Origin of the sequence: Amycolatopsis dendrobii, assembly GCF_014145675.1 — a bacterium.
Classification (GTDB): Bacteria; Actinomycetota; Actinomycetes; order Mycobacteriales; family Pseudonocardiaceae; genus Amycolatopsis; species Amycolatopsis dendrobii.
The window spans coordinates 55893-171235 of record NZ_JACGZW010000019.1; the positions used below are offsets into that span (position 1 = coordinate 55893).

General features: G+C 69.7%; 95 protein-coding genes, 3 pseudogenes and 1 riboswitch (2 of these 99 cut by a window edge). Of the genes and pseudogenes, 34 read left to right on the top strand and 64 right to left on the bottom strand.

Features of this window, described 5'->3' with window-relative positions; translation table 11 throughout:
• A protein-coding gene (locus H4281_RS40090; RefSeq protein ID WP_182896066.1) for an NADP-dependent oxidoreductase crosses the window boundary here: on the bottom strand, positions 1-866 show its 5' portion. The gene continues 37 nt to the left of window position 1, outside the view; only the first 866 of its 903 coding nucleotides appear in the window; it begins with the start codon at positions 864-866; its stop codon lies off the left edge, out of view.
• A 90-nt stretch (positions 867-956) separates the two neighbouring features.
• Here H4281_RS40090 and H4281_RS40095 point away from each other — a divergent pair, with 90 nt between their 5' ends.
• Complete coding sequence (locus H4281_RS40095) at positions 957-1535, top strand: TetR/AcrR family transcriptional regulator (RefSeq protein WP_182896067.1); 579 nt, start codon at positions 957-959, stop codon at positions 1533-1535.
• Here H4281_RS40095 and H4281_RS40100 read toward each other — a convergent pair.
• Positions 1482-2486, bottom strand: coding sequence for a helix-turn-helix transcriptional regulator (locus tag H4281_RS40100; RefSeq protein WP_182896068.1), 1005 nt, complete (start codon positions 2484-2486; stop codon positions 1482-1484). The two genes, H4281_RS40095 and H4281_RS40100, sit on opposite strands and share 54 nt — an antisense overlap.
• A 79-nt stretch (positions 2487-2565) precedes the next feature.
• Between H4281_RS40100 and H4281_RS40105 the strand changes: the two genes are divergently transcribed.
• Complete coding sequence (locus tag H4281_RS40105; RefSeq protein WP_182896069.1) at positions 2566-3009, top strand: nucleoside deaminase; 444 nt, start codon at positions 2566-2568, stop codon at positions 3007-3009.
• 1 nt (position 3010) lies between these two features.
• Here the strand turns inward: H4281_RS40105 and H4281_RS40110 are convergent, their stop codons facing one another.
• Positions 3011-3664: an NIPSNAP family protein gene (locus tag H4281_RS40110; RefSeq protein ID WP_182896070.1), complete on the bottom strand. Its 654-nt coding sequence runs from the start codon at positions 3662-3664 to the stop codon at positions 3011-3013.
• A gap of 354 nt (positions 3665-4018) precedes the next feature.
• On the opposite strand from H4281_RS40110, the gene H4281_RS40115 reads away from it, so the two are divergent.
• Positions 4019-4990 (top strand): chitinase, encoded by a 972-nt coding sequence (locus H4281_RS40115; protein ID WP_182896071.1) that lies wholly within the window; start codon positions 4019-4021, stop codon positions 4988-4990.
• 482 nt (positions 4991-5472) lie between these two features.
• Here the strand turns inward: H4281_RS40115 and H4281_RS40120 are convergent, their stop codons facing one another.
• The 8 genes from H4281_RS40120 to H4281_RS40155 all read right to left on the bottom strand — a co-directional run bounded on the left by H4281_RS40120 (position 5473) and on the right by H4281_RS40155 (position 14918).
• Positions 5473-5742, bottom strand: coding sequence for a hypothetical protein (locus H4281_RS40120; protein WP_182896072.1), 270 nt, complete (start codon positions 5740-5742; stop codon positions 5473-5475).
• Between the two features lie 102 nt (positions 5743-5844).
• On the bottom strand, positions 5845-6450 hold the full coding sequence (locus H4281_RS40125; protein WP_182896073.1) for a TetR/AcrR family transcriptional regulator: 606 nt from the start codon (positions 6448-6450) through the stop codon (positions 5845-5847).
• A 118-nt stretch (positions 6451-6568) separates the two neighbouring features.
• Positions 6569-7735, bottom strand: a complete 1167-nt coding sequence (locus H4281_RS40130; RefSeq protein WP_182896074.1) for an acyl-CoA dehydrogenase family protein — start codon at positions 7733-7735, stop codon at positions 6569-6571.
• On the bottom strand, positions 7732-9684 hold the full coding sequence (locus tag H4281_RS40135; RefSeq protein ID WP_182896075.1) for an acetyl/propionyl/methylcrotonyl-CoA carboxylase subunit alpha: 1953 nt from the start codon (positions 9682-9684) through the stop codon (positions 7732-7734). The genes H4281_RS40130 and H4281_RS40135 overlap by 4 nt, the downstream gene beginning before the upstream one ends.
• A gap of 5 nt (positions 9685-9689) precedes the next feature.
• Complete coding sequence (locus H4281_RS40140; RefSeq protein ID WP_182896076.1) at positions 9690-11291, bottom strand: acyl-CoA carboxylase subunit beta; 1602 nt, start codon at positions 11289-11291, stop codon at positions 9690-9692.
• Positions 11288-12481, bottom strand: coding sequence for an acyl-CoA dehydrogenase family protein (locus H4281_RS40145; protein WP_182896077.1), 1194 nt, complete (start codon positions 12479-12481; stop codon positions 11288-11290). The genes H4281_RS40140 and H4281_RS40145 overlap by 4 nt, the downstream gene beginning before the upstream one ends.
• Complete coding sequence (locus tag H4281_RS40150; protein ID WP_182896078.1) at positions 12436-14130, bottom strand: acyclic terpene utilization AtuA family protein; 1695 nt, start codon at positions 14128-14130, stop codon at positions 12436-12438. The genes H4281_RS40145 and H4281_RS40150 overlap by 46 nt, the downstream gene beginning before the upstream one ends.
• Positions 14127-14918 carry a TIGR03084 family metal-binding protein gene (locus tag H4281_RS40155; protein ID WP_182896079.1) on the bottom strand — a complete coding sequence of 264 codons (792 nt, stop codon included), beginning with the start codon at positions 14916-14918 and terminating at the stop codon, positions 14127-14129. Before H4281_RS40155 ends, H4281_RS40150 begins: the two co-directional genes overlap by 4 nt.
• Positions 14919-15443: 525 nt before the next feature.
• Here H4281_RS40155 and H4281_RS40160 point away from each other — a divergent pair.
• From H4281_RS40160 to H4281_RS40175, 4 genes are all read left to right on the top strand, one after another.
• Positions 15444-16277 (top strand): enoyl-CoA hydratase-related protein, encoded by an 834-nt coding sequence (locus H4281_RS40160; RefSeq protein ID WP_182896080.1) that lies wholly within the window; start codon positions 15444-15446, stop codon positions 16275-16277.
• Positions 16274-16885, top strand: a complete 612-nt coding sequence (locus H4281_RS40165; RefSeq protein ID WP_182896081.1) for an acetoacetate decarboxylase family protein — start codon at positions 16274-16276, stop codon at positions 16883-16885. Before H4281_RS40160 ends, H4281_RS40165 begins: the two co-directional genes overlap by 4 nt.
• Positions 16886-17101: 216 nt before the next feature.
• Positions 17102-20083, top strand: coding sequence for a ribonucleoside-diphosphate reductase subunit alpha (locus tag H4281_RS40170; protein WP_182896082.1), 2982 nt, complete (start codon positions 17102-17104; stop codon positions 20081-20083).
• A 10-nt stretch (positions 20084-20093) separates the two neighbouring features.
• A complete protein-coding gene (locus H4281_RS40175; RefSeq protein WP_182896083.1) occupies positions 20094-21167 on the top strand; it encodes a ribonucleotide-diphosphate reductase subunit beta in 1074 nt (357 codons plus the stop codon).
• Between the two features lie 79 nt (positions 21168-21246).
• Here H4281_RS40175 and H4281_RS40180 read toward each other — a convergent pair whose 3' ends face one another.
• Positions 21247-22344, bottom strand: a complete 1098-nt coding sequence (locus H4281_RS40180; protein WP_182896084.1) for a hypothetical protein — start codon at positions 22342-22344, stop codon at positions 21247-21249.
• 370 nt (positions 22345-22714) lie between these two features.
• A riboswitch (cobalamin riboswitch) is annotated at positions 22715-22936 on the top strand.
• 91 nt (positions 22937-23027) lie between these two features.
• On the opposite strand from H4281_RS40180, the gene metE reads away from it, so the two are divergent.
• The 3 genes from metE to H4281_RS40195 all read left to right on the top strand — a co-directional run bounded on the left by metE (position 23028) and on the right by H4281_RS40195 (position 29062).
• On the top strand, positions 23028-25301 hold the full coding sequence (gene metE, locus H4281_RS40185) for a 5-methyltetrahydropteroyltriglutamate--homocysteine S-methyltransferase (RefSeq protein WP_182896085.1): 2274 nt from the start codon (positions 23028-23030) through the stop codon (positions 25299-25301).
• 257 nt (positions 25302-25558) lie between these two features.
• The gene (locus H4281_RS40190; RefSeq protein ID WP_182896153.1) at positions 25559-26962 is read left to right on the top strand and encodes a cytochrome P450; all 1404 of its coding nucleotides are present in this window, start codon (positions 25559-25561) and stop codon (positions 26960-26962) included.
• Between the two features lie 264 nt (positions 26963-27226).
• A complete protein-coding gene (locus H4281_RS40195; protein ID WP_182896086.1) occupies positions 27227-29062 on the top strand; it encodes a diguanylate cyclase domain-containing protein in 1836 nt (611 codons plus the stop codon).
• A 17-nt stretch (positions 29063-29079) separates the two neighbouring features.
• Here the strand turns inward: H4281_RS40195 and H4281_RS40200 are convergent, their stop codons facing one another.
• The gene (locus tag H4281_RS40200) at positions 29080-29532 is read right to left on the bottom strand and encodes a hypothetical protein (RefSeq protein WP_182896087.1); all 453 of its coding nucleotides are present in this window, start codon (positions 29530-29532) and stop codon (positions 29080-29082) included.
• A 245-nt stretch (positions 29533-29777) separates the two neighbouring features.
• Here H4281_RS40200 and H4281_RS40205 point away from each other — a divergent pair, with 245 nt between their 5' ends.
• A complete protein-coding gene (locus H4281_RS40205; RefSeq protein ID WP_182896088.1) occupies positions 29778-30236 on the top strand; it encodes a peroxiredoxin in 459 nt (152 codons plus the stop codon).
• Between the two features lie 148 nt (positions 30237-30384).
• Here the strand turns inward: H4281_RS40205 and H4281_RS40210 are convergent, their stop codons facing one another.
• The 4 genes from H4281_RS40210 to H4281_RS40225 all read right to left on the bottom strand — a co-directional run bounded on the left by H4281_RS40210 (position 30385) and on the right by H4281_RS40225 (position 34367).
• A complete protein-coding gene (locus H4281_RS40210) occupies positions 30385-30909 on the bottom strand; it encodes a GNAT family N-acetyltransferase (protein WP_220508562.1) in 525 nt (174 codons plus the stop codon).
• A 76-nt stretch (positions 30910-30985) separates the two neighbouring features.
• A complete protein-coding gene (locus tag H4281_RS40215) occupies positions 30986-32182 on the bottom strand; it encodes an LCP family protein (protein WP_182896090.1) in 1197 nt (398 codons plus the stop codon).
• 107 nt (positions 32183-32289) lie between these two features.
• A complete protein-coding gene (locus tag H4281_RS40220) occupies positions 32290-33552 on the bottom strand; it encodes an SAM-dependent methyltransferase (protein ID WP_182896091.1) in 1263 nt (420 codons plus the stop codon).
• Between the two features lie 89 nt (positions 33553-33641).
• Complete coding sequence (locus H4281_RS40225) at positions 33642-34367, bottom strand: alpha/beta hydrolase (protein ID WP_182896154.1); 726 nt, start codon at positions 34365-34367, stop codon at positions 33642-33644.
• An 81-nt stretch (positions 34368-34448) separates the two neighbouring features.
• Here H4281_RS40225 and H4281_RS40230 point away from each other — a divergent pair, with 81 nt between their 5' ends.
• Entirely contained in the window at positions 34449-35177 is a 729-nt protein-coding gene (locus tag H4281_RS40230) for an SIS domain-containing protein (protein ID WP_182896092.1), read from the top strand.
• A gap of 54 nt (positions 35178-35231) precedes the next feature.
• Here the strand turns inward: H4281_RS40230 and H4281_RS40235 are convergent, their stop codons facing one another.
• The gene (locus tag H4281_RS40235) at positions 35232-37097 is read right to left on the bottom strand and encodes an ABC transporter ATP-binding protein (protein WP_182896093.1); all 1866 of its coding nucleotides are present in this window, start codon (positions 37095-37097) and stop codon (positions 35232-35234) included.
• Between the two features lie 257 nt (positions 37098-37354).
• Between H4281_RS40235 and H4281_RS40240 the strand changes: the two genes are divergently transcribed.
• A complete protein-coding gene (locus tag H4281_RS40240) occupies positions 37355-38665 on the top strand; it encodes a glycosyltransferase 87 family protein (RefSeq protein ID WP_182896155.1) in 1311 nt (436 codons plus the stop codon).
• On the opposite strand, the gene H4281_RS40245 is transcribed toward H4281_RS40240, so the two are convergent.
• The 9 genes and pseudogenes from H4281_RS40245 to H4281_RS40280 form a co-directional block, all read right to left on the bottom strand.
• Entirely contained in the window at positions 38652-38861 is a 210-nt protein-coding gene (locus tag H4281_RS40245; RefSeq protein WP_003071237.1) for a helix-turn-helix domain-containing protein, read from the bottom strand. The two genes, H4281_RS40240 and H4281_RS40245, sit on opposite strands and share 14 nt — an antisense overlap.
• Positions 38862-39040: 179 nt before the next feature.
• Complete coding sequence (locus tag H4281_RS46865) at positions 39041-40015, bottom strand: ABC-F family ATP-binding cassette domain-containing protein (protein WP_370940503.1); 975 nt, start codon at positions 40013-40015, stop codon at positions 39041-39043.
• A 75-nt stretch (positions 40016-40090) separates the two neighbouring features.
• Positions 40091-40678 (bottom strand): annotated as a pseudogene (locus H4281_RS46870) (ATP-binding cassette domain-containing protein); the annotation flags it as partial.
• Positions 40679-40836: 158 nt separating this feature from the next.
• Positions 40837-41514 carry an acVLRF1 family peptidyl-tRNA hydrolase gene (locus H4281_RS40255; RefSeq protein ID WP_182896095.1) on the bottom strand — a complete coding sequence of 226 codons (678 nt, stop codon included), beginning with the start codon at positions 41512-41514 and terminating at the stop codon, positions 40837-40839.
• A 47-nt stretch (positions 41515-41561) separates the two neighbouring features.
• On the bottom strand, positions 41562-44366 hold the full coding sequence (locus tag H4281_RS40260) for a S8 family serine peptidase (protein ID WP_182896096.1): 2805 nt from the start codon (positions 44364-44366) through the stop codon (positions 41562-41564).
• Positions 44367-44635: 269 nt separating this feature from the next.
• The gene (locus H4281_RS40265; protein WP_246412667.1) at positions 44636-45346 is read right to left on the bottom strand and encodes a barstar family protein; all 711 of its coding nucleotides are present in this window, start codon (positions 45344-45346) and stop codon (positions 44636-44638) included.
• 35 nt (positions 45347-45381) lie between these two features.
• On the bottom strand, positions 45382-45915 hold the full coding sequence (locus H4281_RS40270; RefSeq protein WP_220508563.1) for a hypothetical protein: 534 nt from the start codon (positions 45913-45915) through the stop codon (positions 45382-45384).
• Positions 45912-46403 carry a GNAT family N-acetyltransferase gene (locus H4281_RS40275; RefSeq protein ID WP_220508564.1) on the bottom strand — a complete coding sequence of 164 codons (492 nt, stop codon included), beginning with the start codon at positions 46401-46403 and terminating at the stop codon, positions 45912-45914. Before H4281_RS40275 ends, H4281_RS40270 begins: the two co-directional genes overlap by 4 nt.
• A 40-nt stretch (positions 46404-46443) precedes the next feature.
• Positions 46444-48006 (bottom strand): deoxyguanosinetriphosphate triphosphohydrolase family protein, encoded by a 1563-nt coding sequence (locus H4281_RS40280; RefSeq protein ID WP_182896099.1) that lies wholly within the window; start codon positions 48004-48006, stop codon positions 46444-46446.
• A gap of 38 nt (positions 48007-48044) precedes the next feature.
• Between H4281_RS40280 and H4281_RS40285 the strand changes: the two genes are divergently transcribed.
• Entirely contained in the window at positions 48045-49151 is a 1107-nt protein-coding gene (locus H4281_RS40285; RefSeq protein ID WP_182896100.1) for a lycopene cyclase family protein, read from the top strand.
• Positions 49152-49296: 145 nt separating this feature from the next.
• Entirely contained in the window at positions 49297-50976 is a 1680-nt protein-coding gene (locus tag H4281_RS40290) for a GGDEF domain-containing protein (RefSeq protein WP_182896101.1), read from the top strand.
• Here H4281_RS40290 and H4281_RS40295 read toward each other — a convergent pair.
• Complete coding sequence (locus H4281_RS40295) at positions 50960-51604, bottom strand: response regulator transcription factor (RefSeq protein ID WP_182896102.1); 645 nt, start codon at positions 51602-51604, stop codon at positions 50960-50962. The two genes, H4281_RS40290 and H4281_RS40295, sit on opposite strands and share 17 nt — an antisense overlap.
• Complete coding sequence (locus H4281_RS40300) at positions 51601-52800, bottom strand: sensor histidine kinase (RefSeq protein ID WP_182896103.1); 1200 nt, start codon at positions 52798-52800, stop codon at positions 51601-51603. Before H4281_RS40300 ends, H4281_RS40295 begins: the two co-directional genes overlap by 4 nt.
• Before the next feature lie 83 nt (positions 52801-52883).
• Here H4281_RS40300 and H4281_RS40305 point away from each other — a divergent pair, with 83 nt between their 5' ends.
• Positions 52884-53609 (top strand): class I SAM-dependent methyltransferase, encoded by a 726-nt coding sequence (locus H4281_RS40305; protein ID WP_182896104.1) that lies wholly within the window; start codon positions 52884-52886, stop codon positions 53607-53609.
• 53 nt (positions 53610-53662) lie between these two features.
• Here H4281_RS40305 and H4281_RS40310 read toward each other — a convergent pair whose 3' ends face one another.
• Complete coding sequence (locus H4281_RS40310; protein WP_182896105.1) at positions 53663-54205, bottom strand: snapalysin family zinc-dependent metalloprotease; 543 nt, start codon at positions 54203-54205, stop codon at positions 53663-53665.
• 173 nt (positions 54206-54378) lie between these two features.
• On the opposite strand from H4281_RS40310, the gene H4281_RS40315 reads away from it, so the two are divergent.
• Complete coding sequence (locus tag H4281_RS40315; RefSeq protein ID WP_182896106.1) at positions 54379-56310, top strand: ABC1 kinase family protein; 1932 nt, start codon at positions 54379-54381, stop codon at positions 56308-56310.
• Here the strand turns inward: H4281_RS40315 and lepB are convergent.
• From lepB to H4281_RS40360, 9 genes are all read right to left on the bottom strand, one after another.
• On the bottom strand, positions 56225-56995 hold the full coding sequence (gene lepB / locus H4281_RS40320) for a signal peptidase I (protein WP_182896107.1): 771 nt from the start codon (positions 56993-56995) through the stop codon (positions 56225-56227). The two genes, H4281_RS40315 and lepB, sit on opposite strands and share 86 nt — an antisense overlap.
• A 318-nt stretch (positions 56996-57313) precedes the next feature.
• On the bottom strand, positions 57314-57736 hold the full coding sequence (locus H4281_RS40325; protein WP_182896108.1) for a hypothetical protein: 423 nt from the start codon (positions 57734-57736) through the stop codon (positions 57314-57316).
• 123 nt (positions 57737-57859) lie between these two features.
• Positions 57860-58258, bottom strand: a complete 399-nt coding sequence (locus H4281_RS40330; protein ID WP_037814682.1) for a metal-sulfur cluster assembly factor — start codon at positions 58256-58258, stop codon at positions 57860-57862.
• A gap of 82 nt (positions 58259-58340) precedes the next feature.
• Positions 58341-58790, bottom strand: coding sequence for a Fe-S cluster assembly sulfur transfer protein SufU (gene sufU / locus H4281_RS40335; protein ID WP_037814681.1), 450 nt, complete (start codon positions 58788-58790; stop codon positions 58341-58343).
• Positions 58787-60088: a cysteine desulfurase gene (locus tag H4281_RS40340; protein ID WP_182896109.1), complete on the bottom strand. Its 1302-nt coding sequence runs from the start codon at positions 60086-60088 to the stop codon at positions 58787-58789. Before H4281_RS40340 ends, sufU begins: the two co-directional genes overlap by 4 nt.
• A gap of 50 nt (positions 60089-60138) precedes the next feature.
• Positions 60139-60909, bottom strand: a complete 771-nt coding sequence (gene sufC / locus H4281_RS40345) for a Fe-S cluster assembly ATPase SufC (RefSeq protein WP_182896110.1) — start codon at positions 60907-60909, stop codon at positions 60139-60141.
• 42 nt (positions 60910-60951) lie between these two features.
• Positions 60952-62124, bottom strand: a complete 1173-nt coding sequence (gene sufD / locus H4281_RS40350; RefSeq protein WP_182896111.1) for a Fe-S cluster assembly protein SufD — start codon at positions 62122-62124, stop codon at positions 60952-60954.
• 2 nt (positions 62125-62126) lie between these two features.
• Positions 62127-63575, bottom strand: coding sequence for a Fe-S cluster assembly protein SufB (gene sufB, locus H4281_RS40355; RefSeq protein ID WP_182896112.1), 1449 nt, complete (start codon positions 63573-63575; stop codon positions 62127-62129).
• The gene (locus tag H4281_RS40360) at positions 63572-64423 is read right to left on the bottom strand and encodes a helix-turn-helix transcriptional regulator (RefSeq protein WP_376772019.1); all 852 of its coding nucleotides are present in this window, start codon (positions 64421-64423) and stop codon (positions 63572-63574) included. The genes sufB and H4281_RS40360 overlap by 4 nt, the downstream gene beginning before the upstream one ends.
• A 243-nt stretch (positions 64424-64666) precedes the next feature.
• Here H4281_RS40360 and mptB point away from each other — a divergent pair, with 243 nt between their 5' ends.
• From mptB to H4281_RS40375, 3 genes are read left to right on the top strand one after another with little or no spacing between them, the layout of a single operon-like run.
• Positions 64667-66298: a polyprenol phosphomannose-dependent alpha 1,6 mannosyltransferase MptB gene (gene mptB / locus H4281_RS40365; RefSeq protein WP_182896158.1), complete on the top strand. Its 1632-nt coding sequence runs from the start codon at positions 64667-64669 to the stop codon at positions 66296-66298.
• A gap of 6 nt (positions 66299-66304) precedes the next feature.
• Positions 66305-67231 carry an ABC transporter ATP-binding protein gene (locus H4281_RS40370; RefSeq protein WP_037359205.1) on the top strand — a complete coding sequence of 309 codons (927 nt, stop codon included), beginning with the start codon at positions 66305-66307 and terminating at the stop codon, positions 67229-67231.
• Positions 67228-68016 carry an ABC transporter permease gene (locus tag H4281_RS40375; protein ID WP_182896113.1) on the top strand — a complete coding sequence of 263 codons (789 nt, stop codon included), beginning with the start codon at positions 67228-67230 and terminating at the stop codon, positions 68014-68016. The genes H4281_RS40370 and H4281_RS40375 overlap by 4 nt, the downstream gene beginning before the upstream one ends.
• A gap of 20 nt (positions 68017-68036) precedes the next feature.
• Here the strand turns inward: H4281_RS40375 and H4281_RS40380 are convergent, their stop codons facing one another.
• A complete protein-coding gene (locus tag H4281_RS40380; protein WP_182896114.1) occupies positions 68037-69032 on the bottom strand; it encodes a hypothetical protein in 996 nt (331 codons plus the stop codon).
• A gap of 139 nt (positions 69033-69171) precedes the next feature.
• On the opposite strand from H4281_RS40380, the gene H4281_RS40385 reads away from it, so the two are divergent.
• Together H4281_RS40385 and H4281_RS40390 are read left to right on the top strand one after the other, a co-directional pair.
• Positions 69172-70143, top strand: a complete 972-nt coding sequence (locus H4281_RS40385; RefSeq protein WP_182896115.1) for a COX15/CtaA family protein — start codon at positions 69172-69174, stop codon at positions 70141-70143.
• A gap of 317 nt (positions 70144-70460) precedes the next feature.
• The gene (locus H4281_RS40390; protein WP_182896116.1) at positions 70461-71390 is read left to right on the top strand and encodes an acyl-CoA desaturase; all 930 of its coding nucleotides are present in this window, start codon (positions 70461-70463) and stop codon (positions 71388-71390) included.
• Here the strand turns inward: H4281_RS40390 and H4281_RS40395 are convergent.
• Together H4281_RS40395 and H4281_RS40400 are read right to left on the bottom strand one after the other, a co-directional pair.
• Complete coding sequence (locus tag H4281_RS40395) at positions 71387-72250, bottom strand: ATP-grasp domain-containing protein (RefSeq protein WP_182896117.1); 864 nt, start codon at positions 72248-72250, stop codon at positions 71387-71389. The two genes, H4281_RS40390 and H4281_RS40395, sit on opposite strands and share 4 nt — an antisense overlap.
• Positions 72247-72564 (bottom strand): hypothetical protein, encoded by a 318-nt coding sequence (locus tag H4281_RS40400; RefSeq protein WP_182896118.1) that lies wholly within the window; start codon positions 72562-72564, stop codon positions 72247-72249. Before H4281_RS40400 ends, H4281_RS40395 begins: the two co-directional genes overlap by 4 nt.
• Positions 72565-72656: 92 nt before the next feature.
• On the opposite strand from H4281_RS40400, the gene H4281_RS40405 reads away from it, so the two are divergent.
• Entirely contained in the window at positions 72657-73628 is a 972-nt protein-coding gene (locus H4281_RS40405) for a quinone oxidoreductase family protein (protein ID WP_182896119.1), read from the top strand.
• A gap of 1 nt (position 73629) precedes the next feature.
• Here H4281_RS40405 and H4281_RS40410 read toward each other — a convergent pair.
• The 3 genes and pseudogenes from H4281_RS40410 to H4281_RS40420 form a co-directional block, all read right to left on the bottom strand.
• Positions 73630-74145, bottom strand: a pseudogene (locus H4281_RS40410) (FKBP-type peptidyl-prolyl cis-trans isomerase).
• Positions 74146-74207: 62 nt separating this feature from the next.
• Positions 74208-76448, bottom strand: a complete 2241-nt coding sequence (locus H4281_RS40415) for a HelD family protein (protein ID WP_182896120.1) — start codon at positions 76446-76448, stop codon at positions 74208-74210.
• Between the two features lie 100 nt (positions 76449-76548).
• Positions 76549-77529 (bottom strand): heme o synthase, encoded by a 981-nt coding sequence (locus tag H4281_RS40420; RefSeq protein ID WP_037814661.1) that lies wholly within the window; start codon positions 77527-77529, stop codon positions 76549-76551.
• A 427-nt stretch (positions 77530-77956) separates the two neighbouring features.
• On the opposite strand from H4281_RS40420, the gene tkt reads away from it, so the two are divergent.
• The 6 genes from tkt to pgl are packed head-to-tail and all read left to right on the top strand — an operon-like array spanning position 77957 to position 86123.
• On the top strand, positions 77957-80056 hold the full coding sequence (gene tkt, locus H4281_RS40425) for a transketolase (protein ID WP_182896121.1): 2100 nt from the start codon (positions 77957-77959) through the stop codon (positions 80054-80056).
• Between the two features lie 18 nt (positions 80057-80074).
• Positions 80075-81184, top strand: a complete 1110-nt coding sequence (tal, locus tag H4281_RS40430; RefSeq protein WP_182896122.1) for a transaldolase — start codon at positions 80075-80077, stop codon at positions 81182-81184.
• A gap of 10 nt (positions 81185-81194) precedes the next feature.
• Positions 81195-82814, top strand: coding sequence for a phosphoglucose isomerase-related protein (locus H4281_RS40435; protein WP_182896123.1), 1620 nt, complete (start codon positions 81195-81197; stop codon positions 82812-82814).
• Positions 82811-84340: a glucose-6-phosphate dehydrogenase gene (gene zwf, locus H4281_RS40440; RefSeq protein ID WP_182896124.1), complete on the top strand. Its 1530-nt coding sequence runs from the start codon at positions 82811-82813 to the stop codon at positions 84338-84340. Before H4281_RS40435 ends, zwf begins: the two co-directional genes overlap by 4 nt.
• The gene (opcA, locus tag H4281_RS40445) at positions 84337-85353 is read left to right on the top strand and encodes a glucose-6-phosphate dehydrogenase assembly protein OpcA (RefSeq protein WP_182896125.1); all 1017 of its coding nucleotides are present in this window, start codon (positions 84337-84339) and stop codon (positions 85351-85353) included. The genes zwf and opcA overlap by 4 nt, the downstream gene beginning before the upstream one ends.
• On the top strand, positions 85350-86123 hold the full coding sequence (gene pgl / locus H4281_RS40450; protein ID WP_037814650.1) for a 6-phosphogluconolactonase: 774 nt from the start codon (positions 85350-85352) through the stop codon (positions 86121-86123). The genes opcA and pgl overlap by 4 nt, the downstream gene beginning before the upstream one ends.
• A gap of 118 nt (positions 86124-86241) precedes the next feature.
• Here pgl and H4281_RS40455 read toward each other — a convergent pair whose 3' ends face one another.
• Complete coding sequence (locus H4281_RS40455) at positions 86242-86895, bottom strand: GntR family transcriptional regulator (RefSeq protein ID WP_220508587.1); 654 nt, start codon at positions 86893-86895, stop codon at positions 86242-86244.
• Between the two features lie 90 nt (positions 86896-86985).
• Here H4281_RS40455 and H4281_RS40460 point away from each other — a divergent pair, with 90 nt between their 5' ends.
• Positions 86986-87525: a YbhB/YbcL family Raf kinase inhibitor-like protein gene (locus H4281_RS40460; protein ID WP_182896127.1), complete on the top strand. Its 540-nt coding sequence runs from the start codon at positions 86986-86988 to the stop codon at positions 87523-87525.
• A 435-nt stretch (positions 87526-87960) separates the two neighbouring features.
• Positions 87961-89163, top strand: a complete 1203-nt coding sequence (locus H4281_RS40465; protein ID WP_182896128.1) for a sensor histidine kinase — start codon at positions 87961-87963, stop codon at positions 89161-89163.
• 370 nt (positions 89164-89533) lie between these two features.
• On the opposite strand, the gene H4281_RS40470 is transcribed toward H4281_RS40465, so the two are convergent.
• The 9 genes from H4281_RS40470 to H4281_RS40510 all read right to left on the bottom strand — a co-directional run bounded on the left by H4281_RS40470 (position 89534) and on the right by H4281_RS40510 (position 102971).
• Complete coding sequence (locus H4281_RS40470) at positions 89534-89878, bottom strand: RNA polymerase-binding protein RbpA (protein ID WP_009075886.1); 345 nt, start codon at positions 89876-89878, stop codon at positions 89534-89536.
• Between the two features lie 76 nt (positions 89879-89954).
• Positions 89955-90185 carry a preprotein translocase subunit SecG gene (gene secG, locus H4281_RS40475; RefSeq protein WP_033292761.1) on the bottom strand — a complete coding sequence of 77 codons (231 nt, stop codon included), beginning with the start codon at positions 90183-90185 and terminating at the stop codon, positions 89955-89957.
• A 137-nt stretch (positions 90186-90322) separates the two neighbouring features.
• A complete protein-coding gene (gene tpiA / locus H4281_RS40480; RefSeq protein ID WP_182896129.1) occupies positions 90323-91108 on the bottom strand; it encodes a triose-phosphate isomerase in 786 nt (261 codons plus the stop codon).
• Positions 91109-92323 carry a phosphoglycerate kinase gene (locus H4281_RS40485; protein WP_182896130.1) on the bottom strand — a complete coding sequence of 405 codons (1215 nt, stop codon included), beginning with the start codon at positions 92321-92323 and terminating at the stop codon, positions 91109-91111.
• A 5-nt stretch (positions 92324-92328) separates the two neighbouring features.
• On the bottom strand, positions 92329-93330 hold the full coding sequence (gene gap, locus H4281_RS40490; RefSeq protein ID WP_182896131.1) for a type I glyceraldehyde-3-phosphate dehydrogenase: 1002 nt from the start codon (positions 93328-93330) through the stop codon (positions 92329-92331).
• A gap of 1000 nt (positions 93331-94330) precedes the next feature.
• Complete coding sequence (locus H4281_RS40495) at positions 94331-95542, bottom strand: winged helix DNA-binding domain-containing protein (protein WP_182896159.1); 1212 nt, start codon at positions 95540-95542, stop codon at positions 94331-94333.
• Positions 95543-96079: 537 nt separating this feature from the next.
• Positions 96080-100543, bottom strand: coding sequence for a coiled-coil domain-containing protein (locus tag H4281_RS40500; protein ID WP_182896132.1), 4464 nt, complete (start codon positions 100541-100543; stop codon positions 96080-96082).
• A 12-nt stretch (positions 100544-100555) separates the two neighbouring features.
• A complete protein-coding gene (locus tag H4281_RS40505) occupies positions 100556-101359 on the bottom strand; it encodes a hypothetical protein (RefSeq protein WP_037814632.1) in 804 nt (267 codons plus the stop codon).
• A 148-nt stretch (positions 101360-101507) separates the two neighbouring features.
• On the bottom strand, positions 101508-102971 hold the full coding sequence (locus H4281_RS40510; protein WP_182896160.1) for a hypothetical protein: 1464 nt from the start codon (positions 102969-102971) through the stop codon (positions 101508-101510).
• Between the two features lie 77 nt (positions 102972-103048).
• On the opposite strand from H4281_RS40510, the gene H4281_RS40515 reads away from it, so the two are divergent.
• Positions 103049-103489 carry a PPOX class F420-dependent oxidoreductase gene (locus H4281_RS40515; protein WP_182896133.1) on the top strand — a complete coding sequence of 147 codons (441 nt, stop codon included), beginning with the start codon at positions 103049-103051 and terminating at the stop codon, positions 103487-103489.
• 208 nt (positions 103490-103697) lie between these two features.
• Positions 103698-105743 (top strand): annotated as a pseudogene (locus tag H4281_RS40520) (PQQ-dependent sugar dehydrogenase); the annotation flags it as partial.
• Between the two features lie 51 nt (positions 105744-105794).
• Here H4281_RS40520 and H4281_RS40525 read toward each other — a convergent pair.
• The 6 genes from H4281_RS40525 to H4281_RS40550 form a co-directional block, all read right to left on the bottom strand.
• Positions 105795-106769 (bottom strand): LLM class flavin-dependent oxidoreductase, encoded by a 975-nt coding sequence (locus tag H4281_RS40525; protein ID WP_182896135.1) that lies wholly within the window; start codon positions 106767-106769, stop codon positions 105795-105797.
• Between the two features lie 353 nt (positions 106770-107122).
• Positions 107123-108112 carry a DNA-binding protein WhiA gene (whiA, locus tag H4281_RS40530; protein ID WP_093574335.1) on the bottom strand — a complete coding sequence of 330 codons (990 nt, stop codon included), beginning with the start codon at positions 108110-108112 and terminating at the stop codon, positions 107123-107125.
• 36 nt (positions 108113-108148) lie between these two features.
• Positions 108149-109111, bottom strand: a complete 963-nt coding sequence (locus H4281_RS40535) for a gluconeogenesis factor YvcK family protein (protein ID WP_182896161.1) — start codon at positions 109109-109111, stop codon at positions 108149-108151.
• 1 nt (position 109112) lies between these two features.
• Positions 109113-109970 (bottom strand): RNase adapter RapZ, encoded by an 858-nt coding sequence (gene rapZ, locus H4281_RS40540; protein WP_020658140.1) that lies wholly within the window; start codon positions 109968-109970, stop codon positions 109113-109115.
• A gap of 52 nt (positions 109971-110022) precedes the next feature.
• Positions 110023-112065, bottom strand: coding sequence for an excinuclease ABC subunit UvrC (uvrC, locus tag H4281_RS40545; RefSeq protein ID WP_182896136.1), 2043 nt, complete (start codon positions 112063-112065; stop codon positions 110023-110025).
• 68 nt (positions 112066-112133) lie between these two features.
• Complete coding sequence (locus H4281_RS40550; RefSeq protein WP_182896137.1) at positions 112134-112367, bottom strand: DUF2283 domain-containing protein; 234 nt, start codon at positions 112365-112367, stop codon at positions 112134-112136.
• An 81-nt stretch (positions 112368-112448) separates the two neighbouring features.
• On the opposite strand from H4281_RS40550, the gene H4281_RS40555 reads away from it, so the two are divergent.
• Positions 112449-113234: an exodeoxyribonuclease III gene (locus H4281_RS40555; RefSeq protein WP_182896138.1), complete on the top strand. Its 786-nt coding sequence runs from the start codon at positions 112449-112451 to the stop codon at positions 113232-113234.
• Positions 113235-113240: 6 nt separating this feature from the next.
• Here the strand turns inward: H4281_RS40555 and H4281_RS40560 are convergent, their stop codons facing one another.
• The 3 genes in view from H4281_RS40560 to H4281_RS40570 are tightly spaced (at most 5 nt apart) and all read right to left on the bottom strand, a layout consistent with a single transcriptional unit that may run on beyond the window.
• Positions 113241-113687: a PH domain-containing protein gene (locus H4281_RS40560; RefSeq protein WP_237598805.1), complete on the bottom strand. Its 447-nt coding sequence runs from the start codon at positions 113685-113687 to the stop codon at positions 113241-113243.
• 5 nt (positions 113688-113692) lie between these two features.
• Complete coding sequence (gene ribH, locus H4281_RS40565; protein ID WP_037814621.1) at positions 113693-114199, bottom strand: 6,7-dimethyl-8-ribityllumazine synthase; 507 nt, start codon at positions 114197-114199, stop codon at positions 113693-113695.
• Positions 114196-115343, bottom strand: partial view of a bifunctional 3,4-dihydroxy-2-butanone-4-phosphate synthase/GTP cyclohydrolase II gene (locus H4281_RS40570; RefSeq protein WP_304504545.1) — the 3' portion only. The gene runs 184 nt beyond the window's last position; the window shows 1148 of its 1332 coding nt (coding positions 185-1332); its start codon lies beyond the right edge, outside the window; the stop codon is at positions 114196-114198. Before H4281_RS40570 ends, ribH begins: the two co-directional genes overlap by 4 nt.

Here is a 115343-nt window from a genome sequence, read left to right on the forward strand (position 1 = left end):
GACTGGCTCAGTTCGAGCGCGGCCCGCCAGTCGTCCAGCGGGAAAACCCGGGACACCGGAATCGAAAACCTTCCTTTCGCCGCCAGCGACGCGAACTCGCCGACGATGTCGTAGCGCGGCTGAACGCCCGAGCTGACAATGGTCTGGACCCCTGGCTGGTCCGAGCCGAGGTCGAGCGTCAGCACGTGTCCGGGTTCCTTGACCGTGCGCACGAGTTCGGCGACCTTGCCGCTGAACGGCGCCGCGTCCAGCACGCGATCGACCGGTCCCCCGGCCAGCGCCGTCACGCGTTCGGCGATTCCGTCCTGGTAGCCGGTGACTTCCGCGCCGGCCGAGCGGAGCGCCGCGGCGTGCGTCTCGCCCGCGGTGACGATCACGCGTGCCCCGCGCAGAAGCGCGATCTGTGCCGCGGCGAACCCGGTGGTGGTGCCCGCGCCGTGCACGAGCAGGGTGCCGGAGCCGAACGCGTCGAGCGCCGCGTAAGCCGTTCCGACCGCCATCGGCAAAGCTGCGGCGTGGACCGCGTCGAGCCCGTCCGGCCGCGGGAACCACGTGTCGAGCAGCGCTTGCTCAGACGCGCCGGCGGTCGGGCCGGTGAAAGGCGCGGTACCGAAAACCGGGTCGCCGATCTCGACGCCAGTCACGCCTTCGCCGAGCGCGTCGACCGTGCCGGACACCTCCAATCCGATGCCGCGCGGCAGGTCGCCGGCGAACAGGCCCTCGCACAACGCCCAGTCCGCCGGGTTCACGCCGCACGCCTGGACCGCGACGCGGATCTGGCCCGGCCCGGGTTCGGGGGCCGCGGCGTCCTCGACCCGCAGTACCTCGGCAGCGCGGCCGTGCTCATGGAAACGAAGGGTGCGCATCTGGGTTGTCTCCTCGCAAGTGACGACAGAAGCTGTCGTCACTGACGCTACCAGAGTGATGACAGCATCTGCTGTCGCTACACTGGCCGCATGGCGCGATGGGAGGGCAACACCCGGAACCGGCTCGAGCAGGCCGCGCTGGCGTTGTTCGAGGAACAGGGCTACGACCGCACGACCGTCGCGCAGATCGCCCAGCGCGCGAATCTCACCGAGCGGTCGTTCTACCGCTGGTTCGCGGACAAGCGGGAAGTCCTGTTCGGCGGCAGCCAGGAACTGGAAACCGAATTCGTCACCGCGATCGGCGCCGTCCCGCCCGGCACACCCGCGCTGCCAACGCTATTGGCCGCCTTCGCCACCGCGCCGCGGGTATTCCGTCCGCGCGAATTCCTGCTGCGCCGAGCGACGGTGATCGCGGCCAATCCCCCGCTGCGCGAACGGGAATTGATCAAGCTCGTCACCATTTCGGAAGCTCTCGCCACCGCGTTGCGGGAGCGAGGCATCGACCCCGAAACAGCCAGGTTGGCCACTGACCTCGGGCTGTCCGTCCTGCGGCTGGCCACTGAACGCTGGATGGCCGAGGAACACCGTGACGGCAAGGGTTTCCCCGAGGCGCTGTCAGCTGCCGCCGCGGATCTGCTCGTCGTCGCCACCAGCGGAATTCCGTCCTGACGTCGCTCGCGCGAATCGTCGCGCGATGCGCGCCAGGCGGTCCGTCAATTCCGGCGGCGCGTCCTCCACCACGAAGTCGAATTCCCACTGCGCGAGATAAAACGGAATGTAGTCGAAGGTTTTCGCACCGGTCCGCATCCGGCAGGTTTCGTTGTCAATCGGCTCGATCACCGCTGTTGTCGGGGAAACCCGCGCCGCCAGTATTTCCGCCGGAGCCGACACCCGCAGCGTCACGATGTGCGGATACGGCGCGGTCGCGATCCGGCTCGACACATAGGCAGCGAGGTCTTCGGCCGGTGGTTCCCTTGGCGTGAAACGGAAACTGGGCACCGGGAGACCGTCGATGCGGTCCAGCCGGAAGGTGCGCCAGTCGTCGCGGCCGAGGTCCCACGCGACGAGATACCAGCGCCAGCCGGTGTGCACGAGCCGCAGCGGTTCCACGTCGCGTTCGGCCACCGCGCCCGCGTGCGTGCCGTAGGTGAACCGCAGCCGCTCGTGGTCCCGGCACGCGGCCGCCACCACGGTGAGCAGCTCCGCGTCGATCGTCGGCGCGCCGCCCGGGATCCGGACCATCGCCGAATCCATCGCCCGCACCCGGTGCCGCAGCCGCGCGGGCAGCACCTGTTCGAGCTTCGCCAGCGCCCGCACGGACGTCTCCTCGATGCCCGACACGGTCCCGTTCGCCGCCGTGCGCAGGCCGACCGCCACCGCGACCGCCTCGTCGTCGTCCAGCAGCAGCGGCGGCAGCGCGGCGCCGGAACCCAGCCGGTACCCGCCCGCGACCCCCGGTGTCGCGTGCACCGGGTAGCCGAGCTGCCGCAGCCGTTCGACGTCGCGGCGGATCGTCCGGATGTCCACCCCCAGCCGGCCCGCGAGGTCCGGACCAGGCCAGTCGCGGCGCGCCTGCAGCAGCGAGAGCAGGCGCAACAGGCGTTCGGAGGTTCCGTACATGCCGAGCACTCTGCCACGCTTCGCGGACAGCTCCGGTCCTCGATCGCCGGGACCTCGCCGCGCCGTGCGAAAGTGACGCATGCTCGACGACCTGCTCGCTGTCGCCCGCGAAGAGGCGGAAGCCGGAAAAGCCGAGGGCGGCGTGCCGATCGGCGCGGCCCTGTTCGACCGCGACGGGAAGCTGCTCGGCCGCGGCCACAACCGCCGCGTCCAGGACGGCGACCCGTCCCTGCACGCCGAAACCGCCGCGTTCCGCGCCGCGGGCCGCCGGCCGCACTACCGCGACACGATCATGGTCACCACGCTGTCGCCGTGCTGGTACTGCAGCGGGCTGGTCCGGCAATTCGGCATCCCGCACGTGGTGATCGGCGAATCGCGCACCTTCACCGGCGGCCACGACTGGCTCGCCGCCCACGGCGTCCGCATCGACCTCCTCGACGACCCAGCCTGCGTCGCGCTGATGACGGACTTCATCGAACGGGAACCGGCGCTCTGGTTCGAGGACATCGGCGAACCGACGTGACTCACGCCAGCGGCGAAAACTCCGTCGGCACCGCGATGATCGAGTCCGCGTCGAGAATCTCCTCCGGCGCGCCCGGCGGCGGCCACATCCCCTTCGCGTAGAGATCGCGGCGGATCGCGAGCCGTTCGTCGAGGCTCGAGAACGGCCAGATCTGGATGATCCGGTCCGGGCCGTCGAGCGCGTACATCACCACGGTCAGCGGGTCGACCAGATGCCGCGCGGGCAACGCTTCGCGCCAGCCGTCGATCGTCGCGGTCAGGCCGCCCGGCCGGAGGTGGTAGTCGCGGATTTCGTAGACCGAGCCGTACTTGCCCGGCCGGACCGGCGGCACGAACGGGAACGGCGCGTAGCTCCGCAGCGACAGGTCGGTCAGGTGCTCGCCGCCGAACGGTGCGCGGCTGTGCCGGGCGCGCAACCGTTCCTCGTCCAGCGCTTGCTGATTCTCGAATCCGCGCAGCACGACCAGCCTGCCGAGCGGGCCGTTCTCCGTCTGCCAGCAGCCGAGCAGTTCGCCGTGCCCCTCGACCCACGGCAGCACGCCCTCGGCGGCTTTCGGCCCGTCGAGCAGCTGGAACGACAGAATCGCCAGCTCGTACCGGACGGCCTGCTGTTCCGGGGCGACGTCGGCGCCACTGATCCGGACCGGTTCGGTCATGACGCTCCCGTTCGTCCGAAATTCGCGCTGGTATCGCTCCCTTCCCATCGTGACACGGCATTCCGCCCGTGCAGTCCGGGCAGTTCCGTCCGCACCCGGTTTGCCCTCGCGTCCACGCACCGCTTCCCGATAGTCCCGCTCACCGGCGCCCCGGAACCTCCCGGCGACCTCGGCCACCTCGGTGAGGTTTTTTCCCACCCCCGCTCCCGTCTTGACACTTCTCAATGGTCTAGTCCATTGTGACTGCGCACACACTCCCCCGAGTGCCTGCGGGGCGCCGCCGCCACGTCCGGCTTCGCCAGGTGCTCCGATGACGCGTGCCGCCGGGTGCGCGTTTCCCCCGTTGGAGGACCCATGAAATCCTTGCGCCGCACCAGTTCCCGCCGGAAACTCGCCGGCCGGATCGGCGTACTGGCGCTCGCCGCGGGCGCCGCTTTGTCCACCGCGACCGGCACCGCATCAGCCGCGGGCGACCCGGTCCTCGCGGCCCCGTACCTGTACCAGTGGGGCGGCCAGAGCGACCCGTCAGCCGCGATGGACGCGACCGGCGTCAGCGCGTTCACCCTCGCGTTCATGCTTTCCGGCGGCGGCTGCGCCCCCGCCTGGGACGGCAACCGCCCGCTCGACGGGACCGACGCCGCGATGATCCAGAAGATCCGCGCCGCGGGCGGCGACGTGATCCCGTCGTTCGGCGGCTGGCAGGGCAACAAACTGGGCCCGAACTGCGGGTCGCCGGAGGAACTGGCCGGCGCGTACCAGCAGGTGATCGACGCCTACGACCTCAAGGCGATCGACCTCGACATCGAGAACACCGACGAGTTCGAGAACGCGGCCGTGCAGGACCGGATCCTCGGCGCGATCAAGATCGTCAAGGAGAAGAACCCTGGTGTGCGCGTTGTGATCACCATGGGCACCACGCCGCAGGGCCCGAACGACTGGGGCAAGCGCCTGGTCACGCAGGCGAAGGCGCTCGGCGCGGACGTCGACGTGTGGTCGCTGATGCCCTTCGACTTCTCCGACGGCGGCGACATGGTCGCGATGACGAAATCCGCGGTGGACGGCCTGGTCGGAGAACTGAAGTCGACGTTCGGCTGGGACGACGCGACCGCCTACCACCGCGCTGGTCTCTCGTCGATGAACGGCAAGACCGACCGGGCGGGCGAGGTCGTGTCGGTCGCGGACTTCACCGCGATCCGCGACTGGGCCGCGGAGCACCACCTGGGGCGCGTGACGTTCTGGGCGACCAACCGGGACTGCGGCGGGTGCAGCGGGATCGACCAGGAGAACTACGCGTTCACGAAGGTCGTGGCCGGGTACAACGGCTGACCTGCGCGACGCTGAGAGCGATCAGACCGCGCTGCGCTGAACTGGCGGCGGCTCAGCCGGCCGGATCGGGCTGAGGTTCGGCCCGATCCGGATCTAGCCGAGCGGCGACTTGGCTGAGCCGTGCCAGGCAGCGGCGACTCGCCAGCCTGGCCCAAGCTGGGCGACGGGTTCGGCCGATTCGGGCCGAACCAGGCAACTGTTCGCCGTCTGGATCGAACTGACGGCTCGGCTGAGCCAAGCATTACAGGCAGCGGTGCAGAGCCGACCCGAGCCAAGGAAACGGCAGTTCGAGCAGCGTCTAGCGAGGCAGCTCGTCGGGGCGGCCAAGCCGCGCCCCGGTGGACCGAACCACCGCCTCGCGCACGCCCGCATCGAGGCCGTCCGGCCTGGCGGAGCGCGGCGACGGGGACCTTCCCGCCCGGGAGGTCCCCGTTCTGCCGTCCGTCACGCTATGCGTACGGGTACGGCCGAACGAGTGAAGATCAGGCCGCGGCGGTAACCGAGAGCGCGGCCGCCCCGGCCTCGGTCAGCTCGGCGGGGACCCGGCCCGCGGCGGTGACTCCCGTGCCCGGACGGACGTAGCCGCCCTTGGCGAGCGCGTGTGCGGTCATCTGGTCGCAGCAAGCGAAACCGTCGACGAACAGGTCGGGCTCGCAGCTGGTGGACATCTCCGCGCGCTGTTGCGCGACCGCCTTGAGCATGGCCATCGCGCGATGGGTCAGCTCGACGGTCACCCCTTCTGAACCGGACACCGGGATCGCCTTCTTCCTCGTGGGCTACTTACTCAACGTTATCGCCCATTGGGCCGAATGTGTTAACAACCACACTGTAGCAATGCGGGAATGTGACGAGGACTAGACCTGTTCGGTTCCCGCGAGGCGAGACTCGAGCGTCCGAGCCCACTCGCGCACGATCTGCTCGCGGCGGCGGGTGTCGTCGGTGAGGAGGTTGGCGAGGCCGAGCCCGCGCCCGAGGTCGAGAGTGGCCTGGACCAGTTCGCGCACGCCCGGCTGAGCCTCGTCGACCCCGAGCAGTTCGACCGCGACCCGGTGCGCCTCCCGCCCGACGCGCGCCTCCAGCGGCACGAGCACGTCGCGCAACTGGTCGTCGGTCGACGCGACGGCCCACAGCTGCAACGCGGCGCGGAACATCGGCCCGGTGTAGAGGGTCAGCAACATCTCGACGACCCACTCGATCCGCGACGACCCTCCCGGCGAACCGGCCGCGCGCGTGCGCAGTTCGTCTAACTGAGCCTCGCCGAGCAGTTCGACCGCCGCGGCGACCAGCGCTTCCCGGGTCGGGAAGTGATGCTGCGCGGCGCCTCGGGAGACCCCGGCCCGCTCGGCGATGACCGCGACGGTGACTCCGTGCCAGCCCCGCTCGCCAATGCAGTCCATCGCGGCTTCGATCAGCCGCCGCCGGGTGGTGCGGCTGCGTTCTTGTTGCGGTTCGCGGAGCATCAGGCCGCACCTGCCCCGCTCCCGCACAAGTCCGTGAGGGGAACCCTCAGGGACTCCGATTCCCTCACGGACCGCGGCCAAGGCCCGCGCCGGACGCACCTCATGACTTCACCACTGCTCAGTACGACTTCGGCAGCCCGAGGCTGTGCTGCCCCACGAAATTCAGCACCATCTCGCGGCTCACCGGTGCGATCCGGCCCAAACGCACCGCCGTCACCAGGCTGCCCAGGCCGTATTCGGTCGCCAGGCCGTTTCCGCCGTGGGTTTGCACTGCCTGGTCCACCGCCCGGATCGCGACCTCCGCCGCCGCGTATTTCGCCATGTTCGCGGACTCGCCCGAGGCGAAATCGTCGCCGGCGTCGTACAGCGAGGCTGCCTTCTGCGTCATCAGTTTCGCCAGCTCTAGTTCGATTTTCACCTGTGCGAGCGGATGCGCGAGACCCTGGTGCGACCCGATCGGCGCGCCCCACACCTGGCGTTCGTTGGCGTAGCCGACTGCCTTGTCCAAGGCGTACCTCGCGGTGCCCAGCGAGAACGCCGCGCCCATGATCCGCTCCGGGTTCAGGCCCGCGAACAATTGCGCGATCGCCGCGTCCTCCTCGCCCACCAAGGCTTCCGCGGGCAGCCGCACATCGTCCAGGAACAGCGAGAACTGGTTTTCCGGCGCGACGATGTCCATGTCGATCTTGGTGAACTCGAACCCGGGCGTGTCCGTCGGCACCACGAACAGGGCGGGCTTCAGACGCCCGGTCTTCGCGTCCTCGGTGCGGCCGACGACGAGCACCGCGTCCGCCTCGTCGACCCCCGAGATGTACACCTTGCGACCGGACAGCACCCAGTCGCCGCCGTCCCGGCGGGCGGTCGTCGTGATCTTGTGCGAATTGGATCCGGCGTCCGGTTCGGTGATCGCGAAGACGATCTTCTTGCTGCCGTCCGCCATTCCGGGCAGCCACTGCTTTTTCTGGTCCGGCGTGCCGAACCGCGACAGCACCGTCCCGACGATCGCCGGCGACACCACCATCAGCAGCAACGGCGAACCCGCGGCCGCGAATTCCTCCAGCACCGCGGCGAGATCCGCGATCCCGGCTCCCCCGCCGCCGTATTCCTCCGGCAGGTTCACGCCCAGGTAGCCGAGCCGTCCGGCTTCGTTCCACAGCTCGTCGGTCTTCTCGCCCGCGCGGGCTTTCTTCGCGTAGTACTCGTGCCCGTACTTGCCCGCCAGGTCGGCCGCGGCCTTCCGCAGCGCCACCCGCTCTTCGGGCTCGACGAAGTTCATCGCGTTCATTCGGTCTCTCCCACCACAGCCAGCACCGCGCCTACCTCGACCTGTTGCCCGACCTCGACCGGCAGTTCGGCGACCACGCCGTCCGCCGGGGCCGAGATCCGGTGTTCCATCTTCATCGCTTCCAGCCACAGCAACGGATCGCCTGCCCGCACACTGTCCCCTGCGGACACTGCGAGCCGCACGACCGTGCCCGGCATCGGTGCGAGCAGCGAGCCCGCAGCCAGTGCCGAATCGGGATCGGCGAACCGCGGTTCGGCGGTCAACGCTACCGGACCCAGTGGCGAATCCACATAGGACACCGCGCCGTGCCGGGCGACCGCGAAGGTCCGGCGGACACCGGCGATGTCGAGGACGACCTGGTTCGGCGTGGCGGCGACCAGGGCGACGTCGTCGTAGCCTTCGGCACGCAGACCGTCGCGGGTCAGCGAGTAGCCGACCTCGTAACGGTTGTCTCCCTTGGCGAACACCTTGCGCTGACCGGCGGAGCGGACGTTGCGCCAGCCGCTGGGCAGCCGTCCCAGAGTCGTCGCATTAGCTCGGTTTCCGGCGGCATCGGCCAGCGCGGCAGCCAGCGCGGACCAGCGTTCGGTGTCCACAGTGGCCAGTGGTGCGGCCAAAGTGTCCAGTCCGTGCCGGTCGAAGAACGCGGTATCGGTTTCTCCGGCCAGGAAAGCCTCGTGACGCAGGATCCGGACCAGCAGGTCCCGGTTGGTCACCACACCGTGGATCTTCGCACCAGCCAACGCACCGGCGAGTCGACGCGCGGCCTCCGCCCGTGTAGGCGCCCAGGTGATGACCTTCGCCAGCATCGGGTCGTAGTGGACGCCGATCACCGAACCGGCTTCCACGCCGGAATCCAGGCGCAGTCCGGAACCGTGGATGAACTCGCGGTCCACTCCGGACAGTTCGAAAGTGTGCAGCGTTCCGCTCTGCGGCTGCCATCCAGCTGAGGGGTCTTCGGCGTACAGGCGGACTTCGATCGAATGTCCGTTGGCAGCAGGCGGTTCGGCAGGCAACCGATCCCCCTCGGCCACCGAGAGCTGCAACGCCACCAGATCCAGTCCGGTGACGTTCTCGGTCACCGGATGCTCGACCTGCAGCCGCGTGTTCATCTCCAGGAAGTAGAACCGGCCATCCGGACCGGCCAGGAATTCGACCGTTCCCGCGCCGACGTAGTCGATCGCCTGCGCGGCCTTGCGTGCCGCGTCGAACAACTCCGCCCGCATGGCATCGTCCACGAAGGGCGATGGCGCTTCCTCGACCACCTTCTGGTGCCGACGCTGGATGGAGCACTCCCGCTCCCCTACCGCCCAGACAGTGCCGTGCGAGTCGGCGAGCACCTGGACCTCGATGTGCCGTCCGGTTTCGAGGTACCGCTCGCAGAACACCGTCGGGTCGCCGAACGCGGACCCAGCTTCCGCGCGAGCGCTTTCCACGGCTTCGGCCAGCTCGTCCAGCGAGCGGACCACTCGCATGCCGCGGCCGCCGCCTCCGGCGGAAGCCTTGACCAGCAACGGAAGATCGGAGTCGGTCACCGACGCGGGGTCCAATTCGGACAGCACCGGGACTCCGGCGGCGGCCATCAGCCGTTTCGACTCCACTTTGGAGCCCATGGTCTCGATCGCCGCGGGCGGCGGGCCGATCCAGGTCAGTCCGGCGTCGAGCACCGCGCGGGCGAAGCCGGCGTTTTCGGAAAGGAAGCCGTACCCGGGGTGGATCGCGTCGGCACCGGCGTCCGCCGCGGCTTTGACGATCAGTTCGCCGCGCAGATACGTCTCGCCCGGTGCGTTGCCCGGCAACCGGACGGCGAGGTCGGCTTCCCGCGCGTGCGGCGCGTCGGCGTCCGCGTCGGAGAACACCGCGACGGTGCCGATTCCGGCGTCCCGGCAGCTGCGGAACACCCGGCGGGCGATTTCGCCCCGGTTGGCGACCAGCAGATTCTGGATCATGGCCCTCACATCCGGAAGACGCCGAAGCCGCCTTCGACGCCGTTGACTGGTCCGTTGTGGATCGCCGACAAGCTCAGCCCGAGCACCGTGCGGGTGTCGCGCGGGTCGATGATGCCGTCGTCGTAAAGCATGCCGGAAAGGAACATCGGCATCGATTCCGCCTCGATCTGGTTTTCCACCATGGCGCGCATCGCGGCGTCGTTTTCCTCGCTGTACTCCTGGCCCCGGCTCGCCGCCGCGGCACGGGCCACAATGGACAGCACGCCGGCCAGCTGCGCCGGCCCCATCACCGCGGATTTCGCGCTCGGCCACGCGAACAGGAACCGAGGATCGTAGGCCCGGCCGCACATCCCGTAATGCCCGGCTCCGTAGGACGCTCCCATGAGGACGGACAGGTGCGGCACCTTCGAGTTCGACACCGCGTTGATCATCAGCGCGCCGTGCTTGATGATGCCGCTCTGCTCGTATTCCTTGCCGACCATGTAGCCGGTCGTGTTGTGCAGGAACACCAGCGGCGTGTCGATCTGGTTGGCCAGCTGGATGAACTGCGCGGCCTTCTGCGATTCCTCGCCGAACAGCACGCCCTGCGCGTTGGCCAGGATCCCCACCGGATACCCGTGGATGTTCGCCCAGCCGGTGACCAGGCTCGGCCCGTACAGCGGCTTGAACTCGTCGAAGTCCGAACCGTCCACGACGCGCGCGATCACCTCGCGCGGGTCGAACGGGATCTTCAGGTCGGTCGGCACGATGCCGAGCAGGTCTTCGGCGTCGAACAGCGGTTCGGCGTAGTCCGGCTTGGGGGCCGGCCCCTGTTTGGTCCAGTTGAGCCGCTTGATGATGCCGCGGCCGAGCCGGATCGCATCCTCCTCGTCGACCGCGAGGTAATCGGCCAGCCCGGAGGTCCGCGCGTGCATTTCCGCGCCGCCAAGGGATTCGTCGTCGGATTCCTCGCCGGTCGCCATCTTGACCAGCGGCGGTCCGCCGAGGAACACCTTCGCGCGTTCCTTCACCATCACGACGTAGTCGGACATGCCGGGCAGATACGCGCCGCCCGCCGTGGAGTTGCCGAACACCAGCGCGACAGTCGGCACCTTCGCCGCCGAAGACCGGGTGATGTCCCGGAAGATCCGGCCGCCGGGAATGAAGATTTCCTTCTGAGTCGGAAGATCCGCGCCGCCGGACTCGACCAGGTTGATCACCGGCAGCCGGTTCTGCGCCGCGATGTCCGCCGCCCGGAACGACTTCTTCGTCGTCCACGGGTTGCTCGCGCCGCCCTTGACCGTCGGGTCGCTGGCCGAGATCAGGCATTCGACCCCTTCCACGACGCCGATCCCGGTGATCACGCTCGCGCCGACCCGGTAGTCCGAACCCCACGCGGCCAGCGGCGACAGCTCCAGGAACGGCGAATCCTCGTCCAGCAGCAATTCGATCCGCTCGCGCGCCAGCAGTTTCCCGCGCTTGCGATGGCGTTCGACGTACTTTTCCCCGCCGCCGGCGACCGCCTTGGCCTGTTCGGCGTCGATCTCCGCGAGCTTCTCCAGCATCGCCTCGCGGTTCGCGGCGAACTCGTCGGCGCGTGTGTCCACTGTGGACCTGATAGTGGTCATGCGGTGTATCCCAATCGCTTCGCGGCCAGTCCGGTGAGGATTTCGGTGGTGCCGCCGCCGATGCCGAGAATACGGACGTCGCGGTAGTGCCGTTCCACTTCGGACTCGCGCATGTAGCCGAGCCCGCCGTGCAGCTGCACCGCCTCGTTCACGACCCATTCGGCGGCCTGCACCGCGGTGTTCTTCGCGAAGCACGCCTCGGCGATCACTTCTTCGCCGGACACGTGCCGGAGCGCGACCTGCCGGGCGTACGTCCGCGCGACGTCGACCTTGCAGGCCATCTCGGTGAGCTTGTGCTGCACCAGCTGCCGCGAGATCAGCGGACGGCCGAACGTCTCGCGCATCCGGCACCAGTCCAGCGTCAAATCCAGTGCCCGCTGCGCGTGCGCATACGCCTGCACCGCAAGCGAAAGCCGTTCGGTGACGAACTGCGTGGCCACTTGGGCGAACCCGCTGTTTTCCGCGCCGACCAAGTTCTCCGCCGGAACCCGGACGTCTGCATAAGACAGTTCCGCGGTGTCCGAAGCCGCCCAGCCCATCTTCTCCAGCTTGCGCGACACCGTGAACCCAGGAGTCCCGCGCTCCACCACGATCAACGAAAGGCCGTGCGCACCCGCTTCGCCGGTTCGGACCACTGTGGTCACGAAGTCCGCGCGACACCCGGAGGTGATGAACGTCTTGGCCCCGTTGATCACGTACTCGTCGCCCTCGCGCACCGCCGTGGTGCGGATCCCGGCGACATCGGAGCCGCCGTCCGGTTCCGTGACGGCCAGCGAACCGATCTTCTCGCCTTCGAGCGTCGGCCGCACCCAGCGTTCGATCTGCACCGGGTCGCCGGCCTCGACAATGTGCGGCACCGCGATCCCGCAGGTGAACAGCGACGCGAACAGCCCGCCGGACCCGCCCGCATAGTGCATTTCCTCGGCGACCACGAGCGCGTCGAGGTAATTGCCGTCGCCGCCGCCCGCGGATTCGGGGAACGCGACCCCGAGCAGGCCCAGCTGCCCCGCCTTGCGATGCAGGTCGCGCGGCAGTTCCCCGGCCCGCTCCCAATCGTCCAGGTGCGGCAGCACGTCCTTCTCCACGAACCGGCGCACCGTCGCGCGCAGTTCGGTGCGTTCCGGCGTGCGGAACGGATCCACGGTCACAGCAGCGCCTCCGGGACGTCGAGTTCGCGCGCCCGCAGCCATTCGCCGAGCGCCTTCGCCTGGGGATCGAACCTGGCCTGCGAAGCGACGCCGTCGCCGAGAATGCCCTCGACCACGAAGTTCATCGCCCACAGGTTCGGCAGCAGATGCCGGGTGACCGGCAGTCCTTCGGTTTCCGGCAGCAGACGGCGGAATTCCCCGACCGTCAGCCGGTGCACGAGCCAGCGCCACGCTTCCTCGGAGCGCACCCATACGCCGAGGTTCGCGTTGCCGCCCTTGTCGCCGCTGCGCGCCCCGGCGACGAGCCCGAGCGGAACCCGGCGCACCTTGTCCGCCCGCAACGGTTCCGGCAGCGCCGGTTCGTCCGCTTCAGACAGAGCAACCGTCTCGGAAGCGGGCGCGATGTCCACGTTGGACCCGTCCGGCAGCACCGCGACGTGCGGAACCGCGGCAGCGTCGACAAAGGCCGCCGAATAGACTCCGAACGGCGCAGCGTCCGAAGGCGGTGCGGTGACGTGGAATCCCGGGTAGCTCGCGAGCGCCAGCTCGATCGCCGCTCCGCTGAACGCGCGTCCGGCGATCTTCGGATCGTTGTCCTTCACCGCGACGTGCAGCAGCGCGCTGGCGCGTTCCTCGGTGTCGGCGTCCGCGTGATCAGTGCGGGCAAGGGTCCACCGGACCTCCGCGGGCGGACGCTTCGCCAGCGCACCCTCCAGCTGTTCCTTTACCAGCGCGGCTTTCTCTTCGATGTCCAGTCCAGTAAGGACGAACGTCGTCTCGTTCCGGAAGCCGCCGAGCCGGTTGAGGCACACCTTCAACGTCGGCGGCGGCGCTTCCCCGCGAACCCCGCTGATCCGCACCCGGTCCGGCCCGTCGTCCGACAATGACAGCGTGTCGAATCGCGCCGTCACATCGGGATTCGCATACCGCGCACCGGTAATCTCGTACAACAGCTGCGCCGTAACGGTCCCGGTATTGACCACGCCACCGGTGTCCGGATGCTTCGTGATCACACTCGACCCGTCCGCGTGGATCTCCGCGAGCGGGAATCCCGGCACTCCGATTGGCTGTTCCCGGAAGAACGAGTAGTTCCCGCCAGTCGCCTGCGCACCGCACTCGATGACGTGGCCCGCCGCGACCGCCCCGGCGAGCGCGTCGTAGTCGTCGCGAGCCCAGCCGAAATGCGCCGCCGCCGGTCCGACGATCACCGACGCGTCCGTGACCCGCCCGGTCACCACCACCTCCGCACCGGCCTTGAGGCATTCCGCGATGCCCCAAGCGCCGAGATAAGCGTTGGCAGTCAACGGTTTCTCGAAGCCGAACTCTTCCGCACGCGCGATCAGGTCGTCGCCTTCGACATGCGCGACGCTCACGTCGAGACCGAGCTTCGCGGCCAGTTCGCGCAACGCATCCGCCAGCCCGGCCGGATTGAGCCCGCCCGCGTTCGCGACGATCCGGACGCCCTTTTCCTTGGCCAGCCCGAGGTTCTCCTCCATCTGCCGGAGAAACGTCTTGGCGTAGCCGCGCGCCGGGTCCTTCATCCGGTCTCGGCCGAGGATGAGCATGGTCAACTCGGCGAGATAGTCGCCGGTCAAGACGTCGAGCGGGCCGCCGGTCAGCATTTCCCGCACGGCGGAGAACCGGTCGCCGTAGAACCCGGACGCGTTCCCGACGCGCAACGGCGCGCTCACGCGAACTGCCCCGGCTCGCGCCCCGCCCCGGGCGGCCCGGCGAACGCCTGCGCGATGCCCAGCCATTCCTCGACATCCGCACCGGTCGCGACGAGATCAGTGTCCGCCGGATGCCGCCGCTGCGTCGCGACCAGGCAAAAGTCGAGCGCACTGCCGGTCAGCCGCTGCTCCGCGTCCTCCGGCCCGAACGCCCAGGTGCTGCCGTCCGGCGCGGTCAACTCGACCCGGAACTCCTCGGTCGGCGGCGCGAGAGAGTGGAGTTTGTACGCGAAATCGCGCGTACGCGTGCCGAACCGGGCGATGTGCCACAGCCGTTCGGCAGGTTCGCGAGTGACGCCGAGCGCGTCGGCGATGTCCTGTCCGTGCGCCCAGGTCTCCATCATCCGCGCGGTCGCCATGGACGCCGCGCTCATCGGCGGCCCGTACCAGGGAAGCTTCTGCCCCTCCGGCACCTTGGCAAGCGCCTCGGCGAGCGCGGCCCGTCCCGCGCGCCACTGCGCCAGCAACTCGTCCGGCGGCAGCTGAGCCCCGTCCTCGGCACCCTGGTCGACGTAGTTTTCGCCGATGCTCAACAGGTTTTCGACCTCGGACTGCCAGTCCTCCGGCCTGCTCGCGGAGATCAGCGATTTGCCGTCGGTCCACGCCAGATGCGCCACCTGGTGCGCGATGCTCCAGCCAGGCGCGGGCGTCGGCCGCGCCCACCCCTCGGCGGGCAACCCGGCAACCAGGTCGTCGACCGCCTGCGATTCGGCCGCGAGATCCCGGAGGATCCCCGCGAGATCAGCCATTCCTGCGCCTCCCTGCGTCCGCCGCACCACCTCGTGCGGACCCAGCGTGACCCCTGGCGACAGAAAAATCAAGCGCGCCTGATTGTTTTTGCCCACCCGCACCAAGCCCGCGAGGGACCCCTGCCCAGACGTGGATTCCCTCAAGGAGCCCTTCCCGGACCACCGCCCGCCGACCGGATGCGCCCCAATGCCACATTGGGTGCGTCCCACGCACCGAACGCCACATTGGGTGCGTCTGACGCACCCAATGCCACATTGGGGCGCTAGCCCCCGCCCACCTACGACACCGCAGCCGACGCACCCACCCAGCGAGGCACCCAGCCCCTCCCGCACCCCGATACGAAGCCGCCCTGCGGTTCGGGGGTGCTTGTCAAGGCATCTTTCCCGCCTTGACAAGCACCCCCGAACCGTCAGCACAATGAAACTTCGGGGTGCCCCACGCAACCCAAGACGCCCGATGTCGCCGCCAGGCGACGAGCCACCCCACTATTGACACCACGAAAACAACCCCCCTACCGTCCCGACATGGACTCCTACGCGGAGATCACCTACGAGGTCGCCGCCAACGTCGCGACCGTCCTCCTCAACCGCCCCGAGGCCCGCAACGGCTACACCACCCGGATGGCCGACGAACTAGCCCACGCCCTGGACCGGGCCGACCGGGACGAGAACATCCGCGCAGTCGTACTAGGCACCACCGGCAAGGACTTCTCCGTAGGAGCCGACCTCTCCTCCGGCGGTTTCGACTTCGGCGACCGCCCGCCGGACGACTGGCAGGAACCAGCCGGCCGCGTCTCGAAGCGAATCTTCACCATGAACAAGCCAGTCATCGCCGCACTACGCGGGGCGTCCGTAGGCGCGGGAATCACCATCACCCTCTCCTGCGACTACCGCCTCGCCTCCACCGACTCCAAGTTCGGCTTCGTCTTCACCCGCCGCGGCATCTACCCCGAAGGCGCGTCCGCCTGGTTCCTCCCCCGCCTAGTCGGCATGGGCGCGGCCGTCGACTGGATGGTCAGCGGACGACTCTTCGGACCCGACGAAGCACTCCAGACCGGGCTAGTCCACCAGATCCACGGTCCCGACGACGTCCTCGCGCAAGCACAGGCCAAAGCGAAGGAGATCGCCGAGACCACCGCCCCGGTCGCGGTAGCGGTCACGAGGCAACTGCTCTACCGGATGGCCTCAGCACCGTCGCCGTTCGACGTCCACCAGGTGGACTCGAAGCTCATCTCCCGACTGGGCTCGAACCCCGACGCCGTAGAAGGCATCGCCTCGTTCTTCCAGAAACGCCCGCCCGAGTTCCCGTTGCGCGTGGACCGCGACCTGCCGCCGTACCTCCCGTGGACCAGCGAATGACCGAGTACCCGCCCGAACCGTGGCACCTCGCCGCCGACGCCTGCATCTCGATGTGGCGAGTCCCCATCGACGAGCTGCCCAAGCTTCCCGCCGGCGCCGAACCGCTGCTCCTCGACAACCAGGCCGCCGTCTTCACCGCCTGGATCGACTACCTGCCGTCCGGTCGGCTGAGCTACCACGAGCTCCTGTCCTGCGTCGCCGTGCGCGGCCGCGGGCTCGCCGCGTCGATCACCGACATCTGGGTCGACAGCGAGGTCTCGCGCGCGGGCGGGCGCGAACTCTGGGGCATTCCGAAGGAACTCGCGGCCTTCACCTTCACCGGCGGGCGCACCTTCACCGCGGCGACCTCCGACGACTGGATCGCCACCGCCGCCTTCACCCCGCGCCTCGGGCTGCCGATCACACTCCCGGTACGCTTCGAGATCGCTCAAGCCCGAAACGGCAGCCCGCTGCGTACCCCGGTCGAGTGGCGTTCGAAGCCCCGGGCGGCAGCCGCGGACTGGTCGGTCAACCCCACCGGACCACTGGCGTACCTGGCCGGGAAACGGCCCGTGGCCAGTGCCGCACTGGCCGCCACGAAGCTGCGTTTCGGATCTTGCCCTCGGTGATCGGATAACCCGCCAGGGTGAGACCGACACGCCATACCTTGGGGCCCGTGCGAGCCCCCACCCCAACATGTAGTCTCTGGGAACCGGCAGCCCCCAGCGACGGGGAGACCGCTTGACGAGGGCGGCCGGGCTGTTTCGACGAAACCGCAGCGCATGGCCTTGACCGGCTGTGTGCCGCTCGAACGCGCCCATTTCGAGGATCTGTTGGAGACACGCATGTCAGTGGAAACCGGTCAGCGGCCGCCGTCGGCGGCGGAGGGGGCCCCGAGCGCGGTCCGCGTCATCCGGCGGGACGGAAGCGTCTCGCCCTTCGACGCGGGCAAGATCTCGGTGGCGCTGACCAAGGCCTTCCTCGCGGTCGAGGGCGGCGACGCCGCCGCGTCCTCCCGCGTGCACCACGTGGTCGCGGAGCTGACCGGGCAGGTCGAGGCGGCGCTGCTGCGCCACACCGGCCCGGAGACCCCGCTGCACATCGAGCAGATCCAGGACCAGGTCGAACTCGCCCTGATGCGCGGCGAGCACCACAAAGTCGCCCGCGCCTACGTGCTTTACCGCGACGAGCGCACAAAGGCCCGCGAGGCCGCCGCGCCCGCGTCCGCCGAAGTCGCGCTGAGCGTCAAGGGCGCCGACGGGACGCTGCGCCCGCTCGACTGGGCGCGCGTTTCGCACGTCGTCGGCGAGGCTGTCGCCGGGCTCGAAGACGTGTCCGCCGAGCCGGTGCTGGCCGAGGCCAAGCGCAACCTCTACGACGGCATCACCGCCGACGAGCTGGCGCTCGCGCAGATCATGGCCGCGCGCGTGCTCGTCGAGCAGGAGCCGAACTACTCGTTCGTGTCCGCCCGGCTGCTGCTGGACAAGCTCCGCGGCGAGGCGCTGAGCTACCTCGCCGGCACTCCCCGCCAGGCCAGCCAAGACGAGATGGCGACCGAGTACGCGCCGTACTTCCGCGCCTACCTGCGCCGCGCCGTCGAACTCGAACTGGTCGATGCCGAGCTGACCACGTTCGACCTGGACAAGATCACCGCCGCGATCCGCCCCGAGCGCGACCTCGACTTCGGCTTCCTCGGCCTGCAGACCCTGTACGACCGGTACTTCCAGCACCACAACGGCGTGCGGTTCGAGCTGCCGCAGGCGTTCTTCATGCGCGTCGCGATGGGCCTGGCGATCCGCGAGGACGACCGCGAAGCCCGCGCCATCGAGTTCTACGAACTGCTCTCGACGTTCCACTTCATGGCGTCCACCCCGACGCTGTTCAACAGCGGCACCAACCGCGCGCAGCTGTCGTCCTGCTTCCTGACCACTGTGGACGACGACCTGGACTCGATCTTCCAGGCGTACAAGAACAACGCGCTGCTGGCCAAGTACTCCGGCGGCCTCGGCAACGACTGGACCCCGGTCCGCGGCCTCGGCGCGCACATCAAGGGCACCAACGGGCAGTCCCAGGGCGTCGTGCCGTTTCTGAAGATCGCCAACGACACCGCGGTCGCGGTCAACCAGGGCGGCAAGCGCAAGGGCGCGGCGTGCGCGTACCTGGAGACCTGGCACGTCGACATCGAGGAATTCCTCGACCTGCGCAAGAACACCGGCGACGACCGGCGGCGCACGCACGACATGAACACCGCCAACTGGGTCCCGGACGAGTTCCTGCGCCGCGTCGAGGCGAACGTCGAGTGGACGCTGTTCTCGCCGAACGAGACGCCGGACCTGCACGACCTCTACGGCAACGCGTTCGCGCAGCGCTACCGCGAGTACGAGGCGGCCGCCGCGCGCGGCGAGATCAAGGTGTTCCGCAAGGTCCGCGCGGTCGAGCTGTGGCGGCGGATGCTGACCATGCTGTTCGAGACCGGCCACCCGTGGATCACCTTCAAGGACCCGTGCAACCTGCGTTCGCCGCAGCAGCACGTCGGCGTCGTGCACTCGTCCAACCTGTGCACCGAGATCACGCTGAACACGAACACCGAAGAGGTCGCGGTCTGCAACCTCGGCTCGGTGAACCTGCTCAAGCACGTCACCCCTGAAGGGCTCGACACCAAGCGGCTCGAGAAGACCGTGCGCACCGCGGTCCGGATGCTCGACAACGTGATCGACATCAACTTCTACACGATCCCGGAGGCGCGCCGCTCCAACCTGCGCCACCGTCCGGTCGGCCTTGGCATCATGGGCTTCCAGGACGCGCTGTTCGAGCTGGGCGTGCCGTTCGCGTCCGCCGACGCGGTGAAGTTCGCCGACGTGTCGATGGAGCACCTCTCCTACTACGCGATCTCGGCCTCGACCGATCTCGCGCAGGAGCGCGGCCAGTACCAGACGTTCGAGGGTTCCTTGTGGAGCAAGGGAATCCTGCCGATCGACTCGATGCAACTGCTCATCGACGCCCGCCAGGGCGACGGCCTCGACGTCGACACCTCCACCACGCTGGACTGGGCCCCGCTGCGCGAGCGCGTCAAGACCGTCGGCATGCGCAACTCGAACGTGATGGCGATCGCGCCGACCGCGACGATCTCCAACATCTCCGGCGTCGGCCAGTCGATCGAGCCGCTGTTCCAGAACCTGTACGTCAAGTCGAACATGTCCGGCGACTTCACCGTCGTGAACCCGCACCTGGTCAAGAGCCTGAAGGCGCGCGGCCTGTGGGACGAGGTCATGGTCAGCGACCTGAAGTACTTCGACGGCAGCCTCGGCCAGATCGACCGGGTCCCCGACGACCTCAAGGCGCTGTACGCGACCGCCTTCGAGATCGAGTCGAAGTGGATCGTGGACGCCGGTTCGGTGCGGCAGAAGTGGATCGACCAGGCACAGTCGCTGAACCTGTACATCGCGGCCCCGAGCGGCCGCAAGCTCGACGAGCTGTACCGCTACGCCTGGCACAAGGGCCTCAAGACCACGTACTACCTGCGGGCGCAGTCCGCGACGCACGTGGAGAAGAGCACCCTGCGCGGCACCGACGGCAAGCTGAACGCCGTCTCCGCCACCCCGGCCCCGGCCGCTCCGTCGGCCGCCGCCCCCGCCGCGGCCCCGGCTGCTTCTCCGTCGCCGTCGCCGTCCGCCGCGGTCCCGGCCGCCTCCCCCGCGCCGTCGCCGTCGCCCGCCGCGGCCGTTCCGGCGGAGCCGAAGGAGATGCCGAAGACCGACGTCGATTTCGTCGCGACCGAGGGCGCTGCCTGCCGGATCGACGACCCCGACTGCGAAGCCTGCCAGTAAGGAAACCCTGATGACGAACGTGGAAACGACGGACGCGACCGGCCTCGGCGAGATCGAGGTCGGCGCGGCCCGGATCAACGTCGACGACAAGCGGATGATCAACGCGCGCGCCGACGTCAACCAGCTGCTGCCGATGAAGTACCGGTGGGCATGGGACAAGTACCTCGCGGCCTGCAACAACCACTGGATGCCGACCGAGGTCGCGATGCAGGCCGACATCGCGCTGTGGAAGTCTCCGGACGGCCTGACCGAGGACGAGCGGCAGATGCTCAAGCGCAACCTCGGCTTCTTCGCCACGGCGGAGTCCTTGGTGGCCAACAACATCGTGCTCGCGGTGTACCGGCAGATCACCAACCCGGAGTGCCGCCAGTACCTGCTGCGCCAGGCCTTCGAGGAGGCCGTGCACACGCACACCTTCCAGTACATCTGCGAAAGCCTCGGCCTGGTCGAGGGCGAGCTGTTCAACATGTACCGCGAGGTTCCGTCCATTTCGGACAAGGACGCGTGGGCGCTGAAGTACACGCAGAACCTGGAGAACCCCGACTTCGAGACCGGCACGCCGGAAGCCGACCAGGCGTTCCTGCGCGACCTCGTGGCGTTCTACGTGATCTTCGAGGGCATGTGGTTCTACACCGGTTTCGCGCAGATCCTGTCGCTCGGCCGGCGGAACAAGATGGTCGGCATCGCCGAGCAGTACCAGTACATCCTGCGCGACGAGTCGATCCACCTGAACTTCGGCATCGACTGCATCAACCAGATCAAGATCGAGAACCCGCACCTGTGGACCGAAGAATTCCAGGCCGAGGTGCGCGGAATGCTGCAGGAAGCGTGCGAACTCGAGGTCAAGTACGCCCGCGACACCATGCCGCGCGGCATGCTGGGCCTGTCGGCTGACCTGTGCGAGCAGTACATGCACTTCATCACCGATCGGCGCGCCCAGCAGATCGGCCTGTCCCCGATCTACGGCGAGAACGAGAACCCGTTCCCGTGGATGTCGGAGGCGATGGACCTGAAGAAGGAGAAGAACTTCTTCGAAACCCGCGTCATCGAATACCAGTCCGGCGGCGCGCTCGACTGGGACTGATCCCCACCTCGAGACACCTGCGGGAACTCGGCCGCACCCTGTCCAGGGTGCGGCCGAGTTCGTTTGCCAGGCCCCTTCGCTACCGCAGTGCCGACACCACTCCGAACGTCGCAAGGTCGTGCGGCTCCACCAGGATCGACCAGCCCAGCATGTGCCCGGATTTCGCGTCTACCGTTACGGTGAGCACGTTTCCCCTGGGAGCATTGCTTCCCCTGGGGATCTTGGCGGCGTACCCCACGAAGTTACCGGTCATTTGAATCAAGTACACCGGATCATTGGCCTTGGGCTGCGTTCCGTCAATATACTTAAGAGCATTGCGGTCGGTTTTCACATATCGAATATCGGCCGGGCTGCTCTCGCCATTCGCGGCAGCCAACCTCTTCGCCACACCCAGCAGGTCGGCGGAAGTAGGCGGCGTGACGTTGCTTTCGGCAGACATCTTCTCCGTCTTGTCTACGCAAGGCTTGCGCGTTGCACCCGTTATGTTTTGCCCGTTTGTGTACATAAGAAACAGATCTGGTCGATCGTTGACCAGTTCCGCTTGAGCGGGATGCCACTGGTTGCCGGTATCCTGGTATTGAAACTTTGAAGAGTTGGCAAACACTCGAGCACTCGGGACCGTTACCTCGAGTACATTGTCCGCTTGGCCGCCGAATGCCCCGTTGCCTTCGGAAATTCCGACAAGATTCCCATTCTGGCGAATCTCCCAATTGGGACTGCCGGGAACCCAGCGGAAGGTCACGTTCTCGCTGGCGAGCTCATGCGCGGACTTGATGTAGAACTCCCGGTACGGCACCCCTGGCCGCTGATCGGCCCAGCACCACAGAAATCCTTTCTCGCGCCCCGGGGAACTGTACAGTGTTCCCGCGGTCATTCCCGCTTCAACCCAGGTGTCCAGCTTCGGATTGTTGAGGTTGGTGAGAAGCCACTGCTCCCAGTTGGCGAACTCGGCATCTCGGTTGTCCACATGAAGACAACCAACCGTCAGATCCGAACCGACCCCGTTCATCCACAACGGCTGCTGCTTGGATCCGATGAATCCCACAGCGTAGCAGTGATCCGAAATCGTGCACGCTGGTTGACTGACCGCGCTTGCCTGACTGACGCTCGCCGCGAACGTCGAAGAAATAAGCACTAAAACCGCATAAAATGATCGAGCAGGAGAAAGAATTCGCATCGCCCCTCCCTTGCGAAGTCACGAACTGAGTCTCCCGAATGTTGGTGCGTCACCAACAACTCCACACCTTGTCCTGGCTGTTGCACGCAAGAAACCGCCGACCGGGCGACAACCCAGTCAACGGATGTTCCCTGGTGCGCACAGCAATTTCGAGCAGAGACTGAAAAATAAGCAGAAAATATGGCCCGCCAGTGAGCAATGGCCAGGCGTTAACGGACGGTGCGCCAAAAACATCAGCTGCACCATGCTTGACGCCAGACAGCACGGTGCAGCTCCTCCGTTCGTCTCGCAACGCTCCCTCCTGCTCCGGCAAGCAGCACGACTATCCCTCCCGAACCCTGGGACACCCGCATCCTGGCCCCGGACCCGGTAAGCTGACCCCGCCACTGGTTCGCCAGGACGCAGCCGCGTCCCGACGAGGCAACAGGGAACCCGGTGCGATTCCGGGACTGCCCCGCAGCGGTATGTGGGAACGAAAGCTGTCACCGCGAAACGCGGTAAAGCACTGGGCGCCAAGCCCGGGAAGCGACAGCCGGTAGGCACGAGCGATACGCCCACGAGTCCGAATACCTGCCAATGGCACGCACGCCGACGGCGTGCGTGAGTCCGGGCCTCGCGGGACAAGGCGCCGACCGAAGCACGGCGTTTCCGCGTGCCCGGGCTCTTCCGGCGAGCACGTGAGGATGCATGCTGTGAACACGATCGGCACCACGATTCTCGGCTACCCGCGAATCGGCCCGGCCCGCGAACTGAAGCGAGCGCTCGAGGCCTGCTGGGCGGGAAAGAGCACCGAGGAAGAACTACGAGCCACCGGACGGCAGCTGCGCGAGCAAACCTGGACGACCCTGCGGGACCAGGGCCTCGACTCGATCCCGTCCAGCACTTTCTCGCTCTACGACCAGGTGTTGGACACCGCCGCCCTCTTCGGCGCCCTGCCGGAACGCTTCACCCGGCTGGGCCTGTCGCCACTGGACACCTACTTCGCCGCAGCACGCGGGGTGCCGGACGCGCCCGCGCTCGAAATGACCAAATGGTTCGACACCAACTACCACCACCTCGTCCCGGAACTGGGCCCGGACTCCCGCTTCGCACTCACCGGCACCACACCGGTCGACGAGGTCCGCGAGGCAAAGGCGCTCGGCATCACCACCCGCCCCGTGCTCGTCGGCCCGGTCACCTTCCTGCTGCTGGCGAAGTCGGCCGAACCCGGCTTCACCCCGCTGGACCTGCTGGACGAACTGCTGCCCGCATATGCCGAGCTACTGGGCAAACTGGCCGACGAGGGCGTCGAATGGGTCCAGTTGGACGAACCGGCCTTCGCAGCCGACCGAACCACGCCGGAGTTCAACGCGCTCACCCGCGCTTACCACTGGCTGGCCAAGGAAAACCACCGCCCGAAGCTGCTGGCAGCCGGATACTTCGGCGGCCTCGGCCGGGCACTGGGCGTCCTGGCCCGCTCCCCCATCGAAGCGATAGCCGTCGATCTGGTGACCGATGAATCCTTTGCGGACAAAGTCGCCGTGGAAGGAGCGCTGCGAGACAAGGAAGTCCTAGCCGGGGTCGTCGACGGCCGGAATGTCTGGCGCACAGACCCAGGCGTCGCTCTGGCCCGCGCAGCCCGGCTGAGGGACACCGCAGCACACGTGAGCATCTCGACGTCATGCTCGCTCCTTCACGTCCCCTACGACGTGCGCGCGGAAACAGACCTCGACCCGCGGCTCAAGAACTGGCTGGCCTTCGCCCGGCAAAAGGTGGACGAGGTCGTGCTGCTCGGCCGAGCGCTCAGCGGAGAGAACGTCGACCTCGGCCCGGCACGAGCCGCAGTCGCCGACCGGGCCGGAGCCGCCGAACTCAACGACACCGACGTCCGAGCCCGCGTCGGAGCCCTCCAACCAGAAGACACCGTCCGCGCGCCGTATGCAGAACGCGCTGCAGCACAACAGAAAGCGCTGAACCTTCCGCCGCTGCCGACCACCACGATCGGCTCCTTCCCGCAAACCCGCGAGGTCCGCCGAGCCCGAGCCGCACACCGCGCGGGCAAACTCGACGACACCGCCTACCGCACCGTGATGCGCACCGAAATCGACCGCGTCGTACGGCTGCAGGAAGACCTCGGCCTGGACGTCCTCGTGCACGGCGAACCCGAGCGCAACGACATGGTCCAGTACTTCGCCGAACAGCTCACCGGATTCGCGGCGACCGCCCTCGGCTGGGTCCAGTCGTACGGATCCCGTTGCGTCCGCCCGCCAATCCTCTTCGGCGACGTCTCCCGGCCGCAGCCGATGACCGTCGAATGGGCGCAGTACGCGCAAAGCCGCACCGACCGCCCGGTGAAGGGCATGCTGACCGGCCCGGTCACGATCCTGGCGTGGTCGTTCGTCCGCGACGACCAGCCGCTGGCCGACACCGCACGCCAGGTCGCGCTGGCGGTCCGGGACGAGGTCGCGGACCTGGAAGCCGCCGGGATCCGGATCGTGCAGGTCGATGAACCGGCATTACGGGAGCTGCTGCCGCTGCGCGCGGCGGACCGCGAGGCGTACTTCGGCTGGGCAGTCCCCGCGTTCCGGCTGGCCACCTCGGGCGCCGCGGAAACCACCCAGATCCACACGCACATGTGCTACTCGGAATTCGGCGACGTGCTGCCCGCGATCGACGCCCTCGACGCGGACGTCACCAGCATCGAGGCCGCCCGCTCGAAGATGGAAGTGCTCGCCGATCTGAACGAAGCGGGCTTCGGCCGCGGCGTCGGTCCAGGCGTGTACGACATCCACTCGCCACGCGTGCCGGACCAGGACGAGATGGCCGACCTGGTGCGCACGGCGCTCGGCGCGGTTCCGGCGGAACGGCTGTGGATCAACCCGGACTGCGGCCTCAAGACCCGCGGTTACGCCGAGGTCGAACCGGCGCTGCGGCACCTGGTCGACGCGGCCCGGGAACTGCGCGCCGAACCTCGCTGACCCACCCCGGTGCCGGGCGGCCCGCCGCGCCGCCCGGCACCGGTCCGAGGATCACCCGAACGGCAGGCCCGCGAGGTATTGTCATCGCGTCAATAACAGGGGACCGTGGACGCGACCGATACCCTTGCCGGGAGGTGGTCGCCATGGCGGACGTGACCGGAAAGACGGGATTCCCGACGGCAGGCGGCGCGCTCGGCAGGGCCGCCCACGCCGGGAGCGACGGCGTCACGCGGCTGTCGGAGAACCTGCGCGGCCGGATGCCGCCGCTGACCATGATCCCGTTGCCGCGCAAGGTGGACGACCGATGGCTCGGCGCGCGCTGGCCGGTCCGCGAGCTCGCGCCTCCCCCGGCGGGCAGCGGCCTGAAACCGGTGCTCGGCGACGACGGGCCGCCGCTGATCGGCCACACGCTCGACGGGATGCGGTTCGGCCTCGACTTCAGCCTGCACCGCTTCGAGCAGTTCGGCCCGGTGTCGTGGATGGGCGTGTTCGGCCAGCGGATCGTGACGCTGTCCGGAGCCGAAGCCACCCAGGCCGCGCTCGTGAACAAGGACAAGGCGTTTTCCCAGGAGGGCTGGAAGTTCTTCATCGAGCGGTTCTTCGAGCGCGGGCTCATGCTGCTCGATTTCGGCGAGCACCACCTGCACCGGCGGATCATGCAGGAGGCGTTCACCCGCGACCGGCTCCGCGGCTACGTCGCGCAGATGGGTCCGGCGCTGCGCGAAGGCGTCGCCGCGCTGCCGTCCGGCCGCCCCCAGCTGTATTGGGCGTTCAAGCAGCTGACGCTGGACGTCGCGACGCAGGTTTTCATGGGCATGCGCTCCGCCTCCGACGCCGAGCGCATCAACCGCGCGTTTGTGGCCGCTGTGCGCGCCGGTACCGCCGTGGTGCGATATCCGGTGCCCGGCGGTCGCTGGGCCGCGGGTTTGCGCGGCAGGCGGACGCTGGAGCGCTATTTCGGCGAGAACCTGGCGGCCAAGCGCGACGCGGACGGCGACGACCTGTTCTCCGCGCTCTGCCACGCGGTCTCCGAGGACGGCGACCGGTTCAGCGACGCCGACATCGTCAACCACATGATCTTCCTGATGATGGCCGCGCACGACACGACCACCATCACCGCCAGCGCGATGGCCTACTACCTCGCCAAACACCCGGAATGGCAGGAGCGCGCCCGCGAGGAGTCGCTGCGGCTCGGCGACGATCTGCCGGACCTCGACGCGCTGGAAAGCCTCGAAACGCTGGATCTGGTGATGAAGGAGGCGCTGCGGCTGCGCGCGCCGGTGCCGTCGCTGGCCCGAAAGACCACAAAGGACACTGCCGTCCTCGGCCATTACCTGCCGGAAGGCACGATGGTCGCGGTTTCGCCGACGCTGAACCACTACTCCCCCGAGCACTGGACCGATCCGCTGCGCTTCGACCCCGAGCGGTTCGGGCCGGACCGCCGCGAGGACAAGTCGCACCGGTTCGCGTGGATGCCGTTCGGCGGCGGCGCGCACAAGTGCATCGGGTTGCAGTTCGGCGGCCTTGAGGTGAAAGCGCTCATGCACGAGCTGCTGCGGGCGCACCGCTGGTCGGTGCCCGAGGACTACGTCGCCAAGTGGGACTACGTCTCGCTTCCGGTGCCCGCCGACGGACTGCCCGCCCGGTTGGCCTATCGTTGACGGCCGCCGAGCGGGACAGAAAGGTCGACAGCTGGAGACAAAACCGCAGTACAGGCCACCTTCGTGTACTCAAGGTGACTTGATGTCACCAGTTGTGTAGTGCCCATCACTCGTTCAGCCGGTAGACACCCTGTTTGGTCCGTGATGCCGTGGCATCACTTATGGCCAACTCGTACCCAGTGTGGGTCTTCGGATCCTCCGCACCGGGCCTGAGCTGGTCTTTGTCCGCGTGTGAAGAGGTGGAGTGTGCCGGAGCCTGGTGCCATGCCAGGGTTGGTCGACGTCGCGCGCAAGTACGCGGCGGCGCTGACTGACACCAACGGAGTAACGCTCCCTCCCGCCGAGGTGGAGCGGTTCCTGCTCGACTTCGCCGGCGAGGTCGCCGCGCGTCCCGAGGACGCGGGTGCCACGCGCCGGTTCACCGCGCTCTTCTCCTCCGCGCCGCTCGGCATCGCGCTCACCGACGCGGCCGGGAACGTCGTCGAGGCGAACGGCGCGCTGGCTCGGCTGCTCGGCACCTCGACGACAGCGTTGCGGGACAGGCACATCGCGGATCTCGCCGCCGGCCCGCAGGACGCCGAACGGCTGCGCACCGCGCTCGACGGCCTGCCCCTCACCGCCGACGCCCGCCGGACTGTCCAAAGTGTGCAGCTCGGCCACAGCCGCGACGGCGAACTGACCACGAACGTCACGCTCGCGTCGCTGCCCGGCGACCGGCCGGGCACGTACTTCCCGGTGTTCATGGCCGCCGATGACGACGACCTGCACCTGCTCGGCGAACGGCTGCGCCACCAGAACCTGCACGATCCGCTGACCGGACTGCCGAACAGCGCCGCGTTCAACGCCCAGCTCGAACTCGCCCTCGGCTCGGGCGGTTCCGACGAGATCGCCTTGCTGTACCTGGACATCGACGGGTTCAAGGTGATCAACGACGGACTCGGCGCCGGCATGGGCGACCAGGTGCTGAAGGCCATCTCGAGGAAGCTGAAGTCGGTGTTCGACGGCCAGCACGAGGACTACGTCGCGCGGCTGTCCGGCGACGGTTTCGCGGTGTTGCTGCGCGGCCCGGAGCTGACCGCGCAGAAGACGGTCGTGCTGGCCGACCGGGTGCTGGAGGAGCTCAGCGAGCCGGTGTACGTCGACGGGCACGGCATCGGCGTGAGCGCGAGCATCGGGATCGTCGTGCGCCCGGCGAACGACGGCAGCCACAGCGATCTGCTGCGCGCGGCCGAACTGGCGCTGCACCGCGCCAAGGAGGCGGGCAAGGCGCAGTGGATGCTGTTCGACCCGCAGCTCGACGCACGGGACCGCAACCGCTACCAGCTCGGCGCGGTGATCGCCGGTGCGCTGGAGAACGGCGAGTTCTCGCTGATCTACCAGCCGACGGTCAAGCTCGCGAAGCCGGACGAGATCGCCGCGGTGAACGCCGGGCTGCTCTGGAGCCACCCCGAACGCGGCGAACTCGGGCCCGAGGAGTTCTACCCGCTGGCGCAGACCACCGGAATGACCGTGCCGCTCGGCAAATGGCTGCTGCAGGAATCGCTCGGCGCGACCGCACGCTGGCGCGAACAGTACGGCCCCGCCGCGCCGGACGTCTGCATCCGCCTGCCGAAGCGGCTCGCCATCGACCCGGATCTGGTGCTGCTGGTCAAGAATCAGCTAGACCGGCACCGCCTGCCCGCGCGAGCGCTGCGGCTGTGCACCGACCGCGCGTCGATGTTCGACGGCGAAGGCGAACTGCTGGACTCGTTCAGCGTGCTCGCCGACCTGGGCGCACAACTCGTGCTCACCATCTCCGGCTCGTCCGACCTGGAACTCATCCCGCGCTACCAGCTCCCGGTCAAACACGTCATCCTGAGCGGCCCGGTCGTCGACGCACTGGCCGACCCCGACCCCGCCGAGACCGACGTGCGGCACCTGTCGCAGCTGGTCACGCGAGCGAAGGAGCTGGGGCTGCGCATCGGCGCGGAGGGCGTTCGGGACGCCGGCCACGCGGAACGGCTGCGGGAACAGGGCGTACTGGCGGCGCGGGGTTCGTTCGTGGCAGAGTCCGCGACGGGCGACGAGGTCGACGAAATGATCGCCCGGCACGCCGGCTGACCCTGGCTTTCGTGCGCCTATGCCGCCTGCCGGTTCGCCTCGCAGCGCTTGAACAGGTAGTAGCCCACCACTTCGCCTTTGACCGCAACGTTCTGTCCGGACGACATGAACTTGTCACGGCTCTCCTGGCCCTGCTCGACGAAGACGAACGAACCGTTGACCAGGTCCCAGCCTTCGCGGCACACGGAGTTGAGCACGTCGACAGGGTCGCTCGTCCGCTGTGTCGTCGTGCCGCCGACCATCGCGACGATGACGGCCTTCTGGTTCATTACGTCGATGGAGAACTGGAAGACGTGGTCGCCCTTCCTGAATGCCGCCCGGGCGCGCCCGGCTGGGGACTGCTCAAACGCTTGCCTTTCCTTCTCCAGTTGCGCCTGGCGTTTGCGATCCTCCGCCGCACGGCGTGCCTGCTCCTTCGCCGCGGCTTCCGCGGCTGCCTCTTCGGGCGTCTTCTTCTTGAGCAGCGCCACAATTTCCTCCGCAATCGACTTCAGTCCCAGTTGACGTCCTTTCTTGTCGGTCTCAGCGGCTCAGAAGTTACGGACAGCTGATCTCGATCAGGCGACGGCCAGCACGCGCCCTGGAGGAACCGGGGCGAGCAAGGCTGGTGAGCAGGAGGGTCCAGGCGGTCTCGCGGTCGTTTGCCGAGGTCGCCGCGACTACGTGTCCGGCACCCAGGCAAAATGGCGTTGCCGACGACCGAAAGGTTACCCCGATGCAGCCTGGCGACCTCGCCCCCGACTTCACCCTCCCCGACGACCAGGGCGTCGACCGCACCCTGTCCGCCCTCCTCGCCGACGGACCGGTCGTGCTGTTCTTCTACCCGGCCGCGATGACGAGCGGCTGCACCGCTGAAAGCTGCCATTTCCGGGACCTCGCCGCGGAATTCGCCGAGGCGGGCGCGCAGCGGGTCGGCATCAGCCCGGACGCTGTCGGCAAGCAGCGCGAGTTCTCCGCGAAGCACGATTTCGACTATCCGCTTCTGTCCGATGTGGACGGTACGGTGGCGAAGCAGTTCGGCGTGTGGCGCAAAATCCTGCCCCTGCACACGAAACGGCAGACGTTCGTGATCGCGGAGGACCGGCGGGTGCTGGACGTGATCAAGAGCGAGCTGAACTTCACGGCGCATGCTGACCGGGCGTTGAAGGTGCTTCGGGAGCGCGCGGACGCCTGACCGGCGCCACCCGGAAGCCCCGCCTCAGCCGAGGATTGCCCCACTGTGGCATTGGGTGCATGCGACGCACTCAATGCCACAGTGGGGCGCTCTCAAGCACAGCAGCGCCAGGGTTTCTCGCCCTGCCCCGTGCCGATCAGCCGGGCACTCAAGCGGCCCGATCAAGCCGCCACACCACATTCACCCCGCTGCAGGCCGACGGAAGCCGCCCCTCGGCCTTCTCCTCCCCCACCCGGGAGAACCCCAACCGCTCCGGAACCGCGCCGCTGCGGGCATTCTCCGAATCGTGCTTGATCAACACAAACGCAGCGTCCAGCCGCCAAGCCAAAGCGACCAGCAGAGCGCTCGCCCGCGTCACATACCCCTTGCCCGTCTGGCTCTTGGCGAGCCAGTACCCGATCTCCCACCCGTCCCCGCGGCGCATCAGGCCGCAGCTGCCCGCCAGTTCGTCGTCCGGGGTGTAGATCGCGTAGTTGTACTCCTCCCCGCTCTCCCACTGCGAGGCCACGCGCGCCAGAAACTCGTCTCCCTTGGCCTGGTCGTAGCCGTCGATCGCCCAGGGCATCCACGCGGCGAGGTGGTCCAGGGATCCCACGACGGTCGCCACCTGAGCGTCGCGATGTTCCGGGCGCCAGCGAACGAGGGTGACCACACCGTCGGCAAGAGTCTCCATGCGAGCCATCCTGACAGCAGAAACGGCGGCAGGCTCGCGAATTTCCCGGAGCCTGCCGCCGCCGCACCACAGAGCGTCAGTTCAGCACGATGTCCTTCGGCACCTCGCTGTCGTTCTTCAGCGCGTCGAACAGCTGCGCGGACTTCTTCTTGTCCCAATGCTGCGCCGACGCGTCGGTGATCGGCATCGTCGTGGTCGTGACGCCGTCCGACGAGATACCGCGCATCGCGATCGCCAGGCCGACCAGGTTGTGCACGTGGTCGCCGGTGTCCATGGTCAGCGCGTCCGGCGCGGAGCCGAGCAACGGGAAGAAGTCGAACGGGTTCAGCAGCGTCCCGGGACTCGCCACCTGGCTCACCAGCGCGCCGATGAACTTCCGCTGGTTCGCGACCCGGTCGAGGTCCGAGCGCGGCGTCGCCTCGGCGTGCCGCATCCGGACGAAGCCGAGCGCCGAGCGGCCGTCGAGCTTCTGGCAGCCCGCCTTGATGTCGATGCCGGTCATCGGGTCGCTCATGTCCTTGTCGATGCACATGTCGACGCCGCCGATCGCGTCGACGATGTTCGCGAAGCCGCCGAAGCCGATCTCCGCGTAGTGGTCCATGCGCAGGCCGGTGGCCTGTTCGACCGTCTGGACCAGCAGTTTCGGGCCGCCGAGCGCGAACGCGGCGTTGATCTTGCTCGTACCGTGGCCGGGGATCTTCACCTGCGAGTCGCGCGGCAGGCTCAGCAGCGTCGGCTTCGTCGAATTGTCGGGCAGGTGCGCGATCATGATCGTGTCGGTGCGCTGCCCGCCCGCCTCGCCGGAATCGCCGGTGGCCAGCCGCTCCTCGTCCGCCGCGCTCAGGCCCTGGCGGCTGTCCGACCCGACGATCAGCCAGTTCGTGCCCGACGCCGCGGCCGGGCGCCCGGAGTAGTCGCCGATCGCGTCCACCCGGTTGATGCTGAACTCCAGATACGCCCAGATCGCGCCCACGAACAGCACGAACACGATGAGCAGCGTCATCAGGATCTTGCCGACGCTCCACCGGCGGCGACGGCGCGGCCGCGGCTGCCTGCCCCCGTACTCCGGCGGGTCCTGCCTCGGCGGTGCGGGCGGCGGCGGGGCCGGGGCCTCGCCGCGCGCGCCCATCGGCCGGGTGCGGGCGTCGTAGGGGCTCTGCCCTCTCCCCGGCAGCGGCAGCATCTGCGCCCGCTGCTGCTGGCGCGGGCGTGCGGGTGGCTGCGGTGGCCTGGGCGGCATGCGCCGCCTGCCGTCGTCGCCTCCGTACGTCATGGGCCTGTCTCCCCGATCCGGTGTGCGGCCGCGCAGAGTCCTGCACGGTCCTCCTGCGGTGGACGTGCGGGACCCTACGCGGGTTGTCCCGGCGAGGTGAGACGGCCTCAGCGCGGGTCGGCGAACCCGAACTGGTGGACCTTCAGATGCCCCGACCGGAACCCGGCCTCGGAGTAGGCGAGATAGAACTCCCACATCCGCCGGAACACCTCGTCGAACCCGAAGCCGCGGATGTCGTCCCAGCGCTGCTGGAAGCGGCCCCGCCACAGCTTGAGCGTGCGGGCGTAGTCCTGGCCGAACTCGCGCATCCCGGCCAGCTTCAGCCGGGTGTTCTCGCGCATCCCGTCCTCGATCGCCTGCACCGACGGGATGATGCCGCCGGGGAAGACGTACTTGTGGATCCACGTGTAGGACTTGGCCGAGGCCAGCATCCGGTCGTGGTCCATGGTGATCGCCTGGAGGCCGAACTGCCCGCCCGGGCGCAACCGCTTGCCGATCGTGGAGAAGAACGTCGGCCAGTAGGACGCCCCGACCGCCTCGATCATCTCCACGCTGACCACCGAGTCGTATTCGCCGGTGGCCTCGCGGTAGTCGCACAGCCGCACGTCGACGCGGTCGGAAAAGCCCGCTTCGGCGATCCGGGCGTCGGCGAGCACCTTCTGCTCCTGCGAGATGGTCAGCGACGTGACCTTCGCGCCGCGCGAGGCCGCGCGGATGGACAACTCGCCCCATCCGGTGCCGATTTCCAGCACCTCGCTGCCTTTGCGCACGCCGGCGTAGTCGAGCACGCTGTCGAGCTTGCGGTGCTGCGCCTGGGTGAGCGTGTCCCCGGGCCCGAACAGCGCCGACGAGTACATCATCGACTCGTCCAGGAACGCGCTGAACAGGTCGTTCGACAGGTCGTAGTGCCGGTGGATGTTCGACCGCGCGCCCTCGATCGTGTTCTCTTCCGCGGTCGGCTGCATGCGCTCCGCGAACCGGCGGAACCGCTGCAGGAAAGGCGGCACGAGCGTGGCGAGCCGCTCGGCGAACGGCGTGAGGACGCCTGCCAGGTCCTCCGCGGTCCAGTCGCCGACCAGGTACGCCTCGCCGAAGCCGATCTTCGCGTCGGCTCCGAGCCGGTGGAAGAACGCCGCAGGCCGGTGAATGCGCATCTCCGGCGCGTCCGGGCCGCCCGCGCCGAGCACCGTGCCGTCCGGGAACGAGACCCGCACGTCCAGCGTTTTCACCGCGTGCCGGAACAGCGCCTCGGCCGCGCGCGCCCGCAGCGGAGAGTGCGGCGGGGTGGCGAGGCCGGGCCATCGGGATGCGTCGGGCACCGGCTGCGAGACCGCTGAGACCACTGTCGGATCGACTCGTGACGTGGACAAGACACTCCCTCCGAACGGGCTTTCGAGCCCTTCCCCATGATATTCCCGCTTCGTCCCCGGTGCCTTCGCGACCGGGCCGCGCACTCCGGTTACCCCGGAATGCGCAACCGGTCGCCGGAAGGGCGGGACCAGGCCTGACGAAGAGTCTCGTCCGTCTCGCCCACTCCGATCCGGTCCAGTGTGAAAGCACACATCAGCCGGGTCCAGACCGCGGGACGGCGGAGCATCGAATGGCCCTCGCCCGCGATCTCGAACCGCGCGACCAGGTCGGTGACCTCGCGGGCGCGCGCGGCGAAGGCGTAGGACTCGGCGGGCGAGGTCATCCGGTCGCGGGTGCCGTGCGCGATCAGCACCGCGCGGCCCGCCACCGCGTCCACCGGCTCGCCCGGCGGCGTCCACGGGGCCATCGCGCACACCCCGGTCACCGCCGGATCGTCGGCGACCCGCAGCGCGACGCGGCCGCCCATCGAATGGCCGACGAGGACCACCGGCAGCCCGGGATGGTCGGCTCTGATGTGTTCCAGGGCCCAGCGCGCGTCCGGCACCGGGCTTTCCATCCGCCCGTTCCAGCCGTACAGCCGGTTCCGCATCAGCCGGACTTCCAGCCCGTGCCGCCCGCCGGCGCGGCGCAGCGAGCGGGCCAGCGGCACCATCCGCTGGTACGCCAATCGCCACGGCTGGACGACCGCGGTGCTGCGTTCGGCCCCGCCGTGCAGCACGAGCGCCACCGCGCGGGTCTGTCCGGGGGCCCGCCACGTCCGCACGGCCGGATCCGGCCCGCCGTTTTGCCGCTTCCCGTTCACCGGCACCCCCATTTCGATCAACTCCACGGTAATCCACCACGAAGCGTGTCCACCCGATAGATTCGGTGCCCGGACCCGCGAGGAAGGGCAGGTGTGGTGAGCGCCACGGATCTCGTGAAGAGCACTTCGGACCAGCTTGCGGCGGCCGCGGAGGCCAACGCCGCGCAGGTGTCCGCCGCCGCCGATCTGCTGCTGGGGGTGATCCGAGCCGACGCGCTGGTCTTCACCGCCGGCGCCGGGCATTCGCTCGCGGCGGTCGCCGAGACGTTCTACCGCGCGGGCGGACTCGCCTGCGTGTATCCCGTGTACCACCCGGAACTGCTGCCGCTGCACGGCGCGCAGCAGAGCACGCGGACCGAGCGCCGTTCCGGGCTCGCCGAGGAGGTGCTGGCCGAGCGCGCACCGGGGCCGGAGGACGTGCTGGTCGTCTTTTCCACGTCCGGCGTGAATCCGTACCCGGTCGAATTGGCCGCTGGCGCGCGCCGCCGGGGCGCCTCGGTGATCGCCGTGACGTCGAGGGCGTGCGTGGCCGCCGCGCCGCGTCGCTCCGCCACGACGCTGGTCGAGGAAGGCACTGTGGTGCTGGATTCGCTGGTGATTCCCGGCGATGCCAGCTATCCGGCGGCTGCGCCGCGCACTGGCCCCCTGTCCACTGTGGTCAATGCGTTCTTGTGGAACTTGATTCTGGCCGAGGTTTACGACCGGGGCACCGCGGAAGGGCTCGACGTTCCGTTGTGGCGCAGCTCCAATGTGGAGGGTGGCGACGCGGCGAACGCGGCGCTGCTGGCCAAGTACGGGCCGCGAGTGCCTGCGTTGCGCTGAGGACGTCGTGAGTGTTGATCACGGTTCTAACCGTGATCAACACTCACGACCCCCCTACGCCGCAGCAGGCTCCTCCGCGAACTGCGTGTGGTACAGCTCCGCGTACCGGCCTTCCTTCGCCAGCAGTTCGTCGTGCGTCCCGCGCTCCACGATGTCCCCGTTTTCCACCACCAGGATCAGATCCGCCGCCCGCACGGTCGACAGCCGGTGCGCGATCACCAGCGACGTCCGGCCTTCCAGCGCGCCGGTGAGCGCTTCTCCCACGGCGACCTCGGATTCCGAGTCCAGGTGCGCGGTCGCCTCGTCCAGCACTACGACCTTCGGCTGCGCCAGCAACAATCGCGCGATGGTGAGCCGCTGCCGTTCGCCGCCGGAAAGCCGGTAGCCGCGTTCGCCGACGGTCGTGTCGAGTCCGTCCGGCAGCGAATGCACCAGGTCGCCCAGCCGTGCCTTGTCCAGCGCGGCCCAGATCTCGTCGTCCGTGACGTCCGGGCGCGCGTAGCTCAGGTTGGCGCGGATCGTGTCGTGGAACAGGTGCCCGTCCTGGGTCACCACGCCGACGGTTTCGCGCAGCGAAGCGAAACTGAGGTCCTTGACGTCCACATCGGACAGCCGCACCGAGCCGGCGTCCACGTCGTACAGCCGCGGCAGCAGCGAAGCGATCGTCGACTTGCCCGCACCGGACGAACCGACCAGCGCGACCATCTGCCCGGCTTCGGCGCGGAAGCTGATGCCGTGCAGCACTTCCTCGCCGCCCCGGCTGTCCAAAGTGGCCACGTCCTCCAGCGAGGCGAGCGAGAACTTGTCCGCAGCCGGGTACCCGAACTTCACGTCGGCGAACTCGACCGAAACCCCGCCCTCGGGCAGTTTCTTCGGCTCGGCCGGCTCCTTGATCATCGGTTCCAGGTCCAGCACCTCGAAGACCCGCTCGAACGACACCAGCGCGGTCATCACGTCCACGCGCACGTTCGCGAGCGCGGTCAGCGGCGTGTACAGCCGGGTCAGCAGCAGCGCCAGCGCCACCACGGTGCCCGGTTCGAGCTTGCCGGTGAGCGCCAGGTAGCCGCCGAGGCCGTAGACGAGCGCCTGCGCGAGCGCGGACACGAGGGTCAGGCTGGTCATGAACCAGCGCGTCAGCATCGCGGTGCGGACGCCGATGTCGCGCACCCGACCGGCGCGGAGGCCGAAGTCGGCGACCTCCTGGCGCGGCCGCCCGAAGAGCTTCACCAGCGTGGCGCCCGGCGCGGAGAACCGCTCGGTCATCTGCGTGGTCATCCCGGCGTTGAGCTGCGCGGCCTCGCGCTGCAATCCGGCCATGCGGCGGCCGAGCCTGCGGGCGGGCAGCACGAAAATCGGCAACAGGACCAGCGCGACGAGCGTGACCTGCCACGAGAGCGACACCATCACCACGAGCGACAGCGCCAGCTGGATCACATTGGTGACCAAACCGGACAAAGTCGCGGTGAAGGTGCGCTGCGCGCCGATCACGTCGTTGTTGAGCCTGCTGACCAGCGCACCGGTGCGGGTGCGCGTGAAGAACGCGATCGGCAGCTTCTGCACGTGCTCGAACACCGCCACGCGCAGGTCGAGGATGATCCCCTCGCCGATCCGCGCGGACTGCCAGCGTTCGGCGAGGCCGAGCCCGGCGTCGAGGATCGCGAGCACCGCGATCACCACCGACAGCCAGATCACCACGTTCAGCTCGTGCCCGCCGACGATCGCGTCGACGACCTTGCCCGCGAGCACCGGCGTCGTCACCGCCAGCACCGCCGAGATCACGGTGAGCACCAGGAAGGCCAGCAGCCGCACCCAGTGCGGGCGGGCGAACCGCGCGACCCGGCGAACCGTGCCCCGGGTCAGTGCTTTCGGCGCGTCGCCAGCTCGCATCGCGGAACTGAGCAGCGCCCAGGTGTTGTCCATCGGAGTGTCCCCCAGCTGGTGAAAACCTCTAGTTTAGTTGAACTTTTTTCCGGAGATGCCCTGCACAACACCGGGACGCCCGGCATTCTTCCCGACGTCCGCGCCAGGCTCCCCGACGGACCCGGATTTCCTGGAGCAGCCCATCACGGACCTTGGGCCCGCACGGGCCACGGGCGGTGGGATCCGGCGCGGCCCGGCTCGGTAGCCTGGCGTTTCGGGGTCGGCGAGCCGGGGAGGAAACGCGGGTGCAACTGCTGATGGCCCCTGCGCGCGCCGAGGAAGCCCATCCCGTGCGCGTCGCCGGCTGGGATCTCGTCTTTTATCTCGGCTGCTTCGCCTTCGCGCTCGGCACCGCGCTCGCTTCGGAGTTCTACGGCTACCGGATCTGGGGCGATTTCGCCGTCGCCGGATACGGATTGGCCGCCGCGCACAGTGCCTGGCTGACGATTTCCGCGCGCCGCGGAATGCAAACTAACGGCAAATTCGGGTCGCGCTGGATCGGTATCGGCGCGGTGATCGTGCTCGCGATGTGCGCGCCGCTGCTGATGCTCGTGATCCGGCGGCTGACCGGAACGGACTGGCTGATCACTCCGTTCTCCTGGGCCGCGCAGCCCGAGGTGTGGGTGATCGAACGCAGTGCGGATCTGTTGCTGCGGCACGGAACCCCGTACATCGACATCACCGCGCTCCACCGCGCACCGGAAGTGAACGATTACACGCCGTACGGCCCGGTGATGACCGTTTTCGGGCTGCCGCGCGCGTTGTTCGGCGGCACTCCAGTCCTCAATGCACTGACCGACGCGCGCTGGATGTTCGCGCTGGCCGCGGTGATCTGCGCGTACGCGTCCTGGCGGCTGCTGAACCGGCCCCGGATCCCGGTTTTCGCCGCACAGCTCGCGATCGCGTGTCCACTGACCGCGCTGACCTGGGCGGTGGCCGGTCCGGACCTCGCGATCGTCGGCCTGCTCGTGCTGACCTTCGCGCTCGCCGCATCGGGGCGTCCCGGATGGACCGGGTTCGTGCTGGCGCTGGTGATCAGCGCGAAACTCATCGTCGCGCCTGCCGCCGCGGTGCTCGCGGTATTCGTTTACCGGCGTGCGCGCGGCGAAAATCCTTGGGCGGCAACGGGTCGCTTCGCGGGCGCGCTGGCCGCGACGACGATCGCGCTGCATCTGCCGGTGTATCTGGCGAACCCGGCGGCGTTCACCGAGCACGTGATCCGCTTCCCGCTCGGCATGGGCGCGGTCCGCTCCCCCGCGGCGAGCCCGCTGCCCGGGCATCTGATCGCACAGACCGGACCGGCCGGCACCGTGATTTCCCTGGTGCTGGTGGGTGTTGCGGCAGTGGCGATGCTGATCTGGCTGGCGCGCCGGCCCCCCGCGACGGGATCCGCTGCACTGACGCGAACCGCCGTCGGACTCGGCGCGTTGATCCTGCTTACTCCGGCCACCCGGTACGGCTACCTCGTGTACCCGCTGGTACTCCTCGGCGCCGCGCTGACCTTCCGGACGACCGCTTCGACCGTGCGCCCCCCGCGCAGCGGCCGCGCTGACGCTACTTCTTCTTGACTCGCGTGGCCCCGCCGCGCCCCCGCAGCTGGACCCCGGACTCCGACAGCACCCGGTGGACGAACCCGTAGGACCGTCCGGTGGATTCGGCCAGCGCCCGGATGCTCGAGCCCTTCTCGTATTTCTTCTTCAGGTCAGCGGCCAGCTTGTCGCGCGTGTTGCCGGTGATCCGCGCGCCTTTCTTGAGATCAGCCACGTCGATCGCCTTCCCGCCGAGTGGTTGTTCCGGGCCATTCGCGGCCCCTGCCGGGGCAATGATCGAACACTACGCGCCGGATTGCCAGACGACAGCGCTAAAACGATCGAAACCGCGATCACATTGGGCCATTCCAGTGCTTTGCCCGACACGGTAAGCACCCGAACGGACGCACTCGGTCAGGCAAGCTGGACAAGTTCAAGATAATCCGCGGACCAGTGGTCCTCGGTTCCGTCCGGAAGCAGGATCACGCGCTCGGGTTCGAGCGCCTCGACCGCGCCCGGGTCGTGCGTCACCAGCACGACCGCGCCGGCGAAGCTGCGCAGCGCGTCGAGAACCTGGGCGCGGCTGGCCGGGTCCAGGTTGTTCGTCGGTTCGTCCAGCAGCAGCACATTGGCTTGGCTGGACACGAGTCCAGCGAGTGCGAGCCGGGTCTTCTCGCCGCCGGACAGGGTTCCGGCGGGCTGGTCGAGCTGTTCGCCGGTGAACAGGAACGAGCCGAGCAGGTTCCGCAGCTCCTGCGCGCCGGTGTCCGGCGCGAGATGGCGGATGTTTTCCCACACCGACGCTTCGTGGTCGAGAGTTTCGTGTTCCTGTGCGTAATAGCCCAAACGCAATCCGTGACCCGGTTCGACGGATCCGGTGTCCGGCGTTTCCATTCCGCCGAGCAGCCGGAGCAATGTCGTCTTTCCGGCGCCGTTCAATCCGAGCACCACGACCTTCGAGCCGCGGTCGATCGCCAGATCGACGCCGGTGAAGATCTCGAGCGAACCGTACGACTTGGACAATCCGTCCGCGGTCAGCGGCGTGCGCCCGCACGAGGCGGGCTCCGGGAACTTGATCCGGGCGACCTTGTCCGCCTGGCGCGTCTCGTCGAGCGAGGAGAGCATCTGCTCCGCGCGCCGGGCCATGTTCTTGGCCGCGACGGCCTTGGTCGCCTTCGCGCCGAGTTTGGCGGCCTGCGCCTGCAGCGCGGACGCCTTCTTCTCGGCGTTCGCGCGCTCGCGGCGGCGGCGCTTCTCGTCGGTGGCGCGCGCGTCGAGATAGCGCTGCCAGCTCATGTTGTAGATGTCGATCTCGCCGCGCGTGGCGTCGAGGAACCACACCTTGTTCACGACGTCGCCGAGCAGTTCGACGTCGTGGCTGATCACCACGAGCCCGCCGTCGTGCTGCTTGAGGAAGCCGCGCAGCCAGTTGATCGAGTCGGCGTCGAGGTGGTTGGTCGGCTCGTCCAGCAGCAGGATCGTCTCGGACTTGCCGCCCGCTCCCGCCTCGGCGGCGGCGAACAGGATGCGCGCCAGCTCGACGCGGCGGCGCTGACCGCCGGACAGCGTGCTGAGCGTCTGGGACAGGATGCGGTCGGCGAGCCCGAGGTTCGAGCAGATCCGCGCCGCCTCGCTCTCCGCGGCGTACCCGCCGAGCGAGGAGAACCGCTCTTCGAGCCGCGCGTAACGGTTGATCGCCTTGTCCCGCTGCTTGTCGTCGACCAGCTCGGACATCGAGGTCTGCGCCTTTTCCATGTCGCGCAGCAGGGTGTCGAGACCGCGCGCGGACAGCACGCGGTCCTTCGCGGTGACCGACAGGTCGCCCTCGCGCGGGTCCTGCGGCAGATAGCCGAGTTCGCCGCTGCGCCGGACGTCGCCCGCGTGCGGTTCGCCCTCGCCCGCGAGGACTTTCAGCGAGGTGGTCTTGCCCGCGCCGTTGCGGCCGACGAGGCCGATGCGGTCGCCGGACTGGATGCGGAGGGTGGCGCCGTTGAGCAGGATGCGCGAACCGGCGCGCAGCTCAAGGCCAGTGGCCGTGATCAAGAGAACTCCCGGATACGGGGGCGGTCAGGTGGACGTGCTGGAGCGCCCCGGCACCGCGTGCGATGCGGGGCGGGCGGCTACTCTCTCTGGATCCGCACCAATGCCCTGTTGACCACGAACCCAGTGTACGGGTCGGCGTCGAACGGTTTTCGCGGCCGTGTCCGGATTCACTCGCGCCCCGCTGTTCGATCCCTCACCACCAGCTCCACGACACGCGCTCGCTGTGCCGCGTCGGCCAGCACCTCGTGGCGGGGTTCGGGGAGGTCCAGCACTCGCGGCTCGGCCCGGTCGAACAGCTCGGCGAGCCGCCGGTCGGAGCGCAGTTCGTCCAGCGCACGACGGTCTCCGCCGAGCACTACAGCGTCCACTTCGGACAGCCGGGGCAGCAGAACCTCGTACGCGTCTTGGGCGGCTGACTGGAGCGCGGCTCGGGTTTGGCCTTCGCGGCGGCGCGCGAAGCGTTGCTGCGACCAGCCGCCCGCCGCGGTCCGGCCCTGCACGTGATGGCGGTCGGTTCGGGAGAGGACCACGCGGCCGTCGTAGGCGAGGCCGAGCGAGTGCCCGCCCTTTCGGACCAGCAGCAGTGCGATCAGCCGCGGCGTTCGCACGTGGTGGAGCAATGGCCCGACGGCCAGTCCGGGGTACTCGCCTTGCTCCTTCAACGGTCCAAATGGGACAGTCGCGGTGGCTGTGGTGCCGTTCCCGGCGGTGACACGCACTTGCGTCGCGGAGAGAACCGTGGCGCGCACGCCGCCGTTGCGTTCGGCGAAGCGGGCGAACCAGCCGTCGAGCCGTTCGGGCGGGACTTCCACCGCCCGTCCGCCGCCTGCGACCTGCCGTGCCATGGGGAAACGGTACGGGACCGCCGCGCAGCGCGACGGTCCCGCACCGCTCAGGCCAGCTGAGGCCGCACCGGCCCCGCGGTCACCGTCTTGTGCACATCCGCCGGACGCCCGGCCGTCGCGTACCCGTTGACGTGCAGCGAAACGCTGCGGATCGAACCGGTGTCGCCGCCCGTGGTGTCGACGACCTTGAACGTCCAGGTGCCGTCCGCCGAAGCGCCTGGCTGGCTCTGCGGCGTGACCGGCCGGTAGGTGCCGGTGTACGGCGCGTCCGCGGATCCGGTCGTGCTGAACAGCTTGGCCGCGGAATCGTCGAACACCACCTGACAGAGGTTGTTGCCGCTGCCGCCGCCCTTCTGGAACAGCGTCGCCGTCGCGCCGGACGGCGCGGTCAGCGTGCCGACCAGGTCGTTGACATAGGTGTGGTCGATGCCGACCGTGGTCGCTTTCTCCGCGGTGGTGCAGGCGGTGCCGTCGATCGAAAGCGACACCTTCGACGCGGGACCGACGCCGCTCACCACGAGCGGAACCGACGCGCCGAGCGGCGAGTTGTCCGGGATCGCGACCGCCGGACCGGCGTAGGCGAACGCCTGCGAAACCGGCGACGGCGTGCCGACCGGCAGCGAGAACGTGCTGGTGCGCGGCGAGAACGAGCCCGCGAAAGTCACCTTCGCGTTGAGCACCACCGGCGAGCCGAGCTGCTGGCCGGCCGGGACCGTGACGGTGAAGTCGTTGATTCCGGTCTGTCCCGGGCTGATCGTGCCGTACGACTTCGCCCGCGGCTCGATCGCGACGCCCGGAGTCGGCGAGGTGAGCACGACGCTCGTGGACACCGCCGTGCCGTCGCCGGTGTTCTTCACCGGCAGCGTGACCGTCGCGGTGTCACCAGGGTTGAGCGTGCTGCCGCCGTTGGGTCCGCGGACCGTCGGCTGTCCCGCTTCCGCGTACGGCTGCGGGCTGGCACCGGTGTACGCGAGCACCTTGTCCGCCAGCAACACTCCGGCCCCGGTGAGGTTGTCCGTGCCGGGAGCTTCGATGTCCACCGCGGTCTTGAGGAACGCCTCGCGAATGTCCGAAGAGGACAGTCCGGGATTGCCGGACAGCACCAGGCTCGCGATCGCGGCCGCGTGCGGCGCGGCCGCCGAAGTGCCGAAGAACGGGTCGAATCCGCTCACCGAGGTGTGCACGCCGTCCGCCGCGGTGATTTCCGGCTTCTGCCGGACCTCTCCCCCGGTCGACGACACGTCGCCCGGCGTGATCGGCGTTCCGTTGGCTTCGTAGAACACCCGCCGAGGACCGTCCGAACTGAACCGTTCCGCCTTGCTGGTCGCCGAATACGCCGCCGGATACGGTCCGGTCGGGTTCGCCGGGTCGCCCGGTTCGAGCGGACGGCCGAACGCCGCCTCGGCCGGAGCCGCGGCGACCGCGAACGCCTTGCGCGCCGCGGCGTGGCCCACGACCGCGCCGGGCGTGGAGTACGCCTTGAGCCCGTCCGCGGAATCGCGGAACCGGCTGCCGAACGCGGTCAGCGAGAGGTACCGGCTCGCCCCGGAGAACTTCACCACGGCGAGCCGCAGCCCGGTGCCGCCGAAGAACGGGGTGGCCAGCTGCTCGTACGGGTCCTGAGTGCCGTTCTGGACGTCCTGGCTGAAGCTCACGACGTTGCCGCGCGCGTCGAGGAGGTAGAGGTCGTAGTCGTCCGCGGCCGCGCCGATCGGGTCGGACCAGTGCAGCGTCACCGGGATGTTCGCCGACGACGCGTCCGAAATCGGCTCGAACGCCTGCTTTCCGGCCGCGCCCGCGAAGTTGTGCGCGGTGCCGGCGTACTTGCCGATCGAGATTCCCGAATCGGCGAAGTCGCCTTCCCAATGCGCGGCGGTGCCGTCGGCGACGTTGCCCTCGTTGCCCGCGGAGGAGAAGTAGAGCGCGCCGTCGGCCGTCACGTCGTTCACCGCTTGCGCGATGATCCAGTCCTGGAACGGGGATTCCTTGAAGTAGATGACGTCGTCGACGATGACGTCGCAATGCGCTTCGAAACGGAGCTTGCGGATGTTGTCGGCGAAACTCGCGTCGGAGGTGAACGCGGTGGCGAAACCGAGCTTCGCGTTCGGGGCGAGGTCGTGGATGATCTCCAGCATCGCGGTGCCCTCGTCGCCGCTGCCCGCTTGTCCGGTCAGGACATCGACCGCCGGAAGCTCGCCCTTGGTCCGGGAAACCTCCAGGGAATCGACGCCGTCGGACAGCGCGCACGCCTTCACGCCGGTGCCGGTCACGCCGAACTGCTGGCGCGCGGTGTCCGCGTTGTGCGCCCGGTCGCCCGCGCTGACCACCTGCGTTTTGGTTCCGATCGCTTCCTTGAGCTGCCGGTCGATCCGGTCGGCCTTCTGCTGCTTGGTTTCCGAGCCTTCTTTGTTTTCCCGCTGCCGCGCCGTCATCGCCTGATCCGCGGTTTCGACGTGCTTCACGTCGCCGCGTTTCGCGATCTCCGGCAATGCGGTCAACGGCACCTCGGCCCGGATGCTCGCCGCCGTGCTCGACATCGCACGCACCTCGGCTCCGGCCTTGCGCAGGTCGTTGACGAGCCCGTCGCTGACCTTCGTGACCCGGATGTCGACGAGTGCTTTGTCCGCGATCCTGGCGATTCCCGGCAACGCGGCCGCGCTCAGGCTCCGCGTGCGCATCTTCTCCTGGACGAGCAGCTTGCTGTCTATTTTGGACTCAGTCGCGGTCTGTCCTGCTTTCACCGCCTGCAAAGCGGCGATCTGACTGTTCGCCGTGGAGTCCACAGTGGACTCCTGCGCTTCCGCTAGGGGCGGTGTCGCCAGCCCGGCGGCAAGCACCGCCGCGGCGACCACGCCCGTCCGTCTTCTCGCGGTTGTTGTCGAGGCTCCAGGTGAACGGGTACGACGCACGTGCGTCCTCCGATCTCACACCGCGTGCCCCGACTCACGCTGGCCAACGCCGGTGATCACCGGCTGGATCCAGCTAAGTACCACTTCTGTCCGGGAAAAACGGCCGTTGGGGTGACGTTGGTCAGGCAATATCCGTTGCCAGCCGGACGTCGTAGGCCGTTCGGCGGAGCTTGCCGTCTTTCGCGCGCACGGCCGGGAGCCGGAGTCGCCGGTCAGCGCGGTTCGACGTTGTACTGGCCGAAGATTTCCGTGACCGCGGTCACGAAGGCATCTCCGAGGGCTCGGCGGGAAGTCTCCACGGCGTTCCAGATCACTGAATAGCGCTGAGCTGCCTTCGATCCGCTTCGGACGCAGTCGTGGAGCGCGGCCAAGTTGCTGCCGAAGCAACCGCCTGGGCCATTCGCCGCTTCGCCGATGGCGCAATAGAACGAGTCCTTCGAGGACCAGTGCTGTCCGTCGATGACGATATCGCCTGTGTCGCAGCGCATCGCGTGCTTCCCCGAGGTGAACCACGCGTTTTGCACGACGTGCAGCCAGTTGCCGTGCTGGGTCGCGGGATGTCGCGTCCACTCGCCGAGCAGGATCGAGCCGCGGCGCCAACGCGACCAGATCGCTTGCTCGTGGGGACAAGGCTCGCCGCCGCACGACGGAACTTCGAGACTCGCTGACCCGCCCGGCGCCGGGGAGATGTTCTTCGGCTTCAGTTCGAACCGGCCTAACCAATACCTGCCGATCGCGTCGCCGGAATCATCGAGCACCTCGAGCTCCGCATCGTCCACAGTCACCGGTCGTGCGTCGGCTGCGCCGATGATGCCTGCGAAGGTCACCTTTCCGGCGGTCTCCTCGTCGGCAAAGAATCCGTGCAGTGGCTCGAAGGGGAGCGCGAAACCCGGACGGCTCTCCGCGGAGACGACCCGATACATCGGCACCTGAGATCTCCCCCGCCGGAGCAAACCGTTCACCCGATCCCGTAGTCGGCCACCAACGCAGCCGCGTATTCATCCGGAACCGGCCGCCGTCCGCCGAATGCCATCCACACATACGACTCCACCGCTTCCGCCGCGTCCAGGAACGGGCCGAACCGCTCGCGCCATTCCTCGCGGGCCGCGGCGTCCGGGAAGCCTTGGAACACCGCCACCTCGGGACCGCGTTCTCCCCAGCAGCCCCACTGCCCGGACGGCCCCGTCACCGCGATGACATCAGCTGTCACAGCGATCGAGTCCAGGAACTCGTCGTCCGATTCGTGTCCGATCGCCGACCAGTAACCCTCCGAGCCGACGGGCGCCGAAACCGTCTGACGCGCGCCGGGTTCGAGCACCAGAAGGTCGACCCGGTCGTCGCCGTGCCAGCGGGCCATCTCGCGAAGCGCGGGCCAGATTTCCGGTGCCAGCACCACGTCGTACTCGCAGAACAGCGAGTCCCCGCGGGGCTCCCGGAAAACCTGCCCCGGCAGCCTCGCGCCGAGAGTGAAAACCTCCGCGAACCGAGTCACAGTTCCAGCCACATGATGCGCAACCCGACCCGCCCCTCGACCGGATGCCGGAAAGCCCCCGGCGCGACCCCCAGCGTCACGAACCCCAAACTCTCGTACAGCCGGATCGCATGGACATTGGTCTCGACCACCGCATTGAACTGAATCGCCGCGAAACCAGCCCGCCGGGCCCAAGCGATCAGGTCCAGCACCAAGGCCCTCCCGACGCCGGAACCGCGTGCGTCCCGGGACACCATCAAGCTTCCCGAAGCGACATGGCTGCCCGGACCCGGCCGGTTGGCGTACATGTTCGCCGTGCCCAGTACCCGGTCTCCTTCGGCAGCGACGACGACCCGCGCGGGGGCGGGAACCAGCCACTGCCGACGTGCTTCGGATTCGCTCATGGCCGGGTCGTAGGGGAACGTCCGCTGCTCGGTCACCACGTCCCGGACGATCGGCCAGATCCCCGGCCAATCGTCCGCGCCGGCTTCCCGGATCGTCACAGGCATCTGCCTACCGTGCTGACCAGGCACCCGTCCCGCAACCGATTTAGAGCACGAAGGAATCCGACCAGGGCTGGCTCGACCGGCCCGACAAAGCGTCCAGCAACGTCACCGCTTGCTTGTCCGTCAGCGAAGCCACGAAGTCCACGACCGCCCGGCCCCGGGCCAGCCCGCGCACCGCGTCCGCGCCCTCGATCCGCTCGCCTGTCGCGCCCACCAGCAGCTCCGGCGCGGTCCGCGCGAGGTCCGAGTATTCGCCGTGCGCCAGTTCCATCAGGTCGTGCAGCCGGCGCGGCAAGCGGGAAGCCTCGTCGCGGTCGAGGAGCCATGCGTCCAGCGCGTCGACCAACGTCGTGACCAGGCTGGCCTGGCCGCGCTGGTGCAGGGCGAGATCGGGGCGCAGGAGCACGAACCGCCGGTGGACGAACTTCAGGACCTGCACCTCGTGCCACTGCGCGGGACGCAGCGAGACGTGCCCGGACCGGGTCGGCGGCGACGACAGGACGAAAACCCCGTCCACCAATCGCGCCATCCAGTTCGCCGAGAACGCCGCCGTCGCTTGTTCGGCCTCGGTCGAACCGTCGAAGCCGTCCGCGAGCAGGCCGTCGACCAGTTCTCGTTGGACTCGGGCGACGGCGGCGGCGAAGGCGTCGTCGTCCACGATCCAGCTGTCCTTCAGGTGCATGCGGCGGCGCATCCGCTCCAGGGAACGGCCTGGGCGGCGGATTTCCGCGGTCAGCCGGGCATCGTCCAAAGAGGCCAGATCGACGGCGTGCGCCAGCCACTCCCCCAGTTCGGCGGCGACGGGGGCGTGCTGCAGGACGCCGATGCGGTGGAAATCCTGCAGATCGTGGATCGCGTACGCGATGTCGTCGGCAGTGTCCATAACGGACGCTTCGACCGTCTGCTGCCACGGCTCGATCCGCCCGGCGAACGGGGCCCGCGACTGCTCGAAGTCGTCCAATTCCGTGACATACGCGGAAAACTTGCTCGCACCGGTGCCTGGAGCGTCGTCCGGCTCGGCGGCGCCGCGGGGCGGCAGGGGCATCGCGGTCGGATGCGGCTGCGGGTAATGCAGCCGCGCCCACGGGTATTTCAGGACCGCGGCGCGAACCGCGGTCGTCAGGTCCAGCCCGATGGCGGACGGGCCGCGCACGTCCGTCGTCGTGAGGATGCGGAACGACTGCGCGTTGCCCTCGAAACCGTCGGCCAGGCCGAACCGGTGCCGTGCGATCCGGTCCAGGGTCTGCTCGCCGAGATGCCCGAACGGAGGGTGCCCGAGGTCGTGCGCCAGGGCGGCCGCCTCGCACGCGTCCGGGTCGCAGCCGCCGAGTTTCGCGGCCAGTTCGGCCGACTCGCTCGATCCGGTGATCCGCTCCGCGATCCCGCGCGCGACCTGCGCGACCTTCAGGCTGTGCGTCAGCCGGTTGTGCAGCAGCCCGGCGCCGCCCGCGCTGACCACCTGGGTGACCCCGCCGAGCCGCGCGAAGAACGGCGACGCGGTGATCCGGTCGCGGTCGACGCGGAACGGGCTGGTCGCCAGGTCGGTGAACCCGCCCGCCCCGTTCGCCGGGTCCCGCCGCGCTGCCCTCGGATCGGTCTCGTCCATGTGTCCCACCGTATCCGGCCGTCCGGCAGGATTGCGGGATGACCGACGTGCTGGTGGCGGGCGGCGGCCCGGCCGGACGGGCGCTGGCGGCCGCGTGCGCCCGGCGAGGCCTGGAAACGGCCGTGCTCGACCCGGATCCACACCGAAAGTGGCCGAATACTTACGGAATGTGGGCGGACGAGGCGCCTGAGCTGCCGGGCGAAGCGATCGCCGCGGCTCCGGCGGCGACGCTGGCGTTCGGAACCCGCGAGCACCGCGTCGACCGGACGTATCGGGTAATCGACAACGCCGGGCTGCGCGAGTGGCTCACCGAGCCGAGCGTCCAGGTCGTCACCGGCAAGGTGACCGGCGCGGAACACGGTCCGCACGGTTCGACGGTCCTGCTCGCCGACGGTCGACGCCTCGCCGCCGCAGTGTTCGTCGACGCGTCCGGAGCACCCAAGCTGCGGGCTCCACGCGCCGAGCAGACCGCGTACGGGCTCGTGCTGCCCGCGGACCAAGCTGAGCGGCTCGCCCCGCCCGACACAGCTGTCTTCATGGACTGGCGCGACGGCACCGACAGCTTCCGGTATGCACTGCCCCTCGGCGACGGCTCCGTACTGGTCGAAGAGACGTCGCTCGCGCGCAAACCCGGGCTCCCAGTGGCCGAACTGGCCCAGCGGCTGCACGCGCGGCTCAAAGCGGCGGGAATCCGTCCCGCAGGCCGGGTCGAACAGGTGCGGATCGTGCTCGACGTCCCGCTGCCGAAGCGCGGCCAGGCGGTGCCGTTCGGGGTTGCGGGCGCGCTCGTCCACCCGGCGACCGGCTACAGCCTCGCGACCGCGCTGCAGCTCGCGCCTCGCGTCGCGCAGGCTCTCGCGGACGCGTTCGACGCAGGTCCGGCGGCCGCGGCCAGCGCTGCCCGGAAGGCATTGTGGCCGCCCGAAGCCCGTGCTGTGCATGCCTTGCGCCGCTACGGACTCCGTGCATTGTGCGGAATGTCACCCGCTCAGTCAGCGCAATTTTTCGACCTGTTCTTCGACCTTCCGATCCCGGCGCAGCGCGCGTTCACCTCGGGCCGCACCGACCTGCCCGGCACCGCCTCGACCATGGCAAACCTGTTCCGCGCCGCCCCGGCCCGCCTCCGCCGCCTGCTGCTGGGCTGAGCCCGTGCCGGGAATTTTGCCTTGCCCGATCGAGCGAACGCGAAAAGCATTTTGTTACTCCGTTCCGGTGGCCAAAGTGCCGCGCTGGTGAACATCAGCTGACAACGGTTTCGCAGCCCCCTCCGGCGGTGCGAGTATCGCGTCCGTGACGACGCTGCGTGCGGTCCGATTCGCCTTCCAGCCGATGTACAGCTTGCACACCGGCGGGGTCGTCGCGTACGAAGCGCTGGCCCGGCCGGGCCGGGGCACGGCGCACGAACTGCTCGCCGAGGCCCGCCGCGAGGGCAGGCTCACCGAGGTCGACCTCGGGCTGGCCGCCGCGGCGGTACGCCAGGAGGCCGAGCGGCCCAGCGCGCTTCCGCTGCACCTCAACGTCTCCGCGCGCACGCTCGCGTCGCCGCTGGAGGCGTTCGACGAACTGATCGCCGAACTCGGCGCGGCCGGACGGCGCACCCGCGACGTGGTGCTGGAGGTCGGGCCGCCGTTCACGCACCTGCCCACCGGCCGCCTGCTCGACGGCATGCGCGCGCTCACCGAACAGGGCTTCCGGCTCGCGCTCGACGGGCTCGGCCGCGGCGACCTGCCGCTGGCGCTGCTCGCGCAGTCCCCGGTGGACCTGGTGAAACTCGACCGCAGCGTGCTGCGCGGCCTTCCCGGCGACCCGGCGGCGACGGCGGTGGTCGAGGCGCTGCTGCACTACACGACGCGCACGAACATCCGGCTGGTCGCGACCGGGATCGAGACCGAGTCGCAGCTGGACGCGGCGCAGAGCCTCGGCGTCCGGATCGCGCAGGGCAATCTGCTCGCACCGCCCGCCGCGCACCGGTCCGCGCCCGCCTCCGGCGCGGTCATCCCGGAGGACCGGCGCACGCCCGCGCCGCCGCAGGCCCCGCGCGTCGGCGATTTCCTGCGCCCGGCCACCACCTTGCCGGTCGACGCCACCTGCGACGACGTCCGCGAGGTCCTCGCCGCCGCGGACGCGCCGAGCGGCGTGGTCGGCGTCGACGCGGACAACCGTCCACAATGGTCAGTCGACCGGACGCGATTCCTCGTCACCATCACCGGTCCGTACGGACACGCCCTGCACGCGAAGCGGTCCGCCGCGCGGCTGGCGGACAAACCGCACCTGATCGAGGCCGGCGCGAGCGCACTGGAATTCCTCGAACTGGTCACCGACGCCGACTGGGGCCGCACCGGCGACGACGTCGTGGTGGTCGACGCGTCCGGGCGCTGTCTCGGCGTCGTGCTGGTGACCGAGGTCGTGCGCGGGGTCGCCGAGGCGAAGGTCGAGGAGGCGGTCACGCTCAGCCCGCTCACCCGGCTGCCGGGCAGCGAAGCGGCGGCGCGCGACGTCGAACGCCGGATCGCGAGCGGCGAGCAGTTCGTGGCGGCGTGGCTGGACGTCGACGCGTTCAAGTCGGTCAACGACAACGCCGGTTTCGCGGCGGGAGACGATCTGATCCGCGCCTTGGGCGAAACCCTCACCGACCTTTCCCGGCGGCTGCCGCGGATGCGCGTGAGCCACGTCGGCGGCGACGACTTCCTGATCGTGTGCGACGTGGACGAGATCGGCACCGTCGCCGCGGCTTTGCTGGACACGCACTGGTCCGCCGAGGGCATGCCGGTCACGGTTTCCCTGGCGACGCTCGTGTGCGGCAGCGGCACGATTCCGTCCTATCGGGACGCTTCCCGGCTGCTCGCGCCGCTCAAGAAACGCGCCAAGGCCGTTCCCGGCTCCAGCTGGGTCCTCAGCCGCCCCGGCAGCGACCGCGTCGAGGTCCTGCGCGGCATCGGCAGGGACGTCGCCATCAGCCGGTCGGCCTGACGAAGCCCGACTCGTAAGCCCGGATCACCGCCTGCGTCCGGTCCCGCGCACCGAGCTTCGACAGCACGTTCCCGACGTGCGTTTTCACCGTCTGCAGCCCCAGGAACAGCTCCGCCGCGATCTCCCCGTTGGACAGTCCCGCCGCCATCAGCCGCAGTACGTCTCGTTCCCGTTCGGTCAGGAAGTCCAGCGGCGCGGCGGCACCCGGCGCGCGGCGGGCGGCCATGCCCCGGATCGCGGCCGGGAACAGCAGCGAATCCCCCGCCAGCACCGTGCGGATCCCGGCGACGATCTCCTCCGGACGCGCGCGTTTCAGCAGGAATCCGCTCGCGCCGGCGAGCAGCGCGTCGTACACGTAGTCGTCGTTTTCGAAGGTGGTCACCACGATCACCTTCGGCGGATCCTCCACAGTGGACAGAAGATGCCCGGTCGCGCGGATCCCGTCCACCGCGGGCATCCGCACGTCCATCAGCACGACGTCCGGCCGCAGCCGGCCGACGAGACCCGGCACCTCCGAGCCGTCGGACGCCTCGCCGACCACGGTCAGATCCGGTTCGCTGTCCACGATCGCCCGCAGCCCCGCCCGGATCAGCCGTTCGTCGTCCACCAGCAGGACTCGCACGCTCACCGGTTCCCCCACGGCACCGTCACCACGACCTCCCAGTTCTCGCCCACCGGTCCCGCGGACAGCTTGCCACCCACCAGCTCCGCCCGCTCCGCCATGCCCCGCAGACCGCGTCCGCCGCGGACGCGCGACGGACGGGCCGAACCGAGCGGGTTCGCGACCGCGGCCCGCAACTGCCCGTCCGCGACCGCCAGCGCGACGGTGACCGGCACCTTGCCCGCGTACCGCACCGCGTTCGTGAGGCATTCCTGCAAAATCCGGTACACCTCGCGGGAAACCACCGCCGGCACCGCGCCGACATCGCCTTGCACCTCGACGCGGCACTCCGTCCCGGACTGCTGCGTCACGGTGATCAGCGCGGGCAGGTTGGCGAGACCCGCGTGCGGCGTCCGGTCGCGTGCTTCGTCGCGGAGCAGGCCGAGCACGTGGTCGAGGTCGTCGAGCGCGGTGCGAGCCGATTCCTCGATCGCGGTGAGCGCTTCCTCGGTGAAGCCGGGGTCGGTGTGCAGCGTCCGCCGTGCGGCCCCGGCTTGCAGCGTGACCACCGAAAGCGCGTGCCCGACGGAATCGTGCAGTTCGCGCGCGAGCCGGGTGCGTTCGGCGAGCTGGTCGGTGCGGCGTTCGAGCTGTGCGATGCGTTCGGCGGCGGACCAGCCGAGCAACCGGGCCGCCGCGCGGCGCAGCACTCCGCCGAGGGCCCACACGAAGTAGATCAGCACGACGAAAGCCGCCACGAACGCCGCGGGCAGCCACGCCGAAGCCCAGCCGCGCGGAACCGTCAGATGGAAATCCGGAGTGTCGACAAGCCGACCGGTGAAGACCGCGTTGATCGCGAACCCGAATCCGGCGGGCAGGGCGAGCGTCGCGAGCCCGGTGAACAAACCGGCCACGACGTGCAGCACGAACATCGTCGCGCACCGCAGCCGTCCGCGTCCCGGCGCGGGCTGGGCGAGCAGTTCCCGCACCGCCGCCGCCTCCAGCACCCGCACCGCCGGCAGGAACGCGGTCGCGGCCAGCACGACGAGCATCACGACGAATCCGGCGACGCTCGCCCATCCCATCGTCGTCGCGAACGGCATCAGCGACGGCATCGCGATCATCGCGAGCAGCAGGTACGGCACGCTGAGCGCGGCGCCGAGGATCAGGTACACCCATCGGCGATAGGTGACCCCGCTGACCAGCGGACGAAGGAAACGCACCCGCCAATCCTGACAGGCGGTCCCGGCGGACGCCTCCCTCCAGGGCGGGACCCTGGCGGCGGTTTTCTGGCAGCCTGGATCGCATGCCTTCGGAAGAGAGCACCGTGATCAACGATTACGACCTGCTGGCCGAGACCTACACCGCCATGTCGGACACGGAGATCCAGAACGCCTACTACGAGCGGCCCGCCGTGCTGGCGCTGGCCGGAGACGTGGCCGGACGGCGGATTCTCGACGCGGGCTGCGGCGCCGGACCGCTGACCGTCGCACTGCGCGAACGCGGCGCCGAGGTATCCGGCTTCGACCTGAGCAGCGGCATGCTCGAGATCGCCCGCCAGCGGCTAGGCCCGGACGTGGACCTGCGCGTCGCCGACGTCGCCGGGCCACTCCCCTACGCCGACAACGCTTTCGATGACGTCATCGCCTCGCTCGTGCTGCACTACCTGAAGGACTGGGGCCCGACGCTCACCGAATTCCACCGTGTCCTCCGGCCCGGCGGACGGCTGATCGTGGTGGTCGACCATCCGTACGCGATCCACCTGCTGCAACGTCAGGCCGGGCAGCAGACGGACTACTCGGCGACTTACGAATGGACCGAGGACTGGGAGGTCGGCGGCCGGACGACGCCGATGAGCTTCTGGAACCGCCCGCTGCACGCGATGACCGACGCGTTCGCCGAGGCCGGGTTCCGGATCTCGACGATCAGCGAGCCGAAACCGGTGCCGGAGGCGGAAAAGCTGTTCCCGGAGGACTACCGGATGCTGTGCGTCAGCCCGAGCTTCTTGTTCTTCCTGCTGCAGGCGGAGTAGGAGGTCGTGAGTGGCGATCACGGTTAGAACCGTGATCGCCACTCACGAGGCACTCAGTAGACAGTCTTGGTGACCCGCGTGCCGTCGATCCGGAACCCGTTGGCCCACAACTGCTGCACCTTCGCCGATTCCTGCGCGTCCGGCTTGGCGTTGGTGCACGAGGTGCCCGGCCCGTGGCCCGACATCAGCTCCGTGCACGGCCCCTCGTAGTGGTCCGGCAGCCCGAGGTTGTGGCCGAGTTCGTGCGCGGCGATGCGGGTCGGGTCGTAGCCCTCGGCGACCTGGCTCGTGTCCAGGTAGACGTCTCCGTTGCCGTGCCCGTCGGTCTGCGTGTACGACCCGCCGCTGTTGACCTCGTGGATCTTCACCGTGGCCTTGCCCTCGTCCTTGACCAGCCGCACGTCGCTGACCGCGGCGTTCCAGTTGGCCGCGCCCTGGTCGATCTGGGCGACGTAGTCCGGCGCGCCCGCCGAGCTGTAGTAGACGGTGGTCGCCGCGGCGGCGGACGCGGCGGGTGCGGTCGCCAGGCCGAAGCCCAGCGGAGCGGCGGTCGCCGCGGCCAGTGCGGCGATCCGCCGGAACCCTCGTGCGTGCATCGTGTCCTCCGTACGTCATCGGGAAAGCAAGCAACCCTTTATCCGCTGGATGACGTTAGAAGTTCACCGCCGCGGGCGACTACGTCCGAAAGTAGGACGCTCCCCCGCGAGAGGGAGGCCCGTCCCGCCCCGGCTGGATCCGCGGGCACCGCGGGGCTGGTGTGCTCGTCGGCATGCAAACGCTGCTGCTCGGCCTGCTGGCCTACGTCGTCGTGCTGTGGCCGCTCGTCGCCGCGGCCCGCAAGGTGCTCGGAGTGCGCGTCGGTCTCGTCCGGGCGCTCGGTGCCGCGCTCGCGGGCTGGCTCGTCGCGGGCACCGTCATCCGGTTGTTCCCGATCGCCGTGCTGTCCAACGCCGGGGTCGCGATCGGACTGCTGATCCCGCTGGCGGGCAGCGCGCTCGCGGTGACCCTGCTGGTCCTTTTCGTCGCCGAACTCGCGGTTCCGTCCGGCGGGCCGGGCCTGTTCGCCCGGATGCGGTCGCTGCGCTCCCGCGCCGCCCGCGCCCGTCGCTACTCGCGCATCATGCGCATCGCGATCCGCCACGGTCTCGGCTCGTTCCTCACCGGCCGGCGCACCGCGGGCCCCGACGGCTCGGCGAAACTCGCTCGATCGCTACGACTGGCGCTTGAAGAAGCGGGCGTGACGTTCGTGAAGCTCGGCCAACTGCTTTCGACGCGCGCCGATCTCCTGCCGCCGGTGTACATCCGCGAACTCAGCAAGCTGCACGATCAGGTCCCGCCCGCACCCGAAGACGAGGTGCGCGCGTTGCTGCGAGAGGAAATCGACGTGACTGCCTTCGCCCACATCGACGACGAACCCCTTGCCGCAGCGTCGATCGCGCAGGTTTACGGGGCCCGGCTGCGGTCCGGCGCCGAGGTGGTCGTGAAGGTGCAGCGGCCCGGGATCCGCGAGCAAGTGGAACGCGACATCGACATCGTCCGCCGCCTCGCCGACGTGCTGTACGTACGCGCCGGCTGGGCACGTTCGCTCGGCGTGCGGGAACTGGCCGACGGCTTCGCCGAATCCCTTGAGGACGAACTCGATTTCCGCACCGAAGCCGCGAACATCGAGGCGATCGCCGCGCATCCGGTCCCCGGCGTCACCCTTCCGGCTGTCCACAAAGTACTGTCCACGGAACGTGTCCTGGTGATGCGCCGGCTGGACGGCAAACCGCTTTCCGCCGGTTCCGCATGCTCCCGCGAGGAACTCGCCCGCACCTTCCTGCGCGGCCTGCTCGACCAGGTGCTGCTGGGCGGCGTGTTCCACGCGGATCCGCACCCGGGCAACGTTCTGCTGCTCGAAGACGGCACCCTCGGCCTGCTCGACTTCGGCTCCGTGGGCCGCCTCGACACCGGCCTGCGCGCCGGCCTGCAAGCCCTGCTGCCAGCCATCGACCGCGGCGACCCCGCCGGCGTGCGCGACGGGTTGCTGGAAATCGTCAACCGCCCCGACGACCTCGACGAACAACGCCTGGAACGCGCGCTCGGCGCCCTGCTGGCCCGGCACTTCGGCCCCGGCCGCACGCCCGGTCTCGACCTGTTCACCGGCCTGTTCCGCGTCGTCGCCGACTTCCGCCTGGCCGTCCCGCCGCCGATCGCCGCGGTGTTCCGCGCGTTGGCGACCATGGAAGGCACGCTCGCGACGCTCGCGCCGAACTTCGACCTGGTCGCCGAATCCCGCGCGTTCGCCACCGAACGCATCGGCCTGCGCCCGGAAACCCTGCGCCGCACCGTCACCGACGAATTCACCGCGCTGCTTCCGGTCCTGCGCCGCCTCCCCCGCCGGGTCGACCGGATCGGCGCGGCACTGGAGGAAGGCCGCTTGTCGGTGAACATGCGGCTGTTCTCCGACGAACGCGACCGCGACCTGGTGACCGGCCTGGTGCACGAGGTGCTGCTGGCGCTGGTCGGCATCGCGACCGGGCTCATGGCCGTGCTGCTGCTGGGCAGTTCCAGCGGTCCGCAGGTGGTGCCCGGGCTGACCCTGAACCACGTGTTCGGCTACAACCTGCTGATGATCAGCGCGCTGGCGGGACTGCGGCTGCTTTTCGTCGTCTTCCGGCGCTCCGGACGACGGTCCCGAGCAGACCGGCGAACCCGATGAGGAACAGCCCCGCCCCGGCTCCGGCGGTGATCCGGCCGGTGACCGGTCCGGAATCCGGCTCCGTCGTCCCGGGAAACCCGGCGGCGGTGAACGCGGTCGTCGCCGGGATCTGCCTGACCCAGAACAGATTCCCGGTCGCCGAGACGACGCCGTGCACCGCGGACAACGACACCGCTCCGCCGCCGGGTTCGTTGACCCGCCACCGGGAGTCGTCCGCGATGTCCCGCCGGTCCCCCGCCAGGAAAACCGCGCCCGGCGGCACTTTCGCGTAGAAGGGCGTCTGCTCGCCGGCCACGTAAGGCTCGTCGATCGACTTGCGGTTCACCTTGATCCGGCGCTCCAGGTCGCAGCATTCGACCTCGTCGCCGCCGACCGCGATCACGCGCTGCAGGAACGTCCCGCGCCGTCCGTCGCCGAACGCGCTCGCGTCGAACACGACAAGGTCGCCGCGGTGGATCTCCTGGCCCTCGCGCAGTCCGAAGACGACCCGCTCGCCCGACACGACGGTATTCGCCATCGACCCGCCCGTCACGGTCAGCGACCGGTAACTGAACACCTTGAGGAGCCCGGTCACCGCCACGACCGAGCCCGCGAGCGCGACCACGACGAAAGCAGCGAGCACCCAGGAAAACCGGCGCGGCGCACGCCCGGCCGGAGGCGGAGCGGCAGGGAAGCCTTCTGTCACGAAGCGATCATCGGATGGATTCGGACAGTCGTTACCTGGCAGGCTCGCAGGGCATCAGCCTGCGCCGGAGAGCGCCCGCCTAGGTCCCCTCTGGCGCACTCGGCAATCTCACGGCCGCGGACGCCGTCGCCGGGGCGGCGTGCGCCCCCGGTCGCGAGCCACGCGGAAACCTGACAGCGGGGCCGAGAAACCATCCATCACCGCACGAGGATCGACAGCTCTCCCTGCCCAGCCAGGCATCGCCCAGGCGGATCGGGCCATTCCGTCCACAATGGATTCGCACGGCTCCGCGCCGCCGTATAGGGCGTTATACAGACTTCACCGCCCTAGCGTCGCATGCGTAGGCCGGACATCGAACTGTCCGGTCGTGAACCCGGGATTCGACGTGAACGCGACAGTCCCGGCCAGCGCCACCACGAACGCCAGCCCGCCCAGCAGTGCGCCCAGCCTGGCGAGATCGGCGCCGTAGCGCCGCGCTCCCGCGAGCAGGCCGAAGACCACTGCCAGCACCGAGGCCAGCACCGCCAGGAACCACAGCGCGCCCAGCACCAGGACGAACACCTCGGCCACGATCGGGTAGATGCCGCCCATGAGCAGCCTCGGGCGCACGAGGAGCCAGGCGAGCCAGGTCGCCACCCCGAGCGCGAAACTCACCGCGGCCACGGACACCGCCGCGACGGCCAGGCCGCGCCCGGGTCTGTCCCCGGGAGAGGACACGGATGCGGAATCAGGTTCGGTCATCGACCAGTCATAGCACCCGGGACCGACAGAAACCGGCGTTCCGCCCGCATGCGCCCGAACGCACCAATCCGGGATACGCCGAAGGCCGCCCCCGGCGATACCGGGAGCGGCCTTCGAAAAGCCTCAGACCGTGAAACCGAGCGCCCGCAACTGCTCGCGGCCGTCGTCGGTGATCTTTTCCGGGCCCCACGGCGGCATCCAGACCCAGTTGATCCGGAAGTCGTTCACGAGGCCGCCGGACGTCAGCGCCGCCGACGTCTGGTCTTCGATCACGTCGGTGAGCGGGCAGGCCGCGGACGTGAGCGTCATGTCGATCGTCGCGGTGTTGTCGGTCTCGACCCGGATGTCGTAGACCAGGCCGAGGTCCACGACGTTGATGCCGAGTTCCGGGTCGACGACGTCGCGCATCGCTTCCTCGACGTCCTCGATCTTGGCGATGTCGGCGGGGACGGCGGCGGACTGCTCGGGCAGGTCCGCGGCGGTGCGCCCCTCGCGCGGGTCGGTGGCCGTCTCTTCGCTCATGCCGTCGCCTCCTTAAGGAGTTTCACGCTCATTGCCTGGGAGGCGACGGCATGAACAACCATGATTCGCTTGCAAGCTGCGCTCATGCCTTCTCAGCTCCTGTGGTGGTGCTGGACACCGCGTCCTTGAACGCCATCCAGCCGAGCAGGGCGCACTTCACGCGCGCCGGGTACTTCGCAACGCCGGCGAACGCGACGCCGTCCTCCAGTACGTCCTCGTCCGGTTCGACCTTGCCCTTGCCCTGCATCAGTTCCACGAACGCGTCCATGGTCGTGAACGCCTCGTCGACGGTGTGCCCGACGACCAGGTCGGTCAGCACCGACGCGGACGCCTGGCTGATCGAGCAGCCCTGCCCGTCGTAGGACACGTCCTCGACTTTGCCGTCGCTGACCTTGACCCGCAAGGTGATCTCGTCGCCGCAGGTCGGGTTGACCTGGAACGACTCCGCGTCGAACGGATCGCGCAGGCCGCGCCCGTGCGGGTTCTTGTAGTGGTCCAGGATGATCTCCTGGTACATGCTCTCCAGGTTCACTGGTCCACCCCGAAGAACTTCTGCGCCTCGCGGATCCCGGCGACCAGAGCGTCCACTTCGGACAGCGTGTTGTACAGGTAGAAGCTCGCCCGCACGGTCGCGGGCACCGAACAGGCCCGGTGCAGCGGCCACGCGCAGTGGTGTCCCACCCGCACCGCGATGCCGAGGCTGTCGAGCACCTGGCCGGCGTCGTGCGGGTGCACGCCGTCGATCACGAACGCGACGGTCGCGCCCCGGTCTTCGAGGTCGGTCGGCCCGACGATGCGCACGCCCGGGATCGCGCTGATGCCCGCGATCGCGGCCGCGGCCAGTTCGTGCTCGTGCGCCGCGACGCGGTCCATCCCGATGGCGGACAGGTAGTCCACCGCCGCGCCGAGACCGATCGCCTGCGACGTCATCGGCACCCCCGCCTCGAACCGCTGCGGCGGCGCGGCGAACGTGGTGCGCTCCATCGTGACCAGCTCGATCATCGAGCCGCCGGTGAGGAACGGCGGCATCGCTTCGAGCAGTTCGGTCCGGCCGTACAGCACGCCGATCCCGGACGGAGCCAGCATCTTGTGCCCGGAGAACACCGCGAAGTCGACGTCCAGCGCGTGGAAATCGACCGCGAAGTGCGGCACCGACTGGCAGGCGTCGAGGACGGTCAGCGCGCCGACCTCCTTCGCCTTGGCCACGAGCTTGGCCACCGGGTTGACCGTGCCGAGCACATTGGACTGGTGCGCGAACGCGACCACCTTCGTGCGCGGCGTGATCACACTGTCCAGATCGGACAGATCGAGGCGGCCCTCGGCGGTGACCTTGAACCACTTCAGCGTCGCCCCGGTGCGCTGGCACAACTGCTGCCACGGCACCAGGTTCGCGTGGTGCTCCATCTCGGTGATGACGATTTCGTCGCCTTCGCCGATCCGGAACCGTTCGGACTCCGGACCGGCCGTGGCGGCGTTGCTCATCGCGTACGCCACGAGGTTGATGCCCTCGGTCGCGTTCTTGGTGAACACCAGCTCTTCCGGGTCCGCGCCGACGAATTCCGCGGTCTTGGCGCGCGCGGATTCGTAGGCGTCGGTGGCCTCTTCGGACAGCTGGTGGGCACCGCGGTGCACGGCCGAGTTCGACGTGAACACGTACCGCCGTTCCGCGTCGAGCACCTGCACCGGCCGTTGCGAGGTCGCTCCGGAGTCCAGGTACACCAAGGGTTTCCCGTCGCGCACGGTGCGCGTCAGGATCGGGAAGTCGGCACGCAGTGCCGCCACGTCAAGGGGAACAGAGTTGGTCGGGCTGTTCGAAGCCGTGGTGGTCATCGAGCCAACTCCTCTCTCTCGGTGTCGTCGGGAACGGGGCGCGGGGAACGTCAGGCCTTGGCGGGCTCGGCGGAGCCGACGTACTTGACGTAGCCGTTCTCCTCCAGCTCGTCGGCCAGTTCGCGGCCGCCGGACTCGACGATGCGGCCGTCGGCGAAGACGTGCACGAAGTCCGGGGTGATGTGCCGCAGGATGCGGGTGTAGTGCGTGATCAGCATGACGCCGACCTCGTTGCCCGCCTTGTACTCGTTGACGCCTTCGGACACGACGCGCAGCGCGTCGACGTCCAGGCCGGAGTCGGTCTCGTCGAGGATGGCGAACTTCGGCTTGAGCAGCGCCAGCTGCAGGATCTCGTGGCGCTTCTTCTCGCCGCCGGAGAAGCCCTCGTTCACCGAGCGCTCGGCGAACTCACTCGAGATGCCGAGCTTGCCCATCTCCTCCTTGACCTCCTTGACCCAGTGGCGAAGCTTGGGGGCCTCGCCCCGGACCGAGGTGGCCGCGGTGCGCAGGAAGTTCGACATCGAGACGCCGGGCACCTCGACCGGGTACTGCATGGCGAGGAAGAGGCCGGCGCGGGCGCGCTCGTCGACGCTCATCTCGAGCACGTTCTCGCCGTCCAGCAGCACCTCGCCGGAGGTCACCGTGTACTTCGGGTGGCCGGCGATCGCGTAGGACAGGGTGGACTTGCCGGAGCCGTTCGGGCCCATGATCGCGTGCGTCTCGCCGGACCGGATGGTCAGGTTGACGCCCTTGAGGATCTCCTTGGCTCCGTCTTCGGTGGTCACCGAAGCGTGCAGGTCCTTGATTTCCAGGGTAGCCATTCTGCTTTTCCTAAAAGAGTCTGAAGGGGACGGACGACGGGCTCAGGCGCCCACGGCTTCGAGCTCGGCCTCGATCGCGGCCTCGAGGCGCTCGCGCACCTCGGGCACGCCGATGCGGGCCAGGATCTCGTGGAAGAACCCGCGCACGACCAGCCGCCGCGCGGCCTCCTCGCCGATCCCGCGCGACTGGAGGTAGAACAACTGCTCGTCGTCGAACCTTCCCGTGGCGCTCGCGTGGCCCGCGCCCTCGATCTCGCCGGTCTCGATCTCGAGGTTCGGCACCGAGTCGGCGCGCGCGCCGGGGGTGAGCACGAGGTTGCGGTTGAGCTCGTAGGTGTCGGTGGCCTCGGCGGCCGCCCGGATCAGCACGTCGCCGATCCACACCGTGTGCGCGCCGTCGCCCTGCAAGGCGCCCTTGTACATCACGTTGGACTTGCAGTTGGGCACCGCGTGGTCCACGAACAGCCGGTGTTCCTGGTGCTGGCCCGCGTCGGCGAAGTACAGCCCGAGCATCTCGACGTCGCCGCCGCGGTCGGCGAAGGTCGCCGTGGGCGACACGCGCACCAGGTCGCCGCCGAGGGTGACCACGGTGTGCTTGAGCGTCGCGTCGCGGCCGAGCCGCAGGTGCTGCTCGGACACGTGCACCGCGTCGTCGGCCCAGTCCTGGACGCTGACCACGGTGATCTTGGCCGAGTCGCCGATGACGAACTCGACGTTGTCCGCGTAGGTGCCGGAACCGACGTGGTCGAGCACGATCACCGCGTTGGCGAACGCCTCGGCGCGCACCTGGAGGTGGCCGTAGGCGACCTTGCCCTTGCCGGGGCCGTGAACGCGCAGCACCGACGGCTTCGACGCCTCGGTCTCCTTCGGCACGGTGACGATCGTGGCCTTGGCGAAGGACGAGTACGCCTGCGCCGCGATGCGGTCGCTCGGCACGCCCGCCTCGCCGAGGCGCGCGTCGTCGCGGCCGACGGTCTCGATCTTCAGCTCGGGCGCGGCCTCGGTCTCCAGCGTGATCTCGCCGGAGGCGACGGCGGAACCGTCGTGCAGGCCGCGCAGGCGCTTCATCGGAGTGAAGCGCCAGTTTTCCTCACGACCGCCGGGGACCTCGAAGGCCGCGACGTCGTAGGAGGTGAACCGCTCCGCGCGGGAGGCCGCCGGAATGACGGCGCCCTCCCGCAGCGACTCGGCGACGTTGTTCTCGGTAACCGACATGACTAGCCGACGGACCCTTCCATCTGGAGCTCGATCAGGCGGTTCAGCTCGAGCGCGTATTCCATCGGCAGCTCGCGCGCGATGGGCTCGACGAACCCGCGCACGATCATCGCCATCGCCTCGGCCTCGTCGAGGCCGCGCGACATCAGGTAGAACAGCTGCTCTTCGCTGACCTTGGACACCGTGGCCTCGTGGCCCATGGACACCTCGTCGTTGCGGATGTCCACGTACGGGTACGTGTCCGACCGCGAGATCGTGTCCACCAGCAGGGCGTCGCAGACCACGCTGGAGCGCGAGTGGTGCGCCCGCTTCGCGACCTTGACCAGGCCGCGGTAGGAGGTCCGGCCGCCGCCGCGCGCGACCGACTTCGACACGATGGTCGAGGAGGTGTGCGGCGCGAGGTGCTCCATCTTGGCCCCGGCGTCCTGGTGCTGGCCCTCGCCCGCGAACGCGACCGAGAGGACCTCGCCCTTGGCGTGCTCGCCCATGAGGAAGACCGACGGGTACTTCATGGTCACCTTGGAGCCGATGTTGCCGTCGACCCACTCCATGGTCGCGCCCTCTTCGCACTTGGCGCGCTTGGTGACCAGGTTGTAGACGTTGTTCGACCAGTTCTGGATCGTCGTGTAGCGGCAGCGGGCGCCCTTCTTCACGATGATCTCGACGACCGCGGAGTGCAGCGAGTCCGACTGGTAGATCGGCGCGGTGCAGCCCTCGACGTAGTGGACGTAGGCGTCCTCGTCGACGATGATCAGCGTCCGCTCGAACTGGCCCATGTTCTCGGTGTTGATCCGGAAGTAGGCCTGCAGCGGGATCTCGACGTGCACGCCCTTCGGCACGTAGATGAACGAGCCGCCGGACCACACCGCCGTGTTCAGCGCGGAGAACTTGTTGTCGCCCGCCGGGATCACGGAGCCGAAGTACTCCTGGAAGATCTCCGGGTGCTCCCTGAGCGCGGAGTCGGTGTCCAGGAAGAGAACGCCCTGCTCCTCCAGGTCCTCGCGGATCTGGTGGTAGACGACCTCGGACTCGTACTGCGCCGCGACGCCCGCCACGAGGCGCTGCTTCTCCGCCTCGGGGATGCCCAGCTTGTCGTAGGTGTTCTTGATGTCCTCGGGCAGGTCTTCCCAGCTGGCCGCCTGCTTCTCGGTGGACCGCACGAAGTACTTGATGTTGTCGAAGTCGATCCCCGAGAGGTCGGCGCCCCAGTTCGGCATCGGCTTGAGGTCGAACAGCTTGAGCGCCTTCAATCGGGCGTCGCGCATCCACTCGGGCTCGGACTTCTTCTCGGAGATGTCGCGGACGACATCCTCGTTCAGGCCGCGGCGCGCGCTGGCGCCCGCCTCGTCGGAGTCCGCCCAGCCGAAGGCGTAGTTGCCAAGGGACGCGATGGTCTCTTCCTGGCTCAACGGCTCGGTGGTGGGAGTGCGCTGCTCGGCAGCGGCAGTCATGCGGGTTTCCCTCCATTCGGGATCCGTGGTGCGTGCCCTTCGGGCGGCGGGGCCGCTTGTCCGGGCGTCGTGCGGTCCGGCTCGGGATGGGCCGGGATACCCGCCGGTCCGGCGGGTACGTGTGTGGTGCACGCGTTGTCTCCGCGCGCGATGGTCGCCAGCCGCTGGACGTGGGTGCCCAGCAGTTTCGCGAACGCTTCCGTTTCGGCCTCGCACAGCTGCGGGAATTCCGCGGCGACGTGCGCGACCGGGCAGTGGTGCTGGCACAGCTGCGCGCCCACGTGCGCGGCGGGGTTCTCCGCGCCGACCTGGCGGGTCGAGGCAGCGTAGCCCTCCCTGCTCAGCGCGGCCGCGAGGGCCTCGGCGCGCTCGACCGGATCAGCCGATCCGGTGATCGCCTGCCGGTGCGGCCCGACGAGCCCTTCGACGCGGCGCTCGGCGAACGCGCGCACCGCGTCCGGGCCGGCGTGCTCGGCGAGGAAGCGGATGGCCGACACCGCGAGGTCGTCGTAGGCGTGCCCGAACCGGGCCCGGCCCGCTTCGGTGAGCAGGAACAGCTTGGCCGGGCGGCCGCGTCCGCGCGGGCCCTTGCGCGGGGCGTCGCGGGTCTCGGCCTCGCCGTCGGCCTGGAGCGCGTCGAGGTGCCGCCGGATCGCCGTCGGGCTGATCCCGAGCTGCTCGGCGACCACCACGGCGGTCATCGGGCCCTGCTCCAGCAGCAGCCGGGCGACCTCGTGCCGGGTGCGGCCCTCGGCCACGTTCGCGGCGCTGACCTGCACGGGAACGCCGACGGCCGCGGTGCGCGGCTGCTCGCCGCGCCCCTCGCCGATGGTCCCGTTCTTTTTCACAACACAAGTGTGTCTTATTTCCGGCCGCCGGGCAAAGGCGGGGTGTCGCCCAGTGACCCGACTCACCTCGCCACCGCGGCGCCCGGCCCAACGGGAGCGATCCCGTCGCCGGGGGACCGAATGGCTCGATACGCCGCGTGAACCGGAGTCGATACGCTTCCGGGCGTGGCAATCGGCGAACACCCGGAGCAGCGGGCACCGGAACCGGACTTATCCGGCGAACCGGGCGACGCTGACGGCGCCGTGGCCGCTCCCCCTGCCCCCGAAGCCGCGCCGTCCCCGGTCGGCCCGCGCCGCACCGATCCGCTGAACGCCGCCGAGACCCGCGGCCTCGACGTGGTCCGCCGCTTCGGCACCGTCGGCTCCCTGTTCCTCGCGCTCGGCTCGCTCGGGGCCGGCGCCGCGCCGGTGATCAACCCGGTGCAGGACCTGCCGGTGCTGCGGCTGTTCATCCGGATCCCGACGGTCTCGCTCGCGATCGCGTTCTCCGGGATGGGCATCCTGGTGCTGAGCTGGCTCATGCTCGCCCGCTTCGCCCGTCCGGCGAGCGCGCGGCTGGCCACCAGCGGCCAGCTCGCCCGGACCGTCGCGATGTGGGTCGCGCCGCTGCTGCTCATCCCGCCGCTGTTCTCCCGCGACGTCTACAGCTACCTCGCGCAGAGCGAGATCGTGCACCGCGGCATGGACCCCTACCAGCTGGGCCCGGCGCAGGCGCTCGGCGTCGCGGACCCGCTGACCGCGGGCGTCACCAACATCTGGCGCGAGACCCCCGCCCCGTACGGACCGCTGCTGCTGCGGCTCGGCGGCTGGCTGGCCCCGGTCGGCGGCAACAACATCGTCGTCGGCGTGCTGCTGCAGCGCGGCCTCGCGATGGTCGGCGTGCTGCTGATCGTGTGGGCGGTGCCGCGGCTGGCCCGACGGTTCGGCGTCCAGCCGGCCACCGCGCTGTGGCTCGGCGCGGCGAACCCGTTGCTGATCTTCCATTTCGTCGCGGGCGCGCACAACGATTCGCTGGCCATCGGGCTCATGGTGGCCGGGCTGGAGATCGGCATCCGGCGGCTGCCGGTGCGGGTGAAGGGGGACAGCCCGCCGCCGCTGGCGAAGGGCGAATTGCTCTTCATCGCGCTCGGGGTCGTCATCATCACGATCGGCGCCACCGTGAAGATCCCGGCGGTGCTGGCGTTGCCGTTCCTGTCGGTGATGGTCGCGCGCAGATGGCACGGGCGGCTGAAGGACCTGGTGTGGGCGGGCACGCCGATGGCGGTGCTGTTCGGCGTGGTGCTCACCGCGATCTGCGTCGGCACCGGACTGGGCTTCGGCTGGATCGGCGCGACGGCGAGCACGCCGGGACTGGTGCGGTCGTTCATCTCCCCCACCGCGGAGATCGCGAACCTCAGCGGCGTCCTCGGCATCACGCTCGGGCTGGGCAACCACACCGACGCGCTGGTGCCGATCCTCGGCACGCTCGGCAACGTGATCACCGCGGCGGTGACGATCAAATTCCTGTGGGCCAGTTTCAAATGGCGGTACCGGCCGATCATCGGGCTCGGCGTCTCGCTGGGCGCGGCGATGATCCTGCAGATCAACCTCCAGCCCTGGTACCTGCTGTGGGCGGTGATCCCGCTCGCCGCCGCGGCCGGGACGTCGCGGTTCCGGGTGGTCGCCACGGTCATCAGCGCCGGGCTGCCGTTCCTGCTGCCGCCCACCGGCGGCACCTTCGACGGCCGCTCGTACGTCCTGCCGTGGGCCTACGGCGCGGCCGCTCTGGTGACCCTCGGCGGCCTCGCGATCGTGTACCGGGTTTCGCCGCTGCTGTTGTCCAGGACACCTCCGGCGTCCCCAGCACCGCGCGCGCCCGCTGACGTCGTATCGTGATTCGCTGTGGACAACCCCGCCGTCGAGATCTCCGGCTTGGCGAAAAGCTACGGCTCCACCACCGCGGTCGACGGCATCGACCTGCGCATGGAGCGTGGTTCCCTGCTGGCCCTGCTCGGGCCGAACGGCGCCGGAAAAACGACCACTGTCGAGATTTGCGAGGGTTTCCGCAGACCTGACGCGGGCCAGGTGCGCGTGCTCGGCCTCGACCCCGTCGCGGACAGTTCCCGGCTCCGCCCGCGCGTCGGGATCATGCCCCAAGGCGGCGGCGCGTACCCGGGCGTGCGCGCGGAGGAAATGCTGCGGCTAGTGGCTTCCTGCGCGGCGAACCCGCACGATCCGGCGTGGCTGCTCGACGTGCTCGGGCTCGCCGGCGCGAAGCGGACCCCGTTCAAACGGCTCTCCGGCGGGCAGCAGCAACGGCTTTCGCTGGCATGCGCACTGGTCGGCCGTCCGGAGCTGGTGTTCCTGGACGAGCCCACCGCGGGCATGGACCCGCAGGCGCGGCGGCTGGTCTGGGACCTGCTCGCGGCCTTGCGCGCGGACGGCGTGAGCGTCCTGCTCACCACCCACCTGATGGAGGAAGCGGAGACGCTGGCCGACCAGGTGGTGATCGTGGACCACGGCAAGGTGGTCGTCGAAGGCACGCCGCATTCGCTGACCCTGGAGGCGGGCGAGGCGGCGCAGCTGCGGTTCCGCGCCCGGACGAAACTCGACACGACGCTGCTCGAAGCCGCGCTGCCGGAGGGGTACCGGGTCAGCGAAACCGCACCCGGTTCGTATCTGGTGGAGGGCGCGGTCGACCCGCAGGTGGTCTCCGCCGTCACCGCCTGGTGCGCGCAACAGGGCGTACTGCCCGAACAACTGCAAGTCGGACGGCGGACGCTCGAAGAAGTGTTCCTCGAACTCACCGGACGGGAGCTGCGCGCATGAGTTCTCCGTTCCCCGCGGGCACTTTCGCCCCCGCGCCCGGCCGCGGTTCGCTCGGCAAGATGCTGCGCACGCACGCACGCGTCGAGGCCGCGCTGACCCTGCGGCACGGCGAGCAGCTGCTGCTCACCCTCATCATCCCGCTCGCGCTGCTGATCGGGCTGAGCCTGCTGGACATCCTTCCCGCGAGCCAGCTCGGTTCGACGTCCAAAGTGGACTGGATGACGCCGAGGATCCTCGCGCTGGCGGTCATGTCGTCGGCCTTCACCGGCCAGGCGATCGCGCTCGGCTTCGACCGGCGGTACGGCGTGCTGAAGCGGCTTTCGGCGACGGCGCTGCCGCGCTGGCTGCTGGTGGCCGGACGGGTCGTGGCGGCGCTCGTCGTGGTGGCGCTGCAGTCCGTGGTGCTCGGCGTCGTCGCGGCCTTCCTGGGCTGGTCCCCGTCGGCCGCCGGGATCGGTTCGGCGGTGGTGCTGCTGATCCTGGGGACGCTGGCTTTCGGCGCGCTGGGCGTGCTGCTGGGCGGCGCGTTGCGGGCGGAAGCGGTGCTGGCGCTGGCGAACATCGTGTGGTTCGTCCTGCTGCTGGCAGGCGGGATTCTGCTGGCCCCGTCGGCGCTGCCGTCCGGGGTCGGTCTGGTGGTGTCGCTGCTGCCTTCCGGTGCGCTGGCGGAAGGCATGCGCGCGGCGCTGGTGGACGGCCAGTTCCCGCTCGGTCCGGCGGCGGTGCTGGTGGTGTGGGCGGCGGTGGCCGGAGTGCTGGCGACACGGACCACGAAACTCACCTGAGCGGGGGTCGTGAGTGCCGATCACGGTTCTAACCGGCATAAACACTCACGAGGGCCGGGGACCCACCCCAGCCGTGCGAGCACCGTCCCCACCTCACCCGCCACCCCGCAACTGTCCCGATGGACATCCCACCAGCCGTACACAAGACGGGCGCGTCCAGCGAGCTCAGCCGCATTGTCACGACGACGATCCCGAAACGCCACACCGGCCACGCTGTGCGCCGCACGGCCGTCCAGCCTGACGACAAGGCTTTCCCCGCCGACCTCGTAAACCACGTCTTCCCACAGCGTTTTGCCGTCGACCACAACCGGAACTTGCCTTCGGCCCGGCGGAAATCCGTGCGCCCGCTCCACCTCGTCGAAGTACTCGACCTCCAGCGCGGACATCAGACCGCCGCCGGCAAGCTGCAACGCCCTCCCGATCGCACTCCGATAGCGCAACGGCGGCCTGGCCTCGACGCACCGGAGCATTTCCGGCACGCTCAACGCCTGCTTGGCAACCAGATCGATCACCAAGTACATCGCCGAACGCGCATCCGGCTCGGCCACCGCGAGATCGACGATCGTGTCCGTCTTCCGCGTTCGCGGCGGAACGCTCGCCAGCGCCGAGAACGCCAGCGCGCGAGACCGATGTACTCGTACGACTGGCATCTGCGACACTGCTGAACTTCCGTAAGGCACGGTGATTTCGATCGGGCCGGTGCGAATCGGCACCATTCTCCATTCCTCTGCGGCGGTCCGATGGCTAAGCACGCTGTCCTTTCCGCCGTAAAGCACAGCCGCGTGCATCAAGGCCGCCCGTCCCAGCTGGCCGGTGAATGTCGCATACACGCGGGGAAGCACTCGCTGCCATCGACGCGCCGCGACATTCGATGCGACGTCATGCCAGCTGTGTCCGTATGCTCTCAGCTGGGCGAACGACACCACGCCGGCCTGGCTGCGCACCATCGAACGCCAGCCACCGGCATGCTCTTCGGGAATCCGGTCGTTTTCCGACCATCGTGAGTGAAGGGGCATGAATCCACCTTCGCCGCGGCATCGGAGATGTGGCGGCGGTCTCACGAATCTGTGGATGAGCAAACTGGTTGGGGACAAGTGGTCGTGAGTGGCGATCCCGGTTAGAACCGTGATTGCCGCTCACGAGTATCGTGGCTGCGTGTCCCTTCGCAGTTTGATCGCCCGCCTGCCGTATCCCTCCGCCGCGGTCCAGCGCGGCGTCGGGATCGCCGCGGTGGTCACGCAGGCAGGCATCGGCGTCACCGGTTCCGTGGTGCGGGTGACCGGGTCCGGGCTGGGATGCCCGACCTGGCCGCAGTGCGTCGCGGGCAGCCTGGTGCCGGTGCGGCACTCCGGCATCGACGCGGTCACGCAGTGGATCGAGTTCTCGAACCGGATGCTGACCGGCGTCGTGATCGTGGTGGCGGCGCTGGCCGTGCTCACCGCGTGGCGGATCCAGATCGACCACCCGGAGCGCAAGCGCCTGGTGAAGCTCGCCTGGACGATGCCCGGCGGCGTCGTGCTGCAAGCGGTCATCGGCGGGCTGACGGTGCTGGCGAAACTGGAATGGTGGACGGTCGCGATCCATTTCCTCGCTTCGACGCCGCTCGTATGGCTGGCGGTCCTGCTGCTGAAGGCCTTCCGCGAGGGAGACGAACCGGCGCGCCCGCTGGTCCCGAAGCTGGGACGGCAGATGCTGGTGCTGCTGACGGTGCTGATGTGGGCGGTCCTGATCGCCGGCACGACGGTCACCGGAGCGGGCCCGCACGGCGGCGACGTCAACACGCATCGGCTCGACGCCCCGATCGAGCAGCTGGCGCGGATCCACAGCGGACTGCTGATCGCGTACCTGGTCGTGCTGGGGGTCTTCGGGCTCACGCTGATGCGCGTCGGCGCGCCGAAGAGCGTGTGGCAGCGGTACGCGTGGGCGTGGGTCGTCGCGCTGCTGCAGGGCGTGCTGGGAACGGTGCAGTACGCGCTGGGCGTGCCCGAGGCGATGGTGTCGTTCCACGTGCTCGGCTCGGCGCTCGTGATCGTGGTGACGGCGGTGCTGTGGACGGGCACCCGCGACCGCGGCCCGGTCACGTCGCTGGAGCCCGCGGAGAAGCGCGAACTCGCCACCGCGAACTGACGGCTTCGCGCCGTTGGGCATCGGCCCGGGAACCATCGGCCCAAGCGCCGGTTCTCCGCTCGGCCTCGCCTCTTGGTGTTCAGGCCACAGCCAACTTGCCATCGCGAAACCGACGGCTTCGCGCTGCCGAGCATCAGCCGGAAACAGCGGGGACAAAAACGCCCGCTCTCCGCTCGGCCTCCTCTCGACGACCAACTCGCCACCGCGAACTGACGGTCATCCGGGCGTAACTGCGCGTCGGCCCGGCGGACAGGTCGGCGGCTTACCGTCGTCGCCGACCGGCTTTCCGAAAGCCCCGAAAAGCCCGAGGTGCCGCCATGCCGACCGCCCCTGCCCGTGCCGCCAAGCCCCTTCTATCCGGCAGGCGCGGGACCGCCGAAATGATCGTGCTCAAGACGTTCCTGCTCGTGCCGTTCGCCGCGCTGATCGCCGCCGTGCCGTTGCTGTGGGGGTGGGGCATCGGCTGGACCGACCTGATCCTCGCGACTGTTTTCTACGTGCTCGCGACGCTCGGCGTGACCGTCGGGTACCACCGCTACTTCACCCACGGTGCCTTCAAAGCGAGCCGCCCGCTGCGGATCGCGCTCGCGATCGCGGGGAGCATGGCCGTGCAGGGTTCGGTGATCTTCTGGGTCGCGAGCCACCGCCGCCACCACGCGTTCTCCGACCGCGACGGCGATCCGCATTCGCCGTGGCTGTTCGGCACGTCGCCGTCGGCGCTGCTGCGCGGGTTCTGGCACGCGCACATGGGCTGGATGTTCCAGCGCGAGGTCACCAACGCCGACCGCTTCGCGCCGGATCTCGTCAGCGACCGCGACCTGCGGCTGGTGAACCGGTTCTTCTGGCTGTGGATCACCCTCAGCCTCGCCCTGCCCGCCGCGCTCGGCTGGGCCTTCAGCGGCACCTGGCAGGGCGCGCTGACGGCGTTCTTCTGGGCCGGGCTGGTCCGGATCGCGTTCCTGCACCACGTGACCTGGTCGGTGAACTCGGTGTGCCACCTGATCGGCGACCGCCCGTTCGCGAGCCGCGACCGCGCGGCCAACTTCTGGCCGCTGGCGCTGCTGTCCATGGGCGAGTCGTGGCACAACTCCCACCACGCCGACCCGACCTGCGCCCGGCACGGCGTGCTGCGCGGACAGGTGGACGTCTCGGCCCGGGTGATCTGGGCGTTCGAACGGCTCGGCTGGGCAAGCGACGTCCGCTGGCCCCGGGCAGAACGGTTGGCGGCGAAGCGGCGAGCGAGCTAGGCCAATTGCTGCCGCACCGCGGACGCGAACCGCAACGGAGCACCCGCGTCCGCGTGCCGGAACCCCAGCGACGGCTCAGTCAGCTCCAGCTCCAGCACCAACGGACGGCCGTCGTCCCCGCGGACCAGATCCACCCGCGCGTACAAGAGTTCCGCCCGCAAAATACCGAGCAACCCGCAAGCGGCGTCCAGTGCGTCCTCGGCCACCGCACGCACCTCGGGAGCCGGAACAGCGGCCGCCAGCCGCTCTTCCCGGTACAGCCCCGAAGCGTCCACTTCGGACTCCAGCGGCGCGAATTTCGTGAAAGCGTGCGAATAAACGCCGCCGAAGTACACGACCGCGATCTCGCCTTGAGTGTCCACACTGGACTGATACGGCTGAATCAGACCGGTGCGCCCGTCCTCGTGCAAAGCGCGCAGATGCCGCTCCGCGTCCGCACCGGAGGAGGCGAACCGAGCGGCGCCGCGACCTCCCGCCCCCACCGAAGGCTTCACCACGAACGGCTTCTTCGGCCAGCGCGGCTTCTCCCCCGGCGGCACGATCTCGACCGGCACCGTCGGCACACCCGCGTCGAGCAGTTCGCCGAGATACGTCTTGTCCGTGTTCCACCGCGCGACCGCGGCCGCATTGCTCAGCCCGGGCACGTCCTCGCACCAGCTGAGGAATTCCTCCCGGCGCTCCGGGTAGTCCCAGGCCGCACGCAGCACGACGATGTCCGCCGAAGCGAAATCGGCGGCCGCGTCCCAGGCCGCCCAGCTCACCGCGAATCCGAGGTCCGCGAGCGCGGGCAGCACCGCGGCCTCGTCGCCGTCGCCCTCGGGCAGCGCGGCGCAGCCGACGAAAATCGCCGAACGGGTCACCGGCCCGCTCGCGGCCCGGCCATCTTGCGCCGGTGCGCGGCACCGATTTTGACCGTCTTCACGGTTTCGCTGTCCCACTCCGCGGCCTCGAGGTCGTCGACCTGCTCGACCAGCGCGGTCCCGGTCTCGACCCCGGCGACCAGCACGTCGCCCATCGCCCCGTCCGGGCCCACGAGCACGACGCGTGCGCCGGCCAGCCCGATGTTCTCGACCACGGCGCGCGACGGTTTGCCGTGCTTCGCCACGAAACCGCGGGCGGAGGCCAGCTGGCGGGCAGTCGGCGCGGTCGGCGTGTTTTCGGTCTCCTCAGCCACGTCCGGAGCTTAACCCGAGACCCCCGCCCCCGCGGCCCGACCGTGTTCTCGGCCATAGTGGACGCCAGACGCGCACATCTCGAGGAGGAACCATGCCGACCGCAGTGCAGGTGACCCGGACCGGCGGCCCGGAAGTGCTGGAACTGGCCGAGATCGAGCCCGGCCCGCCCGGCGCGGGCGAACTGCTGGTCGACCTCGCCGCGGCGGGCGTCAACTACATCGACACCTATCAGCGCCAGGGCATCTACCCGATCGACCTGCCGTTCGTCCTCGGCTCCGAGGGCGCCGGGACGGTCGTGGAGACCGGCGAGGGCGTCACCGAATTCGCCCCCGGCGACCGCGTGACCTGGCAGGGCGTGCTCGGCAGCTACGCCCAGCGCGCGGTGGTCCCGGCCGGCGCCACGGTGAAGGTGCCCGAAGGCGTGTCCGACGAGATCGCCGCCGCCACGATGCTGCAGGGCCTGACCGCGCACTACCTGGTGCGTTCGACCTACGAAGTGCAGGAAGGCGACGACATCCTCGTCCACGCGGCGGCCGGCGGCGTCGGTTTGCTGCTGGTGCAGCTGGCGAAGGCGCGCGGCGCGCGAGTGCTGGCCACGGTGTCCACCGACGAGAAGGCCGAGCTGGCCCGTGGCGCGGGCGCGGACCACGTGATCCGCTACGACCGCGAGGACTTCGCCGCCGCGACCCGCGAGCTGACCGACGGCGAAGGCGTCGCCGCGGTCTACGACGGCGTCGGCAAGAACACCATCGACGGCAGCCTCGCCAGCCTGAAGATCCGCGGCACCCTGGCCCTGTTCGGCGCGGCCAGCGGCCCGGTGCCGCCGCTCGACCCGCAGCGCCTCAACTCCGGCGGTTCGCTCTTCCTGACCCGCCCGACGCTCGGCCACTACCTGCGCACGCGCGAGGAATTGGACTGGCGCGCAGGCGAACTGTTCGCCGCCGTGCAGGACGGTTCGCTGAACGTCCGCATCGGCGGCCGCTACCCGCTCGCCGACGCCCGCAAGGCCCACGAGGACCTCCAGGGCCGCCGGACGACCGGGAAGCTGCTGCTGATCCCCTGACTCAGGAAACGGAGAGGGCGTCGGTCACGAACACCAGCGTTTCGTTGGGCGCGATGCCGCGTCCGCCGTCCTTGTAGGCGAGGGCGGGCGGAATGATCATCAGCCGCCGTCCGCCCTGCTTGACGCCGACCAGGCCCTGATCCCAGCCGTCGATGACCTGGCCGGCTCCGAGGTCGAGGCCGAACGGCTCGCCGCGGTCGAACGAGCTGTCCAGCTTCTTCTTGTTCGACCAGGTGACGACCAGCTAGTTCATCGACAGCTTCGACCCGGCGGCCGCGGCCTTCCCGGTGCCCTCCGACAGATCCTTGGTGAGCAGCTTCTTCGGCGGGGCGCAGTCGTCCGGGACGGTGATCGTCGGCACCTGGCCGAAGTTCCCGGTGGTCTTGATGTCGTCCGCGGTGCACTCGCGGCTCGGGGTCGCCGGAGCCGCGCTGCTGTCGCCGCCGCAGGCCGTGAGGCCGAACGCGGCGACTGCCGCGACCGCGCCGATGACGGCTGTCCTGCCGATGTTCTGCATGATTGAATGTATCCGCACGGCGCAGCCGTTCCGTTGAGGGTGGCGGCGGGGCGGGGTCCGGGTTAACCAAGCCCGCCGAGCGCGGGCACCGCCGGACCAGTCCGCACCACGCCGAGCCGTTGCGTAGCCCGAGTCAACGCCACGTACAGGTCGTTGAGCCCACGCGCTGACCCCGACACGATCTCGTCCGGCGACACCAGCACGACCCCGTCGAACTCCAGCCCCTTGGAACGATCGACCGTCAGCACGCTCAGCCGCTCGTCCTCCGGAAGCAGCTTCCGCACCTCGTCGAAGCGACCGCCCGGCACCAGCACCGCCACGGTCCCACCGTCCACAGCGGACAGTTCCGCGGCCACCAGCGACGGCAGTTCCTCGTCCAGCGAAACGACTTCCACGCCCCACGGCGGCACCCCGGTCTCCCGCACCGAAGCGGGCGCGGCCAGATCGACGTCGAGTTCGGCGAGCACGCCCGCCGCGACCGCCATGATCTCCGCCGGGGTCCGGTAGTTCACCGTCAGCTGCTCCAGCCGCCAGCGGTCCGCGACGTACGGCGACAGCACCTCGTCCCAGGTCCGTGCTCCCCCGGCGGCCCCGGTCTGCGCGACGTCGCCGACCAGTGTCATCGACCGGTTCGGCGTGCGGCGCATCAGCAGCCGCCAGTCCATCGCGGACAGTTCCTGCGCCTCGTCCACGATCACGTGCCCGAACGTCCACGTCCGGTCCTGCGCCGCCCGCTGCGCCGCGGTCAATTGGCTGCGCGCCTGCTGCCGTTCGGCGAACAGTTCGGCGTCCAGCACGTCGGACACCCGCAGGACCTCCTCGTCCTGGATTTCCTCATCCTGGTCGAGGATGTCCAGCACGCCCTCGGCGTACGCCCGCTCGACGCGTTCCTGGCGCTTCTGCTCGGCCTCCTCCTCGGAGTCGTCGCTGCCGAGCAGTTCGGCCAGTTCGTCGAGCAGCGGCACGTCGGCGGGCGTCCACTTCGCGTCGCGGCCGCTCTCCAGGTGCTTCCGGTCCTCTTCGGACAGCAGCTCGCCCGCCGCCCGGTCGAGGTGTTCGCGCTCGGCGAACAGGTCGTCCAGCAGGCCCGCGGGCGTGAGTTTCGGCCACAGCGAGTTCAGCGCGGCGGCCACCGCGGGGCTCGACGCCAGCTCGGCGCGGATGTCCTGGACGTCCTGGGCGTCCAACAGGTCCTCGCCCAAAGCGCGGGCGGCCTGCCGGGTGAGCGCGTCGAGGACGTCGGAGACGAACAGCCGCCGCGCGAGGTTGTGCGGGCGCCGCGAACGGCGGGCCCGGGCCCGGGCCTGCGTGCAGGTCTTCCGGTCGAGCTTCAGGATCTCGCGTTCGTGCTCGATCTCGATCACCGGATCGGGTACACCTTGCCGATCCCGGACGGCCTTGGCGAGCACCTCGGCCATCACCAGGCGGCCCTTCACCTCGGCCGCTTCCGGCGACTCGGCGCCGTCCGCGTCCAGACCCGGCCACAGCTGCCCGATGGTCGACAGCAGCACGCCGGTCTCGCCGAGCGACGGCAGCACCTGGCCGATGTAGCGCAGGAAGGTCGAGTTCGGGCCGACGACGAGCACGCCGCGCGTGGTCAGCTGCTGGCGGTGCGTGTAAAGCAGATACGCCGCGCGATGCAGCGCCACCGCGGTTTTCCCGGTGCCCGGCGCGCCCTGCACCACCATCACCCCGCCGAGCGGCGCGCGGATGATCCGGTCCTGCTCGGCCTGGATGGTGGCGACGATGTCGGCCATCTCGCCGGTCCGGCGGCGCTCCAGCGCGGCCAGCAACGCGGCCTCGCCGGCCAGCCCGAGGTCTTGGCCCTGGTCGGCGGCGGTCAGGTCGAGGATCTCGTCGTCGAAGCCGGTGACGCGACGGCTCAGCGACCGCAGATGGCGACGGCGGCGCACGCCGTCCGGCGAAGCGGCGGTGGCGAGGTAGAACGGCCGCGCGACCGGGGCGCGCCAGTCGATCAGCAGCGGCCGGTAGTCGTCGTCCTCGTCGAACAGGCCGAGCCGTCCGATGTAGGCGGTTTCCTCGTCGCTGCTGCCGGGCACGAAGTCCAGCCGCCCGAAACACAAGCCCTGCTCGACCGACCCGAGCTGGGCGAGCCGGTCGCTGTGCAGGGTCGTGGCGGCTTCGCGTTCGGTCCGCGCCTGCGGCGTCCCGCCGGTCTGGCGCAGGGTCTCGTCCAGCCGGCGCTGGGTCTGGGTGCGTTCGGCGTCGAGCTTCGCGAACAGGGCGTCGACGTAGGCCTGTTCGTGGCGCAGCTCGGCTTCGTAGGCCGGTTCCTCGGGCAAGGAAAGGTCCTGCTTTCAGGTCGGGATCGGGGCCGGAAGAGTGCAACCGGCGAGGATCCCGGGCCATTCCTGCCCGGCGCGGAACGGGTCGGAGAACGGGTCAGAACGGGAGGCCGAGGACCGGCAAGCCGATCGCCGAGTCGACCGCCAGCGCGACGAACACGATCATCAGGTACGTGTTCGACCGGTGGAACAGCGCCATCGGCTTGGTCTCCTCGCCGCGGTGCACGGCGGCCTGCAGCCGGTGCGCGTAGAAGAGGAACCAGCCGCCGGCGAGGATCGCGAAGGTCGCGTACAGCCAGCTGGTGACCGGGAGCAGCAGCAGCGTCCAGGCGACCATCACCCACGAGTAGATGACGATCTGCCGGGCCACGTGTTCGGCGGTCGCGACGACCGGGAGCATCGGCACGCCCGCGCGCTCGTAGTCGTCGCGGTACTTCATGCCCAGCGCCCACGTGTGCGGCGGGGTCCAGAAGAAGATCACGCCGAACATCACGAACGCGGGCCACTGCACGGTGCCGGTGACCGCGACCCAGCCGATCAGCACCGGCATGCAGCCCGCGGCTCCGCCCCAGACCACGTTCTGCGACGTCCGCCGCTTGAGGCCGAGGGTGTAGACGAAGATGTAGAACAGGATGGTCGCGATCGCGAGGACCGCCGCCAGCAGGTTCACCGTGAAGTACAGGACGGCGAACGACGCGATGCCCAGGACGAGGCCGAAGATCAGCGCGTTGCGCCGCGGCACCGCGTCCTTCACCAGCGGGCGCCGCTTGGTGCGGTTCATGACCTTGTCGATGTCGCTGTCGATCACGCAGTTGAGCGCGTTCGCGCTGCCCGCGGCCATGGTGCCGCCGACCAGCGTCGCGACCACCAGCCACGGGTTCGGCACCTCGCGCCCGGCGAGGAACATCGCGGGGATCGTGGTGACGAGGAGAAGCTCGATCACGCGCGGCTTCGCCAGCGCGGCGTACGCGCCGGCCACCTGGCGGAAGCTTCGCCGGGCCCCGCTCGGCCGTCCGCCGTCCGGGGGTACGGCGCTGGTGTCTTCACTGCGTCCGTGCGCAGCGTTCACCAACGACATTTCTCTCCCTGAGTCAGTCCTGGGCCGGGCGGCGCGGAAGAAGAGGTGGTGCTCATGGGGAACTCCCGTGCCTGGCCCGCGATCGATGTTAGACGTGGCGGACTGGCTCAGCGCCCGCGGGTCCGGGACACGCCCGGCGGTGTCTCGTCCGTCACGTCGCCCCGTGAGTCGCGAAGGCCTTCGGCGGGTAGCCGGGGAAGGACAGGCGGGCAGGATCACCTCACCCGCAGGGTGCGCGCCCGCGCTCGCGCGCACGCGTACGCACTAGGGTGACAGCGACGGGCCGCTCGCTCCGCCTGCACAGCGCCGCCAGCAGGAATATCGTCCCTTCGGGATCGATTGAGATAACTGAGGGCGCACACCGCAGCACTTGAGCGGCACGCACGGAATACAGCCACCACTTCACCGACGCAGGAGTTCGAGTTCAGTGTCCGAAACCTCTAGCAGCGAGACCAACCCCTTGCTCCGGCGCAACGTGCCGGCCGACTGGACCGAGACCGACACCCGCGCCGTAGACACCGCCCGCGTGCTTGCCGCGGACGCCGTCGAAAACTGCGGCAGCGGGCACCCGGGCACTGCGATGAGCCTGGCGCCGCTGGCGTACACGCTGTTCCAGCGCACCATGCGGCACGACCCGGCCGACCCGGAGTGGCCCGCCCGCGACCGGTTCGTCCTCTCCGCCGGGCACTCGAGCCTGACCCTCTACATCCAGCTGTACCTGGCCGGGTTCGGCCTGGAGCTGGAAGACCTCGAGCAACTGCGCCGCTGGGGCTCCAAGACCCCGGGCCACCCGGAGTACCGCCACACCAAGGGCGTCGAGACCACCACCGGCCCGCTGGGCCAGGGCCTCGCGAACGGCGTCGGCATGGCGATGGCGGCCCGGCGCGAGCGAGGCCTGCTCGACCCGGACGCCGCCCCCGGCGAGAGCATCTTCGACCACCACATCTACGTGATCGCCTCCGACGGCGACATCGAAGAGGGCGTCACCTCCGAGGCCTCGTCCATCGCGGGCCGCCAGCAGCTGGGCAACCTGATCGTCTTCTACGACGACAACAAGATCTCCATCGAGGACGACACCAACATCGCGCTGTCCGAGGACGTCGCGAAGCGGTACGAGGCCTACGGCTGGCACGTGCAGACCGTCGAGGGCGGCGAGGACGTCGTCGCGATCGAGGCGGCCATCAAGGCGGCGCAGGCCGAGACCGAGCGCCCGTCGTTCATCCAGCTCCGCACGATCATCGGCTACCCGGCCCCGACGAAGATGAACACCGGCAAGGCGCACGGCGCGGCGCTGGGCGCGGAAGAGGTCGCGGGCGTCAAGAAGGCGCTGGGCTTCGACCCGGAGAAGAACTTCGACGTCGACGAGGCCGTGCTCGCGCACACCCGCCAGGCGATCGAGCGCGGCGAGAAGCAGCGCGCCGAGTGGCAGGAGCGCTTCGAGGCGTGGGCCGCGGCGAACCCGGAGCGCAAGAAGCTGGCCGACCGGCTGTCGACCCGCACGCTGCCCGAGGGCTTCGCGGACAACCTGCCGTCGTGGGAGCCCGACGCGAAGGGCATCGCCACCCGCAAGGCCTCCGGCGAGGTGCTCAACGCGCTGGCCGAGCCGCTGCCCGAGCTGTGGGGCGGTTCCGCTGACCTCGCGGAGAGCAACAACACCACCATGAAGGGCGCCGACTCGTTCGGCCCGGCCGAGGCCGGCACCGACATGTGGAAGACCAACCCGTACGGCCGCACGCTGCACTTCGGCATCCGCGAGCACGCGATGGGCTCGATCCTCAACGGCATCGCGCTGCACGGCGGCACCCGCCCGTACGGCGCGACCTTCCTCACCTTCTCCGACTACATGCGCCCGCCGGTCCGGCTCGCCGCGCTGATGAAGGCCCCGGTCATCTACGTGTGGACGCACGACTCGATCGGTCTCGGCGAGGACGGCCCGACGCACCAGCCGATCGAGCAGATCGCCGCGCTGCGCGCCATCCCGGGCCTCAACGTCGTCCGCCCGGCGGACGCCAACGAGACCGCGTACGCGTGGAAGGCCGTTCTGGAAGACGTGCACCACCCGTCCGGCTTCGCGCTGACCCGGCAGAACGTGCCGGTGCTCGAGGGCACGAACGCCGAGGGCGTCAAGAAGGGCGGCTACGTGCTGGCCGAGGCGTCCAACGGCACCCCGGAAGTCGTGCTGATCGCGACCGGTTCCGAGGTCCAGCTGGCGGTCGAGGCGCGCAAGACCCTGGAGGCCGACGGCATCCCCACCAGCGTGGTCTCCATGCCGTGCGTCGAGTGGTTCGACGCGCAGGACCAGGACTACAAGGACGCCGTCCTGCCGCCGACGGTCAAGGCCCGCGTTTCGGTCGAGGCCGGGATCGCGATGCCGTGGCAGCGCTTCACCGGCGACGCCGGCGAGAACGTGTCGATCGAGCACTACGGCGCTTCGGCCGACGCCGCGACGCTGTTCCGCGAGTTCGGTTTCACCGCCGAAGCCGTGGTCGACGCCGCCCGCCGCTCGATCGCCAACACCAAGAACTGAATTGAAGGGAGTGCACTCATGACTGACCGACTCGCGCAGCTCTCCGAAGCAGGCGTCTCGATCTGGCTGGACGACCTCTCGCGGGAGCGCCTGAACTCGGGCAACCTCGCCGGGCTCATCCGCGACAAGCACGTCGTCGGCGTGACCACCAACCCGACCATCTTCGCGAACGCCCTGTCGAAGGGCGCCGCCTACGACGAGCAGGTCAACGACCTCGCCGCGCGCGGTGCGGACCTCGACGGCACCGTCCGGGAGCTGACCACCACCGACGTGCGCAACGCCGCGGACCTGTTCCGCGACGTGTACAACGCCACGAACGGCGTCGACGGCCGCGTGTCCATCGAGGTGGACCCGCGCCTGGCGAAGGACACCGACAAGACGGTGGCCGAGGCCAAGGACCTGTGGAAGACCGTCGACCGGCCGAACGTGATGATCAAGATCCCGGCGACCGAAGAGGGCCTGCCCGCGATCACCGCGGTGCTCGCCGAGGGCATCAGCGTCAACGTCACGCTGATCTTCTCCGTCGAGCGCTACGAGGCCGTCATCAAGGCTTTCTTCGCCGGTCTGGAGCAGGCGAAGGCCAACGGCCACGACCTCAAGGGCATCCACTCGGTCGCGTCGTTCTTCGTGTCCCGTGTGGACAGTGAGGTCGACAAGCGGCTGAACGCGATCGGCACCGACGAGGCCAAGGCGCTGCTGGGCGAGGCGGCCATCGCCAACGCGCGGCTCGCGTACGCGGCCTTCGAGAAGCTGTTCGCCACGGACCAGTGGAAGGCGCTCGCCGAGGCGGGCGCGAACGCGCAGCGTCCGCTGTGGGCCTCCACCGGCGTGAAGGACCCGGCCTACTCCGACACCCGCTACGTCGACCAGCTCGTGGTCTCCGACGTCGTGAACACGATGCCCGAGAAGACCATGGACTCGGTCGCCGACCACGCCGAGATCACCGGCGACACGGTTTCCGGAAAGGGCGAGCAGGCGCAGGCGATCTTCGACAAGCTGTCCGCGGCGGGCATCGACGTGCCCGACGTGTTCGTGACGCTGGAGACCGAAGGCGTCGAGAAGTTCGAGAAGTCCTGGCAGGAACTGCTGGACACGGTGACCGGGCAGCTGAACAAAGCGAGGGGCTGAACCAGAGACCATGAGCGGGGACGAAACCGGCGTCGTGATCGTCGACGCCGAACTGGCAGAAAAGGCAGCGCCGCTGGCGCAGCGGCTGGCCGCCGACGGCGCCGCTGCCAAGCTCGCCGCCAAGGACTCCGCCTTGTGGGGTCCGGACGCCGAGTCCGAAGCGTCGATCCGATTGTCCTGGACGACGTTGCACAAGTCGTCGCGTCCGTTGATCGGGGAAATCGAAACGCTGCGCGCGGAACTGCACAGCGAAGGCGTGGACCGCGTGGTGCTCGCCGGCATGGGCGGCTCGTCGCTCGCGCCGGAGGTCATCACCGCCACCGCCGGCGTCCCCCTCACGGTGCTCGACACGACCGACCCCGGCCAGGTGGCCGACGCGCTCGCGGGCGACCTCGAGCGCACCGTCATCGTGGTGTCGTCGAAATCCGGCGGCACCGTCGAAACCGACAGCCACCGCCGGATTTTCGCCAAGGCGTTCGCGGACGCCGGGATCGACGCGGCGCGGCGCATCGTCGTCGTCACCGATCCCGGCTCCCCGTTCTCCGAACTGGCGGAGAAAGAGGGCTACCGCAAGACCTTCCTGGCCGACCCGCACGTCGGCGGCCGATACTCCGCGCTGACCGCGTTCGGCCTCGTGCCTGCCGGTCTCGCGGGCGCGGACGTCGCGCGGCTGCTCGACCAGGCCGCGTCGGTGGCGGAAACGCTCGCCGAGGACACCGCGGAGAACCCGGCCGTGCAGCTCGCGGCGGCTTGGGGCGCAGCGCACGAAGCGGGCGCGGAGAAGGTGGTGCTGGCCGACACCGGTTCCGGCATCAAGGGATTCCCGGACTGGGCGGAGCAGCTGATCGCCGAGTCCACCGGCAAGCTCGGCACCGGCCTGCTGCCGGTGGCGGTCGACGGCCCGGACGCGCCCGGGTTCGCCGACCACGGCAAGGACGCGACCGCCGTCGCGATCGGCGCCGCGGAAGGTGCGGCGCAGATCTCGGTGACCGGCCCGCTCGGCGCGCAGTTCCTGTTGTGGGAGTTCGCGACCGCGCTCGTCGGACGGCTGATCGGGATCAACCCGTTCGACCAGCCGGACGTCGAAGCGGCCAAGAAGGCGGCGCGCGCGCTGCTGGACGACCCGGAGAAGCTGAAGGGCGGCGAGGCGCCGGCCACTGTGGACGGTGCGGTCGAAGTCTTTGGCAGCGAAGGAGTTTCGACCGACGGCAAGCTCGCCGACGTGCTGCGCGCGTTCTTCGGTTCGGTGGCCGACGGCGGCTACATCGCGGTGCAGGCCTACTTGGACCGGCTGGACGACGCGTCGACTTCGTTGCTGCGCGGCGAAATCGCCAAGCGGACCGGCGTGCAGACCACGTTCGGCTGGGGCCCGCGGTTCCTGCACTCCACCGGGCAGTACCACAAGGGCGGCCACCAGAACGGCAGCTTCCTGCAGATCACCGGAGCCGTCGACGAGGACCTGTCGGTGCCGGACCGCCCGTACACGCTGGGGCAGCTCCAGCACGCGCAGGCGCTCGGCGACGGCCAGGTGCTCGCCGAGCACGGGCGCCCGGTGCTGCGGCTGCACCTGACCGACCGCGCCGCCGGGCTCGCCGAGCTCGTCCGGGCAGTGCAGGAGGCCGCTCAGTGACCACCTGGCGCAACCCGCTGCGGGACCCCCGCGACAAGCGGCTGCCGCGGATCGCCGGGCCGTCGAGCCTGGTGATCTTCGGCGTCACCGGCGACCTGGCGCGCAAGAAGCTCATGCCCGCCATCTACGACCTCGCGCACCGCGGGCTGCTGCCCGCCGGGTTCTCGCTGGTCGGCTTCGCCCGCCGGGACTGGGAGCACCAGGACTTCGGCGAGCTCGTGCACGATTCGGTGCGCGAGCACGCGCGGACGCCGTTCAAGGAGTCGGTGTGGAACCGGCTCGCCGAAGGAATCCGGTTCGTCCAGGGCACTTTCGACGACGACGAAGCCTTCGACCGGCTCGCGAAGACCGTGCGCGAACTGGACGAGGAACGAGGCACCGGCGGCAACACCGCGTTCTACCTGTCGATCCCGCCGGGCGCGTTCCCGGTGGTGACCAAGCAGCTGGCGCGTTCGGGCCTCGCGCAGGCCGACGAGAACACCTGGCGGCGCGTGGTCATCGAGAAGCCGTTCGGGCACGATCTCCGCAGCGCCAAGGAGCTCAACGCGATCGTGAACGACGTCTTCCCCGAGGAGTCGGTGTTCCGCATCGACCACTACCTCGGCAAGGAGACGGTGCAGAACATCCTGGCGCTGCGCTTCGCGAACCAGCTGTTCGAGCCGATCTGGAACGCGAACTTCATCGACCACGTGCAGATCACCATGGCCGAGGACATCGGCCTCGGCGGCCGCGCGGGGTACTACGACGGGATCGGCGCCGCACGCGACGTCATCCAGAACCACTTGCTGCAATTGCTCGCCTTCACCGCGATGGACGAGCCGCTGTCGTTCGAGCCGAAGGCGCTGCGGTCGGAGAAGGCCAAGGTGCTGGCGGCGACCAAGCCGATGCTGCCGCTGCACGAGACCACCGCGCGCGGGCAGTACGCGGGCGGCTGGCAGGGCGGCACCAAGGTGCCGGGCCTGTTGCAGGAGGCCGGGTTCGCGAAGGACTCGACCACCGAGACGTACGCCGCGGTGACGCTGGAGGTGCAGAACCGACGCTGGGCGGGCGTGCCGTTCTACCTGCGCACCGGCAAGCGGCTCGGCCGCCGGGTCACCGAGATCGCGGTCGTGTTCAAGCGCGCGCCGCACCTGCCGTTCGATTCCACCTCCACCGAGGAGCTGGGGCAGAACGCGCTGGTCATCCGCGTGCAGCCGGACGAGGGCATCACGCTGCGGTTCGGGTCGAAGGTGCCGGGGACCACGATGGAGGTCCGCGACGTCACGATGGACTTCGGCTACGGCCACGCGTTCACCGAATCCTCGCCGGAGGCCTACGAGCGGCTGATCCTGGACGTGTTGCTTGGCGAGCCGTCGCTGTTCCCGGTGAACGAGGAAGTCGAGCTGTCGTGGGAAATCCTCGACCCGGTGCTGGCGCACTGGGCGAAGCTCGGCACCGCGCCGGAGCAGTACCCGCCGGGCAGCTGGGGACCGAAGTCGGCTGACGAGATGCTGGAACGTACCGGCAGGCACTGGAGGCGTCCGTGATCATCGACCTGCCGTCGACCACGACGTCGGCGCTGAACAAAAAACTGGTGGAGATCCGCGAGCAGGGCGGCCAGGTCGCGCTCGGCCGGGTGCTGACGCTGGTGATCGTCGCGGACGACGACGCCAAGCTCGAGGACGCCATCGAGGCCGCGAACGACGCGAGCCGCGAGCACCCGTCGCGGGTGATCGTCGTGGCGAAGGGCGCGCGCACGGCCGCGCCGCGCATAGACGGCCAGATCCGCGTCGGCGGCGACGCGGGCGCGAGCGAGGTCATCGTGCTGCGGCTGTACGGCCCGCTGGCCGCGCAGGGGCAGAGCGCCGTCGTGCCGCTGCTGCTGCCGGACGCGCCGATCGTCACCTGGTGGCCCGGTGCCGGTCCGAAGGCCCCCGCGGAGGACCCGCTCGGCCAGCTGGCACAGCGGCGGATCACCGACTCCGCCGCGGAAAAGAGCCCGATAAGGTCTCTCACCACGCGCGCGAAGTCCTATGTGGAGGGTGACACCGACCTGGCGTGGACCCGGCTGACCCGCTGGCGGGCGCAGCTGGTGTCGGCGCTGGATCTCCCGCCGTACGAGAAGATCACGAGCGCGACGGTGACCGGCGAGGCCGATTCGCCGTCCACCGAACTGCTCGCGGGCTGGCTCGCCGAGTACCTCAAGGCTCCGGTGCACCGGGTCAAGAGCTCGAGCGCGCAGGGCATCATCTCGGTGAAGCTGGAGCGGAAATCGGGCGCGGTGGAGCTGACGCGGCCGGACGGACGGGTCGGCACGCTGACCCAGCCCGGCCAGCCGACGCGGCGGATCGCGTTGCAGCGGCGCAGCAACCCGGAGTGTCTCGTGGAGGAACTGCGCCGGCTCGACCCGGACGAGATCTACGAGGCGGCGCTGCACGGGCTGCACAAGATCGCCGCGTCCAACGGGTCCAAGCCCGCTGCCGCCAAGGCTTCGGCCAAGCCCGCTGCCGCCGCGAAGCCGAAGACGCCCCGCAAGACCGCGGAAAAGAGCACGTCATGAGCCGGACCGAGGTCGTCGTCTACGAAAACCCGGACCTGCTGGCCGCGGCCGCCGCGGCTCGCCTGGTGACGCGGATCGTCGACGTGCAGGCAGCCCGCGGTGCGGCGTCGGTGGTGCTCACCGGCGGCGGCACGGGTATCGCCGTGCTGCGGGAACTGCGGGAATCGAGCGCACGGGACGCGATCGACTGGTCGCGGCTGGACATCTACTGGGGCGACGAACGGTTCGTCCCGGCGGATTCGGACGAGCGCAACGAGAAGGGCGCGCGCGAAGCCCTGCTCGACCACGTTCCGCTGGCTCCGGAGCGGGTGCACGCGATGGCCCCGTCGGACGGCGAATTCGGCGACGACGTCGACGCGGCCGCCGAGGCCTACGCGAAGGTCCTCTCCGACGCGGCGGGCCCCGGCGCGGACGTGCCGGAGTTCGACATCATGCTGCTGGGCCTCGGCGGCGAGGGCCACACGGCGTCGCTGTTCCCGGAAACCGCCGAGGTGCGCGAAACCCAGCGTTCGGTGGTGCCGGTCCGCGACTGCCCGAAGCCTCCGCCGACGCGCGTGTCGCTGACGCTGCCTGCCATCCGCCGTGCCCGCGAGGTGTGGCTGATGACGGCGGGCACCGCCAAGGCGGACGCGGTCGCGCAGGCACTGGCGGGTGCGCCGGAAACGCAGATCCCGGTCTCGGGCGCCCGCGGGTACCGGCGGACGCTGTGGCTCCTCGATCGCGAGGCGGCCGGGAAGCTTACGAAGGTGTACCAGCCGCCGGCTGAGTAAGACGGTTGCCGGGAAGGGCTCCTCGCGTGATGACGCGGGGAGCCTTTTTCGTTGCGGGGCAAGGGAAGCGGGCGGGCGGTCGTGAGTGTTCGCGCCGGGTTGGAACCGGCGCAGACACTCACGAGTCCCCCGCACCGGTCAACAGCTCCGCCGTTGCCGCCAGATGATCCATCAGCAACCCCGCCGCCTCCTCCGGGTCCCGGCTCAGCGCGGCCCGCTCCAGTTCCTCGTGCTGGGCGAGCACGTCCTCCGCCGGCAGCCGGTACGCGGGGTGCACCGTCCAGCGCCGGGCCAGTTCGCTCGCGCTCCACATCCGGTCGAAATTCTCCAACAGCACCGCGTTCCCGCAGCCGTCGAGCAGCGTGCGGTGGAACAAGCGGTGCGCCTCAGCCCAAGCAGCGGAGTAGTAGCTGCCTTCGTCCGGCACATACATCGGCGTCCGGGCGAGCCGGTGCCCCGCCGCGCGCACTCGCGTCTCCCACTCCAGGTCTCCGCGCGCGACGGACAACCGCAGCATCGCGGGCTCGACCGTCTGACGCGCCTCGACGATCTCCTGCCACCGCCGATCGGCCATCGCGGGCACCGCGAAGCCGCGGTTCGCGAGCCGTTCCGCCAGCCCCTCCCCGACCAGCCGCACCAGCGCCTCCCGCACCACGGCCAGGCTGACCTCGTACCGCGCTGCCAGTTCCTGCGGTTTCAGCGCCTGCCCCGGCTCGACCTCGCCGCGCATGATCGCGTCGCGGACCTGGTCGTAGATCTGCTCGGACAGCATCTGCTTCATGGTCTCAGGATAGACGATCCCTAAAATCATCGATTATTAGTGCTATAGTCGATAGTATCCCGCTTCCATCGAGAGGAACCCATGTCCGCCAACTCCCCGTTCGCGCGCCTTCCCGAGGCGCCGAGCTTCACCGTCACCAGCACGACCGTCGCCGATGGCGCGGCCTGGTCCGCCGAGCAGTTCTCGGGGATCTTCGGCGTGCCCGGCGGCAAGGACATTTCGCCGCAGCTGTCCTGGTCCGGCGCCCCGGAAGGCACGAAGAGCTACGCCGTCACGGTCTACGACCCCGACGCGCCGACCGGCTCCGGCTTCTGGCACTGGGCAGTCGCCGACATCCCCGCCGCCGTCACCGACCTGCCGGAAGGCGCGGGCGACGACATCGGCTCCGCTCTGCCCGAGGGTGCCTTCCAGCTGCGCGGCGACGCGGGCGCCGCACGCTTCATCGGCGCGGCCCCGCCCGCCGGCCACGGCGAACACCGCTACTTCGTCGTCGTGCACGCCCTGGATGTCGCATCGATCGGCGTCCCGGCGGACGCGACCCCCGCCGTACTCGGGTTCACGATGTTCGGCCACGTGCTCGGCCGTGCGGTTCTCGTCGCGACGGCGGAGACGCCTGCGTAAACCCCAGCCGACCGCTCACTCCGGCCGCCGCGTCCGTGCTCGCCACGACGCGGCGGCCTTCGACTGCGCAGCGACACTTTCCTCCCACCCGCACGGGTGATCTCTCCCCTGTACGCGTGGCACGGACTCAGCGTCGACCTGGGCGGCAAACGGAGCAACTGACACTCGGCCAAAAAGCGGCTCACCAGTATGTGGGAACCGCCGTATGGTGAACATAAGGTGATGTGATCGACACTAGGTGATGTCGACCGCGCTTCGTTCATCCTGTTGGAGCAGTCGTGGAGATTACAACACCACTAGAACCACTCTGGGTGAAACTTACTGGCAACACACATGTTCCCGTTAGCATCCGCACATTTGTTCACCGCCGCGCGTCCCGATCGGGTGGCCGGAGCATCTCATCACTAAGTCCACAAGACGAATGGGGTCGCCGCGATGAGCACTGAGGGACTCTCGATTCCTGGCATCTCGATGAGCAGCTCCGCCGCGGGAGCCGCCCGGCGAGCCAGGCGTGCCAGCCTGACCGGGGCGTTCGCCGTGTTCCGGAAGCCCCTCGTCGCGACGATCGCCGTCGAAGCGGTGGTCGTGCTGCTGGCGGTGCTCGACGTCTGGCTCGTCGTGCCGCCCAAAGCACAGCCCTATTCGCTGTACCTGTCGGCCGCCGCGTGCCTCGCGGTCGTGGTGCGGCGGCGGTTCCCGTTCCTCGCGGTGCTCGCCGCGGTGCCGGGATTCTTCGCCGGATGGGCGCAGCTCGCGTCGATGCTCAACCTCGGCATGCTCGCGACGCGGCGGCAACTGCACTGGCAGACCTGGGTCGGCGCCGGACTGGTGTTCACCTGCCGGTTCGTGCGGTGGCCGCTGCCGGAGTTCGCGGAACTGAGCTGGCGCGAACACGTCCTCGACGGGATCTACGGCGTGCTGGTGGCCGGAATGCCGATCGCGATCGGCCTGCTGATCGGGGCGCGCGCGGAGATCTCGGCGAAACTGCGCGAACTGGCGAAGAGCCGCGACCGCGAACGCCGCTTCCACGCCGACGCGGTGCGCGCCGAGGAACGCGCCCGGCTGGCCCGCGAAATGCACGACGTGGTTTCGCACCAGATCACGCTGATCGCCATGCAGGCCGGCGCGCTGCAGGCGCAGGCGAAGGAAGGCCCGGCGCTGGAGACGGCGCAGGTCATCCGCCAGCTGTCGACGCGGACGCTCGAGGAACTGCGCTCGCTGGTGAGCGTCCTGCGCTCCGGCTCCGGCGACGACGGCCCGCGCCCCGGCATCGGGGAGCTGGACCACCTGATCCGCGAGTGCGACGTCCCGGTGCAGCTGACCGTCGAGCAGCTCCCGGACACCTTGCCGAGCCAGGTCTCGGCGGCGGCGTACCGGACGGTGCAGGAATGCCTGACGAACGTCCACAAACACGCCCCCGGCGCGACGGCGACGATCCGCATCCACGCGGCGAGCGGCGCGCTGGACATCGAGGTCGAGAACGCCCGCGCCTGCCGCGCGGGCGAGGCTTTCCCGTCGGGCGGCCACGGGCTCACGGGCCTCGCCGAACGCGCCCGGCTCCTGGGCGGAAGCTTCGAAACGTCCGGAACGGAGGACGGCGGATTCCGGGTTCGGGCGCGGTATCCGCTGGATCGCTGAGCCTGGCCGGACCCTGAAATTGGTCCGGACCGGTCAAGAAACCTGGCCCTGCCGAGAGCTTGCTCGCGCCCGGCCGGAAACCGGCCTTCCGAAGGTCTAGACCTGCTCCTCGCCGGTCTGGACCACTTGAGCGATACGCCCCGAACGGGAGTGTCTCCGCCGGACTGAGCCTCTTTGGCGGTACGTGAGGGGAACCCTGACGAAATCTGATTCCCTCAGGGTTCCTCTCACGCACCGCAACCGGTTCCTGACCGTGCCGCAGTGGTCTGGACCTGCCCCGGTCAGGCCGCCCCAGTGCCTCGGGAACTAAAAAACCACCGGCCCTCGCCCTCGCGGACGGGGAAGCCGGTGGTCCCGGAGAAACCGTGCCTCAGATCAATTCGCGGCGCTGGCGGAGGCGCTCGAGCGCTTCGGCGAGGATGGCCTCGCCGTCGGCGTCGCTGCGGCGTTCCTTCACGTAAGCCAGATGCGTCTTGTACGGCTCGGTACGAGGCGCGGCGGGCGGATTCTGCTCGTCCTGACCGCCCGGGAGCCCGCAGCGCGGGCAGTCCCATTCGTCGGGGATTTCCGCGTCCATCGCGAACGACGGGCGAGCCTCGTGCCCGTTCGCGCACCAATACGACACCCGGCGCCGTGGCGCCGATTCACCCCGCTCCGATTCGCCCGAAGGACCGGCACCCACGCGGGTGCCGCGAATCGCGTTACCGCCAACCATGAATCCTCACCCGTTGGAATCGGCGGCGCGCCCCCCAATAGGCACGCCGATCGCAAGTCCCCTTCCGGGGACCCGGTCAGACCTTGAGCAGGAGGCCGAGACCCACGATGCTGATCAGCCAGATGGCTCCGAGCAGCAGCGTGATCCGGTCGAGGTTCTTCTCGGCGACGCTGGACCCCGCGAGACTCGACTGCATCCCCCCGCCGAACAGCGACGACAGGCCGCCGCCCCGGCCGCGGTGCAGCAGCACGGCCACCACCAGCAGCACGCTGGAGGCGATCAACAGGATTTGCAGGAACAGCTTCATGTCATCCTCTGTGCTTGTCGGAGCATGCAGGGGTACGGCCGGACCCGCACCAGCGTGCGGATCTTCACCGTACCCCTGGACTCGTCCACTGCTCTAGTGACGGACCGAACACACAGGCTACCCGGTAGTGCCCACGATCAGGGCAGCGGGCCACCGGCGGCGAGCGCGCAGAGCTTGGTGAACTCCTCGCCGTCCAGGCTCGCGCCGCCGACCAGCGCGCCGTCGATGTTGTCCGCGGCCACCAGCTCGGAGACGTTCCCGGACTTCACCGAGCCGCCGTAGAGCACCCGGACCGCGGTGGCGACCTCGTCGCCGTACTTCTCCGACAGCGTCCCGCGCAGGGACTTGCAGACCTCTTCGGCGTCGGCGGCGGTCGCGACCTTGCCGGTGCCGATGGCCCACACCGGCTCGTACGCGATCACGACGGCCTGCACCTGCTCGGCCTTGAGCCCCTTGAGGCCCTCGATCAGCTGGTTGCGGGTGTGCTCGAGGTGCTCGCCCGCCTCGCGGATCTCGAGTTCCTCGCCCACGCACAGAATCGGCGTGATGCCGTGCTTGAGCGCGGCCTTGACCTTCTTGTTGACCAGCTCGTCGGTCTCGCCGTGGATCGCGCGCCGCTCCGAGTGCCCGACGGTGACGAAGCTGCAGCCCAGCTTCGCCAGCATCGGGCCGGAGATGTCGCCGGTGAACGCGCCCGAGTCCTGCGGCGACAGGTCCTGCGCGCCGTAGGTCAGGGAGAGCTTGTCGGCGTCGATCAGGGTCTGCACGCTGCGGATGTCGGTGAACGGCGGCAGCACGGCCACGTCCACCTTCGCGTAGTACTTCTCCGGCAGCGCGAAGGCGATCTTCTGCACCAGGGCGATGGCCTCGAGGTGGTTGAGGTTCATCTTCCAGTTGCCTGCCACCAGGGGCTTGCGTGCCACTTAGTTCTTCCCCTCCAGCGCCGCCACGCCGGGCAGCTCCTTGCCTTCCAGGTATTCCAGCGAGGCACCGCCGCCGGTGGAGATGTGCGAGAAGCCGTCCTCGGGAAGGCCCAGCTGCCGCACCGCGGCGGCCGAATCTCCGCCGCCGACCACGGTGAACGCGTCGCTCTTCACGAGCGCCTCGGCCACCGCGCGGGTGCCGCCCGCGAACGCCTCGAATTCGAAGACGCCCATCGGGCCGTTCCAGAAGACGGTCGCCGCGTCGGCGAGCTTCTGCGCGAACAGCTCGGCACTGCGCGGGCCGATGTCGAGGCCCATGCGGTCGGCCGGGATGGCGGTGACGTCGACGGCCTCGTGCGCCGCGTCGGCCGCGAACCCGTCGGCGGCGAGCACGTCGACCGGCAGCACCAGTTCGACGCCGCGCTTCTCGGCCTCGGCGAGGAAGCCCTTGACCTGCTCCAGCTGGTCCTCCTGCAGCAGCGACGTGCCGACCTCGTAGCCCTTGGCCTTGAGGAAGGTGTACGCCATGCCGCCGCCGATGAGCAGCCGGTCGACCTTGGTGAGCAGGTTCGCGATGACACCGAGCTTGTCCGACACCTTCGAGCCGCCGAGCGCGACCACGTAGGGGCGCTTGACGTCGTCGGTGAGCTTCTTCAGCACGTCCAGTTCGGCCAGCACGAGGCCGCCCGCGTACGCCGGGAGCACCGCGGCGATCTCGTAGACCGAGGCCTGCTTGCGGTGCACGACGCCGAAGCCGTCGGAGACGAATGCCCCGCCCGGCGTCAACGCGGCCAGCTCAGCCGCCAGCTCGGACCGGTCGACCGCGTCCTTGCTGGTCTCGCGCGCATCGAAGCGCACGTTCTCCAGCAGGACGACATCGCCGTCGGCCAGTCCGGCCACCAGCGCCTTCGCCGACTCGCCGACGAGGTCGCCGGCCAGCGGGACCTCGGAGCCGAGCAGTTCGCCCAGCCGCTTCGCGACCGGCGCGAGCGTGAACTTCGGGTCCGGCTCGCCCTTGGGGCGGCCGAGGTGCGCGGTGACGACGACCTTCGCGCCCGCGTCGGCGAGCTTCTTGATCGTCGGCAGCGCGGCCCGGACCCGGCCGTCGTCGGTGATGGCCGACCCGTCGAGCGGGACGTTCAGGTCGCTGCGCACCAGCACGTAGCGGCCCTGAACGCCCTCACCCAGCAGGTCGTCGAGGTTCTTGACGCTCATCAGGTTCAGAGCTTCGAGCCGACGAGCTTGATCAGGTCGGCGAGGCGGTTGGAGTAGCCCCACTCGTTGTCGTACCAGCCGACGACCTTGACCTGGTTCCCGATCACCTTGGTGAGCGGCGAGTCGTAGATGCAGGACGCCGGGTCGGTGACGATGTCCGAGGACACGATCGGGTCGACCGAGTACTTCAGGATGCCGGCCAGCGGGCCCTCGGCAGCGGCCTTGTACGCCGCGTTGATCTCGTCGACCGTGGCGGACTTCTTGAGGGTCACGGTGAGATCGGTGGCCGAGCCGGTCGGGACCGGGACGCGCAGCGCGTAGCCGTCGAGCTTGCCGAGCAGCTCCGGCAGCACGAGGCCGATCGCCTTGGCCGCGCCGGTGGAGGCCGGGACGACGTTCAGGGCGGCGGCGCGGGCGCGGCGCAGGTCCTTGTGCGGGCCGTCCTGGAGGTTCTGGTCCTGCGTGTAGGCGTGGATCGTGGTCATCAGGCCCTGCTCGATGCCGAAGGCGTCGTTGAGGACCTTGGCCAGCGGGCCGAGGCAGTTGGTGGTGCAGGACGCGTTCGAGATGATCGTCTGCGAGCCGTCGTACTTGTCGTCGTTGACGCCGAGGACGACGGTCAGGTCCTCGCCCTTGGCGGGCGCGGAGATGATGACCTTCTTCGCGCCGCCCGCGATGTGCGCCTTGGCGGCGTCGGCGTTGGTGAAGAAGCCGGTCGACTCGACGACGACGTCCACGCCCAGGTCGCCCCAGGGCAGGTTGGCCGGATCGCGCTCGGCGAGGGCCTTGATGGTCTTGCCGTCGACGACGATGCCCTCGTCGGAGACGCTGACCTCGCCCGGGAAGCGGCCGAGGATCGAGTCGTACTTGAGCAGGTGGGCCATGGTGGCGACGTCGCCGAGGTCGTTGAACGCGACGACCTCGATGTCGTGACCGCTCGCCTTCACGGCACGGAAGAAGTTGCGGCCGATCCGGCCGAAGCCGTTGACACCTACGCGAACGGTCACTGCTGCCACTCCTCTGGTGTTGATCACGGCGGCGGCGCGCCGGCCGCCGACCGCTGAAGTTGGTCACTGCGGAAGTTCCCCGGGGCGCCCGCCCCGGACGACTTCTGCGACTTCCGGAATCGGTGCAACCCTAGCGTGCGGGCCCCGTTGCCCCGGACTGCCCTGACGAGACTTCCACCACTGCCGGGAGACGTCAAGAATCGATTAAGAACCCAGCTCAGCCGGGTGAGGGGCGAAAACGGGGCGAGCGCTCCCCCGGAGCCGGGCGGCGGGAGCGGACCAGTGGCTTGATCGGTCTTGGTGCCCCGGTTCACGCTGTCGGGACGGTTTCGCCGGGCGGGGTGGCGCGCGGGGTGCGGCGGGGGTTTCGGCCGAGAGGGCTCGGCGGGGCGGGGTTCGGGACGGGCTCGGCGCGAACGCGGCTTGCTCCTCGGAGGCCGCGCGGGCAAGTGGCTGGGTCGAAGCGGACAGGCTCGGCGCGAACGCGGCTTGCTCCCCGGAGGCCGCGGGCAAGTGGCTGGGTCGAAGCGGACAGGCTCGGCGCGGACGGGCCGGTCCCGGAGGTCGCGATGGGGCACGGCACCGCAGGCGGCCGAGGCTGGGCGCGGGCAGCCGGGGGCTGACCAGGCATGAGGGCGGGCAGTCAGGCCGTCGAGGCTAAGAACGGCCGAGGGCGACCAGGCGGCGCTGAGCAGAGGGCGACTGGCTTCGGCGACGGCATCAGTCCGGCGCTCACCTCTCCGGCGCTGGGAGGACGGCAGTTCTCTCTCCGGCGCCGGAGAGAGAACTGCGCGGAACACGAACTGCCGGGCTGCCCAGCCACCAGCAGCCCGATCGCCGAGCAGCCCAGCCACCAGCAACCCGATCGCCAGGCTGCCCAGCCACCAGCAACCCGATCGCCAAGCAGCCCAGCCACCGGGCAGGCCGGACCACCGAGGCATTCGGCCAGTGATCCCTCCCGCCGCCCGACCGGTCTTGGCGGCGGCGTGCACACCTGTGTCTACCCGGCCAGCTCCTTCTCCGCCGGAGTGCGGAACTTCGGCACCACCCGCGCCTCCCCCAGCCATGCGCTCAGCCGTGCCGCCTCGGACTCCGCCTCTGCCGTCTTCTCGGTTCCGATGTCCTCCAGCAGGCGCACAGCCACCTCGCCCGACGGCCGGTGGGCCCATGCTCCGACGATCCGCCCGTCGCTCCAGACCGTCGGGCCGATGTTGCCGCTGCGGTCGAACAAGGCGGTTCGGTGCTGGCCCAGGTACCAGTCCCGGGACTGCCAGCCCATCGCGGTCGGGTCCAGGGCTGGCAGCAGGGCGATCCATGGGGCGGGGCCGCCGACCGGGGCCAGGTCGCCGGGCAGGGCGATCGCTGGTTCGCCGTCCAGGTCGACCTCGGCGGGGGCGACGGCGGTCAGTGCCTTTTTCGTTTGGCCCGCGGTCCAGCCGGTCCACCAGCGGAGGTCGGCGACTGGCGCGGGGCCGAAGGCGTGCAGCCATCGCCGGGCGAGGGCGGCTCGGGCTTCGTCTTCGGAGAGGCCGGGCCAGTCGGCAGTACCGCTGGACTTGGTTCCGGTGCCAGAGCCGGAAGCACTCTCCAGCCAATCCGTCAGCGGGGACCAGTGGTACTGCGTGCTTTGCCAGCTCCCCCGCGGGCGTCCCCGCACGATGTGGCCTTCCGCGGCCAGCTGGAACAGCACCCGGCTGGTGACGTTGCCGATCGACTCGTACGGTTTTCCCTTCGCCATCAGCAGTTGCTGCCGCAGGCGCGGTTCGTCGTCCGCCAGCTGGTGGGCGGTCGCCGTTCCCCTGGCGCGCAAGGCTTTTTCGACGCTCGCCATGACCTCGTCCAGCCATTCGCCGGGACGTGGCACGTTCTCTGGATGCCCGAGGGTGCCCAGTTGCTTTTCCAGCAGGCGGCGTTGGCGGGCGGCGATGTCGTACGAGCACGCGGCTTGCACCGAACCGGCGGTGGCGACGTCGGTGACGAAAACGGTGCGCCGCATGCCGAGGATGCGCAGCAGGGTGCGCCGGGAGTACAGCGCGTCCTCGACGTCGGCGACCGAGACGTCGCGCACTCGCGACCAGACGGACAGGTACACGGAAGCGGGATCGGTGGCATGCAGCGCGACGACGCCGTCGACTGCTTCCTCGACGGTCGTCGCCCGTGCCGCTAGATGGTGGCGTACGCCGAGGCGGGCCCGGCGTTGGGCGAGGGTCATCTTCACGGCTTGATTCCTACCAGCAAGGTCCGACAAAAACGGATCTGTGCTGGTCAGCGGCACGCGAGCAGCGCGGTGCACACGGGGCTCCGGAACCCGACCCGGGCCGGGCAAGGGGGGGTGCGAGGCCCAGTTCGACGCATGGCCGGACGAGCGGGAGCGGGAAGGTTCGCGGGTCCAAAGCAGCCAGGATCCGGCCAGCCTGCGATGCCGATGGTCACCAGGTCGCTTTCGCTCGCCAAGACCAAGGCGCGAGGCCTCGGGCACGACCACGGCTACCCAGCGGCGCAAGCTCAGCTGGGCGAGTGCGGCGTCGATCGCGCCTTGTCGCGTGCCCCGGCGGACAAGGAAGCGCCGTTCGTGTCCTTTGTGGACCTTGACAGTGGCGGGCCGCGCCAGCGGAGGCTGTCGATCCGAGACCCGCGCTCTGGTGACCGCATTGGACACCGAAGCAGGCGGCCACGGGCTGGCGTACCTGCCCGTCGACTGACGGGTCCGGCGCGCGGTATGCCATCCGGGCAGACCGCGCGCCAGCCGTCAAGCCGGTTGTTCTTCTTCGGCAGCCGGATCCGCCACGACAGACGAACGGCTGAACATCCGCGTCGCCGAAAGCCGCGCCACCCCGTCCGGATCCCCGAGGTCGTCGAGGGAATTCCGGATCGTCGCGTCCACCGACAGGTACTTCCGCCCGGCCCGCAGGTCCGCGTCGTTGCGCAGCCGCACGATCAGCGGGAATTCCGCCAGCGCGCCCGCGTCGAACAAGCCCGTCGTGTAGATCAGCTGCACGCCCAGCGCCTCCGCGACGGCCCGCTGCAGTTCCAGCAGATACCCGGCGGACGCCCGGCCGATCGGGTTGTCCAGGAACAGCACGCCCGAATGCCGGTTCCGCGCCTTGCCCCGGTTGTTGGCCCGCAAAGCCGCCAGCGTGCAGTACAGGATGATCGCCGCGGTCAGCTGCTGGCCGCCGGAGAACACGTCGCGGATTTCCGACACCCGCTGGCGTTCGGTGCGCAGCACGGAATCCGGCTTGAGCATGTCGACCCGGTACCCCTTGGGCGCGGCGACGTGCACCCCGCGCAGCACCAGCGACAGCCCGTCGCGCTTCACGTCGCGGCCGTCGGCGGTCTTGCCCGCGGCTGCCTCGTCGACGACCTCGCCCAGTTTTTCCGCCAGCACGTGGTCTTCCAGCTCGGTGAACCGGATCCGCAGGAATTCCTGGCCGGACCAGTCGCCGAGCCCGTCCGGCAGCCGCGAGACGCGCTGCGCCGACCGCAGGGTGCGCAGCGCGCCTTCGACCATCCCCTGCAGCCGCGTGATGATGCCGCCGCGGTGGCGGTCGATCTGCGCGAGGTCGTCGGTGAGCGTCCGCAGCCGGGGCCGCAGCGCCTCGCCCCATTCCGCCGCGTGCGCGGGAAGCTGGTCCCGCTTCACGGAAATCACCTGCTGCCGCACCGGCGTGCTGAGCTTTTCGAACCGCTTCTCGGTCGCGTACTGCGCCAGCTGGTCCGCCGCCGCCCGTACCCTGCGGTCGCCGGAATCGGCCGCCGACTGCGCGTCGTTCAGGACGGTGTTGAGCTGGTTGTACCGGGTCCGCGCGGACTCGACATCGCCGTCGTAGGCTTCCGCTGGCTCGTCCGAGCGCAAGTGCGCCAGCGATTCCGACAGCAGCCCGAAACCGGACGCCGAAGCCTTGGCCGCGTCCAGCGTCGCTTCCGCCGCCGCTCGGCGTTCCTGCAGCTCTTCCCACTTCCGGGCCGCCGCGGACACTTCCAGCGAGGCCGCGTCGATCAGCTCGAGGCCGTGCTCGATATCGCGCGGGCGCTCGGCCGGAGAGGCGACACCGGTCTGCAACGGCAGCACGTCCAGCTCCGCCCGACGCGTCGACACCTGGCCGATCGCCTCGGTGCGTTCCTCTTCCAAAGCATCGACGACTCGTCGCGCCCGCGCCAATGCCGCCGCCCGGGCGGAAGCGTCCGAACCGTCCGGCGTCTCCAGCAATGCCGCAGCGCGCACCCGGACCTGTTCGTCCAGCGCCTCCAACGCGGACGACGCCGCCGCTTCGGCGGATTCGGCCTGCTCCAGCTCGGCCCGGAGATCGCTGCCGACCTCGACCTTCGCGTACGCCTCCGAAGCCGACGCGAAGGTACGCCGCAACGCGTCCACCGGTTCCGAAGGCGCCTCGACGTCCTCCGGCAGCTCGGATGCACCTGGCACCTCGGCCAGCTCGGACCGCGCGGTGGTGACCGTGCGACGGTGTCCGTCAGCGGTCCGCTGTTCCTCCGCCGCCTGCTCGCGCAACCGAGCCGCACGGGCCGACGCTTCGGCCGCCGACGTCTCCGCGCGTTCCGCGATTTCCGTTGCCCGCTCGACTTCTTCGGTCCATTCGGCGACGCGCGCGGCCCGCGTGGACAGCTCGCCGAGCCGACGCGCCTTCTCCTCGGCCTCCGCCGAAGCGGTCCGCAACGCCGGGACTCGCTCACGCAAGGCGGTGACTTTTTCGCTCAACCGGGCGAATTCCGCCTCGGCCCGCGCGAGCGCGGCCTGCGCGGTCTCCCGGGCGACGCGAGCGCTTTCGGCCTGCTCAGCGAGCGTCCCGATCGCGCCGGCCGGATAGTCCTCGCGCCACGTGGTGAGCTTCCACGTCAACGCGCCGTCGGCCGCCAGCGACTCCGACAGCTGCTCCAGCCGACGCTGCCGTTCGGCATGCCGCTGCGCTACGGCTTCCCGCTCGGTGTCGGCGGCTTCCTCGTCGTACATCGCCGGGTTCGGCGGCACGAGGAACTCAACGCCCGCCGCTGCCGGACCGTCCTTCTGGAACGCATCGGTGGTCCCCACCGCGATCACCGCGCTCGGCAACAGCCGCGACGCCGCCAGCACTTCGCGCGCCCGCTTGACCTGTGCCGCATCGTTCAGCAGCACGCCAGCGACGAGCTGCGGCATCCGCTCCAGCACCTCGTCACGCCGCACGGAGTCCAGTTTGGACAGATAACGCCAGCCCGACCACGCGGTGATCCCGGCTTGCTCCAACGCGTCCAGCGCCGCCTGGACGTCCTCCGGCGGCGGCAGCAGCCCGCCCGACCCGAGCGCGGCCAGCGCCCGTTCGTCAGCAGACTCCTCCATCCGAAGCGCGGTCTGTTCCTTCTCCACCGCCGCGCTCGCGTCGCGCAAACGCTGCAGCAGCACCGGAAGGTCGCTCTCCAGCTTGACGTCGTCCGCGCCGAGCAACTCCATCAACCGCGGTTCCGCGGCCAACGCGTCGGTCCGCCGATGCGCGCGTTCGAGGTCTTCAGCCGCCCGCACGAGACGATCCTGAGTGGACCCGGCGAGCTGGTGCGCCTCGTTCACCGAACGCTGCGCCGCCTGCAGATCCTCGCCGACCCGGTCGAGTTCCTGTTCCCGGCGAACGGATTCCGCCGCCGCGGCCTCGGCTTCCGCCCGCGCCGACCGAGCCGCCTCCGCGACGTCCGCCCCAGAGGTCAACAGTCCGCTTCGGACCGACTCGGAGATTTCCTCGCGCAGCTCAGCGATCCGCGACGACAACCCGCGCGCCTCGGCCCGGCGGCCAGCAGCCAGGTTCGCCGCCTCGTCCCGCTCGGTCTGCGCCTTCTCCGCTTCGGCGCGCAACGCGTCCGCGTGCGCCTCGGCTTTGTCCGCCTGCCGCTGCGCGTCACGCGCCAGCGAAAGCAAACCGCGCCCCAACGCGACCGCCGCCGCATCCCGCGCGGCCAACGCGGGCTTCGCCTTCTCTTCGCGGTTTCCGACCAGTTCACGCAGGTCTTTCGCCTTGCGCGCCGCGTTCAACCGGTTCAGCACCGTCGCGGTTTCGCGCCACGCTTCAGCCTGCGTCTTCGCCTCGGCCAGCTCGCCGTCGACGCGCTCGCGTTCGATCTGTGCTTCTTCCAACCGCAGCACCGCGACCAGCCGACGCAGCTCGGTCACACCCGCGGTCAGCCGCCGATGATCGCCCTCGGCGAGCTTTTCCGCACTCCGCACTTCCTCGACGTGCTCTTCAAGCCCCGACAGCCGCGCGTTCTCGAGCTCGTTGCGCGCGTGGATCCGCCCGGCCAGCTCGCCGAGATCCTCGCGCGCCGAATCCGCGATCCGCCGCGAAGCCGCGGCCACGCCTTCCTCCTCGGCCAGCGGACCGAGCAGTTCCAGCGCGCCCTCGACGAATTCCTTCTCCGCCATCAGATCGCCGCGCTGCGCGAGGTTGTTCGCGTACGTCGACACGACCTCGGCGAGGTCCTTCGGCTCGTCCTCGGACAGCACCGCGCGCAGCAGGAACTCCACGAACGCCTCGTCGGTGGAGAACTGGAACGCATCGGCCGCCTCGCCCTCGCCCGCGTTCATCGCGCGCTGGTAGCGGAACAGCTCGGTGTCGAGGCCGAGCTGGTCGAGCCGCCCGGTCCATTCGTGATGGCGGCGCGTCCAGAACAGCTCCAGCTCCGGTTCGGCCATCGCCGCGCCCGCGATCCGGTCGTGGAACCCGGACATGGTGAGCAGCCTGCCGTCCTCGGTCAGCGGCAGCGAATCGAGGGCGACGTCGGCGGTCGGGCGGAAGCAGTACCAGGAGTCGACGAGGTTCTCCGAGTCCGCGGACGTCACGTGCCCGCGCCACTCCGACACCTTGCCGGTGATCACCCGCTGGCCGGTCTCGACGTGCAGCCACTCCAGCACCACGTGCGCGACGTCCTTGGCCGTCACGAACTTCTCCAGCACCTTCGTGCTCGTGGTGCCGACGACCTGGCGCCGCCCGGGCAGCATCACCGAGAAGATCAGCTTGATCAGCACGGACTTGCCGCCGCCGTTCTCCAGGAACAGCACGCTCGCCGGCGACGGGCGGCGCACCGGGCCGCCGGCGTGGATGCCCGCGGAGAACAGCGCGTCCTGCTTCGGCGCGGTGATCGTGGCCCCGACGCCGCTGAAGTCCAGCACCACGTCCTGGTACCGGGCGCCCGCCGGGCCCACCGAATGCAGGCGGACCCGCGAAAGCTCGTACATTCCCGTCCCCTCTTACTGCAGCGTGTCCGAGGCTGTCGCGCGCAGCGTTCCCCCGGCCCCGGCGACCGCGACGACGTCGAGCGCGAGCAGGTCGTCGAACGCGGCGTCCGCGGCCAGTTCGCGCACCTGGATCTGGTACCGCGGCGTCGTGCGGTAAGTGCCGCCCTGCTCGTCGCTCACCTGCACCAAAAAGCCTTGATCGGCAAGGAATCGCAGCGCGCGCGACACCATGCCGCGCGTCGTGTCCGCCGCCATCCGGCCGTCCTTCGTCGCCGCGGCGGCCGGCCGACGAGCGTACGCGCGCCACGCCTGCTCCAGCTCCGGCGCGTCCGCGAGCGGGTCGTTGTTCGCCTCGGCCAACTGCGCGCGCTCGTCGAGCACACGCGCCGCTTCGCGAACCATCGCGTCGACCTGCTCGACACTCACCCGGCCGATGTAGGTGTCGTTGGCCAGGTCGTCCGGCCGCGGATAGCCGAGCGCGGCCGTCGCGAGATGGATCAGGCCGTGCAGCACCTTTTCCGTCTCGCGCCGTTCTCGGATCTTGGCCTGCCGCGCGTAGCTGTCCATCTTGATCTCGAAGACGGACTCGTCGGTGGCCGCGAGCACGCAGCCGGCCTGCTGCGTCACCTCCAGCACCATCAGCCCGAGACCGGACGCGACCGCGTGGGTGAGCGCCTTGAACGCGTTGTCCTCGCCGTAACGGCGCACCAGCTCGCCGTACACGACGTCGCGGGCGGGCAGCTGCTTCGGGCGCATCCCGAACGCGACGAGGCGCGCGGCGGCCTCGGCGTCGACGCTCGTGTGCGTCACCGGCATCAGGCGACCTCCTCGGTCTCGTCGCGGCTTGCCGCAAAGCGCCCCAATGTGGCATTGGGTGCGTCACACGCAACGAATGCCACATTGGGTGCGTCACATGGACCCAACGCCACATTGGGGCGTTCGAGGCGCTCCGAGAGAAAGGTGCTCAAGCGACCTCCTCGGTCTCGTCGTCAGCTCGTTCGACCTCCGCGGTGGACAGCAGCAGATCGGCCCCGCCGAACTCCGGGTCGTCGAGCAGGGTGCCGTCGTCGACGGCGAGCAGCACGTGGCGTTCCCCCTGCCGGCGCGCCGCGCCGACCTCGGGACTGTAAGCGTGCAGGGCACGCAGCGCGACCAGGGACGCCAGGTGCGGCTGCCCGGAGCGGCGCGCGTCCTCCAGCAGCCCGGACAGCCGGCGCGGGACATCGGGCAGGTCGAGCAGTTCGTCGGCGAGCCGCCACACGTCGTCGCCGAAGCGGTCGGTCACCTCGGCGGGCACCAGCTCCGGCTCCGGCACCTCGCCGACCAGCTGGTCGCGTTCCGGGGCGGGCCGCAGCAGCAGCGACACCAGCGAGGACAGCGACGGCACGACCGGCGTCGCGATCCCCGCGACGGCGTGGAAGAAGTGCTCGGCGGGCGCGGTGGCGTCGGCGAGCGGCAGGCCGAGCGTCGGCATCAGGAGCTGGCCGAACAGGTCGATCGTGGCCCGCTGCGGCGGTCCGGAGAACTGCTGGCGGTCCTGTTCGGCGCGGAAGACCGCGCCCGCGTCGGCGATCCGCGACTGGAGCTTGGTGTGCCGCCGGATGCAGTCGGCGACGATGTCGACCAGTTCGGCCGCGCGGCGTTTGTGGTCGGCGTCCTCGGACTCGTCGCGCGCGGTGGTGATGTTCTTCAGGATCGCGTTCTCCGCGCGGAACCGGGACTCGATGTGCCCGAGCGCCGATTCGATCAGCTCCGGCACCTCGCTCTCCCAGTCGACCGCGCGCACGTCGCGGCGGGTGGCGTCCAGCTTCGCGCGCAGCGTCTCGCCGTACTGCACGGTGCGGTAGCGCGCCTGCTCCGCGGCGAGCTTCGCGTCGGCTAGGCGGCCGCGGTTGATCAGGTTCTCCAGCTTCACCTCGGCCGCGATCTGCGCCGATTCGACGTCCGTGTCCAGCGCGCCGACCAGCACGTTGATCGCCTCGTCGGTGGCGCGCAGGTACACCTCGCCGTCCGGGGCGGCCAGTTCGACCAGGAGCTTGAAGTCGAACTGGCGGCGCTGGTAGCCACCGGGGCCGAGCGAGCCGTACACGCGCCGGAAGCCGCGGTCGGTCGTGCCGACGTTGATCAGGTTGTCCAGCACCCACTTCGCGACGCGCACGTGCTCTTCCGGCATCCGCGAGGGCGCCTGCAGCGAGATGAACGGCAGCAGCCGGTCGATGACCTGGTCGTGGCCCGCCCCGGTGTCGAAGTCCATCGCGATGGTGACCTGGTCGATCGTGTGCAGCGCGATCTCGGCCATCTGGTACACCGTGGCGTCGGCCCAGTCGAGCTTCGCCTTGCGCGCGTCGAGGTCGTGCAACGGCGCGGTGCAGGCGAGCGCCTTCAGCCGACGGGTCAGCCCCTCGTCGGCGAGCCCAGCGGCGCCCATCTCGTCGTATCGCACAGCAGGTCAGGCTAGTCGGCCTGCCCGAGCGCCCGCACACGCGGACGGCTAGCGTGGCGGGCATGCGGGAGATGACCAGGGCGGAGTGGTGGAAGTTCGCGAGCGAGGGCACGCGGACCGGGATGCTGGGGATCGTGCGGGCCAGCGGAGCCCCGGTCGTCACGCCCGTGTGGTTCCTGCTGAACGAGGGCCCGGACGGCGACGAGCTGATCTTCACCACCGGCACGGACACGCTCAAGGGCAAGGCCCTGCGCCGCGACGCGCGGATCTCGCTCGCCGTGGACGACCAGCGGCCGCCGTTCTCGTACGTCCAGTTCACCGCCGAGGCCGAACTGCACCACGACCTCGACGAAATGCTGGAGTGGGCCACCCGGCTCGGCGCGCGGTACATGGGCGAGGAGAACGGCCTGGCCTACGGCAAGCGCAACGCCGTCCCGGAAGAATCCCTCGTCCGGGCGAGGATCACGAAGGTGATCGCGCGGGCGGACATCGCCGGGTTCTGACCCGTCGCTTCTTTCGGCGCACGCTCCGCGGCCACGGCTGCGGAGCGTAATGCCGCGATCGCACTATTGACACCGCACCTGCCGAGGGTGTGTGATCTGTCCCGATAAATAGGAAAGTTTCCTAACGAAGACTGTGCAGTTCCCCGCCGCCGCCCCGATCCCCCTCAAGCAGGAGGCCCCCGTGGCACGACGCTCGACGTTGAGCGCGCTGTTCGCCGGTACCGCGGCGACCGCGCTCGGCTGCGCACTGCTGACCCCCGTGACCGCCACCGCGGCCACCGGGGACTACGAGTCCGAGGACGCGACGCTCTCCCAGGCCAAGATCGCCACGAACCACTCCGGCTACTCCGGCAAGGGATTCGTGGACTTCGACAACCTCGTCGGCAGCTACGCCGACTACTCGGTCAACGCGGCACAGGCCGGCACGCACACGCTGACTTTCCGCTACGCCAACGGAACCGCCGACGACCGGCCGATGAAGCTCGTGGTCGACGGAGGCGACAAGGGCACGGTTTCCTTCCCCGGCACCGGTTCCTGGACGACGTGGAAGACCGTCACCGCGACCGTCCAGCTCACCGCGGGCGTCAACCACGTGCGCACCGTTTCGGCGTCCGCGAACGGCGGGCCCAACACCGACAAGATCACCGACAGCTTCTCCGCCCCGGCCGACACCGAGCCGCCGACGCCGCCGAAGAACTTCCAGGCGTCGAACATCCGGCCGACCGCGGCCGATTTCCGCTGGGACGCGGCGACGGACAACGTCGGCGTCACGCGGTACGAGATCAACCGCGGCGGCAACACGCTGAAGGTCGTGGACGGCAAGACCACCTCGGCGACCGTCGACCAGCTGACGCCGAACACCTCCTACGACATCTCGGTGATCGCCTACGACGCGGCGGGCAACCCGTCGCAGCCGAGCAACGTGGTCGGCGTGAAAACCCCGCCCAGCGACGACAAAACCCCGCCGAGCGTGCCCGGTTCGCTCAAGGTCACCGGCAGCACTTCGGACAGCATTTCGTTGTCCTGGAAGGCTTCCACCGACGACAGCGGCTCGATCGCGGGCTACGACGTGTACCAGGGCAACGACATCGTCTCGACCACCTCGCAGACTTCGGCGACGGTCACCGACCTCAAGCCGAACACGTCCTACACATTCACCGTGAAGGCGCGTGACCCCAACGGGAACGCCTCCGCGGCGAGCAACGCGGTCACCGCGAAGACGACCAGCAGCAGCGGTGCGGGCGGCGGAATCCCGTCGTACGACAAGGACATCGCGAAGGTCGACCTCGGCTGGGCGGTCGGTTTCCTGCCGAACGGCAACGCGCTGGTGACCGAACGGGACCGGTTCGAACTGCTGCAGATCACCCCGGACGGCAAGAAGACGACGCTCGGCAAGATCCCCGGCGTGGTCACCACGAACGGCGAGGGCGGGCTGCTCGGGCTGGCGATTTCGCCGCAGTGGAACACCGATCACGCGGTGTACCTGTACCACACGTCCTCCAGCGACAACCGGATCGTGAAGGTCACCTACGACGGCACCACGCTGTCGAAGACCACCACGCCGGTGCTGACCGGGATGTCGAAGAACCAGTACCACAACGGCGGCCGGATCGCGTTCGGCCCGGACGGCAAGCTGTACGCCACTGTCGGCGACGCGAAGGTCAAGGCCAACGCGCAGAACAAGAGCTCGCTCAACGGCAAGATCCTGCGGCTCAACCCGGACGGTTCCGCGCCGAGCGACAACCCGTTCTACGCCACCGGCGGCAACGCCCGGTACGTCTGGAGCTACGGGCACCGCAATCCGCAGGGCCTCGCCTGGGACTCGCAGGGGCGGCTGTGGTCGTCGGAGTTCGGCGAGAGCAGCCAGGACGAGCTGAACCTGATCCAGAAGGGCGGCAACTACGGCTGGTCGGCCTGCGAGGGCACGATCGGCGACTGCAAGGGGACGATCGCGCCGAAGAAGACGTGGCCGACCTCGCAGGCCGGGCCGTCGGGCATCGAGATCGTGAACGACTGGATCTACATCGCGGCGGTGACCGGCAAGCAGCTGTTCGTCACGCAGATCAAGGGCGACAGCGTCGGCGACGTGTCCGCGGTGTTCTCCGGCCGCTGGGGCCGGCTGCGCTCGGTGACCAAGACGCCGGACGGGCACCTGTGGGTGACCTCGACGAACAACGACAAGCTCGGCGGCACGCCCGACACCATCGACAACGTGGTGGTGCAGCTGAAGTTCCCCGGCGCGGGGCTCGCCGGATAAAGCCGCGGCAGGGGTGACCGGAGCGGCGCCGGTCACCCCTGCCGCACCTCATTCTTTCACCAGTTCGTAACAGCGGATGCGCGCCTTCGCGTCGAAAACGGGCACCGTGACCATGATTTCGTCCGCGCCGGTCTGCTTCGCCAGCTCCGAGAGCCGCGCTTGGACCTGCTCTCGCTCACCGTAAGCCTGAGCCGCGCGGAAGTGTTCGAGCTGCGGCACCATCTCCGGCGCGAACTCGTACCCGGCGGCCTCTTCCGGCGTGAGCATCGGCTGGTCTCCCCCGCCGCCGGCGAGCAGGTGCGATTTGAGGACGTTCATCGGCCCGGACAGGTACTCGGCTTCGGCCTCGGTGTCCGCGCAGATCGTCTCGACGCACAGCAGCACGTACGGCGCTGAACGCCACTTCGACGGCTGGAACTTCTCCCGGTAACGCTCCAGCGAGACCGCGGTGTTGTCCGGCCGGATGTGATGCGCGAACGCGATCGGCAACCCGCGCTCGGCCGCCACCTCCGCCCCCGCCGGGCTGGAACTGAGCAGCCACGGCTCCGGCACGGTCACGCCGCCGGGGAGCACCTTGTCGCTGCCGAGATGCTGCAGAAGCTCGTCGACGTCCGCGTGATAGTCGGCTTCCTGAGCCGGCTCCGCTCCGCGGCGCAGCGCCCGGATGATGTCCGGATCGAGCGCACCGGGCCCGCGGCCCACGCCGAGATCGACCCGGCCGCCGTTGAGCGCCGACAAGGTGCCGAACTGCTCGGCCAGCGCGAACGGCGCGTGATTAGGCGCCAGAACCCCGCCGGACCCGACCCGGACCCGCGACGTCACCGCGCCCGCGTGCGCCGCGAGCACCTGCGGGGAGGCACTGGCGATGGCCGGCGAACCGTGATGCTCGGCGAACCAGAGCCTGCGGTAGCCCAGCTCGTCAACCCTGCGCGCGACAGCGGAGAGCGGTTCGAGCGCCGCGGTGGCCGACTGCCCGGCCTCGACCAGCGCGAGTTCAAGTACGGAGAGCGGCAGATCGATCATGCCCCCTACGGTAGCGAACACGGTGGTGTGGCGGGGGTGATTTGTCCACTGTGGACGCACCCTTGACGGCGGGGCGGGCGCCGCGGGGCCGGGGGCGCGTGCCTGGAGGGGCGCCCACTGGGCGGGTGCCTTGCGGAAAGCGCAGGACGGAGCAGTCAGCGCCACGGAAGGCGTAGCAGAACGCTCGCGGGACGAGCGATGGTCCCGGGCCCGTCCAGCGCGGCGGGGATCCGCCGGCAGGCGCACCCTCGTGAGTGTTCAGGCCGGTTCCCACCGGCATAGGCACTCACGAGACTTCCGGCGGCGCTGATCCCGGCGGGCCGCCGAGCGGCAGCGCCCCGCCGACCGCCGCGTCAGGCTTCTTCTTCGAGCATTTCCGGGGTTACCGCCGATTCGGTGTCCGGGATGCTCAGTTCCTTCGCCCGCTTGTCCGCCATCGCCAGCAGCCGGCGGATCCGGCCGGCCACCGCGTCTTTCGTCATCTGCGGATCGGACAGCTGGCCCAGTTCCTCGAGCGACGCCTGGCGGTTCGACAGGCGCAGACGGCCGGCGGCGAGCAGGTGGTCCGGGGCGGTGTCGCCGAGGATCTCCAGGGCGCGTTCCACCCGGGCGGCCGCCGCGACCGCGGCGCGGGCCGAGCGGCGCAGGTTCGCGTCGTCGAAGTTGGCGAGGCGGTTGGCGGTCGCTCGCACCTCGCGGCGCATCCGGCGCTCTTCCCACTGCAGCACGCTCGTGTGCGCGCCCAGGCGGGTCAGCAGGGCGCCGATGGCGTCGCCGTCGCGGACCACGACGCGGTCCGCGCCCCGCACCTCACGGGACTTCGCCTGGATGCCCATCCGCCGGGCCGCGCCGACCAGGGCCAAGGCCGCTTCCGGGCCGGGGCAGGTCACTTCCAGCGACGACGAGCGGCCCGGTTCGGTCAGCGAGCCGTGGGCCAGGAAGGCACCGCGCCAGGCTGCTTCGGCGTCGGCCACTCCGCCGGACACCACGGCGGCGGGCAGTCCTCGCACGGGGCGGCCGCGCTGGTCGATCAAACCCGTCTGGCGCGCCAGGCCCTCGCCGTCCTTCACCACGCGCACGACGTACCGCGTCCCCTTGCGCAGGCCGCCGCTCGCGGTGATCACGTGGACGTCCGAATGGTGTCCGTACAGCTCGTGGATCTCCTTGCGCAACCTCCGCGCGACCGAACCCGTGTCCAGCTCCGCTTCGACCACCACCCGGCCGGCCACGATGTGCAGCCCGCCCGCGAAGCGAAGCAGCGACGCGACCTCCGCCCGGCGCGGCCCGATCTTCGTGATCTCGAGCCGGCTCAGTTCGTCTTTCACCGCGGCGGTCATCGCCATGTACTGCCCCTCCTGCCTTTCGCTGCGCGCCCGCCGTCACCCACAGTGCTCCCCGCCGAGGCCGAGTGCCTCTCGCATGCACTGGGCGAGCGCACCAGGATCATGCCGTCCCGCCACGACCGGGTCGGCCACCGCCCCCAGGCAGGCCCTGGCTCCGAGGCGTTCGGCCGCCCGGCGCAGGCTTGCCGGGTCAGGGACGGAATCACGGTCCGCGACGACGGCGTCGACCCGCAGCGCGGGCGCGTGCTCGAAGAGTACGTCCAGATGCCGCTCGGGGGAGAATCCGCCGGTTTCCCCCGGTTGGGGGACAAGATTCAGCACGACGACCTTCGTCGCCGTGGTGCGCACGAGCGCGTCGTGCAGATCCGGGACCAGCACATGCGGCAGCACGCTGGTGAACCACGAGCCGGGGCCGAGAAAAACGACATCCGCCTCCAGCACCGCCTCGATCGCCTCCGCGCAACCGCGCGGCGGGCGCTCCTGGCGTCCGGCCGGGTGCAGCGTGATGCGGTGCACCTGGCCGGGCGTGCTGGCGACGGCGACCTGGCCCCGGATCCGCCGGATCGCGTCCGGGTCCTCGCTGTCCAGGCCGCTGACCTCGCCTTCGATCTCCAGCGGCTCCGGCGACATCGGCAGCACCCGGCCGGAGATGCCCATCAGCCTGCTCGCCTCGTCCAGCGCGGCCACCGGGTCGCCGAGCACCTCGAACAGCCCGGCGAGCAGCAGGTTCCCGACCGCGTGCCCGGCGAGCGCGCCGTCGCCGCCGAAGCGGTGCTGGAACACCTCCGCCCACAGCCGCCCGCCGTCCTCCGCGGCGAAGGCGGCGAACGCCTGGCGCAGGTCGCCCGGCGGCAGCAGCCCCAGTTCGCGCCGCAGCCTGCCGGACGACCCGCCGTCGTCGGCCACCGTCACCACCGCCGTGACGGCGCGGGTGATCCGCCGGAGCGCGGTCAGCGTCGCGTGCAGCCCGTGTCCTCCGCCCAGCGCCACCGCGCGCACGTCACTCCCGGCCAAGATCCCGGTGCACCACCTTTACTGCCATGCCGTCCTCATTGGACAGTCGCTGGGCGAGTTCCTCGGAGATCGCGACGCTGCGGTGCTTGCCGCCGGTGCAGCCGACCGCGAGCGTCAGGTACCGCTTGCCCTCGCGCTTGTAGCCGGCGCCGATGAGCCGCAGCAGCTGGTGGTAGCGGTCGAGGAATTCCTCGGCGCCTTCCTGCGACAGCACGTAATTGCGCACCTCGCCGTCGAGGCCGGTGTGCTCGCGCAGCTCTGGGATCCAGAACGGGTTCGGCAGGAACCGCACGTCCATCACCAGGTCGGCGTCCATCGGCAAACCGTACTTGTAGCCGAAGGACAGCACGGTGACGCGGGTCTGCGTGCTAGCTTCGGAACCGAACGCGTCCTCGATCTTCGCGCGCAGGTCGTGCACCGACAGCGCGGACGTGTCGAGCACCAGGTCGGCTTCCTCGCGCAGCGGCGAAAGCAGCTTGCGCTCGGCGGTGATGCCGTCGGCGAGCCTGCCGTCGCCCTGCATCGGGTGTCCGCGGCGGACCGATTCGAAGCGGCGCACCAGCACCGCGTCGGTGGCCTCCAGGAACAGCACGCGCGGCTTGTACCCGCGCGCGTCCAGGTCCTTGATGACCGAGGCCAGGTCGTCGGTGAACGCGCGCGAGCGCACGTCCATCACCACCGCCACCTTGGTGATCGCCCCCCGCGCCTGCGCGCCGAGCTCCACCATCGTGGCGATCAGCTCCGGCGGCAGGTTGTCGACCACGAACCAGCCGAGGTCCTCCAGGCATTTGGCCGCCGTGGAGCGGCCCGCGCCGGACAGGCCGGACACGACCGCGACCTCCATCCCGCTGCCCCGTTTTTCCTCTTCCGCACTCACGTCTGTGCTTCCTTCCCGATCACGACCCCTGGTCCCCTCCCGGTACTGCCCGCGGTGCGGCGCCGGTCTCCCCGGCCAGTGCCGCCACCACGGCCTCGGCAGTGCGCCTGCCGAAACCGGGCACCGCTTCGATTTCCTCGACCCGGGCCTGTTTGAGCTTCTTCACCGAGCCGAAGTGCTTGATCAGCGCGGTGCGCCGAGCCTGCCCGAGTCCGGGCACACTGTCCAATTCGGACGTCTGCATGCGCTTGGCGCGCTTTTCGCGGTGGTAGCGAATGGCGAACCGGTGCGCCTCGTCGCGAAGCCGCTGCAGCAGATACAGCGCGTCGGACGTGCGCGGCAGGATCATCGGATCCGGTTCGCCCGGCAGCCACACCTCCTCGAGCCGCTTCGCGAGCCCGACGACGGCTATGTCGGTGATGCCCAGTTCGGCGAGCACGTCCGCGGCCGCGGTGGCCTGCGGGCCCGCGCCGTCGACGACCAGCAGGTTCGGCGGGTACGCGAATTTGCGCGGGCGGCCGGTCTCCGGGTCGATCCCGGCGCGCACCGGCCGGATTGCCTCGTCCCCCGCTCCCGCCACGGTGTCCGAAGCGGTGTCCGAGCCGGTTTCCGTTGCCTCAGCGGCGTTTTCGGCCGTTTCCTTGAGATAGCGGTGGAATCGCCGGCGCACGACCTCGGCGATGGACGCCACGTCGCCCTCGGTCGCCGCCTCCCGCAGCGCGAACTTGCGGTACTCGGACTTGCGCGGCAGGCCGTCCTCGAACACCACCAGCGACGCCACGACGTCGCTGCCCTGGATGTGGCTGATGTCGATGCATTCGATGCGCAGCGGCGCGCTGTCGAGCGCGAGGTAGTCCTGAAGTTCCTGCAGCGCCGCGGACCTCGCGGTGAGATCGCCCGCGCGGCGCAGTTTGTGCTGGGTGAACGCTTCCTTGGCGTTGCGCTCCACCGTTTCCGCGAGCGCCTTCTTGTCGCCGCGCTGCGCGACCCGCAGCCGCACCCGCGACCCGCGCAGGCCGGACAGCCATTCGGCGACCGCGTCGGCGTCCCCGGGCAGCTCCGGCACCAGCACCTCGCGCGGGACGACCGGACCGGTCTCGACGTCGTCGCGGCCCGCGCGGTCGGATTCCTCGCCGTAGAACTGGGTGAGGAAATGATCGACCAGTGCCGGGACGTCCATTTCCTCGGCCTTGTCGATCACCCAGCCGCGCTGCCCGCGCACGCGCCCGCCGCGCACGTGGAACACCTGGACGGCGGCCTCCAGTTCGTCGTGCGCGAAGGCGACGACATCGGCGTCCGTGCCGTCGCCGAAGACCACGGCTTGTTTCTCCATCGCACGCCGCAACGCGCCCAGGTCGTCCCGCAGCCGCGCGGCCCGCTCGAACTCCAGCTCTTCGGACGCCTGCGCCATCTCGCGTTCGAGCCGCTTCACCATCGCGTCCGTGCGCCCGGCGAGGAAGTCGCAGAAGTCCTCGACGATCGCCCGGTGCTCGTCGGCGGACACCCGGCCCACGCACGGAGCCGAGCACTTGTCGATGTAGCCGAGCAGGCACGGCCGCCCGATCTGCCCGTGCCGCCGGAAGACGCCCGCGGAACAGGTGCGGGCAGGGAAAACGCGCAGGAGAAGGTCGAGCGTCTCGCGGATCGCCCACGCGTGCGAGTACGGCCCGAAGTAGCGGACGCCCTTCTTGCGCGCGCCGCGGTAGACGTGCAGCCGGGGGAATTCCTCGTTCAGCGTGACCGCGAGGACCGGGTAGCTCTTGTCGTCGCGGTAGCGGACGTTGAACCGGGGGTCGAACTCCTTGATCCAGTTGTACTCCAGCTGGAGCGCCTCGACCTCGGTGCCGACGACGGTCCACTCGACGCTCGCCGCGGTGGTGACCATCTGCCGCGTGCGCGGATGAAGGCCGGACAGGTCGGCGAAGTACGAGTTGAGCCTGCTGCGCAGGCTCTTCGCTTTGCCGACGTAGATGACCCGCTTGGCGTCGTCGCGGAACTTGTACACGCCAGGCGAGTCCGGGATGCTCCCCGGCTGAGGTCGGTAGGTGGTCGGATCAGCCACGTGCCCCACTGTATGGCGAGGGTCCGACAGTTTCCGTGAGACCCCTTGATGCGGGCGGCTCCGACCTCTCAGGAAAGCTGCTCCGCCGAGTCCAGCAGGTACCGCGGCAGCTTGCTGCTCGCGGCCAGGACCTCGACGCCCACCAACTGCCCGCTCTCGCCGAAATCGAGGTTGATCATCCCGTCGACCGCGACCGGGTCGCACGGATACATGTACGCCGACTTCGCGGAATCACCCGGAGCCACGAAATAGATATAGGCCGCGTCGGCTGCCCGGTCGTAGGTGACTCTGACTTCCGCCATCGCTTCTCCCCGCCTTCGCCGGAAGAAACCGGCCTGCCGTAGCCTGGCCTCGCCGGCCCGCCGAACGATCAGGGAGCAGCCATGACCGTCCGCGTCGCCACCTGGAACGTCAACTCCATCGTTCCCCGGCTGCCCCGCGTGCTCGACTGGCTCGACACCACCGCTCCGGACGTGCTCTGCCTCCAGGAACTCAAGAACACCACCGAAGCCTTCCCCGCCGACGAGATCACCGCGCGCGGGTACGAGGTCGCCGCTTACGGGCTGGGGCGGTGGAACGGCGTCGCGATCCTCTCGAAGATCGGGCTCGACGACGTGGTGCGCGGGCTGCCGGGCGAACCGGGTTTCGACGGGCAGGCCGAGGCGCGGGCGATCGGCGCGACGTGCGGCGGGATCCGCGTCTGGTCGGTGTACGTGCCGAACGGGCGCGAGCCGGAAAACCCGCACTACGCCTACAAACTCGAGTGGTTCGAGAAGCTCGGCGACCTCGTCGGCGAAGAACTGCGGCATGCCCGTCCGTTCGCCGTGCTCGGGGATTTCAACGTCGCGCCGACGGACGAAGACGTCTGGGACATCTCGCTGTTCGCCGAATCCACGCACGTCACCGAACCCGAACGGGCGGCGCTGAAGAAGCTGCGCGACGCCGGGCTGTCCGACGTGTTCCCGCGGCCGCTGAAGTACGACCACCCGTTCACGTACTGGGACTACCGCGGCGGGAACTTCCCGAACAACAAGGGAATGCGCATCGACCTCGTCTACGGGAACGAGGTTTTCGCCAAAGCGGTCACCGATTCCTACGTGGACCGCGAAGCCCGCAAAGGCAAGCAGCCGTCCGACCACGCGCCGATCGTCGTGGATCTGGAGCTGTAAGGGAACTCAGGCCTCGGTGGCGGCGCGGTGCAGCTTCCGCAGCGCGCGCACCGCCGTCACCGCGCGTTCGCGGTCCACCGCCTGCACGGCCATCACCGAGAAGTACTCGTCGTCCGGCAGTTCCAGCCGGGCCCACGAGGCGCCGTCCGGGAAGCTGATCGACAGCACCTGGTCCCAGGTGAACACCCGCCGCGCGAGGACGTTGCGGACCTCGATGCCGGTGGCGTCCGCGCGGACGCGGGCGTTGCCGAACAGCATCGTGCCCGCCGACAGCGCGACGCCGATGCCGATCATCGCGATCTGGTCCGACGCCTCGAACACGACGCCGGTGTGCGAACTGCGCAGCAGGACCGCCACGACCACGAACGCCGCGAGCAGCGCCACGGCGAGCACACTGCACATGACCAGCGCCCGGCGCGGGCGGATCACCAAAGTGGCCTGCTGCTCGGTCATCACGCTCACACGAATCCCCGCTCGGTCCATGGCTTGCCGAGGCCGCGCAGCACGTGCGCGGTGTCGAGCGCCGCTACGGCCGCCTCGTAGCCCTTGTCCTCCACGGAGCCGGGCATGCCGGAGCGGTCCAGGGCCTGCTGCTCGGTGTCGCAGGTCAAAACGCCGTTGCCGACCGGGGTGCTCTCGTCGAGCGCGACCCGGGTGAGACCAGCGGTGACCGCGTCGCACACGTACTCGAAGTGCGGCGTGCCGCCGCGGATCACGACCCCGAGCGCGACGACCGCGTCGTGGTTGCGGGCCAGCGCCTGCGCCGCGACCGGAAGCTCCACCGCGCCCGCGACACGGATGACCGTGGGCTCTTCTTCCAGCCCGGCGTCCTTCGCCGCGGCGAGCGCGCGCTCCAGCAGCACGTCGGTGATCTTCGCGTTCCACCGCGTCGCGACGACCGCGAGCCGCAAGGACTTGCAGTCGCGCAGGTCGAGCGCGGCTTCCGGCCGCCCCTCGCCGCTCATCGCGTGGTGTCCTCCTCCGTGCCCGCGTCGGACGCGCCGACCTGGTCGTAGTGCTCGAGCTGGCTGAGGTCGTGCCCCATCCGGTCGCGCTTGGTGCGCAGGTACCGCAGGTTTTCCGGGTTCGGCGAGATCGGCAGCGCGACCCGGCCGGTGACGCGCAGGCCGTAGCCCTCGAGGCCGACCCGCTTCGCCGGGTTGTTCGTGAGCAGGCGCATCGACCGGACGCCGAGGTCGCACAGGATCTGCGCGCCGGTGCCGTAGTCGCGCGCGTCCGCCGGGACGCCCAGCGCCAGGTTCGCGTCGACGGTGTCCGCGCCCGCGTCCTGCAGCTGGTACGCCTGAAGCTTGTGCAGGAGGCCGATGCCGCGGCCTTCGTGCCCGCGGATGTACAGCACGACCCCGCGGCCCTCGTCGGCCACCTTCTGCAGCGCTGCGTCCAGCTGCGGGCCGCAGTCGCAGCGCAGCGAGCCGAAGACGTCGCCGGTGAGGCATTCGGAGTGCACGCGGACCAGGATGTCCTCGCCGTCGCCGATCTCGCCGTAGACGAAGGCGACGTGCTCGATCCCGTCGAGCAGGCTGTCGTACCCGACCGCGCGGAACTCGCCCGCGGCCAGCGGGATCCGCGCCTCGGCGACGCGCTCGACCTGCTTCTCGGTGCGCCTGCGGTAGGCGATCAGATCCGCGATCGAGATGATCTTCAGGTCGTGATCGGCGGCGAACACTTCCAGCTCGTCGCGCCGGGCCATGTCGCCCTCGTCCTTCTGCGACACGATCTCGCAGAGCACGCCGGCCGGGTGCAGCCCGGCCAGCCGGGCCAGGTCGACCGACGCCTCGGTGTGCCCGGGACGGCGCAGCACGCCGCCTTCCTTGGCGCGCAACGGCACGACGTGGCCGGGGCGGCGGAAGTCCTTCGCGGTGGCTTCGGGGTCGGCCAGCAGCCGCGTGGTGTGCGCGCGGTCGGCGGCGGAGATACCGGTGGTGATGCCGTCGGCCGCGTCGACCGTGACGCTGTAGGCGGTGCCGCGCTGGTCCTGGTTCGTGTGGTACATCGGCGGCAGGTCGAGCCGGTCCGCCTCGGATTCGGTCAGCGCGACGCACACGTAGCCCGAGGTGTAGCGCACCATGAACGCGAGCAGTTCCGGCG

What these genes read in the sequence shown, in the direction of transcription:
- pgl (WP_037814650.1), top strand. Translation starts at nt 85,350, where the DNA reads ATGAGCCGGACCGAGGTCGTCGTCTACGAAAACCCGGACCTGCTGGCC.
- H4281_RS40105 (WP_182896069.1), top strand. Translation starts at nt 2,566, where the DNA reads ATGCTCGACGACCTGCTCGCTGTCGCCCGCGAAGAGGCGGAAGCCGGA.
- H4281_RS40435 (WP_182896123.1), top strand. Translation starts at nt 81,195, where the DNA reads ATGAGCGGGGACGAAACCGGCGTCGTGATCGTCGACGCCGAACTGGCA.
- H4281_RS40340 (WP_182896109.1), bottom strand. Translation starts at nt 60,088, where the DNA reads ATGACCACCACGGCTTCGAACAGCCCGACCAACTCTGTTCCCCTTGAC.
- H4281_RS40170 (WP_182896082.1), top strand. Translation starts at nt 17,102, where the DNA reads ATGTCAGTGGAAACCGGTCAGCGGCCGCCGTCGGCGGCGGAGGGGGCC.
- H4281_RS40375 (WP_182896113.1), top strand. Translation starts at nt 67,228, where the DNA reads ATGAGTTCTCCGTTCCCCGCGGGCACTTTCGCCCCCGCGCCCGGCCGC.
- H4281_RS40145 (WP_182896077.1), bottom strand. Translation starts at nt 12,481, where the DNA reads ATGGCTGCGGGCGCGCGAACTCGACGTCCCGGAGGCGCTGCTGTGACC.
- H4281_RS40560 (WP_237598805.1), bottom strand. Translation starts at nt 113,687, where the DNA reads ATGACCGAGCAGCAGGCCACTTTGGTGATCCGCCCGCGCCGGGCGCTG.
- H4281_RS40100 (WP_182896068.1), bottom strand. Translation starts at nt 2,486, where the DNA reads ATGTACGGAACCTCCGAACGCCTGTTGCGCCTGCTCTCGCTGCTGCAG.
- H4281_RS40525 (WP_182896135.1), bottom strand. Translation starts at nt 106,769, where the DNA reads ATGATCGATCTGCCGCTCTCCGTACTTGAACTCGCGCTGGTCGAGGCC.
- H4281_RS40255 (WP_182896095.1), bottom strand. Translation starts at nt 41,514, where the DNA reads ATGGCACGGCAGGTCGCAGGCGGCGGACGGGCGGTGGAAGTCCCGCCC.
- H4281_RS40555 (WP_182896138.1), top strand. Translation starts at nt 112,449, where the DNA reads ATGACCGTCCGCGTCGCCACCTGGAACGTCAACTCCATCGTTCCCCGG.
- H4281_RS40160 (WP_182896080.1), top strand. Translation starts at nt 15,444, where the DNA reads ATGGACTCCTACGCGGAGATCACCTACGAGGTCGCCGCCAACGTCGCG.
- H4281_RS40125 (WP_182896073.1), bottom strand. Translation starts at nt 6,450, where the DNA reads ATGCTCCGCGAACCGCAACAAGAACGCAGCCGCACCACCCGGCGGCGG.
- H4281_RS40465 (WP_182896128.1), top strand. Translation starts at nt 87,961, where the DNA reads ATGAGCACTGAGGGACTCTCGATTCCTGGCATCTCGATGAGCAGCTCC.
- rapZ (WP_020658140.1), bottom strand. Translation starts at nt 109,970, where the DNA reads ATGGAGGTCGCGGTCGTGTCCGGCCTGTCCGGCGCGGGCCGCTCCACG.
- H4281_RS40180 (WP_182896084.1), bottom strand. Translation starts at nt 22,344, where the DNA reads ATGCGAATTCTTTCTCCTGCTCGATCATTTTATGCGGTTTTAGTGCTT.
- H4281_RS40155 (WP_182896079.1), bottom strand. Translation starts at nt 14,918, where the DNA reads ATGGCTGATCTCGCGGGGATCCTCCGGGATCTCGCGGCCGAATCGCAG.
- H4281_RS40215 (WP_182896090.1), bottom strand. Translation starts at nt 32,182, where the DNA reads ATGACGTACGGAGGCGACGACGGCAGGCGGCGCATGCCGCCCAGGCCA.
- sufD (WP_182896111.1), bottom strand. Translation starts at nt 62,124, where the DNA reads ATGTCGGTTACCGAGAACAACGTCGCCGAGTCGCTGCGGGAGGGCGCC.
- H4281_RS40515 (WP_182896133.1), top strand. Translation starts at nt 103,049, where the DNA reads ATGCGGGAGATGACCAGGGCGGAGTGGTGGAAGTTCGCGAGCGAGGGC.
- H4281_RS40470 (WP_009075886.1), bottom strand. Translation starts at nt 89,878, where the DNA reads ATGGTTGGCGGTAACGCGATTCGCGGCACCCGCGTGGGTGCCGGTCCT.
- H4281_RS40205 (WP_182896088.1), top strand. Translation starts at nt 29,778, where the DNA reads ATGCAGCCTGGCGACCTCGCCCCCGACTTCACCCTCCCCGACGACCAG.
- H4281_RS40455 (WP_220508587.1), bottom strand. Translation starts at nt 86,895, where the DNA reads ATGCTGTCCGAGCAGATCTACGACCAGGTCCGCGACGCGATCATGCGC.
- H4281_RS40390 (WP_182896116.1), top strand. Translation starts at nt 70,461, where the DNA reads ATGCCGACCGCCCCTGCCCGTGCCGCCAAGCCCCTTCTATCCGGCAGG.
- H4281_RS40505 (WP_037814632.1), bottom strand. Translation starts at nt 101,359, where the DNA reads ATGCCGGTGACGCACACGAGCGTCGACGCCGAGGCCGCCGCGCGCCTC.
- H4281_RS40285 (WP_182896100.1), top strand. Translation starts at nt 48,045, where the DNA reads ATGACCGACGTGCTGGTGGCGGGCGGCGGCCCGGCCGGACGGGCGCTG.
- sufB (WP_182896112.1), bottom strand. Translation starts at nt 63,575, where the DNA reads ATGACTGCCGCTGCCGAGCAGCGCACTCCCACCACCGAGCCGTTGAGC.
- H4281_RS40115 (WP_182896071.1), top strand. Translation starts at nt 4,019, where the DNA reads ATGAAATCCTTGCGCCGCACCAGTTCCCGCCGGAAACTCGCCGGCCGG.
- H4281_RS40135 (WP_182896075.1), bottom strand. Translation starts at nt 9,684, where the DNA reads ATGATCCAGAATCTGCTGGTCGCCAACCGGGGCGAAATCGCCCGCCGG.
- H4281_RS40210 (WP_220508562.1), bottom strand. Translation starts at nt 30,909, where the DNA reads ATGGAGACTCTTGCCGACGGTGTGGTCACCCTCGTTCGCTGGCGCCCG.
- H4281_RS40495 (WP_182896159.1), bottom strand. Translation starts at nt 95,542, where the DNA reads ATGACCCTCGCCCAACGCCGGGCCCGCCTCGGCGTACGCCACCATCTA.
- H4281_RS40110 (WP_182896070.1), bottom strand. Translation starts at nt 3,664, where the DNA reads ATGACCGAACCGGTCCGGATCAGTGGCGCCGACGTCGCCCCGGAACAG.
- secG (WP_033292761.1), bottom strand. Translation starts at nt 90,185, where the DNA reads ATGAAGCTGTTCCTGCAAATCCTGTTGATCGCCTCCAGCGTGCTGCTG.
- H4281_RS40275 (WP_220508564.1), bottom strand. Translation starts at nt 46,403, where the DNA reads ATGCCTGTGACGATCCGGGAAGCCGGCGCGGACGATTGGCCGGGGATC.
- ribH (WP_037814621.1), bottom strand. Translation starts at nt 114,199, where the DNA reads ATGAGCGGCGAGGGGCGGCCGGAAGCCGCGCTCGACCTGCGCGACTGC.
- H4281_RS40310 (WP_182896105.1), bottom strand. Translation starts at nt 54,205, where the DNA reads ATGCACGCACGAGGGTTCCGGCGGATCGCCGCACTGGCCGCGGCGACC.
- H4281_RS40330 (WP_037814682.1), bottom strand. Translation starts at nt 58,258, where the DNA reads ATGAGCGAAGAGACGGCCACCGACCCGCGCGAGGGGCGCACCGCCGCG.
- H4281_RS40130 (WP_182896074.1), bottom strand. Translation starts at nt 7,735, where the DNA reads ATGAACGCGATGAACTTCGTCGAGCCCGAAGAGCGGGTGGCGCTGCGG.
- H4281_RS40420 (WP_037814661.1), bottom strand. Translation starts at nt 77,529, where the DNA reads ATGTCGTTGGTGAACGCTGCGCACGGACGCAGTGAAGACACCAGCGCC.
- H4281_RS40095 (WP_182896067.1), top strand. Translation starts at nt 957, where the DNA reads ATGGCGCGATGGGAGGGCAACACCCGGAACCGGCTCGAGCAGGCCGCG.
- H4281_RS40175 (WP_182896083.1), top strand. Translation starts at nt 20,094, where the DNA reads ATGACGAACGTGGAAACGACGGACGCGACCGGCCTCGGCGAGATCGAG.
- H4281_RS40405 (WP_182896119.1), top strand. Translation starts at nt 72,657, where the DNA reads ATGCCGACCGCAGTGCAGGTGACCCGGACCGGCGGCCCGGAAGTGCTG.
- H4281_RS40325 (WP_182896108.1), bottom strand. Translation starts at nt 57,736, where the DNA reads ATGACCGAACCTGATTCCGCATCCGTGTCCTCTCCCGGGGACAGACCC.
- H4281_RS40165 (WP_182896081.1), top strand. Translation starts at nt 16,274, where the DNA reads ATGACCGAGTACCCGCCCGAACCGTGGCACCTCGCCGCCGACGCCTGC.
- H4281_RS40305 (WP_182896104.1), top strand. Translation starts at nt 52,884, where the DNA reads ATGCCTTCGGAAGAGAGCACCGTGATCAACGATTACGACCTGCTGGCC.
- tal (WP_182896122.1), top strand. Translation starts at nt 80,075, where the DNA reads ATGACTGACCGACTCGCGCAGCTCTCCGAAGCAGGCGTCTCGATCTGG.
- H4281_RS40500 (WP_182896132.1), bottom strand. Translation starts at nt 100,543, where the DNA reads ATGTACGAGCTTTCGCGGGTCCGCCTGCATTCGGTGGGCCCGGCGGGC.
- H4281_RS40280 (WP_182896099.1), bottom strand. Translation starts at nt 48,006, where the DNA reads ATGGACGAGACCGATCCGAGGGCAGCGCGGCGGGACCCGGCGAACGGG.
- H4281_RS40195 (WP_182896086.1), top strand. Translation starts at nt 27,227, where the DNA reads ATGCCAGGGTTGGTCGACGTCGCGCGCAAGTACGCGGCGGCGCTGACT.
- H4281_RS40235 (WP_182896093.1), bottom strand. Translation starts at nt 37,097, where the DNA reads ATGGACAACACCTGGGCGCTGCTCAGTTCCGCGATGCGAGCTGGCGAC.
- H4281_RS40140 (WP_182896076.1), bottom strand. Translation starts at nt 11,291, where the DNA reads ATGACCACTATCAGGTCCACAGTGGACACACGCGCCGACGAGTTCGCC.
- metE (WP_182896085.1), top strand. Translation starts at nt 23,028, where the DNA reads ATGCATGCTGTGAACACGATCGGCACCACGATTCTCGGCTACCCGCGA.
- H4281_RS40315 (WP_182896106.1), top strand. Translation starts at nt 54,379, where the DNA reads ATGCAAACGCTGCTGCTCGGCCTGCTGGCCTACGTCGTCGTGCTGTGG.
- H4281_RS40190 (WP_182896153.1), top strand. Translation starts at nt 25,559, where the DNA reads ATGCCGCCGCTGACCATGATCCCGTTGCCGCGCAAGGTGGACGACCGA.
- H4281_RS40240 (WP_182896155.1), top strand. Translation starts at nt 37,355, where the DNA reads ATGGCCCCTGCGCGCGCCGAGGAAGCCCATCCCGTGCGCGTCGCCGGC.
- sufC (WP_182896110.1), bottom strand. Translation starts at nt 60,909, where the DNA reads ATGGCTACCCTGGAAATCAAGGACCTGCACGCTTCGGTGACCACCGAA.
- H4281_RS40225 (WP_182896154.1), bottom strand. Translation starts at nt 34,367, where the DNA reads ATGGGGGTGCCGGTGAACGGGAAGCGGCAAAACGGCGGGCCGGATCCG.
- H4281_RS40460 (WP_182896127.1), top strand. Translation starts at nt 86,986, where the DNA reads ATGTCCGCCAACTCCCCGTTCGCGCGCCTTCCCGAGGCGCCGAGCTTC.
- H4281_RS40265 (WP_246412667.1), bottom strand. Translation starts at nt 45,346, where the DNA reads ATGTATCGGGTCGTCTCCGCGGAGAGCCGTCCGGGTTTCGCGCTCCCC.
- H4281_RS40550 (WP_182896137.1), bottom strand. Translation starts at nt 112,367, where the DNA reads ATGGCGGAAGTCAGAGTCACCTACGACCGGGCAGCCGACGCGGCCTAT.
- whiA (WP_093574335.1), bottom strand. Translation starts at nt 108,112, where the DNA reads ATGGCGATGACCGCCGCGGTGAAAGACGAACTGAGCCGGCTCGAGATC.
- H4281_RS40485 (WP_182896130.1), bottom strand. Translation starts at nt 92,323, where the DNA reads ATGAGCGTCAAGAACCTCGACGACCTGCTGGGTGAGGGCGTTCAGGGC.
- H4281_RS40380 (WP_182896114.1), bottom strand. Translation starts at nt 69,032, where the DNA reads ATGCCCCTTCACTCACGATGGTCGGAAAACGACCGGATTCCCGAAGAG.
- H4281_RS40510 (WP_182896160.1), bottom strand. Translation starts at nt 102,971, where the DNA reads ATGGGCGCCGCTGGGCTCGCCGACGAGGGGCTGACCCGTCGGCTGAAG.